Below are 114,225 nucleotides of genomic sequence, written 5' to 3'. Positions count from 1 at the left end.
ATCGTTGGTTAAATCGGTGGATGTTTTATCATAACCGCAAACAACACAGCCCAGGTGATGAAAATACCGGGCCAGGCCGCTCATCCCGATGCCGCCGATTCCCACTAAATAAACCCGTTTTATATTGCCTAATTCCATTTTGTTATTTTTTGTGATTTCATTGATTTTAATGATTTCACCGATTTTTCCTATTCCTATTTACCATGGTCTATCGTGTATGGTCCATGGACTTTTCCTACTATGAACTATGAACCATCAACTATGAACTACTTGATCATTTTAAAAACTTCCCTCGCTATCACCTCATCCGCATTTGGCATAGCCATTTTGGCGATGTTGGTGCTTAGCTTTTTTTGTAAATCCTTATCGTTTAAAAGCTCTATGGCTTTGTCTACTAATTTCTCTTCAGCATCCCGGTCGGGGATAAATACGGCCGCATGTTCCTGCACCAGGGCCAATGCGTTTTTTGTCTGGTGATCTTCAGCCACATTTGGCGAAGGCACCAGTATTACCGGCTTTTTTACCATGTACAGCTCGGCGATGGTGCCGGCGCCCGCCCTCGATATAATTACATCGGCAGCAGCATAGGCCAAATCCATCCTATTTAAAAACTCCAGTACTTTTATATTGGGGTTAATGCTCTCAACCAGTTTTTCAATAATTCCTTTATAGTAAAACTTGCCGGTTTGCCATATCACCTGAACATCAGCATCTATCAGCTTAGCAAGCCCGGCCATTATGCTTTTATTTAGTGTACCAGCCCCAAGGCTTCCTCCTGTTACCAGGATAGTTTTCTTAAAGGCCGACAGCTTAAAAAGCTCCAGCGCCTGCATTTGTTTGCCGGCAATATTTACCGAGTCTTTACGTATCGGGTTGCCTGTTTTAATAATCCTGTCGGCCGGGAAAAACTTCTCCATGCCGTCAAAAGCAACGCATATCTTTTTGGCATGCTTGCCCAGCCATTTATTGGTGATGCCTGCGTACGAGTTTTGTTCCTGTATTAAATAAGGAATTTTCCGCACCGATGCCGCATACAATAATGGCCCCGAAGCATAGCCGCCCACACCCACAACCGCATCCGGTTTAAAATCTTTTATAATATCAACCGAACGCCTTACACTCAGCATCAGCTTTACCGGGAACATTATATTTTTCCAGATAGATTTACGCTGAATGCCTTGTATCTCTAACCCAATAATTTTATAACCGGCAGCAGGCACTTTCTCCATCTCCATACGGCCGGCAGCCCCTACAAACAATATTTCGGTAGCCGGGTCAATGGCCTTCAAAGCATTGGCAATAGCAATAGCCGGGAAAATATGCCCTCCTGTGCCGCCACCGCTAATTATGATCCTTTTTGCTTTCACCGATTATTGATTGATTACAACGATTTCACTAAATATTATTACTTGCATTTTGTCTACTGCCAAACGCCTATTCAAAACTGCAAACTTATTACGCTATGCTTATCTCGCCCACCACTACCTTCTTAGGTTCGTCAATATCCCGGCTTACCGATAATATAATACCAAACGCTAAACTTGTAAATAATATGCTGGTACCACCCATACTTACAAATGGCAGCGGTATACCAGTTACCGGGCCAAGCCCTACCGCTACAGCCATATTTGCAAATGCCTGTATGGTTAAGCTAAAGCTTAAACCAGCCGCGAGCAGTGTACCAAACGCTTTTGGTGCCCGGGTTGCAATTCTTATACACCTAAACAACAAAAACAGGTAAATACCTATCAGTACTATACCGCCAACAAGTCCGTATTCTTCAACTATAATGGCATAAATCTCATCCGAATATGCTTCGGGCAAACTGTTTATCTCCTCACTTTTACCAACGCCCTTACCAAATAGCCCACCGGTGGCTATAGCTATTTTTGCGTGGTTAGCTTGTTGTGATTTATCCTTGTCGGCCTTTTCAGGATGCATATAGGTTTCAATACGGGTAATGTACATGTGCCTGCGTGGACCTAAAAACACTATCCCGCACAATACAATAGCACCGCCCAAACATACCACCGCAATTTGTTTAACACTTATGCGCCCCATTATCAGCAGCAATATGCTAACTCCGAAAAGCATCAGCGCGGTTGAAAGGTTTGCCCATGCAATCAGCGCAAATACCAGGCATACCGCACCCATGATTGGGATGAAAGATTCCTTTACATCCTTTATATTTTCCTGTTTTATCGATAATGTCCGCGCCAGGTAGGTTATCAACGCCAGCTTCGCCAAATCTGATGTCTGAAAGCTTAAACCGGTGCCCGGTATCGGAATCCACCTGCTGGCCTCGTTAACATGGTGACCAGAAAGTAGTGTATACAACAGCAGAGGTATGGTTATAATCATCAACAATTTTGATATACCCCGGTAATAGCGGTAATCAATTTTATGGGCAATGTACATCAGCGCCAACCCTGCAACCAACATAGCCAGGTGCTTAATTAAAATCGACTCTGTCCCCACCCCTTTTTTATAAGCAAGCGACCCGATGGCGCTGTAAACAGCCAGCAACGAAATAACCGACAACAATATGACGATAAGCCATATCCAGCGGTCTCCTTTTGTATTACTGAGTATTCTATGCATATGCCCCCAACCCCTAAAGGGGCGTTTTTTTGTTAATATTTATTAATTTCTATTCTCTATAGTCCCGCTCGTTCTCCCTTTAGGGGGCCAGGGGGTCGCTTCTATAACTCTTTCACCGCTTGTTTAAACTGCCGCCCCCTGTCTTCATAATTTTTGAATAAATCAAAACTGGCACATGCCGGCGATAATAGCACCGTATCGCCTTTTGTAGCGAGGTGGTATGATACCGTTGCCGCCTCCTGGGCCGAGTGGGTATTCACAATCACCTCAACTATATCTTCAAAAGCATCGTGGATGCGCTTATTGTCTTTACCCAGGCACACTATAGCTTTCACCTTTTGCTTCACCAGGCTGCGGAGCATAGTATAGTCGTTACCTTTGTCGACACCACCCAAAATCAGTATTACGTCACTTGTCATACTTTCCAGGGCATACCATGTTGAATTAACATTGGTAGCCTTTGAATCGTTGATAAAGCTGATGCCGGATATTACCGCAACCGATTCCATCCGGTGCTCAATGGGCTTAATGCTGCTCATACTCTCGCGCAATATGGGATTGCGTATTTCGAGGTATTTAGCTGCAACGCCTGATGCCATTGAGTTGTAAAGGTTGTGCTTGCCCTGTAATGCTAAATCGTGAATTGACATTGTAAAATATTCTTGGTGAGTGTTAATGACAATATTGTCCTGGTCTAAAAAAGCGCCTTGTTCAACTGTGTTTTCAATTGAAAAGGGGAATAATTGTGCTGCAAAGCTTCGCCCGGCTATTCCTTTAATGGTTTCGGGATCATCGGCGCAATAGATGAAAACGTCGTCGGCTGTTTGGTTTTGAGAGATGCGAAACTTCGACGCCGCGTAGTTCTCCATTTTATATTCGTACCGGTCTAAATGATCGGGTGTTATATTAAGTAGCATGGCTATGTTAACCCTGAATTTGTACATATCATCCAACATAAAACTGCTCAGCTCAAGCACGTATATATCGAATTTTTCCGTAGCTACCTGGTAAGCAAAGCTTTGCCCTATGTTACCGGCCAACCCTACGTTTAAACCTGCATGTTTCAGAATTTCGTAGGTTAGCGTAGTAGTGGTGGTTTTACCGTTTGAGCCCGTAATACCTATAATTTTGGCATCGGTATACCTGCCCGCGAATTCAATTTCGGAAATAACCGGAGTGCCTTGTGCCCTCAGTTTTTTAATTATCGGTGCCTTTTCGGGTATGCCCGGGCTTTTTATAACTTCAATCGCATTTAATATCTCAGCTTCAGTATGTTGGTTTTCTTCAAAGCGGATATTCCAATCCTGCAGTTGCTTTTTGTAGTTATCAGCGATGGCCCCAAAATCAGATACAAAAACATCATAACCCTGCTGTTGCGCCAGGTATGCCGCTCCCACCCCGCTTTCGCCGGCCCCGAGAATTGCTATGATTTTTTTCTGTTCCACTTTGATTACGTCGATTATTTATCTTGATTTCACCGATTTTACCCGGCTTCATCACTTATTTAATTCCTAATTTTATCCACTCCAAATTCTTCCGACTTCCGACTTCCGACTTCCGACTTCCGACTTCCGACTTCCGACTTCCCTACCTCAGCTTCAATGTTATTATCGTCACTATCGCCAGCAGGATACCTATAATCCAAAACCGGGTTACGATTTTTGCTTCATGGAAACCCTTTTTTTGATAATGATGGTGCAGGGGCGACATTAAAAACACCCGGCGGCCTTCGCCAAATCTTAACCGCGTATATTTAAACCAGCTTACCTGGATAATTACCGAGAAGTTTTCTATCACAAAAATCCCGCACAGTAATGGCACTAAAAGTTCCTTACGTATCATAATGGCGAATACCGCTATTATACCGCCTATGGCAAGGCTTCCTGTATCGCCCATAAATACTTGCGCCGGATACGAGTTATACCACAAAAAGCCCACACAAGCTCCCACAAAAGCACCTGCAAAAATTACCAGCTCGCTCGAATTGGGGATGTACATTATATTCAGGTATTCGGCTATAATCGTGTTACTTGATACATAAGCCAGTATGGCCAGCGTAATGCCGATTATAGCGGACGTACCCGTTGCCAACCCATCGATGCCGTCTGTAATATTTGCCCCGTTTGATATAAAGGTGATAATGATAATTACGCAAAACATAAACACCAGCAACGAGTAATGATCAGAATCGGCGCCAATGAACTTCAACACTTTGCCATAGTCAAATTCGTTGTTTTTATAAAACGGCATGGTTGTTTTTGTCGAACGGATATCCTGGGTATAAACCGGTTTGTTGTTACGCATGTGGAACTCAACCGGCGCATCAATTTTTACCGGTGGTTTTACTTCCTGGCGTATTACTATATCCGAATTGGAATACATGGTAAAGCCAATAAACAGCGCTAAACCTACCTGGCCTATTATCTTAAACCTGCCTGCAAGGCCCTCCTTGTTCTTCTTAAATACTTTAATATAGTCATCCAAAAAGCCTATTGCGCCCAGCCATACGGTGGTAACCAACATCATGATAACATAGATATTACCAAGTTTAGCAAACAACAGCGTAGGTACCAGTATGCCTAAAATAATGATGAGCCCGCCCATGGTGGGGGTACCTGCTTTTTGCATCTGCCCTTCTAAACCCAGGTTGCGGACTGTTTCGCCAACCTGTTTAAAACGCAAATAATCAATCAGCCTGCGCCCGAACACCGTTGTAACTATCAGCGATGTAATTACAGCCATTGCCATTCGGAACGTGATGTATTGAAACACCCCCGTACCAGGAATTGTGTAATTTTTGTTTAGCCAGGTGAAGAAATAGTAAAGCATTTATTCAGATTTCATTGGTTTATTATTTGTGATTTCACCCATTTGAGGATGATTTCACCGATTTTTCTTTTGTACCGTCCTTAGGTTAACTCGCTAAAAATGTTTGACAATTCTTCCATGTCGTCGAAGTGTGAGCGTTCGCCTTTTACTTCCTGATATTTTTCGTGACCTTTTCCTGCTACCACCACTATATCTCCTGGCTTGGCCAGCATGCATGCTGTTTTTATCGCTTCTCTTCTATCCACGATACTCAGTGTGTACCTTTTAAATGCCGGGTCGACACCTTCTTCCATATCCCTTATAATCTGCGCCGGGTCTTCCGAGCGGGGATTGTCTGATGTTAGGATAACCCTGTCGCTCCACTCGCAGGCGGCTTTGGCCATAACCGGGCGTTTGGTTTTGTCGCGGTCACCGCCACAGCCTATTACGGTTATCACTTTCTCGTTATTCTTGCGGATATCATGCACTGTGCTCAGGATGTTCTGGATTGCATCCGGCGAGTGGGCATAATCAACAATACCGATGATTTTATTTGGCGCTATTATGTAATCAAACCTTCCACGTGCGCCGGTAAGCTTGCTCAGGCTGGTAAGTATTTTGGTTTTGTCTTGCTCTAACAGCATGGCTGCCGAATAAACTGCCAGTAAATTGTAGGCGTTGAACGTACCTACCATTTTAAACCAAACCTCTTCACCGTCAATCTGCAAATGCAAGCCTTCAAACTGGTTTTCTAAAATGCGGGCCTTATAATCAGCCATATTTTTTAAACCGTATGTTTTCTTGTGCGCTTTGGTATTCTGCAGCATTACATTACCATTTTTATCGTCAATGTTGGTCAATGCAAAAGCGTTGGCCGGCAACTCATCAAAAAACATTTTCTTGGCCTTCAGGTACTTTTCAAATGTTTTATGGTAATCTAAATGGTCGTGTGTTAAGTTCGAGAATATGGCCCCGGTAAAATTCAGCGCGGTTATGCGGTGCTGGGCTATAGCATGCGAACTAACTTCCATAAAGCAGTAATCGCAGCCTTTTTCAACCATTTCGGATAATAAAGCGTTAAGTACTACCGGGTCCGGCGTGGTGTGGGTAGCAGTTATTACTTCGCCGTTTATTTGGTTTTCAACAGTCGATAGCAACCCGCATTTATAACCCATATCGCGGAACAGCTTATAAAGCAATGTGGCAATAGTGGTTTTGCCATTGGTGCCGGTTACCCCTACCAGTTTTAATTGCGCTGATGGATTGTCGTAAAAATTAGCCGATACAATTGCCAGTGCAACGGACGAATCGGCTACCATTAAAAAGTCAACTTCGCCGGTAACACGCGACGGCAGCTCTTCGCAAATTATCGCGATGGCACCCTGCTCAATTGCCCGCAAAATGTAATCGTGCCCGTCAACAACGGTGCCCTTTACAGCCACAAACATGCAGCCCGGCACCACCTTGCGCGAATCAAAAACAATGGCGGTAATCTCCACATCGGCGCTTCCCTGCAGTTCGGTAAATGCCAGCCCCTCTATTATGTCGCTCAAATATCTCATTGCAATTGAATTATTATTTTTGATCCCTTTGGAATTATACTGCCTGCCGCTTCCGACTGGTTTGCCACCATACCGCTGCCGCGTGCCACAACTTTATAGCCTGCATTTCCCAGTGCATACAATGCATCACTTAAACCCATGCCCTTTACCTGCGGCACAACCCCGCTTTTATAAGTAGCTTCTTCAAACGCAATACCGTTACTGGTATCAACACTATTGGTTGCTGTATTATTTGCATACAGCGGCTTAACATTAAGCCTGGTATAAACCTGTTTCAGCGCTTTTACGTTACCCTTCTTTATCTGCGGTAAATTCGTATTCCCCACATAATGTACTACCGGTGCAGGGTGTAATCCATGATCGGCGGCATAAACCCGGTCGGCAATTTTTTTGAATACCGGCGCGGCAACCTTAGCCGCCAGGTACGAGCCTTTTGAGGGCCGGTTAACCACCACTATCATGGAATATTTAGGGTTTTGAGCCGGAAAATATCCCGCGAAAGATGTTTGATAATTCTTTTTATCGCCGCCATACCCTTTTGAGGTATTAGCTATTTGTGCTGTTCCGGTTTTTCCGGCGGCAGTGTATTCCGCATTTTTAAACAGGCTTTTAACGTTACCTTCTTTAACTACCCCCTCAAGCAGGTTTTTCATTTTACCAAGCGTAGCATCCGAGCATACTTTTGGATTGATTACCCTCGCCTGGAATTGCTCAACTGTATTCCCTAGCCGGCGAATTTCTTTCACCAGTATCGGTGCTATCATTTTGCCGTTATTAGCTACGGCGTTATAAAGCGCCAGCATTTGCAGTGGCGTAATCTTCATTTCGTAACCGTAGGCCATTTCAGGAAGCGTGTAATTTATATTCCAGCTGCGGCTTTTTGGGTTTTTAACTACCGGCGTAGGCTCCCCCGAAATTTGCAAACCCAGTCTTTCGTTTAAATGGAAGCTATACAGCTTATCGGTATACTGCCACGGATTGTTATAATAGGCGTTGTACACAAATTTTGCGGCCGCCACGTTCGACGATTCCTCGAAAGCCTTTTTAGCCGTCATCATAAAATTGTAGTCCTCAACGTCGCTGATCATCGGGCCCTTTGGTATTTTGTATTTACCACCGTCGCCATTAATCATGGTATTGGTATCAATTTTATGCTGATCGAACAAAGCCATATAAGTAGCCAGTTTAAAGGTCGAACCCGGATCGCCGGCATCGCTGATGGCATAGTTTAGCTTTTCCTCGTATTTCCCCTCTTTATTCCTCGTAAAGTTGGCTATCGCTCTTATCTCTCCGGTGGCAACCTCCATTAACACCACGCAGCCATGGTCGGCGCCGGTGCTATCCAGTTGTGCTTTTAATACTTCCTGGGCTATATCCTGGAAGTTCACATCAATCGTCGAAATAATATCTGCGCCATCTTTAGGCTCAACCTCATCCTCGCCGTTATTTACAGGCATCCATAAGCCACCTGCCACGCGCTGCACCAGGCGTTTGCCGCTTTCGCCATTTATATAATTAGCGTATGCCCCTTCAAGCCCAACCGCGTTTTTTACGTTGTCATTCTTGTAGCCTATAGTACGCGAGGCCAACGATTTAAATGGCAGTACACGCCTGTTTTGCTCAACCACTATCAACCCGCCTTTGTATTTACCCAACCTGAAAATCGGAAACTTACGCAGCGCCAACAGTTCATGGTGTGTTAACCTGCGCCTGTTCAGCAGTTCATAACGCGAACCCTCTTTGCGTGCATCACGCAGCCAGCGGTTATATTCTTTTGGCGTTTTATCTTCATATAACTCCGATAGCTTTATAGCCAGCGAATCAACACTTGCATTAAATGTATCATCATCATCAAATCCGGGCGCGCCCATATCCAGGTGCACGTCATATTCAGGTACCGATGTTGCCAACAGGCTCATATCAACAGCGAAAATATTTCCGCGGGCGGCTTCTACAGTTTGGTATTTCGTGCTAAGCGTAGTTGCCATGGCTTTCCACTTTGCCCCCTGCACAAACTGTACGCGGCAAAGCTGTATAACCACTGCCGCAGCAAAAAGCAGTATCAACCCGAAGGCCAGGTAAACGCGTATGAGTATATTTTTCCTAATGCTCATTCTTCACCTCCGTATCTGTTAATTTTTGTGGTGGCGTAAGCGACTCTTTTAAGCCGAGCCCCAGCGTATCCGAACGTTTTACAACTTGCGTAAGCGTACTTTTAAAAGCCAACTCAGCTTTAGTGGTTTTAAAATCCCAACTCAGCTCCTTTACCTCTTTGCTTATCTTATTAATATCGCGTATGTTTCTTTCAGCCAGGTGCATGTTGGCTATGTACACCATACCCAAAAAAGCAATAAACAGTAAAAACGGCAGCGCCCGGGTTGCCGATTCGGCATTCCAGAAACCTTTGGTAAAAAACTGAGTGAACCAGTTGTCGGGAAATTCCTGGTCGCGTTTTTCCTCAACAATTAGTTTTTGTTGTTCAGCTTCTTCCTCCTCTATTTGCGTACGCAGCCTGTTTGTCATTTTTTTACCGCTATCCTTAACTTAGCGCTCCGTGCCCTGTTATTATCTTTTATTTCTTCTTCTGATGCTGTTATAGCCCCGCGGCTTACCGCATCAAATGGCCTGTTATCGTTTCCGTATAAATCTTTCTCCAGCTCACCGCTGAATTTGCCTTTGGCGATGAAGTTTTTTACCAGCCTGTCTTCCAGCGAATGGTACGACATCACGACCAAACGCCCGCCAGATACCAGTACCGATACCGTCTGGATTAAAAAATCCTTCAGCGCTTCTAACTCCTGGTTAACTTCGATGCGCAAAGCCTGGAAAACCTGCGCCAGGTATTTATTTTCTTTTCCTTTCGGGATGCGGTTACTGATCGCATTTTTCAAATCGGCAACTGTAACTATGGGCGCATTCAGTCTTGCCATTACAATTGTATTAGCCAGCGATTTTGCATTTTGTATCTCGCCGTAAACGCCAAAAATTTTATGAAGCTCTGCTTCACTGTAATTATTAACTACCTCTTTAGCACTCAACTCCGAATGCTGATTCATTCGCATATCCAACTCAGCATCAAAGCGGATTGAAAACCCGCGCTCAGCCTGGTCAAACTGGTACGACGAAACACCTAAATCAGCCAGTATGCCATCAACCGGAGCAGCATCATGCAAACGGCAAAAGTTTTTCAGGTAACGGAAGTTTTGGTCGATAAACACAAAACGTTCGTCATCTATCGCATTCTGTTGTGCATCGGCATCCTGGTCAAAAGCCAGCAGCCTGCCGTCCTTATTCAAATGCTTTAATATTTCGCGCGAATGGCCGCCACCACCAAAGGTCACATCAACGTAGGTGCCCGCCGGTTTAATTGCAAGGCCTTCAATACATTCCTTAAGCATTACAGGAGTATGGTAGGTGCTCATATGTTACCCTCCCTTCTTTTATCGCCCATTACTTCTTCGGCCAATGCAGCGAAGTTTTCAGGCTCGCTTTCAATCATCGCATTGTATGCCGCCCTGTCCCACATTTCAATTTTTGTTAGCATACAGTTTAAAACCACATCGCTGCCAATACCGGCATAGTCCAATAACCCTTGTGGTAAATTCACCCTACCGGCAGCATCAAGCGATAATTCAGTTGCGCCGCGGGTAAAATACCTGATGAATTCTATGTTTTTGGTTTCGTATTGATTAAGTTTGTTGAGTTCATCAAGTTTTTTGTCCCATTCTTGTTTAGTGTAAATGACCAGATACTTTTTAAAGCCACGATTGATCACAAGGCTCTCTTTCTCAGCTTCTGGAAGCTGTTTCTTGAGGCCCGCAGGGATCATCATGCGCCCTTTGTTATCTAGTTTACACTCAAACTCGCCGTTTAAATAGGACATATAAAAGCTATGGCAATTAATTGTATGTAAAATTAGATTTCTTTTACCACTTCTTACCACTTCTTACCACTAAAGTTATTAACACTTGTGTAATAGCCATGTGGATTATTATTTGTACCGTAATTTGTTTTCTTTTGTCTTAAGAAACTTTATCAAATAAATCCATTTCTACCTAATTTTTAAGTAGTTACGCAGCAAAAAGATGAATATTTTAAAGCTTGATAACGGGTATGATTTAGCCATTGAAAACACCGGCAAAAAGGCCAGGTTGGTAGTTTATAACAATGGCGTGGAAAATGTTTGCCGGAAATCGACACTAAAAAACGTCGCGGCATTTATGCAATCAAGTGATAACCACTTGTTTAAACGCAGACTGCAATTACACAAGGCAAACGGCAGCATAAATATCATGGTGAAAGGCAGTAAAGTGGGAGAAATTTCGATTCCCGGCTTTTTAGATTACCTACAGCAACTTAATTGAAAAATAACGTCTATATTTAATTATTATGAAAGCAAAACATCTACTTTACGCCCTGTTTATGCTGATTGGATCGGCAGCAGTGGCTCAAACAACCATACCGGCATACGAAACCGTGTTGAAAGACGCTTTCGCCCAGGCAGGCAAAGAAAATAAAAAAGTACTGCTGATGTTCCATGCATCGTGGTGCGGCTGGTGCAAAAAAATGGATGCATCGTTAAACGACCCTATTTGCAAAAAAATGTTTGATGATAATTATGTTATCGCTCATCTGGACGTAATGGAGCAGCCTCAAAAGGTCGACCTTGAAAACCCGGGTGCGATGAAGGTGATGACTAAATATGCAGGCGAAAGTTCGGGCTTGCCTTTTTGGCTTGTTTTGGACACCAAAGGCAATGTGCTCGCCAATTCGCTGATGCCGAAAGATGGTGCTGCCATCGGCATTCCCGAAGATAATGTGGGCTGCCCCGCCAGCGAAAAAGAGGTCGCCTTTTTTGATGCGATTTTGAAGAAAACATCGAATTTAAAAGATGGGGACATCGCAATAATTCACAAGCGCTTTCTTTTAAACCAGCCACCTCCGGCACCGGCAAAAGGAACTGAATAAAAACATAAAAGAGGCTTTATAATAGCGATGGGTTTGAAACCCTTCGCTATTATAAAAACATCCTCAAATCTGAGATTTCGCCCGTCCACGCTATCTCCCTTCAATAAACATTTATAAATGAGAATTTTATCTTTCCTGGTCTTTTTGTTATTCGTCAACTTCTCATTCCAAAACAACAAGGTCGTCCAATTCGATATCCAAAAAATATTAAACGCGCGGCCGGTATCTACCTTAAATAATAAACACATAACAACCTGGACAAAGGGCATTGATGGTGGCGGTTTCGGCGATGGCTATCTCACGCTTTCAGCAGCATTATTTAATGGCGATAAGGAGCCGCATGCTTTGCCTGATAATCCCATTTTCGCTGCAAACGAATCGCATCCGGAAATAAAACTACACTACTCAAATGCCGACAGCCTGAATTTACAAACCTGCAATATAGCCGGGTCCGGACAAGTTGAATTTGCGGTGCCGCAACAAAAGTATAAAGCTGTTTACCTTGCCCTTACCAGTTCTGAAGGTGCGTCGCAGTTGCATATTATCCTCAATTACAAAACCGGCACTGTTATAAAAGATATTACGCTGCCTGATTACTATACCGACCTTAACCCAACCGATAAAAGTATTTGCTACCTGGCTCATGACCTTGCCAAATGGGGCAATAAAAACAACATGACCGAAAAGGATCATCACAATATCGATTTGCTCAAGGTAGAAACCGACCCTGGAAAAATTCTTAAAAGCATTACGATTAAAAAGGATAAAGCAGGCTATTTGGTTTTCTGGGCTGCCGCGGGCGAAAAGGCGTAGCATTTATCCTCATTATTTGTATGTTTGAGTAACAAACTGATCTCATCATGCAATCAACCAAATTCCCCCATCACTTTAAATTTATCGCGCTGTTTTCTTTTCTGCTGATAGCTGCAATCAAAACCAACGCCCAGGTAATTACCACCGACTCTGTCGACCGCATGGTTGAACGTGCGCTAAAATCCTTCAATGTGCCCGGCATCGCCGTAGCCATTGTCAAGGATGATAAAGTTGTTTATGCCAAAGGCTATGGCGTACGCTCGTTAAATACCGGCAAAAAAGTTGATGAAAACACGCTGTTCGGCATTGCATCAAACAGTAAGGCTTTTACAGTGGCTGCTATAGGTATTTTGAGTGATGAAGGCAAATTAAAGCTGGACGATAAGGTTACCGACTATATCCCCGAGTTTAAGATGTACGACCCGTATGTTACCGCCGAGTTTACTATACGCGATTTACTTACCCACCGCAGTGGCCTGGGCCTGGGTGCAGGCGATTTAATGGATTTCCCGGACTCCACAGATTTTACCATGAAGGATGTGATACATAACCTGCGTTACCTTAAACCTGCATCAAGCTTCAGAAGCAAGTACGATTATGATAACCAATTGTATAAATTGGCAGGCGAAGTTATTGCCCGGGTATCGGGAATAAGCTGGGAGGAATTTATCGAAACCCGGATTATGAAGCCATTGGGTATGACGGGTAGCTCGGCAGCGTACCAGCGGATAAGGGATTATTCCAACGTCGTTGATGCACATTCGCCGGTTGATGGTAAGGTAGTGGTGATACCAAGATATTTAAGTACTACCGGCAATGCAGCAGGCGGCATCTACTCGAGCGTAACCGATTTGAGCAAATGGGTAATTATGCAGATGAACAACGGTAAATATGGCGACGGCAAGCAGCTTTTCAGCCAGGCGATTCACTGGCAAATGTGGTCGCCACAAACTATAATACCTGTGGGGCAAAGCCCGTATTATAATACCCACTTTGCAGCTTACGGCTTGGGCTGGTTTTTGTCTGATGTAAAAGGATACAAGCAAGTGAGCCACACCGGCGGCATTGATGGCATGGTAACCCAGGTAATGCTGCTGCCTGAGCTTAAGCTGGCTATAATAGTATTAACCAACCAGGCATCGGGTGCCGCATTTACAGCGGTCACCAACCAGATTAAAGACAGCTACCTCGGCCTCAAAACCGGTCGCGACTGGATAAAACTACTATCCGACCAAGAAAAAGCCAACATGGGCGGCTCCGACAAAGTAACCACTAAAGTTTGGAAGCAGGTGGAAGCCAGCAAAAAAGATGCTGCAAACGTAGATGCAAAGCTTTATACCGGCACTTATCATGATAATTGGCTTGGCGATGCGGTTATCAGCGAAAAAAAAGGGCAGCTTTGGTTTAACGTGAAGCATTCGCCCAAACTAAGCGGGCAAATGATGCTTTATAAGGGCAACACCTTTGTTATAAAATGGGTGTACCGCAGCATGGAAGCCGATGCCTTTGCACTCTTCTCATTTGATGAAAATGGTAAATCATCTGGTTTAAAGCTGAAAGCGGTATCGCCGGCAACAGATTTCAGTTTTGATTTCCAGGATTTGGATTTTCATAAAGTGAACTGAGGAATGCGGAAGTCGAAGTGCCGATTTCGGAAGTATAATTTAACGTTGCTGTTCACAGTGGAACAGTATGAACAGGGTGGAACAGTAACGGTTCGGCCCAAGGCACTAAAAAGCTTGTTTCTGTAATAATAATGCACTTTTTGGCTTATTTACCACTCAAAAAACGCGAAAAGTACTGACAAATTGGTGTCAGTACTTTTCATAAAAACTACTTAACCATCGGCATCTAAGCAGGCTCAGCTATTCAAACTTTCTTAAATAATTCTTCGCAATCAATTCGCCATACAAAATATCACTGTGTTTCTCCATACTGAACCATGGCGAATTATATTGCAGCACCTGTATATTTTGGGCGGGCATAAAGCTTTGAGCCAGTAAAAACTGCTTTTGGTGCTGGCTATTCTCCACTACATCCATCACAATAAAACAATGCCCCGGCGAGCCGCCATGGATAAATATATCCCCGGCTTTTAGTTCGTTAGGGTTTGTTATGGCGCGGGTCTCGCGCTCCAACGATATCGTACTGGCGTACGAAAACACCAGTTCCATATAGCGCATAAACGCGGGATAACCATAGTCTTTTTTTGCTTTTAACACCCATTTATCGTTCCGGTACCTGTAGCCCTCAGCATAGTGTATGTAATCGCATTTAAAGCCGCTTACAAAATTAAAGCTGATTGCCTTGTAGTTTTTTTGCTGGTAAAGATATTCGCCGCGCAGGCGCATTACGGCATCGGCGCATTGTTGTAAATCCTGATTGCCAACACTCATATCAACAACGGCCGCAGTATAAACATCAGTACGGGCTATATCGCCTTTGTACGTTTTTGTTTGCGTACCCGGCGGTTTTAAAGGCAGGCTTTGGAGGTATGCAGCAAAACTTCCGGGCGTTACTGCAACGCGATGATAACCTTCGGGGGCTTTAAAACGGGTAGTCACATTATCAGCAGCAAAAAAGTTGCTGATAAATAAAATGATAAAGGTTAACGTTGTTTTCATCGGTTGTTAAACTTGATGTTTTTTCACACAAAATTCTTCTTCGCCTCACCTAAATCCTCTCCAAAGGAGAGGACTTAACTTCGCTCTCTAACATTGCAATTTTCAGAACCCTCTCCTTTGGAGAGGGCAGGGTGAGGCTCTTAAATTAATTCAGGTCTGTACTCAAAGTGCATGGTATCAAAGTGATACCACTTGCCACCCCATATAAATCCGTGCTTTTCAAATATATCTACAATGCCTTGCGGTATCTTGTTTTTAAACGTCACTCCGGCATTTTCATTGGTGCATTTGCAGGCCCACTGCCAATAATCGGAGTAAGTGGTGTTGATGTCAATTGTCATCCCGAAGCTGTGCATGCTGTGCCGGTTTGTACCATTTATATTGCGCCATGTAAAAGTTCCGCCTATGTTGGTTACGTATTTTTTAAATTCAGGATGCGCGTCAAGTTCAGCTGATATCTGCATTAACTTCTTATCTATCCCATTTATTTTAGTGACGGTAATTTTTTGATTAACCAGCTTTGGGCACCAGGTTATCTCAGTCAGGTTTTTCCTTACTTCCTTTTCGCTTGCGCCGTACATCTTTATAAAAAAAGCTTCATTCCTAACCCGACCCGGGTCGAAGTTTACAGCAATTGGTATTTTTTGGATACCAACGCTATATTTTTGACTGAACATATCTTCGATATCGGGCTTATCCAGTAGTAATTTCGCTGATTTATTCTTGATACCATCGTCCCATAGTAGTTTGGTGCCGTCTTTTAGGATGATGCTGTTGTTTGCGTATGCGGAGATAAAATCGGGATATGCAGCTACAAGTTTTTTGGCGGATGCAGGGATAGTGTCGATTGTATATGGTACCGGGATTGCTGTTGCTCTATAATCAGTAGCCATATAAAGATGGTATCCGTTGAACAAACAAACCGATATTAAAAATACTGTTTTCATTCTTAAAACACAGTTAAATTGCCGGGTTCACTTCATTAACGTCAAATTTACTCCTGCTGATATTGTAAACCGTAATAAATAAAATGAGTGTTGCCAAAGTGGGTATCCTTGCCAAAACCCTTTGGTTAATCAACAGCCATTTACTACCAAAGTTATCGTATAACTGGGCGCCGAGGTGAGGCAAAGCCACTACAAATAGTGTTAGCATGGCGAACCAGATCAGATATGCTTTTATACGCCTAGCTCGCATCGATGAAAACGCCGCGATCAGTAAAATCAGCAGCACAATGGTGGCGTAGTAGATTATTGCAATAAATCCCGATAAAGTTTTATTGGAAATACCGAATGATAATACTGTACCTATTTGCCATACAAAGAACGCCGAAAAAACAACTCTTATCCATGTTTTTTCTTTAAAAACCTTCAGTATCCAAAAAATACCAAGCGAAATTGTCAGCCGTAAAAGTATTTCAATAAAAGCTATAATGAGCCAGAAAGAGATGTACGTTCCCGGCCTTAGCGCCTTAATGCCGAATACGGTATCAGATAAGTAAACATGAAGAAAAATATGTATAGCAACTAACACAATGTTGCAAACCAGGAAGGCTACGGCGTTTTTTTTATCTATTATCATGGCCTATAATATTTTTAGAAAATTACTAATTTATCCAGCAATCATCCCGCAAAATTTCAATAAACGGGCCTTCATTTAAATTTTCAGTCATTTCACTTAAATTTTTCTCTAAATGTCGATCTTAAACCTAATTTTATACCTTATTAATCTGACCGAATGCTCATACTAAAAAATAAAACGCTATCTGCTTTAATAATCGGCGCATTTACGCTTCACGCCTTTAATGCAAGCGCCCAAACCCAACCCAAGGACTGGGTGGCAAAATCAAACAGCTATACCAAAATATTAATCGATATATCTGAAAAATATTCGCCCGAGTTTGGCTCATCGCAGGGGCTGGCAAAGTACGATACGCTGGTAGCGGTACCAACACTGGCTAACGACCTTGCCGAGCGTAAAGAACGGGAAACGGCACTAACCTCACTGGAGGGCGCGAAACAAAAAGAAACCGACAAATTTGTAAAGCAGGACCTTGATATTTTGATTAATCAACTAAAGCTGAGCTTTAAAAACGAAGACTTTTCTCTAAACAAAAAAGTTCCGTTTCTAAATGCAACTGCAACCGTTTTTAGCGGCCTGCAGTCATTGCTCGACGATCAAACACCTGTAGAGCGAAGAGCCGCCGCAGTAATCCGCCTGAAAAAATATGCGGGGCTGCAGAATGGCTATCAACCCATCAGCGTTATCTATAAAGCCCGTACGCTTGAGCAAATTGCCAAGCCGGGAATGATTTACCCTTCAAAACAGGCCACCGAGGTTTCGCTTTCACGCAATGCAAGTATGCTGGCCGGGATAGAGGGTTTATTTAAAAAATATCAAGTTACCGGGTACGAAACGGCTTATGCGGAAATAAAAAAGCAATTGGAAGATTATGATGCCTGGGTGAAAGCAACGATACTACCCAAAGCCCGCACAGATTTCCGACTGCCGCCTGAAGAGTACAAACTAAACCTGGAAGGTTATGGCATCGACATCCCGCCGGCCGAAGTGGCTAAAATAGCCCATGTCGCGTTTACCGACATCCAGGAACAGATGAAGCCCCTGGCTGAGCAAATTGCCAAAAAATACAACCTGCCATCAAGCAATTACCGCGAGGTGATGAAATTTTTGAAAAAGAAGCAAATTATAGGCGATTCTATAATGCCGATTTACCAAAAGCATTTAGCGGATATTGAATTTATAATAAGGGCACAACATTTAGTAACGCTGCCAAACCGGCCAGCAATTATCAGGCTAGCCAGCGAGGCAGAAACCGCACAGTCGCCGGCGCCGCATATGGTACCGCCGCCATTTTTAAATAATACCGGTCAGCGTGGTGTATTTGTGCTGCCGTTGAACATGCCGCCCGCTCCCGGCGAAAAGGTAGACAAATACGACGATTTTACCTTCGATGCTGCCTCATGGACCATCATAGCCCACGAAGCACGCCCCGGCCACGAACTGCAATTTGACAAGATGGTAGAAGAAGGCGTATCGCAAGCCCGTGCCCTTTATGCCTTTAACTCAACCAACGTTGAGGGATGGGGATTGTATTCCGAATATATTACCCGTCCGTTTATGCCGATCGAGGGCCAGTTGGTATCGTTGGATTATCGCCTGCTGCGCGCCGCCCGCGCCTTTTTAGACCCTGAGCTGCAAGCCGGCACTATAACCCAGGAACAAGCATTAAATCTGTTAATGACCGATATGGTACAATCGCACGCGTTTGCCCAGCAGGAAGTACAGCGCTACAGCCTTAATGCCCCCGGCCAGGCCAACAGCTATTTTTATGGCTTCACCAAAATGATAGCACTGCGACGAGATGTCGAAAAAATACAAGGCGCAAAATTTAATCAACAGCGCTTTCACGATTTTATACTATCGCAAGGCATATTGCCGCCGGCCCTGTTACGGCAAGCTGTAATGACCGATTATTTAACGCAGAAATAGAAGCAAAAAGTCAGGAGACAAGAATCAAGAGAAAAAGAGGCTTTCGGAATTAATTTTCTGAAAGCCTTTTTTGTAATTCAATTGCCGGTAGCTGTTGAATATTACCATCTTCGTCGGCAATCACAAGTTTCCTGTTGTTTTCAACGCCTGTAATTAAAAGCTTCTTGTAAGCTTCTGTTACCCCTTTTAATATCTTATCGCGCAGCAAAACATTTTCAGGTGTCAATTTTGCTTTGGTGTTTACCAGCAATCCCGAGCTATCAACGGCTTTGGTTACCTGGCCGGCCTCCCTGGTTTTAACCTGGTCGGGTTTGCCCATATCGGTAGTGATTATTGTATAAAAGTCGCAAATAGGGATATAAAGGCTATGCAGGTTATAGCGGCCACGCATAAACCTACGGGCTACTATTTCACCCGAGACATGCTTGTCTTCCGCACTGGCCAGGCGTTGTATGGCAAGTTGAGGGGTGTTAAGCCACAAAAATATTAGCGAAACTTTGTACCCGTTTGATTGTGCTTTTCTAATGAGGCCTGCATAGCATTTACCTGCAAGGGTGGTTTCAATGGCAAAATTCCCGCCCTGTTGCAATAATAGTTCAATCCTGGTCAGAGCAATTCTGCCTGCCTCAATAACCGTTCGTTTGGAGTTTGGGAACGATAAACCTGCCAATATACTGCCGGCGTTTACAAACTCCGTACAATTAAGCACTGCGGGCAATAGAGTATTGGCTACCGTTGTTTTACCGGCGCCATCGCAGCCTGCTATGATGTATAGGTTGGGCATTCAGGATAATTTATCTCGCAAATTACAATTTTACAACCTAATCTCTAATCACTAACCAACTACATATTCCTTCTATACTGCCCCCCCACCTCATACAACGCATGCGATATTTGCCCTAATGAACAATACTTGCAGGCTTCCATCAGGCTTTCGAAAATATTTTCGCCGGCGATGGCTTTGTGCTGCAATTCTTTTAGCAGTTGCGGAATAATCGCCTCGTTGCGATGCTGAAACTGGTGCAGCGCCTCGATCTGGTATTGCTTTTCTTCCTCAGTTGCTCTGATAACTTCTGATGGTACAATAGTCGGCGACCCTTTTTTGTTGAGGAAGGTATTTACCCCCACGATAGGGTATTCGCCGGTGTGTTTCAGCGTTTCGTAATAAAGCGATTCTTCCTGTATTTTGCTGCGCTGGTACATGGTTTCCATAGCGCCAAGTACGCCGCCACGGTCATTTATGGCTTTAAATTCGGCTAATACGGCTTCTTCCACCAAGTCGGTTAGCTCTTCAATAATAAATGCGCCCTGTATAGGGTTTTCATTTTTGGCGAGGCCAAGCTCGCGGTTAATGATCAGTTGGATAGCCATTGCCCTGCGAACAGATTCTTCTGTTGGGGTGGTAATTGCTTCGTCGTACGCGTTGGTATGCAGCGAGTTGCAGTTATCGTAAATGGCATACAAAGCCTGCAGCGTGGTGCGGATATCGTTAAAGTCGATCTCCTGCGCATGTAGCGAACGACCGCTGGTTTGAATATGATATTTAAGCTTTTGCGAGCGGTCGTTACCCCTGTATTTGTTTTTAATGGCCTTGGCCCAGATACGACGGGCAACCCGGCCGATAACCGAATATTCAGGATCGATACCATTACTGAAGAAGAACGACAGGTTTGGCGCAAAATCATCTATATGCATGCCCCGGCTCAGGTAATACTCCACATAAGTAAACCCGTTTGATAGCGTAAATGCCAGCTGCGTAACGGGGTTAGCACCGGCTTCGGCGATATGATACCCGGAGATAGACACCGAATAAAAGTTCCTTACCTTTTCGTTGATAAAATACTGCTGTATGTCGCCCATCATCCGCAGCGCAAACTCAGTTGAAAAGATACAGGTATTTTGTGCCTGGTCTTCCTTCAATATATCCGCCTGTACCGTACCACGAACGGTGGCAATGGCGTAGCCTTTTATTTTTGCATAAACATCGGGTGGAAGCACCTGGTCGCCGGTGAGGCCGAGAAGCGATAAGCCCAAACCGTCATTCCCTTTTGGTAAACCTCCATCGTAAGCAGGGCGGCTTATGTTCCTATCATCATAATACTCCCTAAACTTCGCCTCAACCAAATATTCGAGCTTATTCTCTTTAATATACTTCTCGCATTGCTGGTCGATAGCGGCATTCATAAAAAAGCCGAGCAGCATAGGTGCAGGGCCATTTATGGTCATGGATACCGATGTTGACGGACTGCACAAATCAAAACCCGAGTACAGCTTTTTAGCATCATCAAGCGTGGCAATACTTACGCCTGAGTTGCCTATCTTGCCATAAATATCGGGCCGTGTATGCGGATCTTCTCCATAAAGGGTTACAGAGTCAAACGCAGTTGATAAACGGTGTGCGGGCTGACCATACGATACGTAGTGGAAACGTTTATTAGTACGCTCCGGGCCGCCCTCGCCGGCAAACATGCGGGTTGGGTCCTCCCCTTCGCGTTTTAATGGGAACACACCCGCCGCATACGGGAATTCGCCCGGTACATTTTCGGTAAGCAGCCAGCGCAAAATATCACCCCAGGCTTCATATTTTGGTAATGATATTTTAGGGATATTTAATTGAGATAAAGAGGTATAATAAAGCGGTTGCTTTATTTCCTTGTCACGCACTTTATAAATAAAATTTTCAGCTTTGTAATTGGCAACCGTCTCGGGCCATTCGCGCAACAGGCGTTTGCAATCGCCGTGCAATTGGTCGTCAAGGTGATTTTTTATATCCTGTAGAGACGCAATACTTTGCGTCTCCGCGTTTATCAGCTTTATCACCCCGTCCAACTGGTAAAGTTGCTGAGCAATTTTACATTGTTCATTCACCCATTCTTTATAAGCATTGCTGCCTTCGGCAATCTCAGCCAGGTAACGGTTCCGGTCAGGTGGTATAATGTATATCTTTTCCGATTCTCCTTCGTGCTCAACAGCGGCATGCGTTCCAATTAAATCAACACCTGTTTTTGTTTTAATCGCTTTCATCAGCGCAGTAAACAGGGTGTTCATGCCGGGGTCGTTAAACTGTGAGGCCATGGTGCCATAAACAGGTATCTCATCGTCCTTAGCGTGAAACAGCATGTGGTTGCGCTTGTATTGTTTACGCACATCGCGTATAGCATCCAATGCACCTCGTTTGTCGAACTTGTTAAGGGCTACCAAATCAGCGAAATCAAGCATGTCGATTTTTTCCAGCTGGGTAGCTGCGCCAAACTCGGGAGTCATTACATACAGTGAAAAATCGCAGTAATCGGTAATCATAGTATCCGATTGCCCGATGCCTGAAGTTTCAACAATAATTAAATCGTAACCGGCGGCTTTGCAAATATCAATGCTTTCCTGCACATGCTTGGATAACGCTAGGTTAGCCTGCCGTGTAGCCAGCGAGCGCATATAAATACGCGAATTGTTGATAGCATTCATGCGTATCCTGTCGCCCAGCAAGGCGCCGCCTGTTTTGCGTTTGGATGGGTCGACAGAGATGATAGCCATGGTTTTGTCAGTCTCCATCAAAAACCGGCGGACAATCTCATCCACTAAAGATGACTTACCCGAACCGCCTGTACCGGTAATACCCAGCACCGGCGTGGTAAGCTTATTAATAATTTTGTGAACTTCGGTTAAAAAGGCATCTGCCTCGGCGGGGTAGTTCTCTACAATGCTTATCGCCGTAGCAATTGATTTTATATCTTTTTCGGGCAGATGTTTTAGTTCGCCGTTCAGTTTTATTTTGTTCTGGAAATCGCATTTCTCCAGCATATCATTTATCATTCCCTGCAGGCCCATGGTGCGGCCATCATCGGGTGAGTAAATTTTTGTTATACCGTACGCTTGCAGTTCGGCAATTTCGTCGGGCAAAAAAACGCCGCCGCCGCCACCAAATATTTTGATATGGCCTGCGCCGCGCTCCTTCAGCAGGTCGTGCATGTATTTAAAATACTCCACGTGGCCGCCCTGGTAGCTAGTTAGGGCAATCCCCTGCACATCTTCCTGTATGGCGCAATTCACCACCTCATCAACTGAGCGGTTATGCCCCAAATGAATTACTTCTGCACCGGATGATTGCAAAATACGGCGCATGATATTAATGGTGGCATCATGCCCGTCGAATAACGAGGCAGCAGTTACAAAACGGATTTTGTACCTGGATTTGTAGGGAGCAATGCTTTCCATGCAGGCTATAATTAGTATGGTGCAAAATTAATATAAATAAAGCATCAAAATATTATGCGTGCATAATATTATCCCTGCGCGGGATAAGCTAAGCATTTACAGCCTGCGGGTTTCTGGCACAGCTGTGTATCCCAGCTGTAAACCATGGTGTCCTGATTAAATTGTTCTTCGGTATATAACCGGCTAACATAACTTTATGTAAATCAACTGCGTATAAGCCGACTATAAAAACCAACGATGTATTAACACATCACATTACACCCTGTTTATTTTTTAAAATGCTATTATGACTGAGCTTAACACTTCTGTACTGGTAATTGATGATGAAGAAATGGTACGTGACAATATCGAAGATATTCTTGTACCAAGGGGCACCTCGCAGGAGCAAACCAACATCAGTAACGCCGTCAATATTTTGTTCGATGCCCCTTCAACCTTGCTGGTGCCGCGCACCCGCAATATTCCCGGCTTCACGGTCGACAAAGCATCGAACGGGATGGAAGGTATCCAAAAAGTAAAAACAGCTGTGGAAAAGGGTAAACCCTACGCGGTTATTTTCCTGGATATGCGTATGCCTGGCATAAATGGCCTTGAAGCGGCTATTGAGATAAGAAAACACGACATAAAAGCCGAAATAATTTTCATAACAGCCTACAGCGATTGTTCGATAGAAGATATTGTTGAACAGGCAGGTCAAAATGTAGGCTATCATTGCAAGCCCTACGCATCCGAAGAAATTATACAGCTTGCAACTAAAGCAGTCTCCGATTATAACAAGCTGCGTAATTTGGAAAAACTGATTGAATCCATATCAAACATCGGCCTTAACAGCAACCAGCTTAACTCATTATTAAAAAACATCCTCGACCAACTTGCTGCCTCTCTGAATACCGATATGGCGCTGCTTGGAAAGCTGCATGATGGTTTTGTGTACGAAAAGGTGCTTTCTATCGGCACATTTGAGGAGAAAATCAATCTCCAGGAGTTGATAGCCAGGGTAAAGACCATCGATATCGCCAGGGACGAAGTAATACAAATTGACGACCTTGTGCTTGCCCGTATGCAAAATTATTCCGTTTTCGCCATTTTAAAGCAAAATGAAAGGCTCAAAACAGAAAAGATGTACCTGTTAAAATTGTTTGTGCAAAACGCAGCCCAGGCTATCCGGAATGCCGAGCTAACCGAAAAATTAATTCAAAAGGAAAAGCTTTCGGCGGCTGGCCAGGTTTTAGCTATGGTGATGCATGATTTGCGATGCCCTATAAAAAATATCAGGCAAATTACCTCCCTGATGCGCGAAGGCGGCCAGGATACCGAACTGATCGATATGATTGATACATCTGCCGAACAAGCTTCAAATATTTTCGACGATTTCCTGGATTTTATTAACGAAACGAAGATTGTGAAGGTGCCTGTTGATGTTCACAAAATTGTTAACGAGGCCATAAAACAGGCCGAAAACCGGGATGGGTTCAGCAAAATAACTATCACCAAAAATTTGCCTGAAAGCCTAATCGTATCGGGCGACGAAAGTAAGTTGCGCGGTACTGTTGTAAATATATTGAACAACGCCGTTGATGCCTTACACGATCAGCATATCATAAACGGTAAAATTGATATTTCGGGCACGGTAAAAAATAAAGAAATGAAGCTCGTTGTGGCCGATAACGGCCCGGGAATATCGCCCGAAATAAGAAACACGCTTTTTGAACCATTTGTAACCAGGCGCAAAAAGAACGGCACCGGGCTTGGCCTTTCAATAGCTAAACAATTTATTACGGGGCATGGCGGTGGAATTGACGTAACCAACAACGATGGCGCCAGGTTTACTATAACATTGCCCATATAATTAACAATTATCAATATCAAGTATAATACGCATTATAAATGACGCTCACGAATATGCATGCAGAAATGCAGGACAAAAATATCTCCTCAAAAATATCTGAAAAAGCCGCCCTTAAAGAACTTGAACGATATAAGGCCTTTATCAGCGCTTCGGAAATTGGTTCATGGGAATACTTTGCCGAGTCGGAATTTCTTTGGTGTAATGACATCTATTTTCGATTACTTGGCAGGGATATAAAGGATTTTGACATGTCGGGCGCCAGTAATTTAAAAAGCTGTTGGGTTGAGTTGCTTCATCCCGAAGACAGAGAAGCTGCCGTCAGTTCATTTAATAACGTCCTCAATAATCCAAAGGACACATTTGAAACTTATTTCCGTATGCTTCATAGCAACGGCAGTTGGGTTTGGATGTGGTCGAGGGGTAGCGTCTTCAAAGATGGCGACAATGCACAGTTGGCCGTGATCGGTACGCTGGTTGATATTACGCATCACAAAAAAGCCGAAGAAATAATCCAACGCGAACGTATTATGCTGCGTACGCTGATCGACAATCTGCCTGATACCATCTATGTGAAGGACAGAGAAGGGCGAAAGATTATAGCTAATCGCGCCGACGTTGAATGCATAGGCGCTTCAACCGAAGAAGAAGTTTTAGGCAAAACAGACCTGGAGTTATTTAATAATGATATAGGCAGGCGCGGTTATGAGGACGATATGCATATAATGAAAACCGGCGTGCCAATAATTAATAACGATGAGTATTTTTTAGACGCAACGGGCAAAATGCGCTGGCTGCAAACCACTAAAATACCTATTCGTAATGAACGCGGCAAAATTATCCGGCTGTTGGGCATCGGTCACGATGTTACCCTGAGAAGAGAATCGGACGAAAAACTAAAGGAATTAAACAAGGGCCTTAAAGAACAATCGGAGGAACTAAAAAAGAAAGCGGAAGACCTGAACGTGCTCAACAGGCAGTTAGAAGAACAAAAAGAACAGCAGCTGGAAAAAGCAATTGCCCAGGGAAAATTTGAAATTGCATCTGAGTTTTTGCATGATATAGGCAATGCAATGGTAGGCCTTGGCGCGCATCTTAACCGTATTAACCAAAGCCTCGGAAAAAACAACCTGGATAATCTAAAAAGTCTTTCTGCATTTTTAAAGACCAACGAAACTCAAATAGCAGGCGCCATTGGCGCCAATAAAGCCGGTGCCCTGGTATCCATAACTGATGGCATTGTGAGCGAGCAAGCGGTAAACAGTGCTGATATACAAAAATCGGTAACTGAGCTGCTGAATATCATCACCCATATACAGGAAATACTCAATATTCAGCGCCAGTTAGTTAAAAACCATAAAGGCATGCAGGAACGCAAGCCGGTAAATATGGAAACCATTATTCACGATTGCCGCAGCATGCTATTTGCCGCTATCGATAAAAAAGGCATACAGCTAAAAGTAAACATCAAGCCGGGCAACTACACCATAAAAGGCGATCACACAAAGCTAATGCAGGTAATTTTAAATATCCTTAAAAACAGCATCGAAGCTATTGACCCGAATGCCGAAGAAAAAATCATTTCTATTGATATGTCTGCCGGCGATGTGTTACAGCTAACAATTACCGATAATGGGAGCGGCTTTAGCGAACAAACAGCCAGCCTGTTTTTTGTGCGCGGTTTTACCACCAAAAAGAGCGGTACAGGCTTGGGGCTTTACAATTGCCGTACTATTATTGAGAGCCATATAGGCTCATTTAACATAGCAAGCCCCGGGCCGGGTTTGGGGGCTACTACTACAATTAAGTTTAGTGTGTAGTTCTAAGTCCAAAGTCTTGAACCAGTAGTGTAATAATGCAGTTTACTCGAGACTTTGGACCGCACTAACCATGATATGCCTTCTCTAAATCAGCAATTATCATCTTGCTCATTTTCATCATAGCATTCATTACCCTTTTAGATTTTTCCGGGTCGCTATCATACATCAACTTCACCATTGCATCGGGCACTATCTGCCACGATACACCGAATTTATCTTTAAGCCAGCCGCATTGACTTTTTTCGCCGCCTTTTGAGAGCTCTTCCCAATAATGGTCAACCTCATCCTGTGTTTCGCATTTTACATAAAACGAAATGGACTCGTTAAAAGCGAACGGGCCGCCGTCCAAAATCATAAACTCAACACCGTTAAGGTAAAAATTAGCGACCATAACCTTGCCGTGAGCCCCGGTATCCAGGTTACTTACACTTCCAATCCGGCTGTCTTTAAAAACTGAGGTATAAAACTTTAAAGCTTCTTCAACATTACCGTTAAACCATAAAAATGGTGCAATGCGCTGTGCGGATGTTTCCATAGTAGTTGCCATAATTTTGTTTATTTGATTTAGTCAAAGGTAGACACCCTCATCGCCCATAACAATGTGTTCCGGGGCCAAATTAAGGGGGTGATAAGGACAACAAGCGCATTAGGTTATAGTTTTGTATCTTTGCCCCAAATCGATGAGATCAATCTTCATCGGTGAAATCAAAGAATAATCGGTGGAATCAACAGTAGCAGCAGTTTGGGAAAAGGGATATAACAACTACGGGCCCTGGCTTAAAGAGAAGTACAAGGGACACCGGGTGTTTAAGGTGATTGTTGACGGCGGCTTTACCTGCCCAAACCGCGATGGTTCTAAAGGGTATGGCGGCTGTACGTATTGTAACGTTGACTCCTTCACGCCTTCTGTATCGCGCAATGCGCCAACTGTTCGCGAGCAGGTGATACAAGGAATGGAACGCGCCAGAACCGGCAATAAAGCCGATAAGTTTATCATCTATTTTCAGCCCAATACCAATACTTATGCCCCGGCACATTATTTAAAAATGATGTACGACGAGGCTTTAAGCTACGGTACTGAAGATATTGTGGGCCTATCCATAGGTACCCGCCCGGATTGCATCGACCCAGAAAAGATCGCCCTGCTTGAAAGCTATACCGACCGTTTTGACGTGGATTTGGAGATGGGCATGGAGTCTATCTATAACGATACCCTTGCACAGATTAATCGGGGCTGTAGTCACGATGATCTGGTGAAGGCCCTGAAGATGGTGGAGAACAGCAAGTTGGATATTTGTGTGCACACCATATTTGGCTTTCCGTGGGAAACGCACGAAATGATGCTGCGCTATGCTGACGAGATAAACCGTTTCCCACAGATCAAATTTGTAAAATTCCACCACCTGCATATTGTGGAGGGCTCGGTAATGGGCGTAAAATACAAGCGCCAGCCATTCAAGGTCTTCAGCATTGACGAATATGCCGACTTTCTCTGCGAACTACTTCCTCGTGTCCGCCCCGATATAGTTATCCAACGCCTATTCGGCCTTAGCGACCGCGAGCTGCTGATAGCGCCCAACTGGGGATTAAAAAAATCAGAGATACAGTATTATATCGACCAAAAGATTTTATCGAGAGGTGTTGTTCAGGGAACACGATTTACAGGATTATAAGGATTTACACGATTAACATCTTGTAAATCATATCAAATCCTGCAATCGTGTCAAATCCTGCAAATCGTGTTAAATCCTGCAATACCGCAAATTATTGACAATTGTCAACTTTTATCGAAAATCTACCCGCTACCTTCGTAAAACTTTTTAGCACAGTTTATTATGACGGCGGACAAAAACAATACCACTTCAACATCAAAAATATGGATAGTCACGGGCATCATCCTGTCCGGCCTTGCATGGTATATTTCGGACGGTCTGAATGGCGATTTTTGGTATTTGATGTGGGTTGCCCCTGTCCCTGTTTTGCTGTTGTCGTTAAAAACATCTGCCCGGCAGGCGTTCCTGATCGCGTTTGCGGCGTATTTAATTGGCCGGCTTAGCTGGTTTAGTTACCTGGTAACAGTGGCAACCTTAATACCTGCCATTATAATTACGTTGTTACCGCCATTGGTTTTTGCCGTCATCGTAATTGGTAACCGGTGGTGCGTAAAACGGTTAAACGCATGGTACAGCGTGTTTGTGTTGCCTGTATTTTTTACCACGTTTGAATACGGGCTCATCAAATTTTCGGCCGATGGAACTGCCGCCAGCATTGCTTACACTCAACTTAACTGCCTCCCATTTATACAAGTAGCAGCGATTGCGGGCATACTGGGCATTACATTTATGCTAACCTTTATTCCATCAGCAATAGCGCTAGGCTGGTATTATCGGGCCGAAAAAATCAAACTGCGTTATGTAGCCGGGGTTGCCATAATATTGGTTGGGGCAGTGTTTATTTACGGGAGTATCAGAATAAATAGCTTTTGGACTAAAAGATATGTAAGAGCCGGCCTGGCCGTGCTGGATGAAAAGGTGCATACCAACTCAGACAGTCCTGATTTTGCAAAGGAAAAGCAGGTAGCCTTAGCCTATGCGGCAACGGTTAAGCCGCTTGCCGTTCAGGGTGCACAAGTGGTGCTATTCCCCGAACGTGTTATTGGTATGAGCCGCCCATGGGCCGATAGTATAACCCGCATTTTGAGCGATGCAGCCAAACAAAACCATGTCTTTATTATAACAGGATACACCAATCAAAAAGGCGAAAAAGAGCGTAATTCGGGATTGGTCATTGATGCCGACGGCAAAGTAATTCTGGATTATAACAAGGCCCATCTTGTAGTAGGGTTAGAAAGGCAGTTTACCCCCGGTAACACGCCAGGCATATTTAAATTCAACGGACTGCAATCCGGCCTGTCGGTTTGCAAAGATTTGGATTTCCAGGATTACATCAGGCAGTACAGCGCCGATAAACCGGGAGTTTTATACGTCCCTGCCTGGGATTTTGTAGTTGACGATTGGCTGCACTGCCGCATGGCCATATTGCGAAGCGTGGAGAACGGTTTTTCGATGGTGCGCGCAGCCAGGCGCGGCAGGCTGACCATTAACGATCAGTTCGGCCGCGTAACCAGTGAAGCTAGCTGCGCAAATGATAAACAGGCAACATTGGTAGGAGATGTTTCGCCACAGCACATTGATACTTTTTATACCCGGTTCGGAAACTGGTTAGGTGTGGTTTGCCTGCTGGCAACGATTGGGTTTATATTGCTTAGTCTCAACCGGGATTAAGCGAATTAATAAATTTTTCTGATTCAGACGCCATGTTATCAGCCAATGCAAAAATCTTTTAGGATTGAGTCCGAACCCGCATCCCGTTAATCCACTAATCCGCTTAATCCCGGTTCAGAAAATTAATCCTGTAAATCTTGCAAATCCTTCAATCGTGTTTAATCCTTAAACCGCGCAATCACCTTCCTCCCCAAATCATACGTAATCCTGAATGCTTCCTGGTTGCTGGTGAAACCCGGCGTGCGGTGTATGCTGAAAATAAACTGGCCTTTTATATGATTGAACAGGAACGGCGTAAACATCAGATCCAGCCTGTTATAAAATTTCTTCTCATAAAATGCGTCACCAAATGCAAGTTCCGAACCTTGGCCAGCGTAAAATTCATCAAACGCGGCAAACCTGTGGTAGCTTAAATAGCCGCTGGCTATAAAACCAACCGGGGTTTTGGCAGCTCCCAAACCACGCCTGCGTTGGAATGAACCCATCACTCCCGCTTCGAATGACAGCGAATCGAATGTAGTTTGTTTGCGGCTAAAATCTAGTCCAAGACGTACCTGTGCAGCACCGTCGTCGCCAACATGGTCGTTGGGAAGTAAGACCTCGGCGCCGGCATCATGCAACATCAGCACATAGTGTGAAACATAAAACGGCCCGGTTGCTGATGGCCTCCACCTGCCTTCAAACCCAAATAAAAACTGCTCTCGGTCGGTCTGGGTTTGGCGGCTAACCCAGTCGATCCAGCCGGTTTCGGTAAACGTTGCTGAGTGATATCGCGCCAGCAAACCTTCAACATTTGGCCGGTAATAGCGCAATGTATCGTTTAGCATAGCACGCGGGTAATTGCTGATCACCCCTTCTCTTGGAAATTCACCTGCATCAAAAAGCCAGTTAGCGCTTTCATATTTGTAATAAGCCACCGGGTTTACTTTTAAAAAGTAAGGCTTGGCGCCAAACTCATGGATGCCGTCGATACCTACAATAAAATGGTTAAGGCTATCAAGATTAAGCCCCAAATCAAGCGCAACCCGCGTGCCTGAGTAGGTGCGCGACCGCGCCACAAAATCTTTATACTCGCGGTTATCTAAAAAACCGAGCCCGTTGAAATGGATATCCAGGTTTTGAGCCAGTGCGGCCGTACTGCTTATTATTGAAACAATTATTACGAGGTAGAGCTTTTTTATCATTGGGGCGATGTTATTTTACGGTTAATTTTATTACCCTACTGTTTTTGCTGCCAAAAAACGGCTCGGTGCGGAGCGAGAAAATCAAATTAAAATCTCCTTTTTCCAGCGGCGAAGTTACGGGAAAATTGAAATGGGTACTTTCACCCGTTTGTAAAGTTATCTTTTTATAGGTCGACTTTGCTTCAACTACCGCAGTTAGCACATCGCCTTTAAAAAAGCAATATTCCAATATTACCGGGTGCGTATAGCCGCTATCAGCAAAGCTTATCGGATGCGGGTAAGGATTGGTTATTTTAAGATCGAACGCAGTTTTGCCTCCCGGCATGGTAGTCAATTTAAGCGGTGCAGTTTCTATCGACACCTTTTGATACGTACGCACATTATCAACCCAATTATAATACCACTTGCCAGCCTCGTTTTTTATAGAATCATTAGTAAAACCGTTTAATGGTACGGGCGATAGATAAAACACCCTTTTACCCTGCAGACTGTCTTCCATGGGCCATATATCATACTGCGTAGCTCGGTAATAGCGATTATCGTAAGCAAAGCATTTAAGGCTATTGGTATAAAAATTATACTTTGATGGGTTTTGAAAACCATCGGTCATTACCACAAAATTGTCGCCCGCTTTCTGTTTTACTATATGCGTCCACTGTTTGAAGCCATAATAGCTTTTGAGGTGCCCATACGTACGTGCAAAACCAAAACCGGCTATAATAATTATCCGCACAATAATGATGATGCTTACGTTAACAATCGCCAGTGGCAGCAGCCATTTTGGCCAGCCACCGCTTTGTTTAAAGCGGATGAGTGTGAGCATAACCAACGGCGCAAATAAAATGAATGTCCATTGCGGCTGCACCTCGCCTTTGTAGCTGCTGGTAAAAAAGAAAAGCAGTGTAGCCACACAGTTAACTAAAAGGCAGCGGATAAACGCATCCTTAATTTTAACCGTAAAAGCCTTATAAAACAAAAACCAGCCGATTAGCGGCCCCGCCATTAACAGTTGGCCTGGCATGTAGGAAAAGGTATTAACAATGTCGTATTTGTCGGACGAACGCTCATATAAATGATAGTTAATGGACGGGTAATTATGGTTTGCCTGCCAGATAATATGAGGGACAAACAACACTATAGCGACGACCACGATACCCCAAAATGAGGGACGTTTTAGCAATTTTAAATTAGCAAGCAATGTAAAACCAACCACCAGGATGCCGTTATATTTACTGTAAAGCAGGCAGGCTATGGTTATGCCTAAAAGTACGGCAAGCCCCCATTTATCAGTTTGAAGATATTTTTGGTATAAATAATAAAACAGTACCGTAAAGAAAAATAGCGGCGCATCGGGCGTCGTGGTGAACCCGTAGATATGAAAAATAAACACCCCCGATACCACCAGTATGAAAGCCAAAGCATCAACAGCGTACGATTTTAGCGTGAGCCACAGCAGGTAAATGGAGGCCGAACTTAGCAGCACCGTGAACAGCCGCAAACCAAGCTCATTGTGCATTAACATGTCGCCTATGCGGATAAAGAGGGCCACCATTGGTGGGTGGTCGAAATAGCCCCAGTCGAGATAACGCGAGTACATCCAGTAATAAGCCTCGTCGCCCTGCAATTCTAAAGTGGTAGCTTGAATAATGTTAAGCACTGTCCAGCCAATAATAAAATACCAGATGAGTTTGGTTGAATTTACGGGCTTATCGAAAGTAGCAGCGGGCATTAATATTTGATGTTTTAGCGCGGTAAAGTTAGGATAAAAGATGAAAATATCTCCGTCCCGTCCTTGCCCCGATGGCGTGTATCCTGATTATATTAAACCCGTTGAATTTGTTACAGTTACCCAACGGTAATTAAAATTATTTCGCCAATTTAGCGGCACAAAACCTAACTATGGAAAAAGTATTCGACGACATCAAGACAATTCGTGCCGCCGCCACCGGCTTAATTGCCCATTTATCTGTTGATCAGCTCAACAAAATACCCGAGGGCTTTATAAATAATATTATATGGAACCTTGGGCACATGGTTGCTGCCCAACAGGGGTTGTGTTACAAACGCAGCAATGCGCCTCTTGTAGTGGAAGAAAGCTTTTTTGAATCATATAAACCCGGCACCACTCCTACAGGCCTTGTTGACGAAGCCGGGGTTGAAGAAATCAAAACCCTGATGCTTTCAACCATTTATCAATTGGAAGAGGATTATAACGAAGGAATATTTACCGACTACCCAACTTTTACTACCCGTTACGGCGTGGAAATATCCAGCATTAAGGAAGCTATTAAATTTTTAACCTTTCATGATGGCTTACACATGGGGTATATTATGGCTTTAAAAAGGGCAATAAACTAAGATTTATTTCCATTCCAGAATCTGGTTCGCGGGTTTAAAATAAGTTTAACGCACGCTGGGTATCCTATAAGCAAAAAACACAACGGCATGTATCACCGCAAAAATTATAAAGAAAATGCGGGCTATGTTGTTGTTCACAATTATAGCAAATATAATAAGTAAGGTTACGGTTACAAAAGTAAAGATACCACCTGCTACGGTATAGAATTTTGTCAGAGACTCATAAGGAAGTTTAAAAACCGGTATAGCTACTTTTTGAAACAACAGCCATATTATTGATACCAGGCATCCCCAGCCCATTACTATTAATGCAAATGACAGGGCCCTGCCGCCATTTTTCCTGGTTATTTACCGGGCTATAGTTAGTAAGCCCTTCCCCGCAGTTTTGGCAAAAACTTGCGCCTTCCTGGTTCAAAGCATTACAACGCGGACATACCATAATTATAATACAGTTAAAGTTGATTAAATATGCGATTAAGAATTTGCAATACTGTTATTGTCACAAAATATTCCGTTAAAACAAAAAACCCGGTATAAACCGGGTTCAATTTTTTTTATAAGTCTCCCCGCTAGCCAGCGAGGGAGATTTAGAGGGGCTTAAACTCCCAGCAATAACCTTGCAGGGTCTTCCAGTAATTGTTTTACCCTTACTAAAAAGCTTACCGATTCGCGGCCATCAATAATACGATGATCATAAGATAAAGCCAGGTACATCATCGGGCGGATAACAACTTGTCCGTTTACAGCAACAGGGCGCTCAATAATATTGTGCATACCCAGGATAGCCGATTGTGGCGAGTTTAATATCGGTGTCGACATCATGGAGCCAAACACACCACCATTAGTGATTGTAAAGGTACCGCCTGTCATTTCTTCAAGTGTCAATTTATTTTCGCGGGCTTTAACTGCCAGGGCAGCAACTGCCTTTTCAATTTCAGCCAGGCTCATGCTTTCCGCGTTGCGGATAACAGGAACCACCAGGCCTTTGGGAGCCGATACTGCTATTGATATATCTGCAAAGTTGCTGTAAACAACTTCTTCGCCTTCAATACGGGCGCCAACTGCCGGCCAGTCTTTCAGTGCTTCGCAAACTGCTTTGGTGAAAAACGACATAAAGCCTAAACCTACGCCATGTTTTTCTTTAAACTTATCCTTGTACTTGCTGCGGATTTCCATTATCGGCGACATATCAACCTCATTAAAGGTGGTCAACATCGCTGTTTCGTTTTTAACCGCAACCAAACGTTTGGCAACCGTTTTACGCAACGACGACATCTTCTCGCGCCTGTCTGAACGTGCGCCTGTGGCAGCGGGCGCCACCTTTGGGGCAACATCCGCAGGCTTTGCTGCCGGGGCAGTAACTGCACTTTGCATCTCTCTGGGCGCCTGTGGGTTTTCCGAAACCTTTTCAGCTAATATGGCATCTGCCTTGGTAATTCTGCCTGCTACACCTGTGCCGCTAACGCCGCTTGCTTCCACACCTTTTTCAGCAAGAATTTTAGAAGCCGCAGGCGATGGCGTGCCTGATGCATAAGTTGTTGCTTTGCCATTACTTGCCTGGGCAACTGAACTGGCAGGTGACGCCTCAACTGGTTTAGCAGCAGCGGCGGCCGCGCCGGCACCGTCAATGGTGCAAACAACCGCGCCGATCGGCAATACATCGCCTTCTTTGGCTATGGTTTTTAATGTACCTGCTTTTTCGGCAGTTAATTCAAATGTTGCTTTATCACTTTCCAGTTCCGCAATGGCTTCGTCCATGGCAACTGCATCACCGTCTTTCTTTATCCAGCGGGATAGCGTTACTTCGGTAATTGACTCGCCTACGGTTGGTACTTTTACCTGTAACGAGCCGCCACCGGTTGCCGGGGCAGGAATTGCTGCCGGCGTAGCTTCAACCGGTGCAGGAGCAGGCGCGTTTGCAACAACTTCAGGTTGCGGCTGTGCGGCCGGGGCGCTTTCTTTTGGCGCCGCAGCAGGTGCGCCGCTTTCTTCAATAGTGCCTACGGTTGCACCGATAGCTAAGGTATCGCCTTCGGCTGCAACGATTTTTAAAACGCCCGCCTTTTCGGCAGTAAGCTCAAAAGTTGCTTTATCTGATTCTAATTCGGCAATTACTTCGTCCATTTGAACCGTGTCGCCGTCCTTTTTTTTCCAGGCTGATAAAGTTACTTCGGTAATCGATTCGCCAACCGGCGGAACTTTGATAATTAAACTCATTGGTTGAATTCTTTGTATTTTATAAGTAGTGTCTTTTTAGTCCAGAGTCTTGAGTCTGAAGTCCTGAGTCTGAAAAAATTGACTTAAGGCTTTAGACTATCGACTTAAGACTAACTCAATCTGCTCCCACATTCGCCATCTTCTCGGCTGTTTCCTTAACAACAGCTTTCACTGCTTTGCCGGCCGGGGCCTCAAATGCTTTTGATACAATATGTAATTGCTGCGCAGCGTGTTGCTTTGCAAAACCGGTGGCTGTACTGCTACCCTCATGGCGCGAAATTACATTTAGGTTTATTACTTTATCGTTATGGAATTTACGGCAAATATACGGCCATGCACCCATATTTTCAGGCTCTTCCTGCACCCATACAAACTCAGTTGCTTTAGTGTATTTGGCCTTTATTTTTAATATCTGAACTACGGGTGTTGGGTACAATTGCTCTACACGAACAATGGCAACATCCTTGCGCTTGTCAACTTGTTGTTTTTCAAGCAGATCGTAATATATTTTGCCGGTGCAAAGCAAAACGCGTTTTACCTTTTTGACATCAGCATAGTTGTCATCAATCAATTCATGGAATTTACCGTTGGTAAATTCTTCCAGTTTCGACACGCACTTAGGACTACGCAACAGGCTTTTTGGTGTAAATATCACCAGCGGCTTGCGGAAATCCCTCAACATTTGGCGACGCAATATGTGAAAGAAGTTTGCTGGGGTGGTGCAATTTGCTACCTGTATATTGCTGTCGGCACAAAGCTCCATAAAACGCTCAACCCGTGCCGATGAATGCTCAGGGCCTTGCCCTTCATAGCCGTGTGGCAATAACATCACTAAACCATTACCGCGCTGCCATTTTGTTTCGGCGCTGGCTATGTACTGATCTATTATAATTTGTGCACCATTAAAAAAGTCGCCAAACTGGGCTTCCCAAATAGTTAATGCATTGGGATTTGCTAAAGCGTACCCGTATTCAAAACCCAACACACCATATTCGGAAAGCAGGGAATTGTAAATACTAAGCTTTGCTTCGCTGTTTATAGTCTCTAACGGGATAAACTCTTCTTCCGAATCAACCAGGGTTAACACAGCATGACGGTGCGAGAATGTACCGCGCTTAACGTCTTCGCCACTTAGCCTAACCGGGTGACCATCCTTCAACAAAGTAGCATAAGCCAGCAATTCACCCATTGCCCAGTCAAACACGTGGGTCCCGGTTACCATTTTATTGCGTTCCTCAAACAGCTTTTCAATTTTTTTGAAAAAAGCCTTTCCTTCCGGCAACTCGGTTATTTTCTTACCGATAGCTAAAAGTTCCTTTTCCGGAACCGATGTTTCAATAGGTGTAAAAAATTCTTTGGTGGTCGCTAAGTGCATCCCCTGCCAGGCGCCTTCAAACATGTGCACCGTTTCGGTAAACTTGTCTTCGGCCTTCGATTCATCCAGCTTGGTTTGCAACTCGGCACGGAACTTCTTTTCCATCTCCAAAGCCAGGTTGGCATCTATGCTACCTTCGGCCTGTAGTTTCTGCTTGTAAATTTCAAGCGGATTTGGGTGTGCCTCAATTGCTTTATACAACAATGGCTGGGTAAACTTAGGCTCATCAGCCTCGTTATGCCCATATCTGCGATAGCATAAAATATCGATAAACACATCTTCATGAAACACCTGGCGATATTCCATAGCAAGGTTTACCACGTAAGCCAGTGCCTCAACATCATCCCCATTAACATGGAAAACCGGCGAAAGCACGGTTTTTGCCACGTCAGTACAATAGGTGCTCGAACGGGCGTCTTTAAAGTTGGTAGTAAAACCAATCTGGTTGTTTATTACCACGTGTATGGTTCCGCCGGTACGGTAGCCGTCCAGCTTTTCCATTTGCAATACTTCGTAAACAATGCCCTGGCCTGCCACAGAGGCATCACCATGTATTAATATAGGAGCGATTTTTGATTCATCGCCATTGTATTTAAAATCAATTTTTGAGCGGGTAAGGCCTTCTACAACCGGGTCCACCGCTTCCAGGTGCGATGGGTTGGGGCAAAGGCTTAAATGCACCTTTTTGCCACTCTTGGAAATTATGTCAGTTGAGTAGCCCAGGTGATATTTAACGTCGCCGCCAAAAGGGGTATCCTCATCAAAGTTTTTACCCTCAAACTCCGAAAAAACCTCTTTGTAAGGCTTTTCCATAATATTGGTAAGCACATTCAGCCTGCCACGGTGGGCCATGCCGATGATGAACTCCTGTATGCCAAACTCCGACCCTTTTTGGATAACCATATCCAACGCCGGTATCAGCGCCTCGGCACCTTCAAGCGAAAAACGCTTCTGGCCAAGGAATTTTGTTCCTAAAAAGTTCTCGAAAACAACTGCCTCGTTCAATTTGTCGAGCATCAGTTTCTTCTCATCAACCGAAAAAGACGGGGTGTTTCGCTTGCTCTCCATCCTGTCTTCAAACCATTTTAGTTTTATGGGGTTGCGGATATAGCGGTATTCAGCGCCTATCGACTGGCAATAGGTTTGCTCCAATAACTGGTGTATGTCACGTAATGTAGCTGCGCCGAGGCCAACTTCAACGCCTGATGAAAATACCGTATCAAGATCGGTGTCGCTTAAACCAAAAGTCTCCAGTTCTTTACCCGGAAAGTACTTGCGCCTTTCGCGTACCGGGTTGGTCTTGGTAAATAAATGGCCGCGTGTGCGGTATCCATCTATCATGTTAAGCACGTTTATTTCTTTCAAAAAGTGCTCCGGTGTTTCGGTAGCTGTGGCGGCGGCTGAAGCAGGGGCATTTTGCCCAAACTCAAATCCTTCAAAAAATTTTTGCCATCCAAAGTCTACAGATTCCGGGTCTTGTTGGTATGCTTCGTAAAGGGAGTTAATGTAGGCAGCGTTGCCGCTGTTAATATAATTGAGGCGATCCATGAGAAACCAATCTTTAAAACGGTACAAAAGTAAACATATAGGTTTATAAACTTTATAAATTATTTATAAAACTTAACCACTTATTAACATTTGGGGTATTAGTTGCAATGCGGTAAAAAGCATCATTTATTTATGTAAAAGTTTACGCAGAAAATCGCGCACGTAGGAAATACCCTCGAAAAGTATAGCGAGTAAACCAATAATAACGGTAAATTGCTCGAAGGGGTTCATAATAAATATATGACGTAATCGGCTGGCAATTATTACAATTTTAACCAATTATTTTACCACAACACCTGTTGCATATACTTCCGGCAGCCAGGTATCGATGTAGTCGCTTTTTGCAGTTTGTTCGGTTACGGGCAGCGCCGCTATAGCGTAACGGCTTTCGCGGGCATCATTAACGCCTGCTATAAAGGCCCAGTTGCCCCAATTACTGGCGGGCGAATAATCTATGAGTTTTTCTTCGAAATAAGCGGCGCCTTTCTTCCAGTCGACCTTAAGCTCATTCACCAAAAAACCTGCTGCAATTTGCCTGCTGTAATTATTGATATAGCCCGTAGCGTTCAATTCGTGCATAATGGCATCTACCAGCGGCACGCCTGTTTCCCCATGCTCCCAATGCTCAAAAAGCTCGTTTCTGTTTACTACGCTACCAGTCATACCTGTCAATTCTTCTTTTACGGCGATGAATTTTTGGCCATGTTTTTTAAACATAAACCTGAAATAATCGCGCCACAGTAAATCGAGCAGCATACCCGGGTAAGCCGTATTATTTAGCTGTTGTTGCTTAATAACCTCCCAATAAACCTGCCGCAGCGAGATGCAACCAAGGGCAATCCATGGCGACAGCTTTGACAAATTAAGCGTAGTGTTTTTTTTGCCGATGATGGTGTGGCTGTTATTTAAGAAAAACTTTTCGAGCTGTGCCTGCGCTTCATCTTCGCCCCCAACAAAATGTTCAGTTGCACGCGGGTCGTCAAAGGGTTCGTTCAAGCCCAGCATTTGCAAGGTTGGAATTTCACCTTTATCTTTAATTTCCGGGGCAACTATTTGGTCGGGAGTGGCCACACACTGGCGTACATTACTATCGCGCTCCACCTTCTTCTTAAAAACGGCAAAGCTGTCGGGGATATCCTTTATCGGGAACGGTAAATCCTCTTTATGATATAGTGTATGCCCTATAAAATGCTTCAGATTAAGCCTCATTTTCCAAAGCGCGGTTTCCACTTGTTCAGATATTTCGGTTTCCTCGTGTGCAACTTCGCGGTGATGGTACACTTCGTTTACCTGGTACTCATCGGCAAGTTGTGGCAATATTTCGGCCGGGTTGCCTATCCGGATGATAAGTTCACCGCCCAGTGCCTGTAAATTTTTGCGAAGATTGGCTACCGACTCCAAAAGAAACCTTGCCCTTATATTACCAGTCTTAGGGTTGCCGGACAGATTATGTTTAAAATAGAAAGGGTCGAAACAATAAACAGGTAATACTTTATCGGCTTTACGTATTGCTTCCAATAATATTTCATTATCGCGAATGCGTAAATCATTCCTAAACCATACCAATATTGTTCTTTCGCTCATAGTTAATCAAGGGGGGTTAACTTTACTGCAGTGTACAAATTTGCAATTTATTTATTTGTTACCAACATCTGTAGCCAATATTTGACACCGGCTAAACATTTTTAGTGTGATTTTGGTATTTTAAACAGTACAGGAATTTAAATGTAAGCTATATTTTGTACTATCCTAAATATCCTACCGTTAATTATAGATACCTGTGACATTTACTTACAAGTATTATTTTAATTTTATATTTTCAACTAACACACCTGTTATGGCTACTATCGAAAGCATCCAGAAAGCATATATCGATTTTGTATTAACCGAGGGAACTCAGCCCAAATCGGTTTACGTTTTTGCAAAAAAGAATAAAATGACCGAAGAGGAATTTTATCGCTTCTTTGGCTCGTTCGACGCTATTGAGCAACATTTGTGGACCAACTTTGCGGTGCGCACCATTGCCGAAATAAAAACCCAGGAAGTGTGGGGTCAATATTCGGCACGCGAAAAGGCCTTGTCATTTTTCTACAGCTTTTTTGAGTTGCTTAAAAGCAGCCGCAGTTTTGTTGTTTACAGCATCAAAAAACAGCCGAAATCATTTACCACCCCTGTTATTTTTACTGGTATGAAGGACGCTTTTGAAAGCTTCTGCAGCGATTTGATTACCGAAGGGCTGGAAACGAACGAATTATCCGAACGTAAGTTCTTTAGCAACCGTTATAAGGATGCGCTTTGGGTGCAGTTGGTGTTTGTGCTTAATTTCTGGATAAATGATAACTCGACGGGGTTCGAAAAAACTGATGAGGCTATTGAAAAAGGCATCAACGTAACGTTCGACCTGTTTCAGCGTTCGCCGATCGACAACCTTTTTGAGTATGGCAAGTTTTTAGCCAAAAACGGCGGCTTAACCGAAAAGATGGGCTTTGGAAGCAATTAATTCGTTCGCCGCTATATTTGACATGGACGGCACATTAATAGACAATACCCCCTACCATTTTAAATCGTGGCAGGCCCTTTTTAAAAAATACGGCAAAGGCGAGTTAAGCAAACAAACTTATTACACCCAAATAAGCGGCGTGCCCATTTTGGATACGCTGCGGGGTTTATTTCCCGACCGCGACGAAACCGGGTTAAAGGCGTTGCTTGCCGAAAAAGAAGGACTTTACCGCGAACTGTATGCGCCATACCTGGCGCCAGTGAACGGGCTGGAAAACTTTTTAACCGAACTAAAAAATGCCGGCGTTAAAATGGCAATGGCAACTTCAGCAACGGTAGAAGACATCAACTTTATACTGGATAAAGTGCCGATTCGGGATGATTTTGACGAGATTGTTAACTCAACAATGGTAAGCAAACCCAAGCCCAACCCACAAATATTTTTAAAAGCTGCCGAAAAACTAAACCGTGAGCCTGCTAATTGCGTAGTTTTCGAAGACTCGCTTGCCGGCATTAAGGCGGCGAACGATGCAGGCATGAAGGTTGTCGGCATAACTACGGGCCACCCTGCAGCTGACCTCTACCCGGTTGATTTGGTAATTGATGATTATTCACAACTAACCGTGCAAAAGCTGGCCGCATTATTTAAGGAACATTAACATGAGTGATAAAACACCAAAAGAACAAAACAGCATACCCACCAGCAAGGTTGAGCGCTCGGCCAAATTTGTAAAAACCGGGTTTAAAATTGGTGGCAATTATATTAAGCATTATTCAAAAAAGCTCTTTAATCCGGACATGGATAAAAGTGAATTGAACGAGGATAACGCATCGGATATTTACGAATCTTTAAGCGAGCTAAAGGGCAGCGCGTTAAAAGTGGCGCAGATGCTTAGCATGGATAAAAACCTGCTGCCGCAGGCGTATACTGATAAATTTTCGCAGTCACAGTACAACGCACCTCCCCTTTCGGGCCCGCTGATTGTACAGACCTTTAAAAAATACTTCGGCAAAACGCCCGATAAAATTTACGATAAGTTTAATGTGCGCTCATCAAACGCAGCCTCAATAGGCCAGGTGCACCAGGCCGAACTGGACGGTAAAAAGCTGGCCGTTAAAATACAATATCCGGGTGTTGGTGATTCCATATCGTCCGACCTTAAACTGGTAAAACCCTTTGCTTTCCGGATGCTGGGCATGAGTGAGCGCGAACTTGACGTTTACATGAAAGAAGTGGAGGAACGCCTGCTGGAAGAAACCGATTACGAACTGGAAGTACGCCGTTCTATCGAATTTTCAAATGCGTGCGCGGGGCTGGACAATGTTGTCTTCCCGAAATACTATCCCGAACTATCCAGCAAACGCATCATCACTATGGACTGGCTGGAAGGCAAACACCTGCGCGAGTTTTTACATACCAACCCTTCGCAGCAGCTGCGCAACAAAATTGGGCAGGCGCTTTGGGACTTTTATAACTTTCAGCAGCATGAGCTGCGCGCTGTACACGCCGACCCACACCCCGGTAATTTTATGATTACCAGCGACGAGAAGCTTGGTGTTATTGATTTTGGCTGTATAAAAGAAATGCCCGAAGACTTTTATTACCCCTTCTTCTCGCTTACCTCAACCGGGTTAATGGATAACAAGGAAGAAACCATCAAAGCTTTCCGCCAGCTGGAAATGATACACCCCAATGATACACCGGCACAAATTGAGTTTTACTACGGCATGTACCGGCAAATGATCGGCCTGTTTGCCAAACCTTATATAACCGATCATTTTGATTTTGGCCAAACCGCTTTCTTCGAAGAGTTATACGGCTTTGGCGAAAAAGTGTCAAAAATGCCCGAGTTTAAACAAGCGCGCGGCGTAAAGCATTTTATTTATGTAAACCGTACGAATTTTGGTTTATACAATATATTGCACGAGTTAAAGGCCGAGGTAAAAACGGACACGTTTAAACCACATGTGGTGGAGCAGTTTGTTTAAATAATCGCCAATTTCAAGTTATCAGCTGGCGATAAAGACAATTTTGTTGCTGATAAAACTTGCTGAAAGTTTGGTTGTTAAATTGTTAGTAAGCATATGAAAATACTTCTCGCAGGCGCTAACGGATACATCGGCACCCGGCTCATCCCCGTGTTGCTGGAGAAAGGCCATGATTTGATTTGCCTGGTGAGGGACAAACGCCGTTTTCACGAAAACAGCGACTACAGCACCCATGTAACTTTGCTGACCGGGGATTTACTGAACCCCGAAACTATTGAAGATTTTCCCGCTGATATCGATGCGGCCTACTACCTGGTGCACTCCATGACCGGGAACAAAGATTTTGCTGAACTGGAGGCAACATCAGCCCATAATTTTATTGAGCAGCTTGACAAAACCGATTGTAAACAAACTATATTTTTAAGCGGCATCACCAATGACAGCCACCTGTCGACCCATTTAAAATCGCGCCGGCATGTGGAGGATGTGCTGAAAGAAGGAAAATCAGCGCTTACAGTTTTACGGGCGTCAATTATTATTGGTTCAGGCAGCTCATCATTCGAAATTATCAGGGATCTGACAGAAAAATTACCCTTAATGACCGTACCCCGCTGGGTAAACACCAAATGCCAGCCCATTGCCATAAGAGATGTGCTGGGCTATCTTGAAAGCGTTTTACTTAACCAAAAAGCATATAACCGCACGTTCGATATTGGCGGCCCTGATATCCTCACCTTTAAGAAAATGATGCTAGGCTATGCTGAAGTGCGCAAACTTAAGCGGTACATTATAACCATACCGTTCCTGTCACCAAAAATATCATCTTACTGGCTCTATTTTGTTACATCGGTAAGCTACTCGCTGGCGCAAAGCCTGGTGGATAGCATGAAAAATGAAACCATTGTAAAAGACAACTCAATTAATGAAGTTGCGCAGCGGAAATGCCTTACCTACAAAGAAGCATTGGAGCTCGCATTCGTAAAGATCGAGCAAAACTCTATTGTTTCCAGTTGGAAAGACGCCCTTAACCGTGGCTACCTGGAACCTGGCTTTATGGACCAGATAAAAGTACCTCAAAACGGTACGCTTGAATACAAAGTAAAAACGCCGTTTAAACGCGATGTGAAAGAGGTGTTGAACAACCTGTGGGCCATTGGCGGTAAACGCGGCTGGTACTATTGGAACTGGATTTGGAACCTGCGTGGTTTTTTAGATAAAGTTGTTGGCGGCGTAGGCTCGCGCCGCGGCCGTACCAGCAATATCAATATCTCCCCCGGCGACGCCATCGATTTCTGGCGCGTTTTACTGGCCGACAAACCCCACAAACGCCTGCTGCTTTATGCCGAAATGAAACTTCCCGGCGAAGCCTGGCTCGAATTTAAAATTGTAGAGCGCCATGGTGAAACATTTTTGAGCCAGGTAGCTACCTTCAGGCCCAAAGGTTTATGGGGCAGGTTGTACTGGGCGGCCATGTTCCCGTTTCATATCTTTATTTTTAAGGGGATGGCGGAGCAGATTACAAAGTTTGAAGTATCCGCATAGTCTCAGATTTGACAACTTTTAAAAAGTTGATAAATCCCGAGCGTAATCATTAATTTTTATTCCGATTTTAGCCAATAAAATAACTTACCATGCTCCTTAAAAACACCTTCGTTCACCACGTACATTTCTGGCTTAATGATAAAGCCGATAAACAGCAACTGCTTGACGGCTTAAACTTGCTGCTGCCTATACCGCACATCCGCGAAATACACATTGGCGTACCTGCTGAAACCTTCCGCAGTGTCGTCGATCGCTCATACGATGTTTCGCTGCTGCTGTTATTTGATACCCCCGAAGCACAGGAAGCATACCAGGTTGACCCTACCCACGTAATATTTGCCGAGAACTACGCCAAACCGCTTTGTAGCAAAGTTGTTGTATCGGATAGCGTGAACGTTTAACAGACGATAGTCCATGGACCATAGTAGCAGCATGCAAAAAATTGACCATAGTCCATGGACCATAGTCGATAGTAGAACAACTTAGCCAATACAATTTACCCAATTTTACCATGGTCTATGGCCTATCGTCCATGGACTAACTAACCATCGACTATGAACTCCAAATCCATCCTCCTTACCGGGGGTACGGGCCTTATCGGCATAAAGCTTACCGAACAATTGCTGGCTAAAGGCTGGCGGGTAAGCCATTTAAGCCGCAGCGCGGGCAAAAACCCGCAGGTAAAAACCTTTTTGTGGGATGTTAACAAGGGAGAAATAGACCCAGCCTGCATTGATGGCGTTGATGTAATTGTTCATCTTGCTGGCGCTGCCATTGCTGATAAACGCTGGACCGACGAGCGCAAAAAAGAAATTATAGACAGCCGGGCAAAATCAATTAGATTAATTTATAACCTCCTGGGTACAAAAAAGCACCAGGTTTCATCCATAGTATCTGCATCAGCCATTGGCTATTACAGCGACCGGGGTGATGAGTTGCTAACTGAAGAAAGTCCACCCAATACCGATTTTATGGCCAATTGCTGCATGGAATGGGAAAATGCGGTCGACGAGGGGCAAAAGCTTGGTTTACGCATCGTAAAATTCCGCACTGGCGTGGTGCTTGCTGTTGATGGCGCTTTAAAGCTAATGGCGCAGCCTGTTAAATTATATGTTGGCTCTCCCTTAGGCAGCGGCGAACAATGGGTGCCCTGGATACACTGGCAGGATGTGGTTGATATGTATATGCTGGGTATTGAAAATGAAAGCTTCGCCGGCGTTTATAACCAGGTTGCCCCTACTCCGGTGACGAATGCACAGCTTACCAAAGCCATTGCCAAACAATTGCACAAACCTTTATGGGCGCCAAAAGTGCCGGCATTTGTTTTAAAGCTTATTATGGGCGAAATGAGCACCATTGTACTTGGCAGCACCAAAGTATCGGCGCAAAAAATTGAGGGCGCCGGATTTAAATTCAAATACCCGGAAATTACATCAGCCCTGGCAGAAATTTATGGATAAACAACCTGTTTCGATATTTTGGTTCAGGCGCGATTTACGGCTTGACGATAACGCCGGCCTTTATCATGCACTGAAAAGCGGTAAGCCAGTATTGCCCATATTTATTTTTGATAAGGGAATACTGGATAAACTGGAAGATAAAGACGATGCCCGCGTAACCTTTATTTACGAAACTATTGCCACACTGGATAATGAACTGCATCAACATGGCAGCAGTTTACTGGTTTTGTATGACAAGCCCGAAAATGCATGGAGCAAGCTGCTAAAAGAGTACAACATATCTGCTGTTTATAGCAATCACGATTATGAACCTTATGCCAAAGAACGTGATGAAGCGGTTGCGTCATTATTAAAAAAACACGACATCAGCTTTAATACTTATAAGGACCAGGTAATATTTGACCGCGATGAGGTGACAAAGGATGATGGCAAGCCTTACACCGTTTATACGCCTTACATGCGTAAATGGCACCAAAAGCTTACACCATTTTATCTGAAGGCTTATCCCAATCATAAATATTTCGAAAACTTTTATCAAACTGAATCATTTTCGTTGCCCGGTTTAAAAGCAATGGGTTTTGAAAAAAGTGGTCTCGAATTACCCGAAATCCATTACAAAGAACTGATTGCCGATTATGCAGAAAAACGCGACTTCCCTGCTATAAAAGGCACCACCCATATAGGCCTTCATTTGCGGTTTGGCACCGTGAGCATCCGCGAACTGGCGCGTACGGCCAATACCTTTAACGAGAAAACATGGTTAAATGAGCTGGTGTGGCGCGAGTTTTACATGATGATACTTTACCATTTCCCGCATACGGGCGACCATGCCTTTCGCCCGGAATACGACCGGATAAAGTGGAACAACGACGAAAAACAATTTGAGGCCTGGTGCAAGGGCGAAACCGGTTACCCACTGGTTGATGCCGGCATACGTGAACTAAACGCCACAGGCTATATGCACAACCGCGTGCGCATGGTGGTAGCCAGTTTTTTAAGCAAAGATTTACTGATAGACTGGCGCTGGGGCGAACGCTATTTTGCCCGCAAGCTGCTCGATTATGAAATGGCCAGCAACGTTGGTGGCTGGCAATGGTCGGCCGGTTCCGGTACCGATGCTGCGCCGTATTTCCGGATTTTCAATCCTGAATCGCAGATGAAGAAATTCGACCCCAAACTTGAATATGTAAAAAAATGGGTTCCGGAATATGCCGATTTCAGCAAATATCCAAAACCCATTGTTGATCACGCTTTTGCGCGCGAAAGGTGTTTGAAGGCTTTTAAAGAAGCGCTGTCAAAATAACTATTGAGTTACTGTTAAAACCTCATAACTAAATTTCAAAACACTGTTTGTTGGGATACTGCCGGCTGTGGTGTTTCCATAGGCAAGATCCGAGGGTAGTATCATTTCGAATTTGGTTCCCGCAACAGCAACTTTTTGCAGTACTTCCGACACGCCGCTAATTAAGGTCGAAATGGACTGTGTTGCAATATTAGTTCCGTTATAGCTTCCGTCAAAAACACTTCCGTTCAATAATTCGCCGGTGTATGTACAGGTTATTGTACTATTCGGCCCTATTTTATCGGTACCGGTCCCAGGTGTTTGAATTTTATAGTAATAAAAATACCCTGGCTTTGCGTCACTTTCAACCTTGGTATAAGTTGATATATCACTCACCCTGCTTTGTATCAATTGCTGATCATAATCTTTATAGCTATCAATTACATGCACATAATAATCGAGGCACTGGTTACCTGCAATTTTTGTGTTTGCATTGCTCGAACTACCTAAACCGTAGCCACTAACCCCGTAAGCCAAGTGCGAAGGTATCAGTAACCGTGCGCTTGCGCCTTTGTATTTTACAATGTTCCGTATCGCCATCTCCAGGCCGTAAGGCATGGCATTCGATGTTAAATGACCAAGGTAGTCTTCCATCCGGTTCTGTATAGTATCAGCCGAAATATATTGACCATCAACCGAGCGCAACGTAAATACAAACGAAACCTTGTCAGGATAATCAAGCTGCTGTAATGTTGTTGCAGGAGGCACAACTTTACCGGGCAGCAGCAGCTGGTAATAAATACCCGAACTATCCTGCTTCGAAGTATCCTTTTGCATGCCGGTAATCCCGTGCGAACTTATATAGGCTTGTATCTGGGCATCGTCATATTGTTTAATATCAAGCTCAATTTTGTCTTTGCGGCATGATACCAAACCTATAGCAGAAATTAAAAGAAGGGTAAAAATTTTTTGTCTCATTTGTTATTTGTTGTTTTAGCGGCTTGTCGCTGCCCTCATCACATACCTTTTTCGCTGTTATAAATATGCTGAGCTTGTTATGTTAGTTGGTTATATTGTAAAGTTTTATTCTAAAAATCAATATCGCATTTGCCGGCAATCCGTACGACGGCTGCGCAAACGGCCCGTAAGCATAATGCGAAGGAACGTACAAAGTTACTGTCCCCCCTTTTTTTACCCCCGATTTTGCTATTCCGTACTGCCAACCCATTATCGTACTTCCTAATACGTACGACGGATGAAACTGGTCCGTGGTAATAAATGTGGTCCCCGTCTGCAAGTTTGTACCTGTATACCCAACCGTTATCCTGGTTGAGTTGGTAAGCACATCGTTACCGCCGCCAAGCGTATCAACCACGTAATATATCCCCAAACCAACCCCGGCCGAATCGACCTGCTTGGCTGTTATGCTGTTTTTTTGCAAATATGCGGTTATAATTTTAGCATCAACCGCCTGTTGCGCCCTTATCTGGGCCGGCACATCGTTGGCGTTTTTACATCCCGCAAAACAAGCGCACAATAGCAATAAAAATAACAGTATCCTGTTCATCCTGGCATTTATCCGGTTTATTTGCCTTTAAATTAAGCAGCTAATGCACAAACACGGCCCCTATATTTCAATCGGCAAATTTATTCTTTTATAATTCAAAAACAGCAGCTTAACATTTTTTAACAAATTAATGGTGCAAGCCACTAAAAGCCTGTACGTTTTAAGCCCCGTTTTCGCAACTTATAACGGTGTTTCTTTGATAAACGTGTGTGGTTTAAGTTGATTGGGTTGAGTTCGGTTGATTAAGTTAAATTTTGTAGAGGAATACTGCTTGTACATCTACAGGCGCGTAATTGTAATAACCGGGATCAAGCAGATTTTAGGATTTATCAGATTTCGCTTTCACATAATATCGAATGGTTATTCGAATCGCCCTATAGTAAAGAAAATCTGTTACTCTGCTTGATGCCTGTTTAGAAAAATCGGGGCGTTCCCGCTGATAGAAGCGGGCGGGCCATACGTTCATACGCCCCCAGGCATTAAGCGCGGGCCGGTATCCACTGCTGTCCCTAACGCAAATTGTACCACTTTATTTATTGGTCACAAAATAAATCTAAAAGATCTCCACTCACTATTAACCCCACTCACTACTCACAACTCACTACTCACTCACTTCACCTCTCCCGGCTTAAAATTCATCGTCAACGTATTCACCTTCTTCAGCATCTTTATCAAGTATTCCCGGTCGGCTTCGCTGATGTTATCATTAAGGTAATTGTTAAACTGGCGCCCTATCACCCGGGCCAGGTGCCGCTTCTCCTTGCCCAATTCCGTTAAATAAATCTTTACCGACCGTTTATCCCCTTCGTTTGATTCCCTCGTTATCAACCCTGATTTTTCAAGTTGCGCAAGCATCCGTGATAAACTGGTTGATTTTAACCCCAGCAACGCCGCAACCTGCGACACCGTAGTACCCTCCTTCTCATCAATATTTATCAGCAAATATCCTATCGACTGCGTAATGCCAAACTCGGTAACTATTTGATTGTACCGGTTAGCCACAGTTTGCCAAACTATCTTTAAAAAATAATCAATAGTTTCCTGGTGTTTCAATTGGTTCATAGTTCATGGTTCATGGTTCATGGCAGGACGGGCTCGCGGTTGTTGTTTTTGCTGGCGAGCGGCAGTAGAAGTATTTAGTAGCAGTCGTTAGAAATCTGGCACTTTTAATAGTTGTTTGCCTGTCAACTTCCTACTCACAACTGCCAACTACTTCACCACCCCAGCCCCGTATCATCTCCTCTTGGGTCGGCTCCGCCGTAGTAGCCATCCTTGGTTATCAATATGGCGTCAACGCGGCCGCTTGCACCACCGCTTATAATTTTATATCCCTTTTGCTCCAGCTTGCTTATTGCTGCCGGATCAAGTGCGTCTTTTTCGATGTTTACCTGGTCAGGCAGCCATTGGTGGTGGAAACGTTTCGACGTAACCGCTTGCTGCATATCTTCGTCAAACTCAATTACGTTCAAAATGGTTTGAAATACCGAAGTTATTATTGTTGAGCCGCCCGGCGTACCTACCACCATAAACAATTTGCCACCTTTTTCAATAATAGTTGGCGTCATTGACGACAGCATGCGTTTGCCTGGCTGTATGCTATTTGCCTTACCACCAATCAGTCCGAACATATTCGGCACGCCCGGTTTCGAGCTAAAATCATCCATTTCGTTGTTCAGCAAAAAGCCTGCGCCACCAACCAGTATTTTTGAGCCGAACGAACCATTAAGTGTAGTGGTTATCGAAACCGAATTGCCTTCTTTATCAACTATTGAATAGTGGGTAGTTTGGTCGCTTTCGTACCCCACAAACGCACCTGGTTGTATGCTGCTGCTTGGTGTGGCTGCGTTCCAGTTAAATGTTTTCATCCGGTTATCAAGATAGGTTGGGTTTAGCAAGCTATCCACCGGCACTTTATAAAAATCTGGATCGCCAAGATATTTGGAACGGTCGGCGTATACACGGCGCTCAGCTTCAACAATCAGTTGCACGGTCGAATCCTGGTTATGGCCCCAGCGGTGCAGCGGGTATTTTTCAACCGAATGGAGCAACTGAAGCAAAGCAATCCCCCCGCTTGATGGCGGCGGCATGGTGATAATTTTATAGTCTTTATATTTTCCGGTTATTGCGTTGCGCCAAACTGAATGATAATTTTGTAAATCCGCCTTCGAAATCAGTCCGTTACCGGCTCGCATTTCGGCTGCTATTTCATCAGCTACTTTACCGGCATAAAATCCGTCGCGGCCTTTATCTCGTATTAATTCCAGCGTCTTTGCCAGGTCTTCTTGCACCAGCAAGTCACCTTCTTTCCAGGCTACGTCCTTTAAAAAATATGTTTTGCCGGGGTTCAGCTTCCTGAACTGCGGGCCACCCCAGTTTAATGAGCCGGCCAACCGCCTGGATATTGCAAAACCGTTACGTGCAAGGGCTATAGCTGGTTGGACCAAATCGGCCCATTTAAGCTTGCCATATTTGCGGTGCGCCTCAGCCATCCCGTCAACCGAGCCGGGTACACCCGATGCCTGGTGCGTGGCAAGGCTCATATCTTTTACCACATTACCCGCACTGTCCAAAAACATATTGGCACTTGCAGCAGCAGGGGCTTTTTCCCTAAAATCAAGTGTATTGGTGCTTCCCTTTGCCGACCGGTAAACCATAAAGCCGCCTCCCCCGATGTTGCCCGCCTCGGGGTGCGTAACCGCAAGTGCAAATTGTACTGCAACGGCAGCATCAACCGCGTTGCCGCCTTTTTTTAATATGTCCAAACCAACTTTTGATGCATTTGGCGTGGCGCAAACCACCATTCCGTTCCGGTACGGGCCATCCGGCGTTTTGGCGGCAGGATCCTGGGCAACGGCTGTTTGTAAAATAGTTGCACAAAAAAGCAGTATTGCGGCTTGTTTTAAAAGGTGTGGACGATGCATACGGGATTTATAAAATAATCGGGCTAATTTATCATATTTCAATTTAAAAAATGACGGTATTGGTTTATAAAGATTGAAATGCTGATATCATCATGGTCAGTCCTTTGAACAACGCAAAAAGGTATTAACAGTGTTAACACAATTTTGAAATTTTTTAGGTTAAATACCTTATAACCAAATACTTAAACTTTTTAGAGTATCAACACGCGATTTCATTTTTTTTATTCTTACAAAGTCAGTGTTCACCCACCGCGGGGGCATCTGCGAGACATCCTAAAGAAACAGTGCACACCGTTCCGTCCCCCTAAAATATATTATTCATATCCCCCTAGTCATAAATTTTCTCAAATATTTTCAACTGTAAATCAGCAGTTTGCTACCCTTTAAAGACCGCTATCCCTTTAAAATACCAATAAAACCACATTTTCGCCGTTATGTTGCTTTTACATATTATGAAAATATTATGCGGTAACATCCAAAATAATAGTTTCATCAACCTTGACAAAACAAATTTATCGAATGAAAAAATTACTCGTTTACTCATTTATTTTAGCCGCTTCGTTATTAATAAGCACACGTACAAAAGCACAAGATTATAAAACCGCCGTGGGACTTAAATTCGGCGGTTACGAAAACGGCATCTCAGGCAAGTATTTTACTACCCCCGACGTGGCCATTGAAGGTTTGCTGGGTTTCCGCTCGCATGGCGTGGTTATCACCGGCCTGTATGAATTTCACCAGGAGGCATTTGGCGTTAAAGAACTGAAATTCTACTACGGTGCAGGTGCGCACATTGGCTCGATAGGCAGCGGCCTTTACCGTCGTTTTAACGGCAGCGACGAATACTACAATAACAGCCACATATTGCTGGGTGTTGATGGTGTCATCGGCCTCGAGTACCTTATACCGCAATCGCCCATTGCTGTAAGCCTTGATTTAAACCCACGCGCCGAACTCGCCACCGGTCCATTTTTTGATATCGCTCCGGGGCTGGGATTGAAGTATACCTTTTAGTCCGAAAGTCGGGAAAGTCAGTAAAGTCTGTAGAAGCTGCAAGTTTTAGTCCGGAAAGTCGGAAAAGTCAGTAAAGTCCGAAGAAGCTGCAATCAAGCATTTTCGGGCTTTACTGGCTTTTTTATCTAATAAACTTTCCGTCTTTGCTGACTTTCCCGACTCAACGCAACACTATCACCTTCGTATTATAAACCATTTGCCCCAGTTGTATCTTTAAAATATAAGTACCCGGCGGTAAGTAGGTTACATCTGCCACGGTGCTGAAATTACCTGCAGCAATGCTTTGCTTACTGGTATTTACAACCTGCCCGGCAATATTTATTAATGATATGGTTAAATCTGCAGGCGCTTTGGCGGCAAAAAGAATGCTGAGCGGGCCGCTTGCCGGGTTGGGGAACACTACAAGGCCTATATCAGTTTTGTTATTGGCGCCGGTAGCTGTTATTATGTATACATAATTATCAGACAGTACCGTGCAGCCACCATCAAGCACCAGCGCAACCTGGTAATTGCCGCTTTGTGTAGGCGTATAAGTAGCGCCGACAGCCCCTGCAATAGGTTTACCATTTAAATACCATTGATTGTTGGTGGCCACGCTGGAATTTAAAACAGCCCCGTTTTGTGTAATAACGGGCTTTGAAACAGTTACAGATTGTCGCGATACCGAAGGGCACCCAGCGCTTTTTACCTTCATGTCGTAAAAATAGTAATAGTACGTTTTGTAGGCCGCGGTATCCGGGTTGGCAGTGGCGCTGTTGCCGGTTATACTGAAAACATCGCCTATTTTAAAAGGGTAGCCGGTAACGCCTACGTTGTTGCGATATAAGGTGGAATTGCTGTCAAACTCGACATTTATAGTATAATTACCGGCTGCAGGCAGCTGTAAATTAAGATTGTAAACCGCACCCTGGTCATTCGGATCGTCGGGTTGTGCGCCGGCCAGTGGCGTTGTGCGGGTTGCAACGGCGTTAATGGTCGAGGTCGATACGGTACGGCCGCTGGCATCGTTCACATTAAAAGTAATTTTTCCCGAATTGCCGATATACAATCGGGCGCTTTCAATAACAACCGGCACTTTGGTATTTACATTAACATATGGCGTAAACTGATTATATCCGCCTTCGGTAAATACATTTTTTGTAGCGGGACCAACTGTTCCTTTAAAATCGTTCACACCTGCATAAAACGTATTGTTAACCGGGGCAGTTGCGGTTGTTCCGGGCGAGCCCCATGCCACCGGGATAGCGTCGCCAATATTTTGGTACCACAATATGGTTCCGTCGGCCGTGCCGGTTAAGCGGTAGTCTTTACTGTCGGTACAGTAATAAGCTGTTAAACCGGTCGCTTCTGGTGGCAGGCTGATAGTCACCGCGGCTGATACCTGGTTGTTGGCAGCAACAGGGTCGCCGGCGAGGCTCGTAAAAGCTATAATGTTGTAATTAGCTCCGGCAACCGCATTAAAAGGCGTACTAAAAGTAAAATCTTCCTGCTCCGAAGCTTGTAAGATGCCAGTATAAGTTCCTGTTAAAGTAGTTGTAACGTTAGCCGCGTCAGTAATGGTTGCCGTTACCGGGATATTGCTTATCGGTAACCTCCCAAAGTTTTTTATTGATATTGTAACCTGGTTAGCGTCTGAGCACGAACCCGAGGTACTGGGGTTTACGATAGCCGTGGCGCCTGCATCCGTTGCCGGCAGTACAAATTGCACGCGGTAGTCCTGCGTTTCGCCTTTGGCATAGGTGCCGCAGGCTTGTATTACTGATGCGTCATTGGTTTCGGCAAGTACAACACGCATAATGCTGTAGTCGCCGGCTACAACGGTTGCAGGTACGGTTATGTTTGTAGTATATGAGCCTGTTCCGTTAATAATTCCTGAAGTTGCTACAAGTTCATTAGCACCAAAAATACCATCTCCGTTCCAGTCGATATATACTTTGGCGGCCTTGTTAAAGTCAGCGCCGCAGGTACCCAGGGTAAGGCTCAGCGGGTATGTTTTCGCCAGCTCCAGTTGAATGGTTTTGTCGGTATGGTCGGAGTAAGTGGTGCAGCCCGCAGGTGGTGTATAATTAAGGTTTGCCAATGTTACATTGTTAACCCGCGAGTCGGCGCTTGAAAGTGGGGTTGAAACACAATAAACATGCCCCCCCACCCCGGTCGCAATAAGCGAATAATCCTGAACACCACCCTGCAGCGTTCCTTTGTGCGAAACAGTGATGGTGTATGCTTTGCCCGTTACAGCCCCGGGAATATAAACCTGTTCAATATTATCTAAAATATTATCGCCTGTTGTAGCTGCAGCGGCCGGGTGCAAGGGGTCGAGTATCCAGGGTTTAAATGTGTTGGTACCATCGCTAACCCTTACGTCCAGGTCGTTCACCAGTTTCGGGGTGCGACTGTTAATGGTACCATCGGGGGTAATAGTGCCTGCGGGGTCGGTCCATGATATGGATACCAGAAGTGGTCCCTGGCCCGATGCCACCACATTAAATATTTGTTTCTGCCCCTGTTGCAGTTTATTTTCTGTTACCAGGCTTTTGCCGCCATTATCGGTTATCGCCTGGGCGGCTTTCTTCATGTCCAGCAACCCCCAGCCATAAATATAATCGGGGCCGGCATTGCCTGCATCAAAGGCTGTATGGCAGGCAAGGCCCTTAAGGGTAGCCGCACGCATAAAGCCGCCGCTATTTTTCTGCGCATAATATTCCTGCAGCAAATAAAGCGACCCGGTAACATTTGGCGCCGACATTGATGTTCCGGATAGGGTAATGTATGATGTTGTGCCGCCACTGCCGGTTGAGAGCAGGTTAACGCCATCGGCAACAAGATCCGGTTTTATCCGGCCGTCATCGGTGGGGCCGTAACTGCTAAAGTAAGCAATGCTGATCCCGCTGCTGGAAGCAGGGCCGTTAGGCAAGGGGTTTATTGCCCCCACAGTTAAAATATTTTTGGCATTCCCTGTTGTTGCTATTACGTCGTAGCCATCATTATTACTTATTCCGGCAGGCCGCGGGCCTTTATCAACCAATGTCTGGTTTGTCTTGCTTGCGTATCCATAATAGTCATCGCCCACCGCCGGCCCGGTATCCGCACGACTGTTACCTGCCGACTCAACAATTAAATAGTAAGGCGCGTTGTAGGCTATCTTATCCCAGCTTTGGGTGCGGTCGCCGTAAAAGCCAAAACTGTAGTCAACACTGTCGCCGGGCAGGCCGTACCATTCCCAGTGATTAGCGCCATCATTAAAATACCATCCTGCGGCATCGCCATAGGAGTGGTTTGACAGCAGCAAACCCGAAGCAGCACCGCTCATCTCGGTTATATCGTTATCAAAATCATACGATTGCAGGGTGGCGGCATTAAAGGCCATGCCTTTAGCCGCCGGGAATACACCCTTTGCTATCATGGTACCTGATACGTGTGTGGCATGGTCAATTACGCCGGTCGAATCGTGCAGGGTAATAGTTTTGCCCGCAAATTCCTGGTGGCCCCGGTAAACCGAACCACCGTCCCAAATGGCAAGTTTATTGTTGAGTACGCTGCTTGATCCGGAAAGGTTTAAACCTGTCGAGCCACCGGGTTGCACAGCATTGGTACCGGTGGTTGCTGCTGCTGTAGTGTTGTTATCTGTTTTAAGATAGATGGGAAAACCCAGGCTGTTTATCCCCTGCAACGATATAACTCCGCCGTTCCGCGTTTTCCGTTTAACGGCCCAGCCATTCTTTTTTGCCAACGCCAGCGCCTTTTGATAACTGAGGATAAAATTGCTGTGTGATTTTGCCGACAAGCCAATGAGCACCTTTTTGCCGGTATCGTTAACCAATACCTGTTGGGCATAACTTTTATCGGCGAAGCACAGCAATATTAGTATTGTGCAAATTGCTGTGTATAATTTATTCATATGCTTAACCCGTGTATTTTTTCGAAAAATATATTGCCGGTAAAGGCCGCTTTTTTAAACCGCAATATAAAACTTGTTTTTCTTTAAATCCCACCCCTTTTACGGAAACAATGGCTATTAGTTTACCGTATAACATGCCCGTTACAGTTTTTTTAAGTACAGGCGTTTTTTCGGCACCTAGGTCAAAAACCCCTATTAAACGGACCAGAAAGCTGTTTAAACAAATAAAATCATTCCAAAAGGGAATAAACGTAACTAACTGATTGTCATTGCGTATAAGAAGCCATCATTGTTAGTTATTCTTAACAAAAACCTAAATCTTAAAGGAGTTATAATACTTCGGATGTTGATAACCCGAATTGATAAATGTTGATATGTTGATAATTACCTGTTAATGTGATTATTATATTGATTACTTAAATGTTTATTTTGCACCTCTAATTGTTTATAAAGTGTTGAAAACGAGTGTACTTTTAATTGTGATTACCTTCACCCTTGTATTTTGTGGTGAAAATGCGCTTGCATCAACAACCTGGACAGGCGGCACGAGCACGGACTGGAGTGTTTCCGGCAACTGGTCAGCGGGCGTTCCTACTTCGGGTGTCGATGTTATTATACCAACAACTCTAAGGCTCCCTACCGTTACTGCAACTTCTGCCTGTAACTCCATTACTGTTACCGGCGTTAGCACTATTACTTTATCTGCAGCATTAACCGTAACCAATGGGTTAACTATTAACTCAAGTTCGGTATTTCAGTTTGCAGGTTCTAATACAGTCACTTTTGGCGCAGCATCATCTGCTGGCAATCCATCAGTTTTCACCATCGGTTCGGGCTGTACGGTAGTATTTAATGGTGCTATGTCATTTAGTCCAAGCGCAACACTTACTAACAACGGTAACCTCAAATCAAATTCAGCTGCCGGCATATCCACAAGCAACCCGGGCAGCATTACCAATAGCAGTACAGGCATCATAACACTAACCGGTTCATTGTTAAATATCGCCGGCAGCGGTACCTTGTCAAATTCGGGCCAAATAATTGCTAATTCATCATCAACAATAAGCACCGGCAACCCGGTAACATTTTCAAATACTTCCACTGGCAGTATAAAGTTGACAGCATCAACTTTAAATTTTGGTGGAGGCACCACTGTTAGCAATGCAGGTTCAATCATCGCTAATTCCGCATCCTCAATCATTGGCAACAACCCTGTGCCTATAGCCAATACTGGCAGTATATCGCTTTCGGCTTCGACAATGACGTTAAACGGAGGCTCAAATATTACCAATACAGGTACGGCTTCGGTTTCTTTACTATCAGCGTCAACAGCCACATTACAAAACCCCTCGTTTATAAATAACAACAGCAGCGGCAGCAGCCTGACAATAACCGGCTCAACTATTGATGTTCAGGCAGGCGGCTCAATCACAAACTCGGGTACTATTACCGTAAGCGGCACCTCAAACTTTAAATTAAACGGCAACACCGCGCCATTAACCAATAATGTAAGCAGCACTTTTACTGCAACAAATACAGCTTTTATAATGGTTGCCGGTGCGTCAATTACCAATACCGGCGCCACAATGTCGTTAACGACCTGCACTATGGCCTGCAGCGGAAACCCAACAGTTATTACCAATCAAAACAGCGGCGCGACCTTAGGTAATTTCACTATAGATAATACCGCTTTTACATTTACAGGCACTAATTCAATTGTAAACTCCGGCACTTTCACCGCCAAAAATGGCTCGTCAATAAACATGACCAGCGCCACGGCATCGAGCGCGATAACTAATACAGGCACATTTTATGCCGGGCTCTCGAACTCATCGTGCATTATTACTTTAGATGGCAATCAGCCTAAATTAAATAACAACGTTGGCTCAGTAAACGGAACCTTCTACCTCGGCTCCACATCTATTATATATCCAACGTCGGCAAATTGCGTAATGACCAACACAACGAACTGCAAGTTCACCCTTCAGTCGGACCAATACGGGTCGGCAGCTATCGGCTCAGTTCCGGTTGGCGCCAATCCAAGCCCATCATTGGTTGGCACCTACAATGTTGAACGTTATTTACAGGGCGGCACAACTTACGATGCTGTTAAAAAACGTTGGGTTGAGCGCAATTACCGTATCATCTCTTCGGCAGTCAATACCGGCACACAGGTTAACAGCAACAATGTTTACGCCTTAAATTATATTGTTGGTGCTACCGCCGGTCAAACCACAGCGGCCAGCAGCGCTACAAATGCATTTATTACAGGGGCGGTTGGCGGTAGCACCAGCGCAGGTAACCCGTCAACTTATTTATATCGCGAAAACAGGGCCATTAGCAATGCCAGTTTCACAAGCGGAAATTTTATCGGCATAACTAATATCACATCGCCTTCGGCAATCGGCACGTCCGACCCTGGCACCTGGAGCATCCCCGTAGGTAACGGCGTGTTATTCTTTTTTAGAGGGGCTGCCACAAACTGGGCAACCCGAACCGCGGCCCCTTTTATTGCACCGGAAAACGTAACTTTAACTCAAACCGGTATTTTAAACCAAGGCTCTATAACGGTTAAAGACTGGTACACGCCATCGTCAGGAAACCTCGGCTACACTACTGCTTCAGGCAACTCAGCATATAACCGGGGTTTTAATATGGTTGGCAACCCTTACCCCAGCACCATAAACTGGGACAAGGTTAACACCGGCGGCATTACCGCAACAAATATCGACCCAAGCATTTACGTGTTAGACCCCGTAAGCAATCAATACAATAGCTACTCATCAAGCACACATGTGGGCAACCCGGTTACTTTTACCGGAGACATTGCGAGCGGACAAGGATTTTTTGTAAGAGCTTCGGGTACCGGCGCTGTTTTAACTTTCAACGAAACTGCAAAAACACCAACCACGCAGTTAACCGGCGGAAATTTGTTAATGGGTGCGCCTGTACAACAAGAAGTTGCTAAATTAATGCGCCTTAAGTTATTTGCCGACTCGAACAATTATGATGACATACTTATAGCCTTTAAGTCATCGGCAAATACAAAATACAATGGATATGAGGACGCCCGCGATTTAGGCGGCATGGGTGCTCTTGAAGGTCTCTCAAGTTTTTCGTCGGATGGTGTTCCGTTAGCAATAAATTCGGTACCATATCCCAAACAGGCACCTATGGTTATTAAGCTAAGTGTAACGGCTACAATTTCGAGGCAATTTACCCTAAAAAGGACGATACTCGATTCCCTTCCTAAAATTTATGAAGTATGGTTAATGGATAAGTTTGCCAAAGACTCGCTCGACCTGCGTAACAATAACTCCTATGTATTTAATATAGATTTAAGCGATACCACCACTTATGGCGATAACCGCTTTACTGTTGTGATACGGCAAAACAAGGCACTGGGCGTTCACTTACTTGATTTTACGGCCACCAAAGCTACCGACGGCTCATTGGTTAGCTGGAAAACTGAAAACGAAGAAAAATACACCAACTTTAGTATTGAAAGAAGCACCGATAATGGCGTAACTTATGATGTACTAGGTGGATTTCTGTCGGCCGCACAGGGCACCTACAACTTTACTGATAAAAGCCCAGTAAAGGGTGTAGATATATACCGGTTAAAAACTGAGGACTTGAACGGCACCATCAGTCATTCACAAAATGTTTCATTAACCTATGGCAGTTCGGCCCAGGCAGTGGCAAGTTCAAATATTAATGTTTACCCCAACCCCACACGAGGCACTATAAACTTGGCTATTAAACCCGATACAAGGGCAAATTTACTTTCGGGCATACAAGGCTTAAATAAAAATCCGTCGCTGGCTGCACCAAGCCAGTCGTACGCTATTAAAATTGTTAACATAACCGGCAGTGTGGTAAAATCAGCAAACTCATCGCAACCGAGTTGGCAGGACGATGTTGGCACCCTGCAACCCGGCACTTATATTATACAAGTAGTAAACAACAACGATAAAACGGTAGTGGGCAAAACCACTTTCGTGAAGATGTAATCTTGATCGGTGTATTAGGTTGATCAAGTTGGATTGAGTTAAAGTTGGCGTCAGCTGTTAACTCAATCCAACCTAATCAACTCAATCCAACTTAATTAACCTACCCTACTTCCCCGCCCTTTTCCCAAACCGGGGTCTTTTAAAGCGAATATTGTGGAAACTTTTTCTTTCGGATTTCGGGCCTTCTGCACATCACTAAGCTATTAAGCAAGTTTTTACTAACCAATGCTTAAACACCACCACTTAAAGGCAAAATAACTAACTGACATTATTCGGTCTGTATTATTCTGTAATTTATTCTTCACTAATTTCCCCTTAGCATTGTTATTGCTGAACATACAGCGATTTGATAAATTATTGATTTTTTTAACACTGTGCTGATAAGGTAAACAGGCACTTATAGGACTAACATTCTATAAAATACTGTTATTCAATTTATTAGCTACAGTTTATTTTTAATGTATAATTTATAGCTGGTTTTGCCCTGCAATGTTGAAAACCTAATTCTTTATTATTCATTAAACAATATTTTAATAACTATTATATTAAAAAAACATGTTTTAACGAAAAAACAGTGCCTTTATCAGAAAGCAATTGTTTTTTTTCAACATTAATTAATAACTTGATGCCCCCAAAGCAATCCAATTGCTGCGAGGGACTGATTTGATACTTTATTGCCACTAATTTGAAAACACGTATACTGTTTAGTTTACTGGTATTAGCAACGCTTGCTGCACACGCTGTGGGCATTAAAGCCAGTACTAACGCGAACCTTAGTTCTATAACGCTTAACCCGGCATCGTTACTTACAAGAACGGGCAGTTCGGCATCCCTGGTAACTTATACTGCCTCGGTTAGCGCTGCGGTTACTTCGGTTACTCAAAAAGCCATTACTATCGACCCAAATTCAACAATGACGGTAAACGGCGTTCCGGTGGCGTCGGGAACAGCATCGGGCAGCATTGCACTTAATGCGAGCGGAACCACCACAATTACTACCATAGTTACTGCACCTGCCGGAAATACCCGTACCTATAAAATCATCATCAGCAAAACCGGCTCTAATATCGCAACCCTCAGTAGCATAAGTGTCAACCCCGCCGCATTACTTACCAATACCGGTACTGTTGGTACAACAACTACCTACGCTACCTCTGTTGCTACATCGGTTACATCTCTTACGCAAACCGCCGTTACTAACGATGCTAACGCAACCATGACGGTAAACGGCGTTCCGGTAACGTCAGGAACAGCATCAGGCAGTATCGCACTTAATGCAATCGGAACCACTACAATTACTACAGTAGTTACTGCGCCCGCTGGAAATACGCACACGTACAAAATCATCATCAGTCATAGCGGTTCTAACATTGCAACACTCAAAAGCATTAGTATCAACCCCGCAGTATTACTTACCAATACAGGTACCTTTGGCACAACAACTACCTACACCGCATCAGTTGCTGCATCAGTTACCAGTGTAACGCAAACAGCCGTTACTAACGATGCTAATGCAACGTTGACGGTAAACGGCGTCCCCGTAACATCAGGCACAGCCTCGGGCAGCATTGCACTTAATGCAAGCGGAACCACTACAATTACTACCGTAGTTACTGCGCCGGCAGGCAATACGCACACTTACCAAATCATTATTAGCAAAACAGGTTCTAATATTGCAACCCTAAACAGCATAAGTATCAGCCCTCCGGCTACCCTTACCAATACAGGTACTGTTGGCACAACAACTACGTACACTGCATTTGTTAATGCGTCTGTTACCAGTGTAACCCAAGCCGCCATTACTACCGATGCCAATGCAACAATGACGGTAAACGGCATTCCGGTTGCATCAGGCGTAGCCTCGGGAAGTATTACACTCAATGCAAGCGGCACCACTACAATTACAACAGTAGTTACTGCACCCGCCGGCAATACCCACACTTATCAAATTATCATCAGTTATAACAATCCAATTGCCACCACGTGGACAGGCGCCGCGGGTACTTTGTGGAGCGATGCCGGTAACTGGACATCAGGTGTGCCAGTGGCCACTACCGACGTTGTGATACCTGCTACACCCAATCGCCCTGTTTTAGATGTTGCCTCAACATGTAATTCTTTAACCATTGATGGCAATACTACAGTTACGGTGAACCACCCTTTAACAATAGCCAGCGTATTAAATGTTCATACACCTTATACTTTAATACTTGCCGGCAACAGCACGACAGACGTAGGCGGATTGCTGACGATTGGGCTATCCGGAAGCGTTAATGTCTCAGGTTCGTCTGTATTAACGCTCGATAACGCTCTTATTTTTAGTAATGGAGCAAGCCTGGTTAATAACAGCAAAGTAATTACAAAGGCAAACTGCGTGATTACTTTTAACGGCGGCACAAATCCGAGCACATTAATTAATAATGGTGTATTTACTGCCACAACAACTTATTTCGAACTTACCGATGGTACTTCAATCACCAATACCGGCACTTTAACTGCGGATGCAGCATCGGAGTTTACTTTGGGCGATAAAAATTCGGGCATTGTAAATTCAGGTACGTTTAATGCAGGTACACCCGGCTCAAAATGCAGTATAATGATCCCCGGGCAAAACTCATCCATCAGTAATTCGGGTAATTTTATTCTTGGGGCAGCATCTGTCATTTACCCATCGGGCAATGGCGCAAAAATTATCAATACTAATACGTTTACTTTAAAATCAAGCAACAGCAGTTCTGCTGCAATCGGTCCGCTGGGTTCCGGCGCTGCATGCGTTGGTAATTTCAGCGTTGAGCGTTATATATCGGGTGGAACCGGTTTCAGGGGCTACAGGTTGATGTCATCGCCTGTTTATGGCAATACCGTTGGGTCAACTAACGTTTACAGCATAAATTATCTTAAAAACAGCGCATATATTACAGGCACAACGGGCACTGCGGGTGGTTTCGACAAAGCGGGCAACCCAACGCTCTACTTATATCGTGAAAACCTGCCACCATCAAACGCATCATTTACCAGTGGTAATTTCAGGGGAATAAATACAATAGGAACCGGCACCAATTACAGCTATTTAATTGATGGAGACGGCCCCACCCCATTCAGCATCCCGGCTGGCGCAGGATTCTTATTCTTTTTCAGAGGGGACCGTTCGGCTGATGCGCTGGCCAATGAAACGGTGCCAAGCTATATATCAACACCGACTACTTTGACTGCTACCGGCATTTTAAACCAGGGCAATATTGATGTTAAGGAATGGTATGGCGCAGCCGATTTGAAATCAACCAACACAGGCTTTACATTGGTTGGCAACCCTTATGCAAGTTCCATAAACCTTGACACCTACAATGGTGCCAACGGCACAACAGGCATTATCGGTACTGGCCTGTTCCCCAATATTTACGTACTTAACCCTATAACCAAAAACTACGGTATTTATAACCCAACTAACCCACTGCTGGCTATTAACGGCGCCAGTAATATTGTAGTAAGCGGCCAGGCGTTTTTCGTACAGGCTGACCCTGCTGCAAGTTCTGCATCGCTAAAATTTACCGAGGCTGCCAAAATACCCGATGTGCAGGCAACCCCTGGCCCCAACGGCAATTTTTTGATGGGCATGCCCGCAGGACCGTATGACGTGCGACAAATGCTGCGTTTAAAACTCGCCATTGATAGTTTTAATTACGACGATATCGCTATTGCGTTTAATTCAAACTCTTCGTCAAAATATAACAGGCAGGAGGACTCGGAATACCTGGCTGGCATGAGTGCTCCGGAGGGACTGGCAAGCTTTTCTACCGACGATGTACCGGTTGCGCTATCAATAAACTTTTTACCGCTGCCTAAAAAAACACGGCAAGTAATAAAGTTAAAGGTTGATGCAACAAACAGCGGCCGCCTTACACTGCAGAAAACCCAGTTAGACTCGCTGCCAAAAATATATGAGCTGTGGCTGATGGACCGTTACAAGAAAGATTCGCTGGATATACGTAATAATAACTCGTATGTGTTTGACATCAACAAGGCTGACACCGGCAGCTACGGCAACAACCGTTTTACAATTATAGTTAGGCAAAACTCTGCGCTGGGCATACACCTGCTTGACTTTACCGCCACAAAATCCACCGGCGGCGTCCTAACGGCATGGAAAACTGAGAACGAAGAAAAATACACCAATTTTACAATTGAAAGAAGCACCGACAACGGCATTACTTTTGATGTAATGGGCGGCTTTGCTTCAAACTCGCAGGGTGTATATAATTTTACAGATAAAAACCCGGTTAATAACGCCATGGATATTTATCGCTTAAAAATTGAAGATTTAAACGGTACCATCAGCTACTCAAAGGCAATTGCTTTAAGTTATGGCAATGCGCCAGCCGCTGCGGCTGTTGCTAATACAAAAATCAGCGTATATCCCAATCCTGCAAGTGGTATCATCAACATGTCAATCGGGCAAAATACAAAGACCGGCATGTTGACAGGCATACAGGGAATCGACAAAAATCCCGGATTAAAATCCAATCAATCATACGCTATTAAAATAGTTAGCGCATCGGGTAATGTTGTTAAAACGGCAACATCGTCGCAGCCAAACTGGCAGGATAATGTGGCCACGTTGTTGCCCGGTACGTATATTGTACAGGTGCTTAATAATGCGGATAATTCTGTAGTAGGAAAAACCACTTTCGTGAAGCTGTGATTTGATTAGAGATTAGTTAATTAGCAACCAGAGATTACTTAAAAGCTTAGAATATCAATCCCTATTCAACTAATCTCTAATTCACTAACCCCTATCCCACTATCTTCATATTCTCCGCATCCCAGTGGATAACTTTGTTTTGGAAATAGCTCTCATTGCATGATAGCGCCGGGGCCGCTGCACGGAAACCAAATACGGCATCTTCAACTACGGGTTTGCCGGTACGGATAGAATCCATAAAATTTGCAAAGTGTTCGTTGGATGCATTGTATCCCGGTGGGGCGCTGAAAGTTACCGGCGCCAGCGTCGGCCGCAGTTGGTCGGCGGCGGAATATCTTTTATTGTAGTCGTCCATCAGTGCCTTTTGCATCGCGTCGGGGTAAGTACTTAACGAATCCCAGCCGCCAATACCAGGCGCAACCGACAGCTTGTTTTTATGGATGGTGAACCCATCGCCCTCGCCAAATAAATCAATCACCCCTTCCGATCCAATAATCTTAGTTGAGGTGCGCTCACCTTCGCCACTGATAAAGTTTACCCGCAGGTTTGCCTGGAAGGCCGGGTGCTCCGGTGTTTCAGGATATTCAATAACTGCTCTCATAACATCCGGCACATTGCGGCCATCTTTCCAGTAGTAGGTGCCTCCAATGGAATATATTTTGCTGGGGCCTTTTGAATCTGTTAAAAAATGAATACCTGTAAGCAGGTGCACAAAAAGGTCACCTGCCACGCCGGTGCCGTATTCACGGTAATTTCTCCACCGGAAAAATCGGTTACTATCATAAGGCAGCTTGGTTTTTGCGTGTGCCTGGTAGCGATCCCAGGCCACTGTTTGCGGCCCTGCATCAAGCGGAATAGTGTATTGCCAGGCCCCCAGTGCGCTTTGGCGGTTAAACGATGCCTCAATTGAATTTATCTGCCCAATAGCACCCGATTTATACAATTCCTTCGCTTTTTGAAAAGCAACACTGCTTATCCGCTGACTACCAACCTGGAAAACCGCTTTGGTTTCCTGTTGCACCTTTATTTCACCCAAGCCCTCGCTCAGGTAATGCACCATTGGTTTTTCGCTGTAAACGGCCTTGCCTTTGCGCATGGCATCAATGGCTATTGTGCTGTGCCAGTTATCACTGGTGGCAATTATTACGGCATCAACATCCTTACGGTCGAGTATTTCGTGGTAATCAACCGAGGTGAAAATGTTATTGCCGTAAATTTCTTTGGCGCGCTGCAGCCGGCCCTGGTATAAATCGCACACGCCAACCAGTTCAACGCCTGGACAGGTAAGTGCGGCCCGTGTATCATTAAAACCCATTATCCCCATGCCGATGGTTGCGATCCGGATTTTATCATTGGCGCTGTAGCGTTTTTCGGCCTGTAATAGTCGCCGCTCATGGTCCTCCATTGCTGCAAAGCTCGAAAGCGACGCAGATGTGAGCACTATTGTGCTGCCCAGTTGCTTGATAAATTTTCTGCGATCAGATGACATAATCCTTCGGTTTTAGATAATTTTAATAATTGGGTTTTACCAGCATTGCGGGAACAACGACGGGAATAATTGATATTGCAATATAAGGATTTAGATTTATGGTTATTGAGCTGAATGGGGTTTATTGAAATTATTTTTTATGTCCAAACAGAAAAAAAATCAACCATTTTATGACGACACATTGAAGCAAAAAATGCCACCCTAATCCGGATGGCATTTTTTTAATGCGTCCAATAAAACCCTCTACCAAACCTTCACCCTATCCTTTTCCTCCCTATACATTTTATCACCCGGCTTTATATTGAATGCCTTGTAAAACTCGGGCATGTTTGATACCGGCCCAATTACCCTGTACATGCCAGGCGAATGCGGATCTACGTTAATTAACATCCTTGTTAACTCATCGCTGCGCTTTGCCCGCCACACCTGCGCGCACGACAGGAAGAAACGCTGGTCAGGCGTAAAACCATCAATTTTTTTGTCGCCTTTGCCTTCAGGGGTGTTTTTAAATGCCTGGTAAGCAATGGCCAGCCCGCCAATATCTGCAAGGTTTTCGCCTTGGGTTAAACTGCCGTTTACATGCACATTGTTTAAAACAGTAAAACCGTTGTACTGGTTAATCATTACCTGCACCTTGCTTTTAAATTTATCGGCATCTTCTTTTGTCCACCAGTCTTTCAGGTTCCCGTCCTTATCATACTGACGGCCCTGGTCGTCAAACCCATGCGTAAGTTCGTGACCAATTACCAGGCCTATAGCGCCATAGTTAATGGCATCATCGGCGTCGTTATCAAAAAACGGGTACTGCAATATCCCGGCCGGGAATACAATTTCGTTGAAGGTTGGGTTATAATAGGCATCAACTGTTGGCGGTGTCATACTCCATTCCGACCTGTCGACCGGCTTGTTCACCTTTTTGATCTGCTCATTATAATTATGCTTCGCTAATGATTGCAGGTTGGCGTAATAGGTATCCTTGTTAATTTCAACATCGTCATAGGTTTTCCATTTGTCGGGATAACCTATTTTTTTGGTGATGATATCCAACTTGGCAATTGCACTCTTTTTGGTTTCAGGACTCATCCAGTCAAGCTTTTCTATACGGTCGCGGTATGCGTTTTGAAGGTTATTTACCAGGCTAAGCATACGCTGTTTAGCTTCGGGTGTAAAATACTTTTGCACATACAATTGCCCCAGCAATTCGCCCAGGCCGTCATCAACTTTAGCAACGATGGTTTTCCAGCGTTCTTTTTGTTTTTTTTGCCCGTTCAAGGTTTTTCCATAGAATTCAAAATGTGCATCAGCAAAATTTTTGCTTAATGATGCGGCGGCGCCATCAAGCGTACCGAAATAGGCTTTGTCCTTCCAAACTGCTATTGGTTGATTTTTCAACAACGAATCGAGTGCCTTGTAAAACTTCGGCTGCCCTGATAATACTGTATCCGTTTTTAACCCCATCAATTGGAAGGTGCCGGCTAGATCAACGTCGGGCATCAATTTCTGAAAATCGCCCACCGTGAACTTATTATAGTTTTTTTGCGGATCGCGCAATTCAACCGGACTTAGACTAGCAGCTGCAATACTAGTCTCCAACTTTAAAATCCCATCAGCCTTTGAAGCCGCCATTTTAGGATCGATACCGGTCAGCGTAAATAGTTTAGCTATATATTTAACATATTCGTCCCGTATTTTTTTTGATGCCGAATCGGTATTAAAATAATAGCCTTTTTCAGGCAGGGTTAACCCTGTTTGATCGAAATGAGCCACATTTTTCGAACTGATTTTATCATCTGGTGAAACATAAAATCCAAATAAAAAGCCATCACCATCCTTAAAACCAGTTGCCGCCAGGTTTACCAGGTCTTTATAATCCTTTATCACGTCAATTTTAGCCAGCAATGGTTTCACCGGGTCGTAGCCCAGTTTGTTTATGGTCGCGGTATCCATACCGCTTTTGTACAGATCTGCAACTTTTTGTTCTTTGCTGCCTGTGGGGTTGTCGTTTACTGATATATCATCCAAAATGCTGTGCAAGTGCTTTTGGTTATCATTATAAAGTATGTTGCCCAGTCCCCAGCTATTTTCGCTTGGCGGTATTTGCGAATCCTTTATCCATTTGCCGTTGGCATATAAAAAGAAATTGTCGCCCGGCTTTACCGAAGTATCCATGCCGCTTTTATCAAAAAACACAGTGCGCTTCGGGGCATCGGCTTCGGATGACGTTTTAGGCTGCTTGCAACCAGCAATAATTATAAAAGGTGATGCAAGTAAGATGTATTTTGCTAATCTCATTGGGTTAAGGGTTTATAGGTTAAAGATAGGATAAAATTATTGTTGTGATTTCACGGATTATATGCTGATCTCACCTGTTTTTATTTGTTGGGATTTTTCGCAGTTGTTTGTTTTAATAGGCGCTCAAGAGGGCTTTGCCGTTGCACCGATTGGAAGATGATTTCACCGATTGCTGTTTAGAGATTTCATTGATTATTTATCCATTGTTCATTGTCGGCTTGCCTTGAGATTATTTATATGCCGGCCAATGCAACTGCTTTGAACTATGAACCATCCTCCATGAACTGCTTCACAACCTGTTAATATTCAGCTAAATGTTAACAAATAAATCACACCATAGTAACGTTTATATGGAACGTTATCGCTTATTTTTATAGACCGTAAAAAGGTCAGCTAAAATTTACCACCTAAATATAAATTTATGACCTGGAGAAAATTTAGCGGCGAGGTTATTAATTCGCCCATCTTAGAAGAAGTTGAACGGGCCATTGAACGGGAAACCAACCTGGGCAACAAGCTTAAGGTATGTATCGGCACCGACTCGCAGGTAAAAGGCGCAGTAACTGATTTTGCTACCGTAATTGTTTTTTTGCGCGAACAACGTGGCGGGTTTATGTTTATCCACCAGGAACGTACTTCGCAAAAAATGAGCATTAAAGAAAGAATGCTGAACGAGGTGCAAAAATCAATCGACATTGCCTACAAACTTTGCGACTTGCTCGACCTGTATGAAGTTGACCTTGAGGTGCATGCCGACATTAACACCAACCCGATGTTTAAAAGCAACCAGGCCCTGCACGAGGCTATGGGTTACATCTTGAGTATGGGCTTTGTGTTTAAGGCCAAGCCCGAAGCTTTTGCCAGTTCGTACTGCGCCAATAAAATGGTTCAGTAAAATTGCTGAAAACAATTTCGGTGTGGCTATATTTGATATTTATATGGAAGAGAAGCAACTAAATATCAAAGCAGCTATGTCGCCACTAATTGAAATCAACGATTCGGCTTTTGCCGGCTCTAATACCATCCTCATCGACGCCCGGGGCGGTGCCGAGTCGCACCAACGCTATCTTGCCGGCCATTTAAAAAACGCCATTTATGCCGATTTGGACAAGCACCTGGCGGCCAAAGTAACTGACGCCTCACAAGGCGGACGGCACCCTTTGCCAGACGTCGAAGCGTTTGCTGCCTTGTTGGGAAGTTGGGGCGTTACCCCCGAAAGCCATGTAATTATTTACGACGACAAATCGGGCGCGTTTAGCGCAGCGCGTTTATGGTGGATGTTGCGGGCCATTGGCCACACGCAACTGCAGGTGTTAAATGGTGGCTTGCAGGCGGCTAATAAAGCGGGCATCGAACTAAATAAAGATGGCTACCAACCCAAAGCCGCAAAGCCTTACCCCGTACATGGCTATTACGCCGGCACTGTTGATATTGAGGAAGCTGGCGAAGCCGCACAGGACGACAGCCGCATTGTTATAGATGTAAGAGAAAGTCCGCGTTATCTTGGCCAAACCGAACCTATCGATTTAATTGCCGGTCACATTCCCGGTGCGGCAAATTTGCCTTACGTGCTGAACCTTGATGCTGACAGTAAATTTTTACCTGCCGAAATTTTGCGGAGCATGTATCACGATACCATAGGCAACGTGGCAGAAGAAGATGTGATTGTACATTGCGGCTCAGGTGTAACCGCGTGCCACACCCTTTTAGGGATGGCTTATGCAGGTATTATAGAACCAAAGCTGTATGTTGGTTCATGGAGTGAATGGTCGAGACGTGACTTGCCAATGGCGGGAGCGGAGAGGAATTAATAAGTAGGGTAATTTTCTGACAATGGAGATAAAATACCTGGCGATATTAAAAAATAATCCGGCGCATAAATTTGAAAATTCCGACTATGTAAAAAGGCTTGAACCGCTGACTGAAGCGGAAATTAACGAGTTGGAAATATTATACAACAATGGCAATATATTTCCTATTGCGCTAAGAGAATTATTGTTTTTGGCAGGTAATTATTGTTACGTGTTGGATTTTGGGATGAATGATACACAGCAAGCATTACAGGCAGTTGCCAAAAGGGATTTGATTAGATATAAGAAAAGCATAGAGCGGCCTTTTTTCGCGATCGATGTGTATGGCGGAGGTGGGCAATTCCTTTTTGTGTATCTGGACGAAGGAGACGAGGATCCAATGGTTTACGAAGCGGATTTATTCGAATCACACCCATGGATTCATAGTTTACACGAAACATTATCCCAATTAATAAAGAGTCTGATGATTCGATTTTTAAATGGACAAAATCCCTTCTAAAAGCGCGTCTAAATTGGTCAATACGTAATTATAAATGGAACACGTCATCACAAGAAAGGCTCAACTATCCGACCTCGATACACTCCTAACCTTTGAGCAGGGCATAATCTCCGCCGAGCGCCCATTTGATTCAACGTTAAAAGATGGGGAAATCCATTATTATGATTTGGGGCAGATGATTACCGCACCCGATGTGGAAGTAATTGTAGCTGAGCTTGACGGTGAGGTAATAGGTTCGGGCTATGCCCGCATTATGATCCCCAAAAGTTATTTAAAGCATTCAAGATATTGCTACCTGGGTTTTATGTATACCAAACCGGAGCATCGCGGCAAGGGCGTAAACAACAAAGTATTGGAAGCGCTGAAAGCCTGGGCCCTTTCACAAGATATCAGGGAGCTGCGACTGGAAGTTTACCACGAAAATCAGCCTGCGCTTAAGGCTTATGAAAAAGCGGGATTTAAGGGGCACTTATTGGAGATGCGACTGGGGCTTGATTAATAAATATTATTAAAACCGGCGCCCAAATATTACCGTAACTTACAGCGTGAAATCATACGTATTAGAAACCGAACAAGCCATACCCATCAGCTTAGAACAGGCCTGGGATTTTTTCTCCTCGCCGTTAAACCTGGCAAAGATTACGCCCAATGATATGAAGTTTGTGGTGACATCTGATTATAAACCTGGTACCAAAATGTACGAGGGCATGATCATCACCTACAAAATTTCACCCTTATTAGGTATAAAGCTAAACTGGATGACTGAAATAACGCACGTTAAGGAAGGTGAATATTTTGTAGATGAACAACGCTTTGGCCCCTACGCCCTCTGGCACCACGAGCACCATTTTAAAACCATAAAAGGCGGCGTGCTAATGAGTGATATTTTATACTATGCCATCCCATTTGGGCCAATAGGCAGGCTAACGAATGCCGTTTACGTAGGCAAACAAATAGAAAAGATATTTGCGTACAGGGAGAAAGCGATAAGGGAGTTGTTTGGGGAGGTGAGCTGAAAGCATAAAGCTGAAAGCAAAAAGTCATAAATAGAAAAACCGAAAGCTATTGATTGGATCAATAGCTTTCGGCTTTTAGCTTTTTGCTTTCTTCTTATTTATAATCCAGCCTGTAAATAAAGGCAAGCGACACGGAGGTGCCAATACCTGTGTTACGACCTGTTAAAAACCGGCCGCCACTTAAAAACAACGATGTTTCGCGGGTGAACGAGTGGCCGAAACCTATTGAGGCCTGCAGGAACGAAAAATCTTTATTGGTTTGAGGTATTACCGAAAAACGCTTGTCGTTACTTTGCGAGTAGATGCCGCTTACTGTTGCCGATATCTGGTTTTCGTAATCCTCATCAAGTGTTAAGCCGAATGTAGCATTGTACCTGTTTTGTATAGGGCCATTGGTTCCAAAATACTGGCGCACGCCATCAGCAGCATTAAAATAAGTGCTCAAACCACCAAGGTGACCTGTCCCGGAAAATGCAAGTTTTAACTCTGCGCCTTCCTGCCCATAGCCAAGGCTGTTATTGTTCGAATATAATGGTGTAATGGCAGTACCCTGTATGGAAAAGTAATAAACAAAATCAATATTTGCCAGGTAATATCTTAAACCTGTTTCCATATCGGTAAGTCCCGAACTGGTTGACTGCGGCAGGCCCGTTTGGTCGTACATGTTATATACAAACGGAATTGATGCAACGGCGGCAAATTTTCGGCTGATGCCATATTCGGCATATAAGGTTACACCCACAGATGAGAACTTGCCATTATTTGGAAAACGACTTTTCACTCCTGTTGAATCCCATTGCGAATTGGCAAAAAAGTAGCTTACAGAAGGAGCAATCAACAACCGACCTGGGCGGGTGGGAAAGCCACCATCGGCATAACTAACGCTTTCCGTCGTTATAAAAAGTATCAGCGTGAAAAATAAAATTCTTGTAAAAGTCTTCAAAAGGCTCATGATAAATGGTTAATGTTAAAATAAAGCAAAAGTGTCGCGCATCCAGCGGCCCTCGTATACCACATACTTCTTGCCAATCTCGTGCGCCAAATCCCTGAAGATAATCAGGTGTTTGTCGGCCGGGATGCCGTTGTAAATAGTTTGTACTGTGTTTGGCGGTGCAATATTATCAACCATGCCCATGCCCATCAATGTGCGGCATTTTATTGCTGATGCAAAGTTTTTGGCATCAAAATAGTCCATATTATTTAACACCTTATCAAAAGTTAGTCCTGGTCTTGTATTAACATATCTCTTTATGTCGTTAAAAGGCCAGTCAACCTGGTTAGCCAAATTTCGCACATCGCCAAGTATCGGGTTCGCTGCCGAACAAAAGCTTATACGGTTATCAACGCCAGAAGTTGCAACAGCCAGGAATCCACCCAAGCTACCGCCAACAGCAATTATGTTATCGTGCCTTAATTCGGGGCGGGTATAAATAAAGTCTACCGCCCGAACACAGTCCATAATGGCGCCTTTTAACACGTATTTATTTTTGTCCTCAACACCAAGGGTTATGTAAGTTTCTTTGCGTACGTTAATTACATCCCTGCTGTTGCCCTGCCCGCGAATATTTAATGATAATATGGCAATATCCGGATCGAGGCCATACAGTGGCTTCAAATCAACCTGGTAACCCGGTAGTGCCAGCATCACTACAAATTTTTTATTCTTGTTTTTCGTTATGGGCTCAGTTAACCATCCGCGAATGGTTAAACCACCCAGCGATTTCATTTCAACCAAAAAAACTTTTCTCTTGTCTTTGCTCGAGTCGGGCATTTCGGTAACCTTAAACTCGGGTTTTACAGTTGCAAGTTCGGCTTTTGCATTCGCCCAAAATGAGTCAAAATCGGCTGGTTTGCCGTATTGCGAGCGTATTTCATCGGGGCGTATGCCAAATGCTTTGCGGGTAGTATCGTCATAATCGGTTACATTAATCATGAAGTTGATTTTGTAAAACCCTGACGGCAGGCCGGCTATATCAAAATTATAACTGGCAGAACCTTTACCGCCTAATTTTACAACAACCGAATCTGACCTCATTTTTTTGCCGGCCTCGGTGGTTACTTCGTATTTAACCCTGCCGGTTTGCGGTGTGGAGTAGGTGCTGCTTACATCAAAAGTATACGATGCTGTGGAATTGAAAACGCCATCTTTATCGTGCGTTATTACATTGGTATTCACGGTACCATCCTGCGCGGCCACCCGGTTAACACCGGTTATGCATGCCAGGACAAGGGCTATTACCAGGAATTTATTTGTAAACTTTACCATCATAATTTGACTCATTAACTGGCCGGCATCAGGCTGCCAATTTAAACTTTGTAACTGCCTTATATGGCTATTACCGTGCCGAAATCCCAATTCCCCATTTAACTGTAAACAATTGTACCCACAGTATGGTTTTTTACCTTTTAAAACGTTTTTTGAACTTGTTGATTGTAACAACCCTGTTAAAAAGTGGGTAAACAATTCAACACTTATTTGCCTATGGTATCCTGAATTTCTCGCGAAGCCACAGGTTTTGAAACATAAAATAATTAAAATTAACCTCGTGTGTGGAGTTTGGTACACACACAAATTCTTTGTTGGTACTGCTTATATGGTTATACAAAGCCATGCTGCAGCGCGGCGGGCAAAACTGATCCAAAAGGCCAATCCCCATCAATACCGGGCACTTTACCATGGGCGCAAAATTTTGCGGGTCGTAATAATCAAAAGTGCTGTAAAATTTCTCCCACGAAAAACCTGCGTGCTGGCTTTGATATTTCCTGAACACTTTAAACGGAAAAACCTGCTGCTCGTACGATGCCGATATGGCAAAATTATCGTGTATATCGGCATATAGCGGCACCTGCATGGTTAGCAGCTTTACGCGTTTGTCCAGCGCAGCGGTTATCAGCGCCAGCGAACCACCCTGGCTGCCGCCTTCCACAAAAATCTTCGAAGTATCAATACCAAGGTTGCTGTGCGAGTATAAAAAGTCGAGGCCACGCAGGCAATCCATATAAACGCCGCGGTAAATGTATTTGTCTTTATTTTCGATGTTTATTAACGAGTAATTATCCGTGCCTATGTTTATCACATCTTTGCTGTTCCCATTGCCGCGCACATTCAAATCAAATGCAATAAAATCGTCGTTATCCATGTTAGGCTGCAGACTTACCACGTAGCCGGGCACACGGTAATGCACAGGGAACTTGCTGCCATCAGTAGGCACAACCAGCCAGCCGCGGATAACCAAATCACCAAAAGAGTGCATTTCAACCGAATATACTTTTTTATACTGGGTTGATAAGTCTTTGCGCTCCAGCACCCGGTAATTGGCCGGCACCTGTGCCAGTTCCACTTTACTTTGTTTCCAAAAAGCATCAAAATCTTTAGGCTTATGCAATTGCGATGTTACCTTTTCGGGGTTTACGCCAAATACGCGTCTTACGGTGTCGTCGTACTCAGGTAATTTAACTATAAAGTTTATCCTGTAAAAACCGGTGTTCCGTTTGCGGATGTTTACAATGATATCTTTATCTCCCCCTTCCCTAAGCGAAATCTGGACCGAATCGGCAGTAACTTTTTTGCCATCATCCGTAGTTACCTGGTATAAAACGCGGCCGTTTTGCTGTTGTTTTGTATTGTTGTGCAGTTGCAACCGGTACCGCACTTCTTCGCTGCTTGTAAAAAGCGCAGTTTTATTATATGGCGTTGCTTTTAATACCACATCGCCCGTTTCTTCGGTTTGCTCCTGCGCTTTCACGGCAGCCAATGAACCCAGCAGGATTGCAAGCGCGAAAACAATTATATAGCAAACCTTTTTCATAACTATATCTTAATAACCCCTAAAAGCGATCCACCGTAGCCCACCCCGGTGTTTACACCAAACGGCACATAAAAGCCGCCGACAAAGGCAGAGAATCTGCGGGTAAACGTATGCCCATAGTTTAACTGCGGTTTAAAAAACGAATAGTCGCGCGCGGCAAAAATATTACTGTTAAATTCTTTGTTTGAACTGAACGACCTGTAGAGCAAAATATCAAGACTCAATTGGTCATGTTTTGATACAGGGTAACCCACCGTGCCTAAAAGGCTAATTTGGTCGGGGCCCTGGGTATTGTAATACCTGCGATAGGCAAATTCAAGGTTAAAATAGCCTTTTGTTGAAACGTCTTTAGGCAGGTTGCCACAATACATCAGCTTAACCTCGCTGCCATAAGCACTTAGTCCCAGCGGCGATGGTCCGTCGTGAATATTGTACATCGGCACAATGGCAGATACACCTATCGAAAAAAATCTTACAAAATTGCTGTTTACCAGGTTGTAGCTAAAACCAACTACGGCGTCGCCCAAACCGGCATCAACCAACTTGTAACCCGGGGCAACTATGTTTTGCTGATATAAATAGGGAATGGTAGCAATAAAATCTAACCGACGTGATATGCCGTAACCTATAAACAAATTACTTGAATACGATGTAAAGCTGGTACCGGGGGCGCCTTTAATTACATTATCCTTATCATCAAACCTATCAGTTTGGCGATAATATGAAAATGTGGGGACTACAATATTGCGATATTTGCCAATAGGAAAGCCTGCAAATGTTTTTAACGGGGTTAACAAAACAAAACACAAACAGGTGTAAAGGCTAATCGTGACAGTTTTTCTCATTGTAAATTCAGGCCGGCTGTAAAATAATTCCTTAATCCGCAATCCCTTTCGGGCGTGGTTTATACTTAATTAAAAAGTTTGATTTACGTATCGTATGATTTAACGGCTCCTCAATAAGTTTAAATAAACATATAGAAACAGCGTTTAATACGATAAAAACCAACAAAAGGTTCACCCAGTCGTACTGGAAGGGTGAAATCCAGTCTTTTTGCCATTTGTCGTACAAGGTAAAAATGTAATCGTTTAGCTGATTGAAGCTGCCCATAATGAGGGTATACATCCACCCTAAATGAATAAGGTAAAATATGTACGAGCTTTTGCCCAGCAGTTCGACAAACGGGGTAGCCAGCAGCTTTTTAAAGCTGGTTTCCTCTGTGAGTATCCCATAAAAAAAGAAGGCCACCATTATACACAGCACATAATTGTTAGTGATGATACCTATTGGTGTCTCCAGGCCAAATAACCATGGCGCTATGGGTGTTTGCAGCGCCATCACAAATACGCAAACAAAAATCATGATAAAGCCGACGTAGGTAAAGCTGATCTTATTGGTGCGTTTAAAGCCGTTTTTTAATACATATCTCGCCAGCTGTACGCCCACAAAAAACTCGAAACATCTACCGAAAAAGGTAAATACCATTACAAAGCTGAACTCGCCAAAAAAGCCATGCCAGTTAATATTGCGAAAAATAAGGAACATCACTATAGCGAAAATCGTGATGATTACCGGCTGTATATAAAACTTGCCGTATTTTTTGGCGATGAGGAAAATAATGGGTGCCGAAAAGTAAAAGCATTCCTCAACTGTCAAGCTCCAGCCTTGTGCAATGCCCGTATCCCAGTATTGGTAAAAAAAGCCGCGCACAAATGTTATGTTCATAAACATCAACCCAACCGGGTTCGGCAATCCTTTGGTGACCTTTGCATCACCGGTAATAAAAAAGTAAGTAAAGGCAGCAATCGTTAGCAAAAAGTACATGGGGTAAATACGGGCGACCCTGTTTTTAAGATATTGCCTGAACCAGGCGCCGGTTAAATGAAAGCTGTTGTAATACCTGAAAGTGATTAAAAAACCCGACAACACGAAAAAAATGCTTACACCGATATGGAATTCTCCGAAAAAACGCTGGATAATGTGGGGGAAGCCGCCATCAAAAACCTCCGCAAAGTGAGAGATAAATACCAGGTAGGCCGCCATTGCGCGTACCCCGGTTAAAGCTGGTATATAGTTTTGTTGTAACCTTTGTGTCAAACTGCTTAAATGTTATATAATTTTCTAAGATACCCCGAAATTTAAGCCTTGTACGCAAAAAGTTAATCTATGGGTGTGGAAAAGTTTATTTGGAGATATTTTTTTTCGTAGGGACGCAATAGTTTGTCTCTCGAAACTGGCCGGGTTGAGGTGCATTTATGAAATTTCTTGTATGCAGGACGGGCAAAACGTTCCGTTTATACCGGGTATTAAAATTTAAATATCTCGTTTTGAATGGCATACAAAACCAAACCGGTGCGGGTTTTCAGGTTCAGTTTTTGAAAAAGCGACTCGCGGTAATTATCAACCGTGCGGGGGCTAACAAACATTAAGTCGGCAATTTCTTTGTAGGTTAATTCGGAGCAGCAGAGGCGCAAAAATTCAAATTCCTTGCGCGAAAAATCGGGGCCGTCATCATCGGCAACTTTGCGGACTAGTTTGCCCGATACCATTTCGTTTATATAAACGCCCTTTTCGTTTATGGTTTTTATTGCATGAAGCAACTCCCTCGGTTTCGACTCCTTTAGCACATAACCACCTGCCCCGCTTTTTATCATCCGGATAACCGCCTTATCCTCTTCAAACATGCTGAGTGCCAAAACTCTTATTTGCGGATAATTGTCTTTAATCCATTTGGTAGCCATGTAACCGTCCATTACCGGCATGTTGATGTCCATTAAAATTACCTGCGGCAGTGGATGTTTAGCAAGCAAGTGTTGCATTTGCTCGCCGTTTTCGGCTTCGAAAATCACCTGTAGTTCATCAAACTCAGCCATAAGTGCTGCCACCCCATCCCTGAAAAGGGTGTGGTCGTCAACAATAGCTATTAATATTTTATCCGTTTGCATATCAAGGATATGGTGTTAGTATTTCTATAGTTGTGCCTTCATCCGGGTTCGAGGTAATATTTGCCTCACCGCCTATAATCCCGGCCCGTTTTTGGATATTACGCAGGCCCATTCCGACTTGGCCCGGTTGTAAGTCCGCATGGTTAAAGCCGATGCCATTATCGTTAACCTGCAGCCGAAGCACCGAATCCTCGTACTCCAGTTTTATAGATATAACTGTGGCCTGTGCATGTTTAATAATGTTGTTCAAAACCTCCTGCAAAATCCTAAACAAAATCAGGTCTTTGTCCGGGCTGCTGGCCGCCGGCATTTCGCCGTCGTTGGTGTAGTTAACTTTATACTTCCCCGATTTTTCGATCCAGTTTATCTCGTACTTTATGGCTTCGTCCAGGCCCATACCCACCAATTGGTCGCCCTGTAGCAATTTTCCAAGCAACCGCATTTCCTTAATCGAACGCATTGTAAGGTCGATAGCGGCGTCGATTTTCTTCCTGTTCTTTTTGTCGTTATCCAGCTCGATGGAGTTAAGCGTTAACGAAGTAATGCTAAGCAACTGGCCGATATTATCATGCAGATCAGCGCCGATGGTTTGCATGGTTTGTTCTTGTACTTCGAGCTGGGTTTTGGTTATTTCCGCATCGAAGGTGAGCTGCATGAGGGCTTTTTCTTCGATGTGACGCTTTTTGCGGCGGTTATGAATGAAAACGTACGAGAAAACAAAGACCGGCGCTATAAGAAAAATAAGTGTACTAACGATTATTAATCCTTTAATGTTTTCCTTATCCATTTCCTGCATATAAAAGAATAACTCCAGCAACCATAAAGAATTACATTCAATAATTTGAAAATAAAATCAATCAATTGTTCACCGCGATAAATTTGTATGTTATCTAATTGATGGTAGAAAAGATTGCACGCGGTACTCCCAAAATAAAAAAACAACGTGCCGCAAATCCACCAAAAATCAGGGGAATATTTAAATTTTACAACAGCATCGTCTTTCAACAGCAGATAAAAGTAGTACAGACTATAAAGAACAAACTGGATAGACATGAAACCGTACGTAAGATTATCGTAATACAAGAAACTGTGATAAGCCATTTCAGTTGCGTAGCACACAACGAATAGCGTAAGCCCATATATTATCATGGGCTTACTGTCGGTGTATTTCGAAAATAGATTAATAAACATTAAACTAGTGAAGCCTGACTCACACATTAAAAATATATTATATTCCCAATTGTTATTACCATACCTTATTCCGATATACGTTCCCGAAAATTCGATCACGCATGTTATGAAAAGGAAAAGAATCATACTTTTCCATGCTATATTGTGATCCTTAATCAGGCAAAAGAGTGCAACAATGAAGCAAACTAACTCACTAACAGTGTTCGCATTGAAGTAATTAAGCATAGTTTTTGTTTATGGTTGGGGCAAAGTTGTTCCGCTACAGTGATTAGGGCAAAGTTGGCCGTTATCGGTTACTCCTGCGTCCAAGAATCGGTTCCTTTTTTTGTTTTTAATGAACTGTAAAAAAGAAATTCGTTTTGGATCACAATCGATATCGTCAATATGATCTGACCCCGATGGTTTTGTCGGTACAAATACGAATTTTGCTGCGTTTTTTATACCATCATTATCGCCGCGGGAAAAATAAACACGAATACCATCTTGTTCACCATTCATTTCATTTAGCCAATATTCTATCACATCCTTGTAAAACCATTCAGATTGAGAATTAATTTCTCCTTTATGAAATAGCTTCCTATGGAAATTTTGAACCATCCGTTCGCCATCACTTCTCTGAATTTGACTTGGGAAGCTTATGTTACACGTAGGAAGAGACGCGCAGTTGGTGCATGTTTCATACAAAACGGTGCCTTTCAATGCATCGCTATAATGCGTTATTTCACCATGTATTGAAGCTAGTTTAAATAACGGATCACTATCCAAATGGTTAAAATAGTCAACATGGATTATAGAATCTTTACCATCAATAGTGGTATCTTTTGCAAAAGTAGAAACAACCATAATCTCGTTGTTATTGTGGATGGGGGTTCCAGGCGATGGCAAACACCGGGAAAAATATATCCTTATGCCATCAGATTTATCTTTTTCGACATTCGAATTAAGTAAATCGTACCAGCCCTGTATTACTTCTTTTTTAAACCATACCTGAGTGTTTTCTGGAACTTTATCGACCGTGCCTTTGAACAATGTTACATGGGCATTTGCTTGAGATTTGCTAAAACCATTCAATGTTACCTCGATTTCTTGAGGTCCGGGAGGTGCCTTTTTATTGAAATTACTTTTTGGACTAAAAGCAAAAGCAATTAACGACGCGAATACGACAAAAACTAATTTTCTCATGACTGATACGATTTAAGTTGCAATAAATTTAATAATTAATTTGTTATTTAACAAACCAAAATTCCACACTAACTATCACGCCTACAACGTATTTCAACCCTTTTTAATACCGTAAAATCACCCTGTTAAAAAGGGTTTTGTTACGGTAACCCCATTTTTATTTCCTGCTGAGATTTGATGTCATTAAACACTTATTAAAATCTTATTAAAATGAGCACACAAGAAATTTTAGCAAATGCTGACAACATCAGCCTGGAGCAGGCCGCTACCCAGGACCACAGCAGGTTATGTGAAATTTGGCCAATTGCAAAAGAGGGCTTGGAAATTCTAAAAAACTTCATTAAAAACCCGATAGTGAAGGCTGTCGTGGAGTCAATTATCGCTGCTGGCGATGCTATCATTGGGAAAATCTGCAGTTAGTCTTTACCCCCGCATTGTTACTTCAACCATGCGGGGATTTTCAACCCTTAAAACTTAAAAAATGTCACGTCAAGAAGTTATTGATGTTGCGGCTGAACAAGTCGGAACAAAAGAAAGCCCTGCGGGCTCAAACCGCACTAAATATGGTAAATGGGCTGGGTTAGATGGCCAAAAATGGTGTGCCATTTTTGTTAGCTGGGTTTATTACCATGCCGGGTATCCCCTGGGTGATATCGATATGAAGGATGGTTACGCCAACTGCCAGGCGGGCCTTGATCACTGGAAAAAAACAGCCGAAACAGTTACTCAACCGCAAATGGGCGACATCGTATTATATGACTGGAACGAAGACGGCCATTGCGACCACACCGGCATATTTTATAAATGGCTTGAGAAAGGAAAAAGCTTTCAAAGCTACGAAGGCAACACTTCAATCGGCAGTGACAGTGATGGCGGGGCGGTAATGCTAAGGAACAGGAACAAGAAATACGTTAAAGCATTTGTATCACCCAAAGTGCTCAATAACCCACGCCAGTTACCTAAAAAATAATTAAACCGGGAAAGCCGAAAACGGATTTAGAGTAGGCAAAAAATTGTAAACAAATGCCATTTAATTCACCCATTTTAGGAACTGTAATAGCTTCAGTTCTTGAGTATGATCATTTAGTTAAAATTACTGGTGATCCAATCGTAATCAATCCAAAAGTTTCCGTTTGGGTACCCGCTGACGGCAGGATTATTGTCGACTCCGCTCTTTCAAAAATTACCGGGGAACCTGCTTCGCCCGATTTCAGAGGTCGTTTTTTGAGGGGTTTGAATACTTTCTTCAGTAACGGTCAGCCAAATTTATTGATTACTACTGCTGATGAAGACGATCCAAGCAGTAACAGGAAGGCAGGTGCATATCAGGGAGATAGCCTTAGATCTCATCCACATAACGCGAGCGGCCATATTAATGGTTCTGTTTGTGGCTCAAACGGAACTCATGACGTTGACGGCGGCGGGGACAAATGGAACAGTGATCCAAATTTCGGCGACCATAATGTTATTGTAGCCGTTCAACCATTTGGAGGCTCTGAAACGCGCCCCAAAAACGTCTCAGTATATTATTATATTAAAATAAATTAATCTAAACCAACTTTTATCCTTCGATATCATGATAAACTCTCTTATCCAGGGCCAGGCGCAAACACGCCCGCCCAAAAAAAGATCGCAGGCCCATACCGGCGTGCAGCCGTTGTCATTGCTTACACATCGTACGCAACGTTTTCAACCATTGCCACCGCCGTTAGGTGAGCCGCCCTATCATTATAATCTTGAGAATGCAATTCCCGGCATTACTCAAAAGGCGAAAGATGCCGGGAAAATTGTGTTTCATACCGTAGGTGATACTGGTGGAGTAAAGAACCCTGACTACCAGGCTATGGTAGCATCGGCGATGAAACATGACCTCGCCACCCACAATAATGATACTCCATCATTTTTTTATCACCTGGGCGATGTTGTGTATTATAACGGTGAAATCAACAAATATTACGATCAGTTTTATGAGCCCTACGGACATTACGACTCTCCGATATTTTCAATCCCTGGAAACCATGATGGTGATCCGGCCGATGCCTCACAAACATCCCTCGACGGCTGGGTGCGATACTTTATGACCCCTGTTCCGCACGTTGATCCGATATCAAAGGATGAACCGCGTGTTACACTTTCGTTGCCAAATGTATATTACACTTTAATTTGTCCGTTTGTTACTATCGTGGGCATGTACACCAATGTACCCGAACATGGTTCCATTGATTCAGTGCAGCAGCAGTGGCTGGCAAATGAACTTAGCACCGCAGCAAAAGACAGGGCCTTGATTGTTAGCCTCCACCATCCGGTGTATTCCTTTGACGATCATCACAGTGGCAGCCCGGCTATGGCTGACGCATTGCAGCATGCCATCAATGAATCCAGGCGGGTGCCGAATATGGTATTAACTGCACACGTACACAACATACAAAGGATTGAAAAGAAAATCGGCGAAACTCCGACCCCGTTTTTGGTAGCAGGAAATGGAGGTTACTATCATTTACACAATTTAACCGCGGTTGCCGGGGATATTGATGACAATACTGGCGCAAGATTATTATATGGAGATGATAAAAATCATGGATATGTTACGTTAAGCGTAGATGAACAAAAAATTTCAGGCGTGGTAAGCATTGTTAATAAAATAACCGGGGAAACTTCTCGTTCAGATACTTTTTCTTACAGCAGCCGCGCTCAATATTTAGCAGATAGTGTCGTGGTGTCGTTATAATGTACTGTATCTTAATTAAAAGGCCTAAATCATTATTGTTCAAACGCGATTTAGGCCTTTTTAAATGGTCCCTGTTGGACTTTTCTATTTCCTAAACTCCACCCCCCATTCCGATACATAATCATTTTTTCCGCCATCGTTATCCTTATAAAACAGCCTTGCCTTTTGCCCCATTTTAACGGATGAATATTTATTTGCCGGGTTGGCTTCGCTATTTAGGGGCTGCAGCGATGGGTACCACAGGGTATGCCCGGGTTTGTCAAGCAGTAATACGGGTTTAGTCCACTGTTGAGAATTCTTGCCGGCGCCCAGGTCAGCGTTTTTGTTGAATGATACATAAAGGCTGCTGCCTTTCCACGAGGGGCCTTCGGCTTTGGCCATCAGCATTACCCAGCAATTTAAATAGGTATTCCAGCTTACGGATGGCCCCCAGTAATACTTGGCAGTTGGTGATGACGCCGGTCCGCCACCTTCAGCGGGCGGGATTTGGATGGATGCTACAGGCTTACCCACGCCGTTGTAAGGCACGGTAAATGCTTTACCGTCCCAGCGCTTTGCCTTGGCGGCGGGGTTATCCAAATCGGTTAATGCAATGCGGGCTATGCTGATGCACTGACCTTTCCATTCATCAATTGGCTTATAGGTTTTCCCGTTGTAAACACCGGGATAGCCATATTCGCCATAAAAAAGATAGAGGTATTTGCCGTTTGCTACTGCAGATGGGTCGCCGGTGCCGCCGGCAAAGTTGGCGGCTGTGTTGTTGGGGTGCAGTATCAGGCGGGGTTGCTCATCTTCCAAAAATATGCCCCGGTTATCCCAGCTTTGGCCGCCATCGGTTGATTTCATAATGCCAATACGACAAACTGCCGAGGCCGACGACGGCCCTTTCAACCCTTGAGGCCACTTATAGTTTTTATACCCTTTGCCGGTGCGGGCGTCGTAAGGCAGCGTTTGGGGATAATTTTCGTTATGGTAAAGTGCATACAAGGTTTTGCCGGATGTATCCTTCACATCCTGGTAAACCGATTCGAACCAAACGGCGCCGTGCAACCCCGGTTTGCCGGGCGGCACATTTGGCGGCAATTTGGGTTCAATAAATTTTTTCTCTTTGGTGTTGAAAGCCTCGTCAACGGTATTGCCTACGGCGTACTTAAGGTTATGTGATGGCCCCCATAGCGGGTCTTCGCCATATTTGCCGGGAAAAATAATAAACTTATTACCCACCCATACTTCCGACATATTACAATCGACAAATGATTTAAATACAAATCGTTTTGCATGGGTTAAAACAACCTGTGGACGAAAAGGAACAGGTTTAACATTAAAAGAAGAAGTGCCGGTAAACACGGCCAACAAAGCGATGATCTGGATTTTTCTTCTCATAAACTTATTTTTTTAAGTCCTAAGTATTGAGTCTAAAGTCTTAAGTCCGAAAACCACAAATTTTCGACTCAAGACTTTAGACTAAGGACTTTAGACTAAATCTACTGCCCCTTCTGCCCAACTCTCCTTTTCAACTCTGCCACCGGCATAGATATCATCCTGCCAATCGGCTCTTTGCCGCGGTAAGTTATCACCTTTAACTGGCTGGCATCTTTAGGCACTTCAACAGCACCGGTATATTTCGGATAAAACCTGTCGGGATACGAGTTATCAAAGCTGTAATAAATATCCAAACCGGGTATTTCGGTGGTCATCTCAACGGTCAGTTTGTTGTCGGTATTCATTTGTGGCTTAAAGTCCGGATCATAAACGCTTGGTGCGTATTTTATTTCGGCCTCGTTAAAACGGGCGAAATGTTTTTCAACCCTCGGATAAAAATTATTCCAGTTCTTCTTTGCCTTCGGCGACCAAACCGACTCGGATATCGCAAACCCGCGCGGCCAGGTCATATACTCCACCTGCCTGAAATTAAACACCTGCTCTGTCCACAAGTTAGCTTGTCCGCCTAAAATTAATTTAGCGTCAGCGCTATCTGGCACCGGCTCAAACTCGTACGATTTATTGAGGCGAAGTGAAGCATACACATGCGGTTCCATAACGCGGTCGCTTTGCATGTAGTCCAGGTAAGCGAATGTAGTTGGGCTCATCACCACTTCGTGACCAAGCTTTGAAGCGGTAATGCCACCTTGAATACCGCGCCAGCTCATTACTGCGGCTTTAGGGCCCAGCCCGCCTTCGATAATTTCGTCCCAACCCATAAATTTCTTGCCTTTTGACTCAACAATGGTTTCCAGGCGCTTTTCGAAATAGCTTTGCACCTCTTCCATATTTTTCAGGTTTTCCTTTGCCATCAGCGCCTTAACGTCGGCACTTTGTTCCCAGAAATTCTTGGCGCATTCGTCGCCACCTAAATGGATATAGCCAAATGGGAAAAGCTGCGAAATTTCTGACATCACCTTATCTAAAAACTCGTAAGTTTTCTCGCTGGCAGGGTTAAGCGTATTATCAACCAAGGCCTTAATACCGCCCGAACCAAAGTCCATCATATGCTCGCCCGAGCGAACCTGGTATTTATCAGCACCTGCTGTGCATGAAAGTTCGGGGTACGATACCACCGCAGCCAGGCTATGCCCCGGCACATCAACTTCGGGCATAATGTTCAGGAAACGGTCTTTACCATATTGAACCAGTTCTTTAATATCTTCCTGGGTATAAAAACCGCCGTAAGTGCGCGGCTCATCAGGGGTTGGCGCGCTGAAATTGCCAAATTCGCCAACCTTTTTAACATTGTAAGCGCCCACGGTGGTTAAACGCGGCAGGCTTTTAATCTCAATACGCCAGCCTTCGTCGTCAGTAAGGTGCATATGCAGCAGGTTAAATTTATAGCGCACCATCTGGTCGATGTACTGTTTGACCTCCTGCTTGGTAAAGAAGTGCCTCGAAACGTCGAGCATTAAGCCGCGCCATCCAAAACGCGGATAATCGATAATATCAACACAAGGCGCAACCCATTTTACATGCTGCACTTCGGCACTTTCAATTTCCTTTGGCAACAATTGTATCAGGGTTTGCACCCCATAAAATAAACCGGCCGGCTCATTTGCACTTATCACAACGCCTTTTGCGCCTACCCAAAGATGGTAACCTTCTTTACCTAAAACAGTATCTGCCTTTTTATTAAGCAACAGCTTAATTGCGGCGGGCGCAGCCGAGTTTGCTTTTAAGGTAACCATTGCCCCGGCGGCTCCGGTTAGTTTTCTTTTTAAATATTCGGTTACCAACACCACGTCTTTTGTTAAAGGCGCCTGTATGGTTACATATTTGGGTAAAATAAATTGACCGGGCTTTATTACCGTTTTTACAGGTTCCGGAATGACGGCCAACGTATTTTTGGATGTTTGGCCGAACGATAAAAACGAAACAAAACAGCAGCAGAATGCTAAGGATAGTTTTTTCATATTTGAAATTTATAAGCGGTTAACTGGCAGGGATATCGTGATGCAAATTATACTTTTTAATTTAATTTAAAAAGAGGTTGATTAAGTTGATTGGGTTAGATTGAGTTGATTAAGTTATAGCAACGTATGCCTAAATCAGCGAAATCAACGCAACCATCTCAAAATCAGCGATTCTCTTTCCAACTTAATCAACCGCTAACTTAATCAACCTAATCAACTTTTTCGTTATATTGCGTCACAAAGACACATTATAAACCCAATTTCATGAAAAAACTTTATTCCCTGGCAGTTTTCGCCGTGTTGGCTGGCGCCGCTGTTTTGTTTTATTCATTCAGTTCAAAAAATCCTGCTGCTTTTTTGCCGGGTGTTATTAATGTCGAAGGAGGCCAGGTCTCGGGTGTTAAGAGCGAAACCAGCGATGTGATATCATTTAAAGGTATCCCTTTTGCTGCGCCGCCTGTAGGCAATTTACGCTGGAAAGCGCCCCAGCCTGTGGAGCATTGGACGGGCGTGAAAAAATGTGATGTATTTGGTCCCAGCCCTATGCAGGCCAAACCTGTGCCGTTTGGTGTTTACACAAAAGAATTTTTAATACCCGATGCACCCATAAGCGAAGATTGCTTGTATTTAAATGTATGGGCCAAAAATAATATCGGGCCAAAAAAGCCTGTTTTTGTGTGGATATACGGCGGTGGCTTTAGCAGCGGGGGCGCCGGGGTGCCAATTTATGATGGCGAGGCAATGGCCAAAAAAGGGGTAATATTTGTGTCGATAAATTACCGCGTTGGCATTTTTGGCTTTTTAGCGCATCCTGAGTTAAGCAAAGAATCTCCGGGTAACGTTTCAGGTAACTATGCGTTGCTTGACCAAATCGAAGCTTTAAAATGGGTAAAGAAAAATATAGCCAAATTTGGCGGCGACCCAAACAACGTAACCATCGCCGGGCAGTCGGCAGGGTCAATGAGTGTTAATTGTTTAATTGCTTCGCCTGTGGCAAAAGGTTTGTTTAACAAGGCCATAGCAGAAAGCGGCTCATTTATGGTGGCAAACCCGCTGATACAATCAAAAACTTTAAAAGATGCCGAAGCGGAAGGCGTAAAAGTTGCAACCACATTACATGCCAATACCCTGGAAGAACTGCGTAAGCTTTCGGCCGAAGATTTGATGAAGGCGCCGGCGAGGTTTTCGCCAATTGTTGACGGCTATGTGTTGCCTGAGCCGGTTGCTAAAATATTCGCCGAACACAAAGAAAACAGCATCCCCCTGTTAACCGGCTGGAATGCCGATGAAGCCTTTGTGTTTAAATATCAAACCAAAGAAGAATTTAAGAAAGACGCCGAACGGCAATATGGTAAGGAAGCAGAAACTTTCCTGAAATTTTTCCAGGCTAATACCGAAGAAGAGGCCGTGCATTCGCAAAACAAATTAAGCCGCGACATGATATTCGCCGCATCGGGTTATAAATGGGCAAGTATGCAGGCTTCGCGAAAAGCGCCCGTATATGTTTACTATTTTCAGCACAAGCTGCCTGCCACACCCGATTTTGAAAAATATGGCGCATTCCACACCGGCGAAGTTGCTTATATAATGGACGACCTGAAATTTTTAAACCGCCGTTGGAAACCGGAAGACCATATGCTTGCCGGCCAAATGTCGGCCTATTGGGTAAATTTTATAAAAACTGGAAATCCCAATGGCGGAGGCTTGCCCGAATGGCCGAAATATAATAATTCCCAAAGCAGGGTTATTGTTTTTGATGATAAAGCCATAACAAGTCCGTTGCCCGACAAAGCGGAATTGGAGTTTGTGCTGAAGCATTTGGAGGGGAAGTAGTTGAATCGGTTGCTTGGGATATTAGGTTGGGTTCGATAGTCGCTTTAGTGTCGAACCCAACCTGGGCGTTCCTACAAAATTCCAAAATCAATCACCAAACTGCATACCTGGCCTTTGTCATCAAGACCCCAAAACGAGGGGTAAACCCATCACCAAAGCCTGATTGAAACATAATGATGTTTAAAGCAGGCTTTGTTGGCAGGTAAAAATTCACCCAGTCGCCGGCATCATTAGGGTCTTTGGGATCGAGGGCATTCTTTTTAAACTCCGCCGCCAGTACTTCATCGTATACGTTCCAGGTTTTATCTTTTTTAGTAAAACTATCATTATACTGGTTAAAAAAGTCTCTTGTTTGCACATCAACAAAACAACCCAGTCCGGCATCAACCGCGAAACCAAATATCTGGTCGCCTTTAAGGTCTTCCAGGTGTTGTTTTGCGGTTAGCGCCAGTTCCCATTTAACAGCTTTGTTTTTGGACACCTCCAGCTTTACTACGGCGTAACGGTCGCCCGATTTACCGGTTTTTGCTATGCAAACTATAACCGGGTATTTGCCGGGCTTAATTTCTTTTTTAAGCGGGTCGCTATTGTAAATAGTTACTAACGGATCGCCAACTATAATTTTGCCGGTAGGTATGTTTAACTCTCCCAGTTGTCGCAGTTTAAGGGGTGTGCCCTGGTAGCTGGTGCTGTCAAAATAAACATTATAATTTGCCGGATGCAACCCTACCTCGCTTCCTTTCTTTTCATTTAGCAAACTGCCGGTTTTAATAACGTTAAATCCCCACAGGCCTTTTTTAACAGACAACTCTAAATCTTTGTAATTGGCAACCGGGATACCACAACCGAAAATCACCTCCTTTTCAACACCATCATAAACAACATTCACGTAAGGTTCACCGCAGCCAAAGGCGCCTTTAGCCAGTTCACCTGTTTTTGTAATTGTAGTTTTAAAAGTAACAACACTGCCTTTGCCGAAATAAAAGTTGGAGGCCATAAACGCGTAAACAGCAATACTGCCCCAGGTGCACAGATTGTAAACCAGTTGCAAAACAGGCGACCTGGTATTATAGTGCAAGGTTAGCGTATTTGCGAGCAGCGGTGTAGCAACTAACCCGGTTACAAGCCAAACGGCGGTCGGTATAACGTAGTTGATAAAGGTATTGTGGTAGATTTTAATTTGGGCGACAAGGAGAATTAACCCTGCAAAAAAAAGAATGGTGAGCAGGGTGTGATAAGGCGTGATGTTGGGTTTTTTAAAAATGGGTTCGCTCATTTAACGGGCATTTTCAATTTTCAGAATTTATAGTCCAGGAAATGAATTTTGTCTTCCGACGGTTTTAAATCAACTTTTAGCGAAAGCTGGGTATTATCTTTTTCCCTTATTACTGCGACTAAAATATTTAAAACGTTATACCCGTTTAAAGTCTCGTACTTAAAACCATAAGGTCTGAAACCCTTTATGGGGCTAAAGGTGGGTTCGATTTTTTGAATACTGGCTATAAGTTCGTTCTTAGCTGCCTGGGTGTACGAGCCATCGCTTAACAGAAGCTTTAAGTCATCGAATTTCTTATTCTTAATAAAATCAACCGCATTATTTAATATGACCAGCTTGTGCGCAATCAATTCCAATTTGTCCATTGAGTAGCTGGCTTCATACTTCTTACCATCGTCAAAAAGTAATACGCAGTGTATCTCATCATAATTCCGCTTCTCGCCTTTTAAATTCCTGAAAAATATGTAGGCAACATTGGTTGCCGCAACTTCAGGTTGGGTTGAAAATTTATCCAATGATTCGGACTTGGTTAGCTTGATCTCAAAGTACTTGTTTTTGCCTTCATCTGTCGAGAGGGAGGCACCAATTGAATATTCACAAGCCCCTCCATAAAAGTCTAAAATCTCTTTTACGCCTTTATCTTCATTGTCAGTTATGCTTGCCAAATGCGAAAGTAAACCTGTCGTTTGCTCACCCGGGTGTTTGCTTCCGCAGGAGAACAGCAGCAAAAAAGAATAAAGCTGATAGAGATGATATTTTCATTGTGATATGTCTTGGTCGTTGGATAAATCTGGCAAAGATTTGACAACTTTTAAAAAGTCGTCAAATCTAACTCTGGGTGCCTTGCCCTCAGACGCATCAACTACACCGTCAACTTCTTATACTTAATCCTCTTCGGCGCAACATCACCCAAACGTTTTTTCCGGTTTTCTTCGTAATCCGAGTAATTCCCTTCAAAAAAGTAAACCTGGCTATTGCCTTCAAAGGCTAGTATATGCGTACAAATCCTGTCCAAAAACCACCTGTCGTGACTGATGACTACTGCGCAGCCGCCAAAGTTTTCCAGGGCTTCTTCCAAAGCGCGCAAAGTATTTACGTCGATATCATTCGTAGGCTCATCCAGCAATAAAACGTTCGAACCTTTTTTAAGGGTGATGGACAGGTGCACGCGGTTGCGCTCTCCACCCGATAGCACACCCACTTTTTTCTGCTGATCGGCGCCGTTAAAGTTAAAGCGGGACACGTAGGCGCGGGAGTTAAGCGGCTTATTGCCCACCATAATAGTCTCCAGTCCGCCGGTTACGTTTTCCCAAACAGATTTATTAGGGTCAAGGTCATCATGCAGTTGGTCAACATAGCCCAAAGCTACCGTTTCACCAACCCGGAAGGTACCTGCATCAGGTTTATCCTGCCCGGTTATCAGGCGGAACAGTGTGGTTTTACCCGCACCATTCGGGCCGATGATGCCCACAATCCCTGCAGGTGGCAGCGAAAAACTCAAATTGTCAAATAACAATTTATCACCGTACGATTTGCTGACCCCATTCGCTTCAATCACAATATTACCCAAACGCGGGCCCGGCGGAATAAACAATTCCAGCTTTTCTTCCCTGTCCTTGGTTTCCTCCGATGCTAATTTGTCATAGTTTGATAAACGCGCCTTTGATTTGGTATGACGGCCCTTTGGCCCCATCCGTACCCATTCCAGCTCGCGCTCCAAAGCTTTTTGGCGCTTGCTTTCGGTTTTATCTTCCTGGGCAAGGCGTTTGGCCTTCTGGTCGAGCCATGAAGAATAGTTGCCTTTCCATGGAATGCCCTCTCCCCTGTCGAGTTCCAGTATCCAGCCGGCTACGTTGTCAAGGAAGTAACGGTCGTGGGTTACGGCTATTACAGTGCCTTTGTATTGTTTAAGATGTTGCTCCAGCCAGTCGATGGATTCTGCATCAAGGTGGTTGGTTGGCTCGTCCAATAGTAAAACATCAGGTTCCTGAAGCAATAAGCGGCACAGGGCCACGCGGCGACGCTCACCACCAGACAATACCGAAATTTTAGCGTCAGGGTCAGGACAGCGCAGGGCATCCATGGCGCGCTCCAATTTTACGTCGAGCTCCCAGGCGTTTACCGCGTCAATTTTATCCTGCAATTCACCCTGGCGGTTCATCAGCTTCTCCATTTTATCGGGGTCGCCGTAGTACTCTTCAAGGCCAAACTTCTCGTTAATGTCTTCGTACTCTTTTAATAAGGCCGTGGTTTCGGCAACGCCTTCCTCCACAACCTCCTTAACCGTTTTATTGGGATCAAGCTCGGGTTCCTGGCTAAGGTAACCAACGGTATATCCGGGAGAAAAAACAACTTCGCCGATGTTCGTTTTATCTATCCCGGCTATAATTTTTAACAGGCTCGACTTACCCGATCCGTTTAAACCGATAACCCCTATTTTGGCGCCGTAAAAAAACGACAGGTAAATATTTTTTAAAACTGTTTTTTGCGGCGGGTAAACTTTGCTTACGCCTGCCATCGAAAAAATTATCTTTTCGTCTGCCATGACTTTTAATTAGTGAATTAGTGAATGGGTGATTTAGTGATTAGCTAATCACGGTAACCAAGTGGCTAAATTAGGGAATTGTTGATTAAGTTGATTGGGTTAATTGTTGTTGATTAATTGAAAAAAAAGCCGGCGGCAGCGGGGTGTTCCATATCTGCACACGAACACCCCGAACGCTGTGAAACATGCTGATTATCAACGGTATTCAGTTTTATCCTTTTATAATATATTGATAGTCAGCGTATTAATTCAGGGTTTACAGACGGGGTTTACAATACAGCCCGGTCCAATAGTAAATTACTGGCATCCAATATATTATAAAATAAAAGGCCTTTACACCTGTAAACCCCCGTTCAAATTCACAGAACAACTACAGACAGCGGCGCACGAGAGCACCACCTCTTTTCTGCCTTTGTTGGTGTTGTCACCAACAAAACGATGATGTTTGTGGGTAGAATAGGCCGGCGACTATTTGTAACACGCAAAAATTGTGCACACCCAATTTAGCGAATTCCGCCTTTGTTGGTGTTGTCACCAACAAAACGATGAGTTTGTGAGTATAATAGGTCGCGGCTTATTTATTACCCCAAAGACTTTGCACATCTGATGACAAATATTATTATTTTGGACAAGAATTAATTTATGGACTATCTAAAAGAACTGTCGGCAAAACTGGGAGGAAAAATCAGTTCCAACAATTGTTATCATTGGAATATTGACCTGACATCATTAAGAAAATTAGCGATTAAAGATTATGGTGGCCATAGGTTTGCAATCGACGAATATGGTCCGTCAATGTTTATGGTTAAGTGCTTTATTGAAGCTGATTTCTCTTTTTCAATTAACAATCCTGATAAACTATTTGGTTATAATAAACCTTTAGGTTTGGCGGACTATCCTTATAAACTTTATATCGGTAAAGAAGACGAAGCTCCCTTTTTAAACGAAAAATTTGGCGGTTTAATAGAAAGGTTTGTTCGCGAGCTAAAACAGTTTGAGCTGACGGCGAATGAATCGATATTTATTTATCAAAACTGCATTTGCATGGCCTTAAGTTCAACCCGAAATTTGATTATAGCAATTGATATACTTGTTGATTTGGTGAACAAGTACGACACGCTGTTTAAAAAAGATATAAAAACAAAAATATTCCGTAAAAACATTCCCGCAAATTTACATCCGCTGATACCATTAATTAAAAAATGGAGCGTGAGCGACGACAGTGACAGGGAACAATTGGTTGACGAAGCGACGGAAAAAGAAAAAAAGAGATTGGTAAAGAGGGTTGCTCCCTATATGCCGGAAATAAACAAGTTTTTAGATTCATTTGAAGATGGAGTACTTAGCGATGAAGCATTATTGTTCGGCAATTTAGCAGAATTGGTCAGTGAGCTATGGTCGATATAGCGGTACTTACCAAGTGTCTTGTTCTTATTGGCTTCATAGATTTATTTTCTCACTCAAAGTCCCCTAATTCATGAAAAAACTTTTACTCGTCCCCGCACTATGCATAATCATATCATGCCGTCCCAATTCAGGAAAAAATTCCACAAACGAAACTACCTCAAATAACACCAGGGCTACCGATTTAAAAAAATCAACAATAAAAATTAAAAAAGATGAAGTGCTTGCAAAATCACCCGAAAAATTAATCGGCATCTGGGCCGACAGCGTTGGCGGCAACGCAGTGTTCCAAATCGATAAAAAAACGTTCTTTTATCCTGATAACAACACTGGTTATAACTACAAGTTCAAAGGTGACAGCATACAGGTACATTATGATGGCTATTATCGAAATTTTGGTTGGAAATTTAAAGGTAACGACACGCTGATCTTAACCGGCAGCGATGGTTTAACACCGTTTTATAGGATGAAGGAATAACATAACCTTAGCCTCCTTGCACCGGGAGACGCAAAGCATTGCGTCTCTACAACCTAATCAACTACCCAACTTTTCCTAATCTCTAACCTCCGGTCTCTAATCTCTACTCTCTATGTCTTAATGTCATAAAAAAAATATTTTACTGCCAATAGCACCATAATGAGCTGACATACGTATATATAATTAAACTATTGTGCTATAATTATATCAAAAACATACAAATACACGTTTTTTTTATTGAATGTGTTGTTTTTGATGGTTTTATTTATAAAATTGCTAAACAAAATTCAGGTTCAAAAAAAGGATTATCATTGCAATGTCTGCTTTGGGTATAACTTAAAAACTTGGCAATAATATTGTTGATATGTGTAAAACAACACGTCCGTATTATTGAAACAAATTAATACATTAGGACGTTCATAAATCGGAAGGATATATATGGAAGCTAAATTTTCGCCACGGGTAAAAGACGTTATACAATATAGCAGAGAGGAGGCCTTGCGCCTGGGGCATGATTATATTGGAACTGAGCACCTTTTGTTGGGTTTGATAAGAGATGGGGATGGGGTTGCAATAAAATTATTGAAAGAACTAACTGTTGATACAGCTAAATTACGTCGCTCTGTTGAGGATGCCGTAAAGGGCACCATCGGCACAAACGTACATATTGGCAGTATACCGTTAACCAAACAAGCCGAAAAAGTATTAAAGATAACTTACCTTGAGGCTAAAATTTTTAAAAGCGATGTAATAGGCACCGAGCACCTGCTGCTTTCTATTCTTCGCGATGAGGATAATATCGCATCACAAATTTTAACACAGTTTAACGTGAATTACGAAATTTTTAAAGGCGAGGTTGAGTCGCACAAAAACGACGTAACCGACGAGATGCCGGGTTCACCTACCGGGGGCGACGACGACTTTAAAGAAGAAGAGTCATTTAGTCAGCCTAAAAAGGTATCGGATATTAAATCAAAAACACCTGTACTTGATAATTTTGGCCGCGATTTAACCAAAGCTGCCGAAGACGGTCGTCTTGACCCGATTGTTGGCCGCGAAAAAGAAATTGAACGCGTATCACAAATCCTGTCACGCCGTAAAAAGAACAACCCTATATTAATAGGCGAGCCGGGCGTAGGTAAATCTGCCATTGCCGAAGGTTTGGCGTTGCGCATTGTACAGCGTAAGGTATCGCGTGTATTGTTCAACAAACGCGTGGTTACCCTTGATCTGGCGTCGCTGGTGGCAGGTACCAAATACCGCGGCCAGTTTGAGGAGCGTATGAAAGCCGTGATGAACGAGCTTGAAAAATCGCCCGACGTAATTTTATTTATCGACGAAATACATACCATAGTTGGCGCAGGCGGCGCTTCCGGCTCGCTCGATGCTTCAAATATGTTTAAGCCGGCGTTGGCCCGCGGCGAAATACAATGCATTGGCGCAACCACATTAGATGAGTACCGCCAGTACATAGAGAAAGATGGCGCTTTAGACCGCCGTTTTCAAAAGGTAATGGTTGAACCGGCCACACCTGATGAAACTGTGGAGATACTGAACCGCATTAAAGAAAAATACGAAGAACACCACGGCGTTACTTACACTCCGGAAGCTATTAACGCCTGTGTTACTTTAACCACCCGTTACATTACCGACCGCTTTTTACCGGACAAGGCTATCGATGCTTTGGACGAGTCAGGCTCACGTGTTCACTTAACCAACATCCATGTGCCGCAAAACATTTTGGATATTGAGCAGAAAATCGAGCTGATTAAGGTAGAAAAGAACAAGGTTGTACGTAGTCAGAAATACGAAGAAGCTGCCAAGCTGCGCGATACTGAAAAGCATTTGTTGGAGGAATTGGAGCAGGCTAAAGCTATTTGGGAAGCTGAAACAAAATCAAAACGTTACACTGTAACTGAAGATAATGTTGCCGAAGTGGTATCCATGATGACCGGCATCCCGGTTCAGCGTGTAGGCCAGGCCGACAGTTTGAAGCTGCTGAACATGGCTGAAACCGTTGGCACCAAAATTATTGGCCAGGAAGAAGCCATTAAAAAATTAACCCGCGCTATACAACGTACACGTGCCGGCTTAAAAGATCCTAAAAAGCCAATCGGCTCGTTTATATTCTTGGGTCCTACCGGTGTTGGTAAAACTGAGCTTGCCAAAGAGCTTGCCCGTTTTATGTTTGACACCGAGGATGCGCTGATACAAATTGATATGAGCGAGTACATGGAAAAATTCGCCGTATCACGTTTGGTAGGAGCGCCTCCGGGCTACGTAGGTTACGAAGAAGGCGGACAACTTACCGAAAAGGTACGCCGCAAGCCTTATGCTGTGGTATTGCTTGATGAAATTGAAAAAGCTCACCCTGATGTATTTAATATACTGTTACAGGTGCTTGATGAAGGCCAGTTAACTGATTCGCTTGGCCGCAAGGTTGACTTTAGGAACACCATCATCATCATGACATCGAACATCGGTGCCCGCCAATTGAAAGATTTTGGCCAGGGCGTTGGTTTTACCACTGCTGCAAAAACCACACAGGCCGATTCACACTCGCGTGGTGTAATAGAAAATGCCTTAAAACGCGCTTTCGCTCCCGAGTTTTTGAACCGTATTGATGATGTTATCGTGTTTAACTCGTTAGGTAAAGACGAAATCTTCAAAATTATCGATATCGAGCTTGGCTTCCTGTTTAACAGGGTTAACATCCTTGGGTACAAAATTGAGTTGACCCTTGGCGCTAAAGAGTTTATTGCCGATAAAGGCTACGATTCGCAATTTGGTGCAAGGCCGTTAAAACGCGCTATCCAGAAATACCTGGAAGATCCGATTGCCGAAGAAATACTTAAAGGCGAACTTGCCGAAGGCGATACCATGGAAGTGGATTACGATAAAGAAAGCGGTGAAATAAAAATTGTAGCCCGCAAAGCCGAAGGCGAGAATAAAAAGCCCGAAGAAGAAGAACAAAAGTAATTACCCATACTTAATATGATATAAAAGGCCTGCTATCAAAATAGCAGGCCTTTTTTGCTTTTCGCGGAAAATACGCATCGGATGAATTTACCCTCCACTAACTATTAATTAATAAATAATTATAACTTACTAAAACTACACTAAAAGTTAAAAATTGCGGTTTTTACGTAAAAAATGTGCGGAAAACACCCGAAAAAATTGGGTGTTAATACGGGTGTGACAACATGCATTTTTGCCTTATTTTTATGTCGCCCCTAAACCTTATTTGTTCGCGAGAACAAAAAGCCCTTGTTGAAAGCCACGGCTCGAAACAAGGGCTTAATATTTAAAAAAAGTATGCCATTCCTATCAAATTTCGAAGTCTTCAACCAGGCTGAAGGGACAATGCCATTACGTATTTTCAAATTAACACATCTTCAAATCATCAAATCATCCGCACATCTGCACATTCGCACATCAAACCCTCTTCTCCACCTTATCATAAAATCCGCCGAAATTATTCAGCCTGACAGCATCCTCTCTGAAAAAATCTCCTGGAAACCCAAGTTGTATGGCGCTTACTTCATCAAGGCGTTTCAAATGATCGGTACTTAGCTCAACATCAACTGTTTTGAGGTTGTCTTCAAGCTGGCTTAGTTTGGTAGCCCCAACAATAGGTATCGACGAGAACCCCTGCTGCATGGTCCACTTTAATGCAACGTTACCGGGTGTTGTACCAAGTTCTTCCGCAATGGCCATAACAACTTTGGTTATTTCGGTGCTGCGGTCGTTACGGCGCACACTTTCGGCTTTTATGCGGCCCTGCTCGCCGCGCAGGTATTTGCCGGTTAATGCGCCTCCACCCAATGGCGCCCATGGGGTAATAGTAACACCGAAATGTTTAGCCATGGGTATCAACTCGCGCTCGGGCGTGCGGGATAGCAGGCTATATTCTACTTGCAAAGCTATAAACTGGCTCCAGCCCATCAGTTCGGCAAGCGTATTGCCCTTGGCAACCACCCAGGCCGGGGTATCGCTTATGGCGGCATAGGTTACCTTACCTTGTTTTATTAAATCATCCATGGCGCGCATTACCTCATCAATCGGGGTTATATCATCCCAAATATGGAGATAAAGCAGGTCGATGAAATCAGTTTTCAGGCGTTTGAGGCTTTCCTCTACACTGCGCATCATGTTTTTACGGTTATTGCCCGATGCGTTGGGGTTGGTGGTATTATCTTTTAGTGAGTATTTAGTGGCCAGCACAAAATAATCGCGGTCATGGTTGCTGATATAATCACCGATGATTTTTTCACTGGTACCCATTTTGTACAAGTTGGCCGTGTCAAAAAAATTACCGCCCGCGTTAGCAAATGCGTCCATAATTTCAAAGCTGGCGTCTTTATCGGCGCCCCAGCCGGCCTCGGTACCAAAACCCATTGTACCCAGGCATAGTTCAGAAACTTTAAGACCCGAACGGCCTAATAATTTGTATTTCATATTTGATCGATGTTTATAAGGTAAATATGAGGTATTTGAACTAAAAGCGGAAATTATCGTGAATACATTATGTTTAAAGCATGGCGCTTAGGTTTCGCGCCCTATGGGGCGAAAAACCCTCTTCTTTTTTTTGCTACCAATATTTGGCCCCGATGGGGCCTGCTTAGCATGCGGGGTTTAGCACGGAGAAATGGCGGTTTACGGTATTCATTTTTTTTCTTGCACACAATTTTAACGGCCCGGCACCCGGCTCCTTTAGGAGCCCAATATTGGTAGAAAAAAACGCTACCACACATTTTTTGCCCCGTAGGGTGCAACACCTATTCGCAATGCATTGACGATAAGCATTGACTAAATTGAAAAATCCAAACAAATACAACTATGTACTTGTAATTATTAAATAACAACTATCGCCATGAAAATCATAAATATACATAAAACAACTTCCACAGCCGAAATACTCGCCTTGTTACAGCAAAAACTTAACCCGCTTTTCCACGAGCAAAAACAAAGCGACATGAGTTTTGACATTTCAGAAAAAAACGGCGCAGTTGAAATTTGGCAGCCGGAAACCTACGAAGGCTTTTTATTCAGGATAGAACCACAAGGGACTCAACTCCACGTTACACGTTCGGAGCATTATGTTGATGACGTAAATTCGATAACCGTGGAATCTATCCTTAACTCCCTGTTCGAAGAGCTGGCGATGGACGGTAACGTAACCCTGGTTTTAGAAGGATAATAATTTTCTGTAGCTTTAAATATAAAAAGCTGCCTATGTTACCAAAAACTTGCTGTCTATCGTTTTTTTTGCTGTTCGCTGTATTGACATACGGGCAAACAAAGACGTCGGCTGTACAGAAACCGGCAGCAGTTATCAAGGGGGTAAATATCGGTGAACCTGTAATAGTGAAGGACGATACGCTCTTTAAGTTTTACAGAGGTCAGGGCTTATTCGACACTAAGGAAAGGGCCCGCGTAGTCAGCAGCCGTATAGCCGATATTATATCCAGGATTGACTTTAATCCGGATTCGATAGTGCTAAAAAACGACTCTGCTAACTCCTCCATCACCTATAATTCCCAGCTGCTATTAGCTATTACTGATGAAGATGCCAAATTTTCCGAATTAGACAGGCCGCAGCTTGCCGCTAGCTATGTAACTATTTTAAAGAAAAACCTGGGCAGTGTTTTTGAAAGTAACAGTGTTAAAGATGTTATCATCAACATCCTCGAGGCGCTGGCTGTTGTGATTATCCTGCTTTTACTTATTTGGCTGGTAAACCGCGCATTCAGGTGGCTAAAGCTAAAAATGATTAAAGCGTGGGAAAGCCGGATCGCTAAATTAGGAGAGAAGGGGGCGCCGGTAAGATACGCCAACCGGATTTTGCCAGTTCTTACAAGCTCGCTACGTGTGCTGCGTTTATTTGTAATCGTATTATTGGTTTATCTTGCATTACCTATCGCATTCCTCATTTTTCCTTGGACGAAAGCTATTGCCAACCAGCTGCTTGGCTACGTTATCAACCCGGTTAAAAACATTTTGCTCGGCATATTACACTACATACCCAACCTGTTGACTATTGCAGTAATTTATCTTGCAACCCGGTATATTGTAAAATTAGTAAAGTTTATTGCAACCGAGATTGAAAACGGGGCAATCATCATAAAAAACTTTTACCCCGAATGGGCCAAACCAACTTATAACATTATCAGGGTATTACTTTATGCTTTTATGTTTGTGATGATATTCCCGTACCTGCCTGGCTCCGATTCGAAAATTTTCCAGGGGGTAACTGTTTTTTTAGGCGTGCTATTTTCGCTCGGCTCGTCGTCAGCAATTTCAAACATGGTGGCGGGCCTGGTACTTACTTACATGCGCCCGTTTAAAATTGGTGACCGTGTAAAAGTTGGGGAAATTACCGGCGATATTATTGAGAAGAACCTGCTGGTAACGCGGATTCGTACCATTAAAAACGAAGATATTACAGTACCAAATTCAACCATATTAGGCGGTGCTGTGGTCAATTACACTACATCATCAAAAAATTTGGGGTTGATATTGCACACCAGCATTACCATTGGTTATGATGCGCCGTGGAGTATTATCCATGGTTTGATGATTGATGCCGCTTTGGCTACAGAGGGGATAATGGCAGAGCCTAAGCCATTTATTTTACAAACCGACCTGAATGACTTTAACGTTACCTACCAGGTGAATGCCTACACTTCACAGTCGCACAAAATGGCCTTGATTTACTCAAATCTACATCAGCAAATACAGGACAAATTTAATGAAGCAGGTGTGGAAATTATGTCACCGCATTACACAGCATTGCGCGATGGAAACACCATACAAATCCCGGATGATTACAAACCGAAAGATTACGTAAAGCCTGGCTTTAAAGTCCAGAAGGAGCAATAAGCAATGATATTAGTGATGATATAGAAATGCAGCTACCTTACCCAATCCAGCTAAACTTATATTCAAGCCCGGGGTTTTTCATCCGCTCGGCAACGCGTAATAAACGAGTGGGCAGGTTCATGATATAATCACGGGCTTTTTCGCCGGTTTCGTTAAGGTCAACCATGCTTTCAATGTGCCAGTCTTCTATCAGCTCTTTTAGTATATCAACATAGTCAATAGCGGTGTATACACCCAGCCGTTGTGCGGCATCAGTAAAATGGCCGAATGTTTGGCCTATTTTTAAACCAACCTCGCGTAAAAAGTGCGCCGGCATAACAATTTTTTTGCGCATCATATCCTCAAATGCAATCATGGCCTCGCTCGGGTCAACCTCAAATATCTTTTCAATAAAATATTTATAGGCTTTAGCGTGACGCGCTTCGTCGCTGGCGATAACGCCACACATTTTTGACAGCAATGTATCGCCATCTTTTTTTGCAGCCGAAGCGACACGACGGTGAGAAACATTAGTGGCCAGTTCCTGGAACGAGGTATAAATAAAGTTACGGTATGGATCGTGCCCGGTACCGATGTCAAAACCATCGGATATTAAATACTGGGTTGAAATTTCCATCATCCGCATATTTACACGGCCCGACAGGTAGAGGTATTTGTTTAATAAGTCACCGTGGCGGTTTTCTTCGCCGGTCCAGTGCCGGGTCCATTGCATCCAGCCACCTGCTTCATCGTCAGACACGCCTTCAACCATGGTTAACCACGACTCGTAAGTTGGTAAAGCTTCTTCGGTAATGGTATCGCCAACTAAAACGGCTATCAGGTCGTACGACAAGCCCTGGGCGCTTTCACGCAGTTCTTTAATTTCGCTAAAGAAAGTATCGCGGGATGAATCGGGCAGAAAATCAGATGGCTGCCAGATGGTATCGATGGGTTTCAGGTATTCATCCTTTTTTTCAAGCATGAATTTTTCGATGTGTTGCATCACCTCGCGTCGCTTATCGTCAAAAAATCTCATATTAAATATTAATGGTGCAAAGTTAGCTATTTATAACCACAAAAAAATTATCATTTTTGCGCGCCATAACCTATGGCGTCTTTCATGCAATCGGGCAGGTTGTTCACCGAGGGGGCCCCGTTAAAAATAGAAAAATTAGTATTATAATCCCATAACATCCCGGGGATGTTTAATGTTTTAAGTGATTGCCTTACTGTTTTAATATAGCGGCAACGGCTGTCAATATCGGCGTACTTATTATATACGCCATATTCGCCGCACAATATCGGTACATCATATCTTGCCGCCCAGCTTTTTACAATCTGCAGCTTATCGCGCACCGATTGCTCGTTCCCGTCTAACTTATATTTGTTATAATTCTTCTCTCCGTCAGTATTTTTTGCCCTCGTGTTCAGCGCCGGAAAAGTTGCCTGGTTGTATGGAAACGGCACACCGGTGGTGCTTTCCTGGGCGCCGATCCACTCCGCTCCCTGGTGCGTAAACAAAAAAGGTTCATAAAAATGAAAGGTATATATAACATTTTCGTCGGCCAGCCGTACAAACCGGCTCAATTCATAGATGCTGTTATAATTTGAGGCGCCTATAATTAAAGTTCGTTCTTTATCAATCTTCCTGATGGCAGTAGTAATGTTGTAAGCGGCGTCCTTCCAGGTTTCGGGATTCATGTGCGGTGGCTCGTTGTATAACTCGAAAAACAGGTCGTCATGATTTACATGCAGGTACCTTTTGGTGAGTTTTGTCCACAAATCAATTAGCTTCGGGGTCTCGGTATTGTAGTTGTTATCATTAAAGTTACCATTGTGATAATCAATTATAACCTTAAACCCATAAGCATGGCACTGTTTAACAAATTTATCAATGTGGGAAAATAATTGCCCGAACGGAGTTTGTTGGGATTCAAAATACGCAAACGCTACAGGAAGCCTAAGGCTTTTAATACCGAGGCGTTTTAAAAGCTCAAAATCAGCGGTTTTTAACGGAGTTTTAGCTAAAATGTCTTTATTCCAGGTTTGTTCGTACCATGAAATAGAGATTCCGTTATCGAGACTTTTGGCACGCTTGAAAGCCATTTGTCGAAAATTTGGGGTGGTTGGATTACTTTTTGCTATATCAGCAGGCGCAGCAATCAATAACATAAAAATAAATATGTTTTTTAATAACGCGCCAACAGTGTAATGAATATGTTTATATGTGCAAAACATGTGCTTAAACGTATTGAATATTTTGAGTTACTTTATACGAATTAAATTTATTGATAACAACAATCCTATCATAATTTAAGAAAACCTAACTAATGTTTGTCCAACTAACAAAAGAAGAACTAAACAAAGAAATCTCAAAGAAGGCCTGGTACCAGACCAATAATATCATTTGGATGATATTGTTTGTTTATCCCTTGTTCAGCATTGTTGATTTTATATTCGCCAATAATTATTGGCTGCAGTTCTTTATTGCACGTATTATTACCGACCTTGTTATTTTAGGGCTTTACAGCATTTTTCAACGTAAGAACTACAATTTCCGGATATTATTACATATTTCATTATTTTTAATATCTGTCACTTCAGCTTTATTATGTAATATAGTTGATATTGGCGAGTTAAACGTTTATTACCTATTGTTCGGTGCCATATTCCTGTTTTTTAACCTGCAGGTGTTTTGGGAGCCCATCAACTCCGTTTTACAGGCATTGCTGGCATTGGTGCTGCTGGGCATATTTTTTATTCTTTTTAGCCAATATACGCTTGACATTGTAATCCAAAACGGCGGGCAGTTTTTCTTCATCATTGCATTAATATCTTGCTTTGTGCCGGGTGCGCGTTATAAAATCATCGAACGCGATGTACGCTCACAGCTGTTAATCACCAAATCGAACGAGCAACTTAAAGAGCAAAACCGCGACATTGCCGAGAAAAATAATATTATTGATGCCCAGTACGACGAACTGCGCAAGCTTGACAACCACAAAAACAACTTTATAAATATTGCCGGCCACGATTTAAAGAACCTCGCAGGTTCAATAATCATGAGTAACAATATGATTAAGGAAGAAGGGTATCGCCTTAGCGCCGACCAAACCGAGTTTGTAGGCTATATTGCCGAATCGGCCACAAAAATGCAGTACCTGCTTAATAAGCTAATGGACGTTAAGGAAATCGAGTCGCCCGAGATGCGTTTTAAGCTCGAAGTGTTCGACATTAACTCCGAGGTTCAGCATATATTTAAAGGGTTGACTGAAACCGCTCAAATGAAAAATATTCATTTGATTGACGAGATACAAAAAACACCTATAAATGTTAACCTCGACCGTGTTTTTGCCGGTCAGGTTTTCCAGAACTTATTATCAAACGCTATTAAATTTTCGCAAACAAACAATAATATCAAGGTTGTAACCAGTTTACAGCGCCAGAAGTTTGTTTTTGAAATAATAGATGAAGGTATTTCAATTGGCCAGCGGGAACTTGACGATATGTTTAACAAACTTAATGCGTTAAGCGAGGCATCGGAGCATACCGAAAACCGCGTTGGGTTAGGCCTTTCGATAGCAAAATTGATGACCCAGGAAATGGGTGGTGAAATATCGTACAGAAGCGACGATCACGGAAACTATTTTAGAGTTGAATTTTACGTAATAAACTAATATTGACAAACCAATGAACAAATTTTTTACCTTATTAGCCCTTGTATTTCTTTTAAGTAAGGCATCATTGGCCCAGAGTGTGGTGTCCTTCAAATCATTAGGGCACGCTGACGACGCCATTTACGGAATGAGCGGCGCAAGTTCTATCTACGTTAAGATTTCGCCTATGGTGGAAATGAACGGGAGTAAGCTGGTATTATATTTTGAGCCTTCGCAGGCTTTGTTAAAAGATCACTCTTTTATCAATATAATTATCAACGATAAACCCGCTTACAGTGCACGGCTAGGTGCCGATACCATTCAAAAGGTAATACTTAACCTTAGCCGGGCCGACCTTTCGCCCGATCATTTCCTTAAAATACAGATCAAGACGCTATTAGCAATTAGCGACGATATCTGTAAGGATTTGGATAACCCCGCCATGTGGCTTAAGGTTAAGGACTACTCCTACTTGTCGTTGGTTAAAAATTCAAAAACCGGCTTGAGCGACGTAAACATCAGCAATTGCTTCGATTCAAAAAGAGCAATTGTTTACCCCGCCGATCCAAGCCTTAAAGACTTAAAGGCCGTTGCATGGGCTTACGCAAGGCTGAAAAGAATTTCGGGCAGAAAAATATCTGTTTATGAAGCAACCGCAGTGCCTGACAGCGTAAAAAACTACATCCAGGTTGGCGCCTTAGGTGCATTGCCAGAAGACAAGCGCTCGCTGATCAAAGTATCGCCACAGTCAAAAGAAGGTATATTATACCTCTCAAAATCTATGTCGTCTTCTACCGATACCATTACTCAAATGGTTAACGAAAAAGGCGTAATGGTTGCTCACAAATCGGTTGCTACAACATCTTCACCAGCCGAAATATTGTTTGTTAGCGGCGGCGACGATGAAGGTTACGAAAAAGCTATCACAGCCTTAGGTAACATCAACATATTAAATTCAACTTTTGGTGATTACCTTTTAATCGACGCAGCATCAAACACTCATTTTAAGAGCATAGATGAAAACCGGTCGAAGTTATCGCTGAAACAAATCGGTGGTTCAAGCGACTTCCTTTCCGGTATTGGTTCGCTAAAAAGTGCATATAGCTTTAAAAACAGCGACTTTAACTTTACACCAAAAGAAGTTGAGATACGCTTTATTGGTAACTACAGCGGCTTAAGCCCTGGTGATAGGGGTTACTTTAACATTTACCTTAACGGTTTGCTGATAAGCAGTGAAAAGCTTGACGCCTCTGGTAAATTAAATACATCGGTAACAATTAACCGTTATCAGCACCACAAATACAATACATTAGAAGCTGAGTTTAGGTTCTTCCCATCAAACGGATTGTGTAAAAACAGCTTTATCAACTTCTTCGGTGAGATTGATGCTGAGAAATCATACCTGGAGTCGAAAAACCCATTCATCTCAAGCGACCTTAGCTTTTACCAGTATCCTGAAGCGTTTAACAGTGGTACTACCCGCATTATCGTATCAAAGGAATATGCAAAATATGCAGCTGGCGCCATTGGCGAAATTATTTACGAGCTGAACAACAACATCAACTCAAACAACTTCCCTGAGTTTGCTTTCTCATCAGATGTTCCTGCCGGCGACTTAAAGAAATACAACATTATAGCGCTGTTAAGTAAAGAAGATAAGCTGATGGGCGAATTTCCGGATGCGCCGATAAATTTTAAAGAAAACTTCCGCTTATATAATGCCGAAAATAACAAGGCGGTATATTCACTGTCTGATACAACATCAAACGGCTTGGCGCAGATTTTCTACGGAAGAAGTAATAATGCCACGCTGGTATTAACCGCAACCGGCACACACATATCCGAAGCGTTGACAGCGGCCGCACGTTCAATTACCGAGCAACTTTCAACCCTGTCAAGCAACGTGTGTGTTACCGATGTTAACTCAAACAAATACCTGTTCAACATCAATAAATCAAGCGAAAATATTGAATATGTTGATACCAAGAGCGCTATCACACAGTTCTGGGAAAAATATAACCTGTATATATTATTGGGTATACTGGTGCTGATACTGCTATCGTTCCTGTTTGTTCGTTCAAGAGTACAAAGATCACAGGAATTATATAACGACTAATTATTGTCGCTTCAATTGATTATATGAGTAACCTTAGCCTATATAGCATAGGATAAGGTTACTTAATAGAATTGTTTTAACACTTTACTGAAACTGAATAATATGTCAATTCCTGAACTTTTGGTTAATGATGGTTTTATATCCAGGCAAGATCGGGAAAAGATTAATGATTTATCTGCCACCACCGGCCAGTCATTTATCAAAATAGCGTTAAACTTCGGGTACATTTCCCGTAAAAATTACGAACGCTCGTTAACAAATGCAGGTTACGTTTTCCAGCCCATCAGGGAACTCGCGCATGACGCAGACGTACTCAGCAAAATAGAACTAAAGTTTGCCGACCAGCACGTTGCACTGCCTTTACGTATTGAAAACGGCAGGGTTATAACCGTAATGGCCGACCCGTCAAACCAGTTGTTTATTGATTTCATAAGGTTTACTTACGACTGTGAGCCTGAAATTATATTAGCATCTGACCTTGATATTACCTGGTTAAGCCACAAATTAACCGGCGACAAATATGTAAAGTCGGCAGTTTTCGAGTTGCTGAACCGCGACCCTAACAGTTCGGCATTTATTACCTTTTCAACCGGCCAGCTTGCCTTCCTTTTTATCCTGCTAGGTTTGGTGACTATCGGGTTGGTTGTAAGTTTTAAAAACACTTCTATTATTATCAATATCCTCATCAGCTCGTTCTTTTTGGTGGCGATATTGTTTAAGCTGTTTTTGGCGCTTATGGGCTCTCGTTTTGAGCTGCACCAGGCGGTAACCCGCGAAGACCTGCGCGAAATTGTGGAAGACGAACTGCCTATATATACCATTTTATTACCGGTGTATAAGGAAGATAAGCTGATAAAGAAGCTGATATGGAACCTGCAGGCACTCGACTACCCACGCGAAAAGCTGGATGTAAAACTGCTGATAGAAGAGGATGACGATAAAACGCTAAATGCAGTTCGCAACCTGGACTTCCCAGCCATATTTGAGGTGGTGGTGGTGCCGTTCCACATGCCTAAAACAAAGCCGAAAGCCTGTAACTACGGCCTTCATTTTGCACGCGGTAAATATCTAACCATTTACGATGCGGAAGATATCCCCGATACCGACCAACTGAAAAAGGTAGTGTCGATGTTTGGCAAACTGCCGTCGAATTACATTTGTATCCAAAGCGCGCTAAACTACTTTAACCGCAACGAGAACTTTTTGACCCGTATGTTTACCCTTGAGTATTCATATTGGTTTGATTATATGTTGCCAGGCCTCGATACCCTGGATATCCCTATCCCCTTGGGTGGTACCAGTAACCACTTTAAGCTGGAAAACCTGGTTGAACTTGGCGCCTGGGACCCGTTTAACGTAACCGAGGATGCTGATTTGGGCCTGCGCGCATATGCAAAAGGCTATAAAATTGCAGTAATTAACTCCACCACATACGAGGAAGCTAACAACGAGCCCATCAACTGGATTCGCCAGCGTTCACGGTGGATTAAAGGCTATATGCAAACGTACCTGGTACACATGCGTAACCCGGTTGCACTTTGGAGAAAATTAGGCTGGAAAGGTTTCCTTGGTTTTAACTTCTTTATCGGAGCTACACCACTTACCTTTTTGGTGTACCCGTTTTTGCTGGCCATTTTCATAAGCTACCTGGTGTTCGACCTTTCGACCATTCGCACACTGTTCCCCGACTGGATTTTGTTTATGTCGATATTTAACCTGATGGTAGGTAATATATTGATGATTTATATAAATATGATGGCAGTGTTTAAAAGGCGGTATTACGAGCTTATCCTTTTCTCTATCGCCAACCCGGTATACTGGCTTATGCACTCGGTTGCTGCCTTTAAGGGCCTTTACCAATTAATAGTTAAGCCGTTTTACTGGGAAAAAACAGAACACGGGCTTAGTAAAGTTAACAATCCAACAAACATTGTTAAATGAGAAATCAATCCAGATATCTGTTACTTATCACCATTTTACTGGCGATTTATTACCTGGTATTAGGTATACACTTAAATCATTTAGGTTATATAAGCCAGGAGGCAATGTTCTACATTGAAAAAACCAAAATCGTTGTCGACGGTTTGGGCAACAGGCTTAAGGTAATGGGTTTAACTGCCCCAATATTGCCATTTTATGCTTCATTTATATTTTCGGCAATAAGCGCGCCGCTGGCGCCGGTTATAGCATCTTCAATTATTACGGCAGTGTTGTTCTTTTTAATAGGCAGCGCATTAATGAGGAGGGCTAAAGATGAATTTTACCTGTTTATACTACTCATCATATTTATATTTCATCCGGGTATTTTGTACGCCGCTTGTTCGGGTAAATCAATAGCGCTGGTAATGGTCTTCTTTTTCATGTTCTTTTTTAACCTGATAAAGTTCTACAATTCAAACACCACGTTCCACGTATCAATTGCAAGTATAAGTTTGGTGTTGCTCATATTTTGCGATTATAAGTTCATTTGGCTTACCTTATTCTTTATCCCGCTGGTATTGTCGATAACTATAAAAAGTTTAAACCTGGGCGAACAGGAGTCCATTTTCAGGCTGTTTATCAGCTTCAATAACCCGTCGCTGCGGCGAAAGCTGATCAACAAAACGTTTGCGCTTTATATTATTCTGTTCGTGTTGCCGCTGGCTTGCATTGTTTGTTACAAGCTGCTGAACTTAACACACGCACAGGACTTGAACTACTTTAGCGAAAGCCCTTATGCTACATGGACGGTACTGGCAGACAAGCTGAGCTTCGACCAGCTATCAACCAGTACGGTTTACCAGATTCCCGAAACATCTATTTTAATATCGGCGAGGGTGCTGTTGTTTTGTCCGCTTATTTTGGTGGCTATTTACCTGTTCAGGAACAGTATGTACCAGGTTTTAACGCTGCTTACCCCATTTGCATTTATCGAGTTTTTACACATTAAATACGAGAAAGTATTTTTAGCTCAAGAATACTATCTAATATTCGTTGTACTGGCTCTGCTTTGTATTTTGTATAAGGCACAAACTATTCGTAACCAAACCATATTAAAAACCATAGTTGGTGTTTTAACACTCGTGCAATTGTATACAGGCTATATCTTCCTCAAAAACTCCTCACTTACCGAGGAGAAGAACTTTATCACCGTATTGCTTAACCGCGAGCCTGACACCCACCAGGATGAAAACCGCCAGTTGGCAAATTACATAAACCACTTGCCCGAAGGCGCACACGTTTTAGTTGATGATGCCATCGCTTTCCCGATAGTAGCCTTTACCCGCGACAAAAAAGACCTGCAAAGACTAACACTGCCGTATCAAAATACTTATTTAAGTGCCATTGAGGCGCCTGATAAATACGACGATTACATACTGCTTGCTTCCGAAAAAAACGAAGTAACCGGCTTTACGCAGCTAAATAATAAATACATACCGGTAGTTAAAAAAGCCAACAGCGCCCTAAAGTTACATCGTGTATACGAAACAAGCGATTGGGTACTGTATAAAGTGTACGAATAGTAGTCGGAAGAGTCGGTAAAGTCTGAAAGAAAAAGAACGTCCTGGTTAGCATCAGGACGTTCTTTATTTCGAAAAAATTTTCACCCTTTCGATTTGTACTTGCGCCCCACCTTTCGTTCTTTCCGGACTTTATCGACTTTCGGGACTTCTTCGAAATTAAACCATCTGGCAATGCATTAGTCCTATGTTAAGTTAATTACTAAAAACTCAAAAATGAAAAGATTAATTTTAATAGCGTCCTTTATTATAGGATTAGGCTTTATGGCCAGTGCACAGGTTACTAAGAAATCGCCGGAGCAGCGTGCGGCTCATCATACTAAGGCATTGCAAAAAAAACTTAACCTTAGCCAGCAACAGGCCAAGCAGGTAAATGCGCTATTTTTAACACAGGCGACCCGCATGGACAGCCTGAAAAACAGCAACCCTTCGGCTGACAAAAAGGGTAAACAACTGGCCGCTAAAAGCATCAGGCTGGCAACAAAAAAACAGGTATTTGCCGTTTTGAACGACGAACAGAAAACCAAGTTCGCCGCCTGGAAAAAAAAACACAAAATGAAACACAAAGAGCGCCAGGCTCCTAAAGACGCGGTTGAAGGATAATTGCAACTGCCCGGGATAAGGATTAATCCCGTCTTCGGTTTGATTAAATTAAATTCACTGAACTGCCGGCTTCCTAAAAGGCGCCGGCGTTCTTTTTTAGGTCCAATATAACCACCTGGGTTAAACCTGCACAGCAGCGTAAATTACTTTGTCACGGCTGTCTGTATTCCAGGCCCAGTTGATGGTTGTATTTTCCTTGCCGGTACTGCCAAGCTTGCCCCAATAACCAGAAGGATACAAATCGTGCGCAAGCGGCCCGCTTACAACAATAACCACATGGCCATGGCTTTGCGGAGGCACATTTTCCCCACCTTTTAACCCACCCACAACCAGCCATCCATCATCGGCTTTTGCCTTTGCTTCTACTCCATCGGCCAGTTGTTGCCAATCAGCTGTTTGTATTTGATCTACGATATCATCTGCCTGGCCGGTTAATGTGACAGATAAATCCGTCGAAACAGCTTTTACAAAGCCACTGCAGTTGTCGGCATTTGCATCGAAGTTCGCTTCACAAGTGTCAATTATTTTTTGCGCGATAGGGTTCATATTGTCGATCCAGGTTATTTAATACCCAAACTTAGGAATTTAAATACTTAAAATCAAACAGTTAGAGAAATTACGACCGCACTGGATATTATGAAGTTGGCAAATCACCTATAATGCAAAGTAGTCGATAGCCAACGCGCCGGCGACTATTAGCAGTCCGAAAAACTCACGGGTTTTCTCAATATAAGGTTTTTCGGCCTGCATGGTTTCAACAATGCTGGGCCTGTTGTACTTCACAATCCAATCGCGCACTCCATCTTTGGCGAAAAACAAAATAATTGCATAAACCAGGTAAAAAGCGATGGCAGCAAGATAAATTACCGGGTAATATAATCCGTACGCGGCCAGCCCACAGCATACGGCAGCAAACATATAAATAGTTACCCACAGCGCTGCATCAACATCGTTAAGGTTTACATAAGCAAAAGCCAGGAAAGCAATGCAGAAAATGATATTTATTATAATGAGTACCATGGTAATGTTAAGGCGCCAATTTATAAAATTTGCCGGAAAGATTACCTTATAGCTTACCCATTAAATAAAAAAGCCTCGTCCGGTTGAACTAAGGCTGTTACTACATGCGACAATTAAGTTAATACCAGCGGCCCCGTTCTGACCTGCCGCCACCATTAATCAAATTGAGTAATAAAAGGATAACGGCAATAACAATAATTATATGTATTGCGTCGCCGCCAATGTGGAAGGCAAAGCCCCCAAGCAGCCAGCTGATAACCAGGATAACTACGATAATATAAAGTAAACTTCTCATAGTAATTGAACCTGAGATCGTTGCGTTTGTTTTAGTTGTGGAAATTAAATAATTGGAAGCGAATTGGTGACTGACTGCAAATTCAATGCAAACTGCATTAACGACAAGCGTGGATACCACTGTAGGTTTATTAATAGTTAATTGATAATGTTTTAGGCTTATAATTAGCTACTCATAAATCGTGGCACCTCTAATTATGTCTGCAAATATTCGCCATGAAGGCACGTCAGCATCAATGCCCGGATGTACATTATCGTAATAACCTTGAATATCTTCAGTGTACGATTCCAGTGCTTCCAGAAAGCTAGCTAGTGTATTATTTTCCCAGGCAGTTGGGTTCGCTTCAAGTTCTGCTCTGAGTGACTTTGTGAATTTAATGAAAGAGTTCCTGTCTGTTACCTCCCCTGGTGAAACTTGCCGATTCATAATTGTTGTTTAGCTTGAATTAAAGATAATAATTAACAATCATTTATCACCAAGCTTTAGGAATCCGCTGGCACCATTCAATTAGTCAACCGCCATAAAACAAGAAACCCCTAGTTCACTGAACTAAGGGTCTTGATAAGATTTGGCACCGACCTACTCTCCCACATTTTACTGCAGTACCATCGGCTCTGGCGGGCTTAACTTCTCTGTTCGGAATGGGAAGAGGTGGACACCG

88 protein-coding genes and 1 rRNA gene are annotated in these 114,225 nt (G+C 43.5%); 40 read left to right on the top strand and 49 right to left on the bottom strand.

Features of this window, described 5'->3' with window-relative positions:
* The 10 genes from Q0R52_RS06705 to mraZ all read right to left on the bottom strand — a co-directional run.
* On the bottom strand, positions 1 to 138 hold a 138-nt coding region (locus Q0R52_RS06705; RefSeq protein WP_295793299.1), incomplete at its 3' end, for a Mur ligase domain-containing protein.
* A 128-nt stretch (positions 139 to 266) separates the two neighbouring features.
* Positions 267 to 1,367 (bottom strand): undecaprenyldiphospho-muramoylpentapeptide beta-N-acetylglucosaminyltransferase, encoded by a 1,101-nt coding sequence (gene murG, locus Q0R52_RS06700; protein ID WP_295793298.1) that lies wholly within the window; start codon positions 1,365 to 1,367, stop codon positions 267 to 269.
* An 88-nt stretch (positions 1,368 to 1,455) separates the two neighbouring features.
* A complete protein-coding gene (locus tag Q0R52_RS06695; RefSeq protein WP_252793037.1) occupies positions 1,456 to 2,601 on the bottom strand; it encodes a putative peptidoglycan glycosyltransferase FtsW in 1,146 nt (381 codons plus the stop codon).
* A gap of 101 nt (positions 2,602 to 2,702) precedes the next feature.
* On the bottom strand, positions 2,703 to 4,046 hold the full coding sequence (murD, locus tag Q0R52_RS06690) for a UDP-N-acetylmuramoyl-L-alanine--D-glutamate ligase (RefSeq protein ID WP_295793295.1): 1,344 nt from the start codon (positions 4,044 to 4,046) through the stop codon (positions 2,703 to 2,705).
* A gap of 142 nt (positions 4,047 to 4,188) precedes the next feature.
* Complete coding sequence (gene mraY, locus Q0R52_RS06685; RefSeq protein WP_295793292.1) at positions 4,189 to 5,430, bottom strand: phospho-N-acetylmuramoyl-pentapeptide-transferase; 1,242 nt, start codon at positions 5,428 to 5,430, stop codon at positions 4,189 to 4,191.
* Positions 5,431 to 5,510: 80 nt separating this feature from the next.
* On the bottom strand, positions 5,511 to 6,971 hold the full coding sequence (locus Q0R52_RS06680; protein WP_295793290.1) for a UDP-N-acetylmuramoyl-L-alanyl-D-glutamate--2,6-diaminopimelate ligase: 1,461 nt from the start codon (positions 6,969 to 6,971) through the stop codon (positions 5,511 to 5,513).
* Positions 6,968 to 9,085, bottom strand: a complete 2,118-nt coding sequence (locus Q0R52_RS06675; RefSeq protein ID WP_295793288.1) for a penicillin-binding protein — start codon at positions 9,083 to 9,085, stop codon at positions 6,968 to 6,970. The genes Q0R52_RS06680 and Q0R52_RS06675 overlap by 4 nt, the downstream gene beginning before the upstream one ends.
* Entirely contained in the window at positions 9,075 to 9,494 is a 420-nt protein-coding gene (locus tag Q0R52_RS06670; protein ID WP_295793286.1) for an FtsL-like putative cell division protein, read from the bottom strand. Before Q0R52_RS06670 ends, Q0R52_RS06675 begins: the two co-directional genes overlap by 11 nt.
* A complete protein-coding gene (gene rsmH / locus Q0R52_RS06665) occupies positions 9,491 to 10,393 on the bottom strand; it encodes a 16S rRNA (cytosine(1402)-N(4))-methyltransferase RsmH (RefSeq protein WP_295793284.1) in 903 nt (300 codons plus the stop codon). Before rsmH ends, Q0R52_RS06670 begins: the two co-directional genes overlap by 4 nt.
* Entirely contained in the window at positions 10,390 to 10,854 is a 465-nt protein-coding gene (gene mraZ / locus Q0R52_RS06660; RefSeq protein WP_295793283.1) for a division/cell wall cluster transcriptional repressor MraZ, read from the bottom strand. Before mraZ ends, rsmH begins: the two co-directional genes overlap by 4 nt.
* Positions 10,855 to 11,056: 202 nt before the next feature.
* Here mraZ and Q0R52_RS06655 point away from each other — a divergent pair, with 202 nt between their 5' ends.
* The 4 genes from Q0R52_RS06655 to Q0R52_RS06640 all read left to right on the top strand — a co-directional run bounded on the left by Q0R52_RS06655 (position 11,057) and on the right by Q0R52_RS06640 (position 14,377).
* The gene (locus Q0R52_RS06655) at positions 11,057 to 11,335 is read left to right on the top strand and encodes a hypothetical protein (RefSeq protein WP_295793281.1); all 279 of its coding nucleotides are present in this window, start codon (positions 11,057 to 11,059) and stop codon (positions 11,333 to 11,335) included.
* A 25-nt stretch (positions 11,336 to 11,360) separates the two neighbouring features.
* Complete coding sequence (locus Q0R52_RS06650) at positions 11,361 to 11,939, top strand: thioredoxin family protein (protein ID WP_295793279.1); 579 nt, start codon at positions 11,361 to 11,363, stop codon at positions 11,937 to 11,939.
* Between the two features lie 117 nt (positions 11,940 to 12,056).
* Entirely contained in the window at positions 12,057 to 12,752 is a 696-nt protein-coding gene (locus Q0R52_RS06645; protein ID WP_295793278.1) for a hypothetical protein, read from the top strand.
* Between the two features lie 47 nt (positions 12,753 to 12,799).
* Entirely contained in the window at positions 12,800 to 14,377 is a 1,578-nt protein-coding gene (locus Q0R52_RS06640) for a serine hydrolase (protein ID WP_295793276.1), read from the top strand.
* Between the two features lie 240 nt (positions 14,378 to 14,617).
* On the opposite strand, the gene Q0R52_RS06635 is transcribed toward Q0R52_RS06640, so the two are convergent.
* The 3 genes from Q0R52_RS06635 to Q0R52_RS06625 all read right to left on the bottom strand — a co-directional run bounded on the left by Q0R52_RS06635 (position 14,618) and on the right by Q0R52_RS06625 (position 16,957).
* Entirely contained in the window at positions 14,618 to 15,376 is a 759-nt protein-coding gene (locus Q0R52_RS06635; RefSeq protein ID WP_295793275.1) for a DUF4846 domain-containing protein, read from the bottom strand.
* Between the two features lie 140 nt (positions 15,377 to 15,516).
* Positions 15,517 to 16,323 (bottom strand): M15 family metallopeptidase, encoded by an 807-nt coding sequence (locus Q0R52_RS06630; RefSeq protein ID WP_295793274.1) that lies wholly within the window; start codon positions 16,321 to 16,323, stop codon positions 15,517 to 15,519.
* Between the two features lie 13 nt (positions 16,324 to 16,336).
* Positions 16,337 to 16,957 carry a hypothetical protein gene (locus Q0R52_RS06625; RefSeq protein WP_295793273.1) on the bottom strand — a complete coding sequence of 207 codons (621 nt, stop codon included), beginning with the start codon at positions 16,955 to 16,957 and terminating at the stop codon, positions 16,337 to 16,339.
* A gap of 156 nt (positions 16,958 to 17,113) precedes the next feature.
* Between Q0R52_RS06625 and Q0R52_RS06620 the strand changes: the two genes are divergently transcribed.
* A complete protein-coding gene (locus Q0R52_RS06620; protein ID WP_295793271.1) occupies positions 17,114 to 18,886 on the top strand; it encodes a DUF885 domain-containing protein in 1,773 nt (590 codons plus the stop codon).
* 49 nt (positions 18,887 to 18,935) lie between these two features.
* Here the strand turns inward: Q0R52_RS06620 and Q0R52_RS06615 are convergent, their stop codons facing one another.
* Both Q0R52_RS06615 and Q0R52_RS06610 read right to left on the bottom strand, forming a co-directional pair.
* Positions 18,936 to 19,670 (bottom strand): zeta toxin family protein, encoded by a 735-nt coding sequence (locus tag Q0R52_RS06615; RefSeq protein WP_295793270.1) that lies wholly within the window; start codon positions 19,668 to 19,670, stop codon positions 18,936 to 18,938.
* Positions 19,671 to 19,729: 59 nt separating this feature from the next.
* Positions 19,730 to 23,098: a methylmalonyl-CoA mutase family protein gene (locus Q0R52_RS06610; RefSeq protein WP_295793269.1), complete on the bottom strand. Its 3,369-nt coding sequence runs from the start codon at positions 23,096 to 23,098 to the stop codon at positions 19,730 to 19,732.
* A gap of 286 nt (positions 23,099 to 23,384) precedes the next feature.
* Between Q0R52_RS06610 and Q0R52_RS06605 the strand changes: the two genes are divergently transcribed.
* Positions 23,385 to 24,947, top strand: coding sequence for a hybrid sensor histidine kinase/response regulator (locus tag Q0R52_RS06605; protein WP_295793267.1), 1,563 nt, complete (start codon positions 23,385 to 23,387; stop codon positions 24,945 to 24,947).
* A gap of 38 nt (positions 24,948 to 24,985) precedes the next feature.
* Positions 24,986 to 26,764: a PAS domain-containing protein gene (locus Q0R52_RS06600; protein ID WP_295793265.1), complete on the top strand. Its 1,779-nt coding sequence runs from the start codon at positions 24,986 to 24,988 to the stop codon at positions 26,762 to 26,764.
* Positions 26,765 to 26,828: 64 nt separating this feature from the next.
* Here Q0R52_RS06600 and Q0R52_RS06595 read toward each other — a convergent pair whose 3' ends face one another.
* Complete coding sequence (locus Q0R52_RS06595; RefSeq protein ID WP_295793264.1) at positions 26,829 to 27,311, bottom strand: VOC family protein; 483 nt, start codon at positions 27,309 to 27,311, stop codon at positions 26,829 to 26,831.
* 172 nt (positions 27,312 to 27,483) lie between these two features.
* On the opposite strand from Q0R52_RS06595, the gene Q0R52_RS06590 reads away from it, so the two are divergent.
* On the top strand, positions 27,484 to 28,437 hold the full coding sequence (locus Q0R52_RS06590) for a TIGR01212 family radical SAM protein (protein ID WP_295793262.1): 954 nt from the start codon (positions 27,484 to 27,486) through the stop codon (positions 28,435 to 28,437).
* Positions 28,438 to 28,599: 162 nt separating this feature from the next.
* Entirely contained in the window at positions 28,600 to 30,048 is a 1,449-nt protein-coding gene (locus Q0R52_RS06585) for a nitrilase-related carbon-nitrogen hydrolase (protein WP_295793260.1), read from the top strand.
* A gap of 158 nt (positions 30,049 to 30,206) precedes the next feature.
* Here Q0R52_RS06585 and Q0R52_RS06580 read toward each other — a convergent pair whose 3' ends face one another.
* A complete protein-coding gene (locus Q0R52_RS06580) occupies positions 30,207 to 31,232 on the bottom strand; it encodes a hypothetical protein (RefSeq protein WP_295793258.1) in 1,026 nt (341 codons plus the stop codon).
* Positions 31,233 to 31,242: 10 nt separating this feature from the next.
* Complete coding sequence (locus Q0R52_RS06575; protein ID WP_295793256.1) at positions 31,243 to 32,961, bottom strand: glycosyltransferase family 39 protein; 1,719 nt, start codon at positions 32,959 to 32,961, stop codon at positions 31,243 to 31,245.
* 170 nt (positions 32,962 to 33,131) lie between these two features.
* On the opposite strand from Q0R52_RS06575, the gene Q0R52_RS06570 reads away from it, so the two are divergent.
* Complete coding sequence (locus Q0R52_RS06570) at positions 33,132 to 33,590, top strand: DinB family protein (RefSeq protein WP_295793254.1); 459 nt, start codon at positions 33,132 to 33,134, stop codon at positions 33,588 to 33,590.
* 232 nt (positions 33,591 to 33,822) lie between these two features.
* Here the strand turns inward: Q0R52_RS06570 and Q0R52_RS29320 are convergent, their stop codons facing one another.
* From Q0R52_RS29320 to Q0R52_RS06555, 4 genes are all read right to left on the bottom strand, one after another.
* Positions 33,823 to 34,029, bottom strand: coding sequence for a zinc-ribbon domain-containing protein (locus Q0R52_RS29320; RefSeq protein WP_366520860.1), 207 nt, complete (start codon positions 34,027 to 34,029; stop codon positions 33,823 to 33,825).
* Positions 34,030 to 34,187: 158 nt separating this feature from the next.
* The gene (odhB, locus tag Q0R52_RS06565; RefSeq protein WP_295793252.1) at positions 34,188 to 35,807 is read right to left on the bottom strand and encodes a 2-oxoglutarate dehydrogenase complex dihydrolipoyllysine-residue succinyltransferase; all 1,620 of its coding nucleotides are present in this window, start codon (positions 35,805 to 35,807) and stop codon (positions 34,188 to 34,190) included.
* Between the two features lie 115 nt (positions 35,808 to 35,922).
* A complete protein-coding gene (locus tag Q0R52_RS06560) occupies positions 35,923 to 38,730 on the bottom strand; it encodes a 2-oxoglutarate dehydrogenase E1 component (RefSeq protein WP_295793250.1) in 2,808 nt (935 codons plus the stop codon).
* A gap of 279 nt (positions 38,731 to 39,009) precedes the next feature.
* Complete coding sequence (locus Q0R52_RS06555; RefSeq protein WP_295793248.1) at positions 39,010 to 40,314, bottom strand: DASH family cryptochrome; 1,305 nt, start codon at positions 40,312 to 40,314, stop codon at positions 39,010 to 39,012.
* Between the two features lie 253 nt (positions 40,315 to 40,567).
* On the opposite strand from Q0R52_RS06555, the gene Q0R52_RS06550 reads away from it, so the two are divergent.
* The 7 genes from Q0R52_RS06550 (at position 40,568) to Q0R52_RS06520 (ending at position 47,523) form a co-directional block, all read left to right on the top strand.
* Positions 40,568 to 41,230: a TetR family transcriptional regulator C-terminal domain-containing protein gene (locus Q0R52_RS06550; RefSeq protein ID WP_252793006.1), complete on the top strand. Its 663-nt coding sequence runs from the start codon at positions 40,568 to 40,570 to the stop codon at positions 41,228 to 41,230.
* A complete protein-coding gene (locus Q0R52_RS06545) occupies positions 41,217 to 41,888 on the top strand; it encodes an HAD family phosphatase (protein WP_295793247.1) in 672 nt (223 codons plus the stop codon). Before Q0R52_RS06550 ends, Q0R52_RS06545 begins: the two co-directional genes overlap by 14 nt.
* Position 41,889: 1 nt before the next feature.
* A complete protein-coding gene (locus tag Q0R52_RS06540; protein ID WP_295793246.1) occupies positions 41,890 to 43,218 on the top strand; it encodes an AarF/ABC1/UbiB kinase family protein in 1,329 nt (442 codons plus the stop codon).
* 96 nt (positions 43,219 to 43,314) lie between these two features.
* Positions 43,315 to 44,760, top strand: a complete 1,446-nt coding sequence (locus tag Q0R52_RS06535; protein WP_295793245.1) for an SDR family oxidoreductase — start codon at positions 43,315 to 43,317, stop codon at positions 44,758 to 44,760.
* Positions 44,761 to 44,849: 89 nt separating this feature from the next.
* The gene (locus Q0R52_RS06530) at positions 44,850 to 45,161 is read left to right on the top strand and encodes a Dabb family protein (RefSeq protein ID WP_252793002.1); all 312 of its coding nucleotides are present in this window, start codon (positions 44,850 to 44,852) and stop codon (positions 45,159 to 45,161) included.
* 153 nt (positions 45,162 to 45,314) lie between these two features.
* Complete coding sequence (locus Q0R52_RS06525) at positions 45,315 to 46,220, top strand: TIGR01777 family oxidoreductase (RefSeq protein WP_295793244.1); 906 nt, start codon at positions 45,315 to 45,317, stop codon at positions 46,218 to 46,220.
* Complete coding sequence (locus tag Q0R52_RS06520; protein ID WP_295793243.1) at positions 46,213 to 47,523, top strand: deoxyribodipyrimidine photo-lyase; 1,311 nt, start codon at positions 46,213 to 46,215, stop codon at positions 47,521 to 47,523. The genes Q0R52_RS06525 and Q0R52_RS06520 overlap by 8 nt, the downstream gene beginning before the upstream one ends.
* On the opposite strand, the gene Q0R52_RS06515 is transcribed toward Q0R52_RS06520, so the two are convergent.
* The 4 genes from Q0R52_RS06515 to ggt all read right to left on the bottom strand — a co-directional run bounded on the left by Q0R52_RS06515 (position 47,524) and on the right by ggt (position 51,990).
* On the bottom strand, positions 47,524 to 48,480 hold the full coding sequence (locus tag Q0R52_RS06515) for an FKBP-type peptidyl-prolyl cis-trans isomerase (protein WP_295793242.1): 957 nt from the start codon (positions 48,478 to 48,480) through the stop codon (positions 47,524 to 47,526).
* An 82-nt stretch (positions 48,481 to 48,562) separates the two neighbouring features.
* A complete protein-coding gene (locus Q0R52_RS06510) occupies positions 48,563 to 49,069 on the bottom strand; it encodes an FKBP-type peptidyl-prolyl cis-trans isomerase (protein ID WP_295793240.1) in 507 nt (168 codons plus the stop codon).
* A gap of 609 nt (positions 49,070 to 49,678) precedes the next feature.
* The gene (locus Q0R52_RS06505; RefSeq protein ID WP_295793239.1) at positions 49,679 to 50,131 is read right to left on the bottom strand and encodes a MarR family transcriptional regulator; all 453 of its coding nucleotides are present in this window, start codon (positions 50,129 to 50,131) and stop codon (positions 49,679 to 49,681) included.
* A gap of 152 nt (positions 50,132 to 50,283) precedes the next feature.
* The gene (gene ggt / locus Q0R52_RS06500; protein WP_295793238.1) at positions 50,284 to 51,990 is read right to left on the bottom strand and encodes a gamma-glutamyltransferase; all 1,707 of its coding nucleotides are present in this window, start codon (positions 51,988 to 51,990) and stop codon (positions 50,284 to 50,286) included.
* A 519-nt stretch (positions 51,991 to 52,509) separates the two neighbouring features.
* Here ggt and Q0R52_RS06495 point away from each other — a divergent pair.
* Complete coding sequence (locus Q0R52_RS06495; protein ID WP_295793236.1) at positions 52,510 to 53,004, top strand: hypothetical protein; 495 nt, start codon at positions 52,510 to 52,512, stop codon at positions 53,002 to 53,004.
* 160 nt (positions 53,005 to 53,164) lie between these two features.
* Here the strand turns inward: Q0R52_RS06495 and Q0R52_RS06490 are convergent, their stop codons facing one another.
* Positions 53,165 to 56,902, bottom strand: coding sequence for a S8 family serine peptidase (locus tag Q0R52_RS06490; protein WP_295793235.1), 3,738 nt, complete (start codon positions 56,900 to 56,902; stop codon positions 53,165 to 53,167).
* 479 nt (positions 56,903 to 57,381) lie between these two features.
* Between Q0R52_RS06490 and Q0R52_RS06485 the strand changes: the two genes are divergently transcribed.
* Entirely contained in the window at positions 57,382 to 60,915 is a 3,534-nt protein-coding gene (locus Q0R52_RS06485; RefSeq protein ID WP_295793233.1) for a T9SS type A sorting domain-containing protein, read from the top strand.
* 685 nt (positions 60,916 to 61,600) lie between these two features.
* Complete coding sequence (locus tag Q0R52_RS06480) at positions 61,601 to 65,614, top strand: cadherin-like beta sandwich domain-containing protein (protein ID WP_295793231.1); 4,014 nt, start codon at positions 61,601 to 61,603, stop codon at positions 65,612 to 65,614.
* A gap of 91 nt (positions 65,615 to 65,705) precedes the next feature.
* Here the strand turns inward: Q0R52_RS06480 and Q0R52_RS06475 are convergent, their stop codons facing one another.
* Together Q0R52_RS06475 and Q0R52_RS06470 are read right to left on the bottom strand one after the other, a co-directional pair.
* Entirely contained in the window at positions 65,706 to 67,103 is a 1,398-nt protein-coding gene (locus Q0R52_RS06475; RefSeq protein ID WP_295793229.1) for a Gfo/Idh/MocA family oxidoreductase, read from the bottom strand.
* Positions 67,104 to 67,346: 243 nt separating this feature from the next.
* A complete protein-coding gene (locus Q0R52_RS06470; protein WP_295793227.1) occupies positions 67,347 to 69,395 on the bottom strand; it encodes a M13 family metallopeptidase in 2,049 nt (682 codons plus the stop codon).
* A 421-nt stretch (positions 69,396 to 69,816) separates the two neighbouring features.
* Here Q0R52_RS06470 and Q0R52_RS06465 point away from each other — a divergent pair, with 421 nt between their 5' ends.
* Genes Q0R52_RS06465 through Q0R52_RS06445 form a run of 5 tightly spaced genes read left to right on the top strand, consistent with a single transcriptional unit; the run spans position 69,817 to position 72,721 of the window.
* Positions 69,817 to 70,290, top strand: a complete 474-nt coding sequence (locus Q0R52_RS06465; RefSeq protein WP_252792985.1) for a ribonuclease H-like YkuK family protein — start codon at positions 69,817 to 69,819, stop codon at positions 70,288 to 70,290.
* A gap of 43 nt (positions 70,291 to 70,333) precedes the next feature.
* Positions 70,334 to 71,206: a sulfurtransferase gene (locus tag Q0R52_RS06460; RefSeq protein WP_295793224.1), complete on the top strand. Its 873-nt coding sequence runs from the start codon at positions 70,334 to 70,336 to the stop codon at positions 71,204 to 71,206.
* A 22-nt stretch (positions 71,207 to 71,228) separates the two neighbouring features.
* Positions 71,229 to 71,705 (top strand): hypothetical protein, encoded by a 477-nt coding sequence (locus Q0R52_RS06455; RefSeq protein ID WP_295793222.1) that lies wholly within the window; start codon positions 71,229 to 71,231, stop codon positions 71,703 to 71,705.
* Positions 71,706 to 71,739: 34 nt separating this feature from the next.
* Positions 71,740 to 72,204: a GNAT family N-acetyltransferase gene (locus Q0R52_RS06450; RefSeq protein WP_295793221.1), complete on the top strand. Its 465-nt coding sequence runs from the start codon at positions 71,740 to 71,742 to the stop codon at positions 72,202 to 72,204.
* A gap of 46 nt (positions 72,205 to 72,250) precedes the next feature.
* Complete coding sequence (locus Q0R52_RS06445) at positions 72,251 to 72,721, top strand: SRPBCC family protein (protein ID WP_295793219.1); 471 nt, start codon at positions 72,251 to 72,253, stop codon at positions 72,719 to 72,721.
* A gap of 94 nt (positions 72,722 to 72,815) precedes the next feature.
* On the opposite strand, the gene Q0R52_RS06440 is transcribed toward Q0R52_RS06445, so the two are convergent.
* The 8 genes from Q0R52_RS06440 to Q0R52_RS06405 all read right to left on the bottom strand — a co-directional run bounded on the left by Q0R52_RS06440 (position 72,816) and on the right by Q0R52_RS06405 (position 81,848).
* Positions 72,816 to 73,673, bottom strand: coding sequence for a hypothetical protein (locus Q0R52_RS06440; RefSeq protein WP_295793218.1), 858 nt, complete (start codon positions 73,671 to 73,673; stop codon positions 72,816 to 72,818).
* Between the two features lie 15 nt (positions 73,674 to 73,688).
* Complete coding sequence (locus tag Q0R52_RS06435; RefSeq protein ID WP_295793216.1) at positions 73,689 to 74,990, bottom strand: acetylxylan esterase; 1,302 nt, start codon at positions 74,988 to 74,990, stop codon at positions 73,689 to 73,691.
* A 211-nt stretch (positions 74,991 to 75,201) separates the two neighbouring features.
* Complete coding sequence (locus Q0R52_RS06430; RefSeq protein ID WP_295793214.1) at positions 75,202 to 76,530, bottom strand: acetylxylan esterase; 1,329 nt, start codon at positions 76,528 to 76,530, stop codon at positions 75,202 to 75,204.
* 2 nt (positions 76,531 to 76,532) lie between these two features.
* On the bottom strand, positions 76,533 to 77,375 hold the full coding sequence (locus Q0R52_RS06425) for a hypothetical protein (protein ID WP_295793213.1): 843 nt from the start codon (positions 77,373 to 77,375) through the stop codon (positions 76,533 to 76,535).
* Positions 77,376 to 77,406: 31 nt separating this feature from the next.
* Positions 77,407 to 78,627 carry an acyltransferase gene (locus Q0R52_RS06420; RefSeq protein ID WP_295793212.1) on the bottom strand — a complete coding sequence of 407 codons (1,221 nt, stop codon included), beginning with the start codon at positions 78,625 to 78,627 and terminating at the stop codon, positions 77,407 to 77,409.
* Between the two features lie 209 nt (positions 78,628 to 78,836).
* Positions 78,837 to 79,475, bottom strand: a complete 639-nt coding sequence (locus Q0R52_RS06415) for a response regulator transcription factor (protein WP_295793211.1) — start codon at positions 79,473 to 79,475, stop codon at positions 78,837 to 78,839.
* Position 79,476: 1 nt separating this feature from the next.
* A complete protein-coding gene (locus Q0R52_RS06410) occupies positions 79,477 to 80,262 on the bottom strand; it encodes an ATP-binding protein (RefSeq protein ID WP_295793210.1) in 786 nt (261 codons plus the stop codon).
* A gap of 638 nt (positions 80,263 to 80,900) precedes the next feature.
* Positions 80,901 to 81,848, bottom strand: coding sequence for a hypothetical protein (locus Q0R52_RS06405; RefSeq protein ID WP_295793209.1), 948 nt, complete (start codon positions 81,846 to 81,848; stop codon positions 80,901 to 80,903).
* Positions 81,849 to 82,058: 210 nt separating this feature from the next.
* On the opposite strand from Q0R52_RS06405, the gene Q0R52_RS06400 reads away from it, so the two are divergent.
* The 4 genes from Q0R52_RS06400 to Q0R52_RS06385 all read left to right on the top strand — a co-directional run bounded on the left by Q0R52_RS06400 (position 82,059) and on the right by Q0R52_RS06385 (position 84,576).
* Entirely contained in the window at positions 82,059 to 82,268 is a 210-nt protein-coding gene (locus Q0R52_RS06400; RefSeq protein ID WP_295793207.1) for a hypothetical protein, read from the top strand.
* A gap of 61 nt (positions 82,269 to 82,329) precedes the next feature.
* Complete coding sequence (locus tag Q0R52_RS06395; RefSeq protein ID WP_295793206.1) at positions 82,330 to 82,818, top strand: CHAP domain-containing protein; 489 nt, start codon at positions 82,330 to 82,332, stop codon at positions 82,816 to 82,818.
* A gap of 53 nt (positions 82,819 to 82,871) precedes the next feature.
* Entirely contained in the window at positions 82,872 to 83,396 is a 525-nt protein-coding gene (locus tag Q0R52_RS06390) for a hypothetical protein (RefSeq protein ID WP_295793203.1), read from the top strand.
* Between the two features lie 28 nt (positions 83,397 to 83,424).
* Positions 83,425 to 84,576: a metallophosphoesterase gene (locus Q0R52_RS06385; protein WP_295793201.1), complete on the top strand. Its 1,152-nt coding sequence runs from the start codon at positions 83,425 to 83,427 to the stop codon at positions 84,574 to 84,576.
* 84 nt (positions 84,577 to 84,660) lie between these two features.
* On the opposite strand, the gene Q0R52_RS06380 is transcribed toward Q0R52_RS06385, so the two are convergent.
* Together Q0R52_RS06380 and Q0R52_RS06375 are read right to left on the bottom strand one after the other, a co-directional pair.
* Positions 84,661 to 85,959, bottom strand: coding sequence for a hypothetical protein (locus Q0R52_RS06380; RefSeq protein WP_295793200.1), 1,299 nt, complete (start codon positions 85,957 to 85,959; stop codon positions 84,661 to 84,663).
* 101 nt (positions 85,960 to 86,060) lie between these two features.
* Positions 86,061 to 87,977: a family 20 glycosylhydrolase gene (locus Q0R52_RS06375; protein WP_295793198.1), complete on the bottom strand. Its 1,917-nt coding sequence runs from the start codon at positions 87,975 to 87,977 to the stop codon at positions 86,061 to 86,063.
* A gap of 264 nt (positions 87,978 to 88,241) precedes the next feature.
* Here Q0R52_RS06375 and Q0R52_RS06370 point away from each other — a divergent pair, with 264 nt between their 5' ends.
* Positions 88,242 to 89,810 carry a carboxylesterase family protein gene (locus Q0R52_RS06370; RefSeq protein ID WP_295793197.1) on the top strand — a complete coding sequence of 523 codons (1,569 nt, stop codon included), beginning with the start codon at positions 88,242 to 88,244 and terminating at the stop codon, positions 89,808 to 89,810.
* Positions 89,811 to 89,901: 91 nt separating this feature from the next.
* Here Q0R52_RS06370 and Q0R52_RS06365 read toward each other — a convergent pair whose 3' ends face one another.
* The 3 genes from Q0R52_RS06365 to ettA all read right to left on the bottom strand — a co-directional run bounded on the left by Q0R52_RS06365 (position 89,902) and on the right by ettA (position 93,631).
* A complete protein-coding gene (locus Q0R52_RS06365; RefSeq protein WP_295793195.1) occupies positions 89,902 to 91,086 on the bottom strand; it encodes a DUF4241 domain-containing protein in 1,185 nt (394 codons plus the stop codon).
* 20 nt (positions 91,087 to 91,106) lie between these two features.
* A complete protein-coding gene (locus Q0R52_RS06360) occupies positions 91,107 to 91,751 on the bottom strand; it encodes a hypothetical protein (protein ID WP_295793194.1) in 645 nt (214 codons plus the stop codon).
* 197 nt (positions 91,752 to 91,948) lie between these two features.
* The gene (gene ettA / locus Q0R52_RS06355) at positions 91,949 to 93,631 is read right to left on the bottom strand and encodes an energy-dependent translational throttle protein EttA (protein ID WP_252792968.1); all 1,683 of its coding nucleotides are present in this window, start codon (positions 93,629 to 93,631) and stop codon (positions 91,949 to 91,951) included.
* Positions 93,632 to 94,273: 642 nt separating this feature from the next.
* Here ettA and Q0R52_RS06350 point away from each other — a divergent pair.
* The 3 genes from Q0R52_RS06350 (at position 94,274) to Q0R52_RS06340 (ending at position 98,492) form a co-directional block, all read left to right on the top strand.
* Entirely contained in the window at positions 94,274 to 95,038 is a 765-nt protein-coding gene (locus tag Q0R52_RS06350; protein ID WP_295793191.1) for a hypothetical protein, read from the top strand.
* 70 nt (positions 95,039 to 95,108) lie between these two features.
* Positions 95,109 to 95,513 carry a hypothetical protein gene (locus tag Q0R52_RS06345; protein ID WP_295793189.1) on the top strand — a complete coding sequence of 135 codons (405 nt, stop codon included), beginning with the start codon at positions 95,109 to 95,111 and terminating at the stop codon, positions 95,511 to 95,513.
* A 438-nt stretch (positions 95,514 to 95,951) separates the two neighbouring features.
* Positions 95,952 to 98,492, top strand: a complete 2,541-nt coding sequence (locus Q0R52_RS06340) for an ATP-dependent Clp protease ATP-binding subunit (RefSeq protein ID WP_295793187.1) — start codon at positions 95,952 to 95,954, stop codon at positions 98,490 to 98,492.
* A 456-nt stretch (positions 98,493 to 98,948) separates the two neighbouring features.
* Here Q0R52_RS06340 and Q0R52_RS06335 read toward each other — a convergent pair whose 3' ends face one another.
* Positions 98,949 to 99,971: an aldo/keto reductase gene (locus Q0R52_RS06335; protein WP_295793185.1), complete on the bottom strand. Its 1,023-nt coding sequence runs from the start codon at positions 99,969 to 99,971 to the stop codon at positions 98,949 to 98,951.
* A 415-nt stretch (positions 99,972 to 100,386) separates the two neighbouring features.
* On the opposite strand from Q0R52_RS06335, the gene Q0R52_RS06330 reads away from it, so the two are divergent.
* A complete protein-coding gene (locus tag Q0R52_RS06330; RefSeq protein ID WP_295793183.1) occupies positions 100,387 to 100,713 on the top strand; it encodes a hypothetical protein in 327 nt (108 codons plus the stop codon).
* Positions 100,714 to 100,748: 35 nt separating this feature from the next.
* Positions 100,749 to 102,395 (top strand): mechanosensitive ion channel family protein, encoded by a 1,647-nt coding sequence (locus Q0R52_RS06325; RefSeq protein WP_295793182.1) that lies wholly within the window; start codon positions 100,749 to 100,751, stop codon positions 102,393 to 102,395.
* A 37-nt stretch (positions 102,396 to 102,432) separates the two neighbouring features.
* Here Q0R52_RS06325 and Q0R52_RS06320 read toward each other — a convergent pair whose 3' ends face one another.
* Together Q0R52_RS06320 and Q0R52_RS06315 are read right to left on the bottom strand one after the other, a co-directional pair.
* Entirely contained in the window at positions 102,433 to 103,410 is a 978-nt protein-coding gene (locus tag Q0R52_RS06320; RefSeq protein ID WP_252794081.1) for an acyl-ACP desaturase, read from the bottom strand.
* A gap of 50 nt (positions 103,411 to 103,460) precedes the next feature.
* Positions 103,461 to 104,480, bottom strand: a complete 1,020-nt coding sequence (locus Q0R52_RS06315) for a cellulase family glycosylhydrolase (RefSeq protein WP_295793177.1) — start codon at positions 104,478 to 104,480, stop codon at positions 103,461 to 103,463.
* A gap of 224 nt (positions 104,481 to 104,704) precedes the next feature.
* Here Q0R52_RS06315 and Q0R52_RS06310 point away from each other — a divergent pair, with 224 nt between their 5' ends.
* From Q0R52_RS06310 to Q0R52_RS06290, 5 genes are all read left to right on the top strand, one after another.
* A complete protein-coding gene (locus tag Q0R52_RS06310) occupies positions 104,705 to 106,051 on the top strand; it encodes a HAMP domain-containing sensor histidine kinase (RefSeq protein ID WP_295793175.1) in 1,347 nt (448 codons plus the stop codon).
* Positions 106,052 to 106,064: 13 nt separating this feature from the next.
* Complete coding sequence (locus Q0R52_RS06305; protein ID WP_295793173.1) at positions 106,065 to 108,146, top strand: cellulose biosynthesis cyclic di-GMP-binding regulatory protein BcsB; 2,082 nt, start codon at positions 106,065 to 106,067, stop codon at positions 108,144 to 108,146.
* A gap of 102 nt (positions 108,147 to 108,248) precedes the next feature.
* Positions 108,249 to 110,087 carry a glycosyltransferase gene (locus Q0R52_RS06300; RefSeq protein ID WP_295793171.1) on the top strand — a complete coding sequence of 613 codons (1,839 nt, stop codon included), beginning with the start codon at positions 108,249 to 108,251 and terminating at the stop codon, positions 110,085 to 110,087.
* A complete protein-coding gene (locus Q0R52_RS06295; protein WP_295793169.1) occupies positions 110,084 to 111,649 on the top strand; it encodes a hypothetical protein in 1,566 nt (521 codons plus the stop codon). Before Q0R52_RS06300 ends, Q0R52_RS06295 begins: the two co-directional genes overlap by 4 nt.
* Positions 111,650 to 111,862: 213 nt before the next feature.
* Positions 111,863 to 112,249 carry a hypothetical protein gene (locus Q0R52_RS06290; RefSeq protein WP_295793168.1) on the top strand — a complete coding sequence of 129 codons (387 nt, stop codon included), beginning with the start codon at positions 111,863 to 111,865 and terminating at the stop codon, positions 112,247 to 112,249.
* Positions 112,250 to 112,369: 120 nt separating this feature from the next.
* Here the strand turns inward: Q0R52_RS06290 and Q0R52_RS06285 are convergent, their stop codons facing one another.
* From Q0R52_RS06285 to rrf, 4 genes are all read right to left on the bottom strand, one after another.
* Positions 112,370 to 112,795 carry a hypothetical protein gene (locus Q0R52_RS06285; protein WP_295793166.1) on the bottom strand — a complete coding sequence of 142 codons (426 nt, stop codon included), beginning with the start codon at positions 112,793 to 112,795 and terminating at the stop codon, positions 112,370 to 112,372.
* Between the two features lie 108 nt (positions 112,796 to 112,903).
* On the bottom strand, positions 112,904 to 113,269 hold the full coding sequence (locus Q0R52_RS06280) for a transmembrane 220 family protein (protein ID WP_295793165.1): 366 nt from the start codon (positions 113,267 to 113,269) through the stop codon (positions 112,904 to 112,906).
* Between the two features lie 118 nt (positions 113,270 to 113,387).
* On the bottom strand, positions 113,388 to 113,564 hold the full coding sequence (locus Q0R52_RS06275; RefSeq protein WP_295793164.1) for a lmo0937 family membrane protein: 177 nt from the start codon (positions 113,562 to 113,564) through the stop codon (positions 113,388 to 113,390).
* Between the two features lie 566 nt (positions 113,565 to 114,130).
* Positions 114,131 to 114,225, bottom strand: a 5S ribosomal RNA gene (gene rrf, locus Q0R52_RS06270); the annotation flags it as partial.

The sequence above is a fragment of the Mucilaginibacter sp. genome (assembly GCF_025359345.1).
Classification (GTDB): Bacteria; Bacteroidota; Bacteroidia; order Sphingobacteriales; family Sphingobacteriaceae; genus Mucilaginibacter.
The sequence above is the reverse complement of the archived record's forward strand: the minus strand, read 5'-3'. Positions and strand labels throughout refer to the sequence as shown.

Coding starts and splice junctions, on each gene's coding strand:
- Q0R52_RS06695 (WP_252793037.1), bottom strand. CDS start 2,601: ATGCATAGAATACTCAGTAATACAAAAGGAGACCGCTGGATATGGCTT.
- mraY (WP_295793292.1), bottom strand. CDS start 5,430: ATGCTTTACTATTTCTTCACCTGGCTAAACAAAAATTACACAATTCCT.
- Q0R52_RS06680 (WP_295793290.1), bottom strand. CDS start 6,971: ATGAGATATTTGAGCGACATAATAGAGGGGCTGGCATTTACCGAACTG.
- Q0R52_RS06675 (WP_295793288.1), bottom strand. CDS start 9,085: ATGAGCATTAGGAAAAATATACTCATACGCGTTTACCTGGCCTTCGGG.
- Q0R52_RS06670 (WP_295793286.1), bottom strand. CDS start 9,494: ATGACAAACAGGCTGCGTACGCAAATAGAGGAGGAAGAAGCTGAACAA.
- rsmH (WP_295793284.1), bottom strand. CDS start 10,393: ATGAGCACCTACCATACTCCTGTAATGCTTAAGGAATGTATTGAAGGC.
- mraZ (WP_295793283.1), bottom strand. CDS start 10,854: ATGTCCTATTTAAACGGCGAGTTTGAGTGTAAACTAGATAACAAAGGG.
- Q0R52_RS06655 (WP_295793281.1), top strand. CDS start 11,057: ATGAATATTTTAAAGCTTGATAACGGGTATGATTTAGCCATTGAAAAC.
- Q0R52_RS06650 (WP_295793279.1), top strand. CDS start 11,361: ATGAAAGCAAAACATCTACTTTACGCCCTGTTTATGCTGATTGGATCG.
- Q0R52_RS06645 (WP_295793278.1), top strand. CDS start 12,057: ATGAGAATTTTATCTTTCCTGGTCTTTTTGTTATTCGTCAACTTCTCA.
- Q0R52_RS06640 (WP_295793276.1), top strand. CDS start 12,800: ATGCAATCAACCAAATTCCCCCATCACTTTAAATTTATCGCGCTGTTT.
- Q0R52_RS06635 (WP_295793275.1), bottom strand. CDS start 15,376: ATGAAAACAACGTTAACCTTTATCATTTTATTTATCAGCAACTTTTTT.
- Q0R52_RS06630 (WP_295793274.1), bottom strand. CDS start 16,323: ATGAAAACAGTATTTTTAATATCGGTTTGTTTGTTCAACGGATACCAT.
- Q0R52_RS06625 (WP_295793273.1), bottom strand. CDS start 16,957: ATGATAATAGATAAAAAAAACGCCGTAGCCTTCCTGGTTTGCAACATT.
- Q0R52_RS06620 (WP_295793271.1), top strand. CDS start 17,114: ATGCTCATACTAAAAAATAAAACGCTATCTGCTTTAATAATCGGCGCA.
- Q0R52_RS06615 (WP_295793270.1), bottom strand. CDS start 19,670: ATGCCCAACCTATACATCATAGCAGGCTGCGATGGCGCCGGTAAAACA.
- Q0R52_RS06610 (WP_295793269.1), bottom strand. CDS start 23,098: ATGGAAAGCATTGCTCCCTACAAATCCAGGTACAAAATCCGTTTTGTA.
- Q0R52_RS06605 (WP_295793267.1), top strand. CDS start 23,385: ATGACTGAGCTTAACACTTCTGTACTGGTAATTGATGATGAAGAAATG.
- Q0R52_RS06600 (WP_295793265.1), top strand. CDS start 24,986: ATGACGCTCACGAATATGCATGCAGAAATGCAGGACAAAAATATCTCC.
- Q0R52_RS06595 (WP_295793264.1), bottom strand. CDS start 27,311: ATGGCAACTACTATGGAAACATCCGCACAGCGCATTGCACCATTTTTA.
- Q0R52_RS06585 (WP_295793260.1), top strand. CDS start 28,600: ATGACGGCGGACAAAAACAATACCACTTCAACATCAAAAATATGGATA.
- Q0R52_RS06580 (WP_295793258.1), bottom strand. CDS start 31,232: ATGATAAAAAAGCTCTACCTCGTAATAATTGTTTCAATAATAAGCAGT.
- Q0R52_RS06575 (WP_295793256.1), bottom strand. CDS start 32,961: ATGCCCGCTGCTACTTTCGATAAGCCCGTAAATTCAACCAAACTCATC.
- Q0R52_RS06570 (WP_295793254.1), top strand. CDS start 33,132: ATGGAAAAAGTATTCGACGACATCAAGACAATTCGTGCCGCCGCCACC.
- Q0R52_RS29320 (WP_366520860.1), bottom strand. CDS start 34,029: ATGGTATGTCCGCGTTGTAATGCTTTGAACCAGGAAGGCGCAAGTTTT.
- odhB (WP_295793252.1), bottom strand. CDS start 35,807: ATGAGTTTAATTATCAAAGTTCCGCCGGTTGGCGAATCGATTACCGAA.
- Q0R52_RS06560 (WP_295793250.1), bottom strand. CDS start 38,730: ATGGATCGCCTCAATTATATTAACAGCGGCAACGCTGCCTACATTAAC.
- Q0R52_RS06555 (WP_295793248.1), bottom strand. CDS start 40,314: ATGAGCGAAAGAACAATATTGGTATGGTTTAGGAATGATTTACGCATT.
- Q0R52_RS06550 (WP_252793006.1), top strand. CDS start 40,568: ATGGCTACTATCGAAAGCATCCAGAAAGCATATATCGATTTTGTATTA.
- Q0R52_RS06540 (WP_295793246.1), top strand. CDS start 41,890: ATGAGTGATAAAACACCAAAAGAACAAAACAGCATACCCACCAGCAAG.
- Q0R52_RS06535 (WP_295793245.1), top strand. CDS start 43,315: ATGAAAATACTTCTCGCAGGCGCTAACGGATACATCGGCACCCGGCTC.
- Q0R52_RS06530 (WP_252793002.1), top strand. CDS start 44,850: ATGCTCCTTAAAAACACCTTCGTTCACCACGTACATTTCTGGCTTAAT.
- Q0R52_RS06525 (WP_295793244.1), top strand. CDS start 45,315: ATGAACTCCAAATCCATCCTCCTTACCGGGGGTACGGGCCTTATCGGC.
- Q0R52_RS06520 (WP_295793243.1), top strand. CDS start 46,213: ATGGATAAACAACCTGTTTCGATATTTTGGTTCAGGCGCGATTTACGG.
- Q0R52_RS06515 (WP_295793242.1), bottom strand. CDS start 48,480: ATGAGACAAAAAATTTTTACCCTTCTTTTAATTTCTGCTATAGGTTTG.
- Q0R52_RS06510 (WP_295793240.1), bottom strand. CDS start 49,069: ATGAACAGGATACTGTTATTTTTATTGCTATTGTGCGCTTGTTTTGCG.
- Q0R52_RS06505 (WP_295793239.1), bottom strand. CDS start 50,131: ATGAACCAATTGAAACACCAGGAAACTATTGATTATTTTTTAAAGATA.
- ggt (WP_295793238.1), bottom strand. CDS start 51,990: ATGCATCGTCCACACCTTTTAAAACAAGCCGCAATACTGCTTTTTTGT.
- Q0R52_RS06495 (WP_295793236.1), top strand. CDS start 52,510: ATGAAAAAATTACTCGTTTACTCATTTATTTTAGCCGCTTCGTTATTA.
- Q0R52_RS06490 (WP_295793235.1), bottom strand. CDS start 56,902: ATGAATAAATTATACACAGCAATTTGCACAATACTAATATTGCTGTGC.
- Q0R52_RS06475 (WP_295793229.1), bottom strand. CDS start 67,103: ATGTCATCTGATCGCAGAAAATTTATCAAGCAACTGGGCAGCACAATA.
- Q0R52_RS06470 (WP_295793227.1), bottom strand. CDS start 69,395: ATGAGATTAGCAAAATACATCTTACTTGCATCACCTTTTATAATTATT.
- Q0R52_RS06465 (WP_252792985.1), top strand. CDS start 69,817: ATGACCTGGAGAAAATTTAGCGGCGAGGTTATTAATTCGCCCATCTTA.
- Q0R52_RS06460 (WP_295793224.1), top strand. CDS start 70,334: ATGGAAGAGAAGCAACTAAATATCAAAGCAGCTATGTCGCCACTAATT.
- Q0R52_RS06455 (WP_295793222.1), top strand. CDS start 71,229: ATGGAGATAAAATACCTGGCGATATTAAAAAATAATCCGGCGCATAAA.
- Q0R52_RS06450 (WP_295793221.1), top strand. CDS start 71,740: ATGGAACACGTCATCACAAGAAAGGCTCAACTATCCGACCTCGATACA.
- Q0R52_RS06440 (WP_295793218.1), bottom strand. CDS start 73,673: ATGAGCCTTTTGAAGACTTTTACAAGAATTTTATTTTTCACGCTGATA.
- Q0R52_RS06435 (WP_295793216.1), bottom strand. CDS start 74,990: ATGATGGTAAAGTTTACAAATAAATTCCTGGTAATAGCCCTTGTCCTG.
- Q0R52_RS06430 (WP_295793214.1), bottom strand. CDS start 76,530: ATGAAAAAGGTTTGCTATATAATTGTTTTCGCGCTTGCAATCCTGCTG.
- Q0R52_RS06425 (WP_295793213.1), bottom strand. CDS start 77,375: ATGAGAAAAACTGTCACGATTAGCCTTTACACCTGTTTGTGTTTTGTT.
- Q0R52_RS06415 (WP_295793211.1), bottom strand. CDS start 79,475: ATGCAAACGGATAAAATATTAATAGCTATTGTTGACGACCACACCCTT.
- Q0R52_RS06410 (WP_295793210.1), bottom strand. CDS start 80,262: ATGGATAAGGAAAACATTAAAGGATTAATAATCGTTAGTACACTTATT.
- Q0R52_RS06405 (WP_295793209.1), bottom strand. CDS start 81,848: ATGAGAAAATTAGTTTTTGTCGTATTCGCGTCGTTAATTGCTTTTGCT.
- Q0R52_RS06400 (WP_295793207.1), top strand. CDS start 82,059: ATGAGCACACAAGAAATTTTAGCAAATGCTGACAACATCAGCCTGGAG.
- Q0R52_RS06395 (WP_295793206.1), top strand. CDS start 82,330: ATGTCACGTCAAGAAGTTATTGATGTTGCGGCTGAACAAGTCGGAACA.
- Q0R52_RS06390 (WP_295793203.1), top strand. CDS start 82,872: ATGCCATTTAATTCACCCATTTTAGGAACTGTAATAGCTTCAGTTCTT.
- Q0R52_RS06385 (WP_295793201.1), top strand. CDS start 83,425: ATGATAAACTCTCTTATCCAGGGCCAGGCGCAAACACGCCCGCCCAAA.
- Q0R52_RS06380 (WP_295793200.1), bottom strand. CDS start 85,959: ATGAGAAGAAAAATCCAGATCATCGCTTTGTTGGCCGTGTTTACCGGC.
- Q0R52_RS06375 (WP_295793198.1), bottom strand. CDS start 87,977: ATGAAAAAACTATCCTTAGCATTCTGCTGCTGTTTTGTTTCGTTTTTA.
- Q0R52_RS06370 (WP_295793197.1), top strand. CDS start 88,242: ATGAAAAAACTTTATTCCCTGGCAGTTTTCGCCGTGTTGGCTGGCGCC.
- Q0R52_RS06365 (WP_295793195.1), bottom strand. CDS start 91,086: ATGAGCGAACCCATTTTTAAAAAACCCAACATCACGCCTTATCACACC.
- ettA (WP_252792968.1), bottom strand. CDS start 93,631: ATGGCAGACGAAAAGATAATTTTTTCGATGGCAGGCGTAAGCAAAGTT.
- Q0R52_RS06350 (WP_295793191.1), top strand. CDS start 94,274: ATGGACTATCTAAAAGAACTGTCGGCAAAACTGGGAGGAAAAATCAGT.
- Q0R52_RS06345 (WP_295793189.1), top strand. CDS start 95,109: ATGAAAAAACTTTTACTCGTCCCCGCACTATGCATAATCATATCATGC.
- Q0R52_RS06340 (WP_295793187.1), top strand. CDS start 95,952: ATGGAAGCTAAATTTTCGCCACGGGTAAAAGACGTTATACAATATAGC.
- Q0R52_RS06335 (WP_295793185.1), bottom strand. CDS start 99,971: ATGAAATACAAATTATTAGGCCGTTCGGGTCTTAAAGTTTCTGAACTA.
- Q0R52_RS06330 (WP_295793183.1), top strand. CDS start 100,387: ATGAAAATCATAAATATACATAAAACAACTTCCACAGCCGAAATACTC.
- Q0R52_RS06325 (WP_295793182.1), top strand. CDS start 100,749: ATGTTACCAAAAACTTGCTGTCTATCGTTTTTTTTGCTGTTCGCTGTA.
- Q0R52_RS06320 (WP_252794081.1), bottom strand. CDS start 103,410: ATGAGATTTTTTGACGATAAGCGACGCGAGGTGATGCAACACATCGAA.
- Q0R52_RS06315 (WP_295793177.1), bottom strand. CDS start 104,480: ATGGCTTTCAAGCGTGCCAAAAGTCTCGATAACGGAATCTCTATTTCA.
- Q0R52_RS06310 (WP_295793175.1), top strand. CDS start 104,705: ATGTTTGTCCAACTAACAAAAGAAGAACTAAACAAAGAAATCTCAAAG.
- Q0R52_RS06305 (WP_295793173.1), top strand. CDS start 106,065: ATGAACAAATTTTTTACCTTATTAGCCCTTGTATTTCTTTTAAGTAAG.
- Q0R52_RS06300 (WP_295793171.1), top strand. CDS start 108,249: ATGTCAATTCCTGAACTTTTGGTTAATGATGGTTTTATATCCAGGCAA.
- Q0R52_RS06295 (WP_295793169.1), top strand. CDS start 110,084: ATGAGAAATCAATCCAGATATCTGTTACTTATCACCATTTTACTGGCG.
- Q0R52_RS06290 (WP_295793168.1), top strand. CDS start 111,863: ATGAAAAGATTAATTTTAATAGCGTCCTTTATTATAGGATTAGGCTTT.
- Q0R52_RS06285 (WP_295793166.1), bottom strand. CDS start 112,795: ATGAACCCTATCGCGCAAAAAATAATTGACACTTGTGAAGCGAACTTC.
- Q0R52_RS06280 (WP_295793165.1), bottom strand. CDS start 113,269: ATGGTACTCATTATAATAAATATCATTTTCTGCATTGCTTTCCTGGCT.
- Q0R52_RS06275 (WP_295793164.1), bottom strand. CDS start 113,564: ATGAGAAGTTTACTTTATATTATCGTAGTTATCCTGGTTATCAGCTGG.